The organism is Gemmatimonadaceae bacterium (assembly GCA_036496605.1).
In the GTDB taxonomy this organism is placed as follows: domain Bacteria; phylum Gemmatimonadota; class Gemmatimonadetes; order Gemmatimonadales; family Gemmatimonadaceae; genus AG2.
On record DASXKV010000004.1, the window covers coordinates 172,574 to 287,916 of the forward strand.

At 63.8% G+C, this 115,343-nt stretch carries 101 protein-coding genes and 1 tRNA gene; 44 read left to right on the top strand and 58 right to left on the bottom strand.

Going from position 1 to position 115,343, the window contains the following annotated elements:
* Positions 1-22 precede the first annotated feature (22 nt).
* Together VGH98_02595 and VGH98_02600 are read left to right on the top strand one after the other, a co-directional pair.
* Complete coding sequence (locus tag VGH98_02595) at positions 23-1,177, top strand: aldo/keto reductase (GenBank protein HEY2374840.1); 1,155 nt, start codon at positions 23-25, stop codon at positions 1,175-1,177.
* A gap of 15 nt (positions 1,178-1,192) precedes the next feature.
* Positions 1,193-2,194, top strand: a complete 1,002-nt coding sequence (locus VGH98_02600) for an MBL fold metallo-hydrolase (protein ID HEY2374841.1) — start codon at positions 1,193-1,195, stop codon at positions 2,192-2,194.
* 18 nt (positions 2,195-2,212) lie between these two features.
* On the opposite strand, the gene VGH98_02605 is transcribed toward VGH98_02600, so the two are convergent.
* From VGH98_02605 to VGH98_02625, 5 genes are all read right to left on the bottom strand, one after another.
* On the bottom strand, positions 2,213-3,241 hold the full coding sequence (locus tag VGH98_02605) for a hypothetical protein (protein HEY2374842.1): 1,029 nt from the start codon (positions 3,239-3,241) through the stop codon (positions 2,213-2,215).
* 62 nt (positions 3,242-3,303) lie between these two features.
* Positions 3,304-4,920, bottom strand: a complete 1,617-nt coding sequence (locus VGH98_02610) for a S41 family peptidase (protein ID HEY2374843.1) — start codon at positions 4,918-4,920, stop codon at positions 3,304-3,306.
* 62 nt (positions 4,921-4,982) lie between these two features.
* The gene (locus VGH98_02615) at positions 4,983-5,177 is read right to left on the bottom strand and encodes a hypothetical protein (GenBank protein ID HEY2374844.1); all 195 of its coding nucleotides are present in this window, start codon (positions 5,175-5,177) and stop codon (positions 4,983-4,985) included.
* 52 nt (positions 5,178-5,229) lie between these two features.
* Positions 5,230-6,081 carry a replication initiator protein A gene (locus VGH98_02620; protein HEY2374845.1) on the bottom strand — a complete coding sequence of 284 codons (852 nt, stop codon included), beginning with the start codon at positions 6,079-6,081 and terminating at the stop codon, positions 5,230-5,232.
* Positions 6,082-6,135: 54 nt separating this feature from the next.
* Positions 6,136-6,852: an SDR family oxidoreductase gene (locus tag VGH98_02625; protein ID HEY2374846.1), complete on the bottom strand. Its 717-nt coding sequence runs from the start codon at positions 6,850-6,852 to the stop codon at positions 6,136-6,138.
* 30 nt (positions 6,853-6,882) lie between these two features.
* Here VGH98_02625 and VGH98_02630 point away from each other — a divergent pair, with 30 nt between their 5' ends.
* Complete coding sequence (locus VGH98_02630; GenBank protein ID HEY2374847.1) at positions 6,883-8,208, top strand: phospholipase D-like domain-containing protein; 1,326 nt, start codon at positions 6,883-6,885, stop codon at positions 8,206-8,208.
* Positions 8,209-8,226: 18 nt separating this feature from the next.
* Here VGH98_02630 and VGH98_02635 read toward each other — a convergent pair whose 3' ends face one another.
* From VGH98_02635 to VGH98_02665, 7 genes are all read right to left on the bottom strand, one after another.
* The gene (locus VGH98_02635) at positions 8,227-8,772 is read right to left on the bottom strand and encodes a MerR family transcriptional regulator (protein HEY2374848.1); all 546 of its coding nucleotides are present in this window, start codon (positions 8,770-8,772) and stop codon (positions 8,227-8,229) included.
* Positions 8,765-9,955 carry an ATP-binding protein gene (locus tag VGH98_02640; protein HEY2374849.1) on the bottom strand — a complete coding sequence of 397 codons (1,191 nt, stop codon included), beginning with the start codon at positions 9,953-9,955 and terminating at the stop codon, positions 8,765-8,767. Before VGH98_02640 ends, VGH98_02635 begins: the two co-directional genes overlap by 8 nt.
* 88 nt (positions 9,956-10,043) lie before the next feature.
* The gene (locus VGH98_02645; protein ID HEY2374850.1) at positions 10,044-10,661 is read right to left on the bottom strand and encodes a hypothetical protein; all 618 of its coding nucleotides are present in this window, start codon (positions 10,659-10,661) and stop codon (positions 10,044-10,046) included.
* 325 nt (positions 10,662-10,986) lie between these two features.
* Positions 10,987-12,048: an HD domain-containing phosphohydrolase gene (locus VGH98_02650; GenBank protein ID HEY2374851.1), complete on the bottom strand. Its 1,062-nt coding sequence runs from the start codon at positions 12,046-12,048 to the stop codon at positions 10,987-10,989.
* Positions 12,049-12,234: 186 nt separating this feature from the next.
* Positions 12,235-13,077, bottom strand: a complete 843-nt coding sequence (locus VGH98_02655) for an MqnA/MqnD/SBP family protein (GenBank protein ID HEY2374852.1) — start codon at positions 13,075-13,077, stop codon at positions 12,235-12,237.
* Between the two features lie 28 nt (positions 13,078-13,105).
* Positions 13,106-13,903 (bottom strand): zinc ribbon domain-containing protein, encoded by a 798-nt coding sequence (locus VGH98_02660; GenBank protein HEY2374853.1) that lies wholly within the window; start codon positions 13,901-13,903, stop codon positions 13,106-13,108.
* A gap of 41 nt (positions 13,904-13,944) precedes the next feature.
* Positions 13,945-14,355 (bottom strand): CBS domain-containing protein, encoded by a 411-nt coding sequence (locus tag VGH98_02665; protein HEY2374854.1) that lies wholly within the window; start codon positions 14,353-14,355, stop codon positions 13,945-13,947.
* Between the two features lie 311 nt (positions 14,356-14,666).
* Between VGH98_02665 and glnA the strand changes: the two genes are divergently transcribed.
* Positions 14,667-16,040 carry a type I glutamate--ammonia ligase gene (gene glnA, locus VGH98_02670; GenBank protein ID HEY2374855.1) on the top strand — a complete coding sequence of 458 codons (1,374 nt, stop codon included), beginning with the start codon at positions 14,667-14,669 and terminating at the stop codon, positions 16,038-16,040.
* 180 nt (positions 16,041-16,220) lie between these two features.
* Here the strand turns inward: glnA and VGH98_02675 are convergent, their stop codons facing one another.
* From VGH98_02675 to VGH98_02700, 6 genes are read right to left on the bottom strand one after another with little or no spacing between them, the layout of a single operon-like run.
* Positions 16,221-17,051, bottom strand: a complete 831-nt coding sequence (locus VGH98_02675) for an ATP-binding cassette domain-containing protein (protein ID HEY2374856.1) — start codon at positions 17,049-17,051, stop codon at positions 16,221-16,223.
* Positions 17,048-18,001, bottom strand: coding sequence for an ABC transporter permease (locus tag VGH98_02680; protein HEY2374857.1), 954 nt, complete (start codon positions 17,999-18,001; stop codon positions 17,048-17,050). Before VGH98_02680 ends, VGH98_02675 begins: the two co-directional genes overlap by 4 nt.
* A gap of 11 nt (positions 18,002-18,012) precedes the next feature.
* Positions 18,013-19,014, bottom strand: coding sequence for a sugar ABC transporter substrate-binding protein (locus tag VGH98_02685; protein ID HEY2374858.1), 1,002 nt, complete (start codon positions 19,012-19,014; stop codon positions 18,013-18,015).
* Positions 18,996-19,742 carry a gluconate 2-dehydrogenase subunit 3 family protein gene (locus tag VGH98_02690; GenBank protein ID HEY2374859.1) on the bottom strand — a complete coding sequence of 249 codons (747 nt, stop codon included), beginning with the start codon at positions 19,740-19,742 and terminating at the stop codon, positions 18,996-18,998. Before VGH98_02690 ends, VGH98_02685 begins: the two co-directional genes overlap by 19 nt.
* Positions 19,743-19,772: 30 nt before the next feature.
* Complete coding sequence (locus VGH98_02695) at positions 19,773-21,452, bottom strand: GMC family oxidoreductase (GenBank protein HEY2374860.1); 1,680 nt, start codon at positions 21,450-21,452, stop codon at positions 19,773-19,775.
* Positions 21,453-21,467: 15 nt separating this feature from the next.
* Positions 21,468-23,147: a GMC family oxidoreductase gene (locus VGH98_02700; protein HEY2374861.1), complete on the bottom strand. Its 1,680-nt coding sequence runs from the start codon at positions 23,145-23,147 to the stop codon at positions 21,468-21,470.
* A 305-nt stretch (positions 23,148-23,452) separates the two neighbouring features.
* Between VGH98_02700 and VGH98_02705 the strand changes: the two genes are divergently transcribed.
* Positions 23,453-23,863 carry a hypothetical protein gene (locus tag VGH98_02705; protein ID HEY2374862.1) on the top strand — a complete coding sequence of 137 codons (411 nt, stop codon included), beginning with the start codon at positions 23,453-23,455 and terminating at the stop codon, positions 23,861-23,863.
* A 69-nt stretch (positions 23,864-23,932) separates the two neighbouring features.
* Here VGH98_02705 and VGH98_02710 read toward each other — a convergent pair whose 3' ends face one another.
* The 3 genes from VGH98_02710 to VGH98_02720 form a co-directional block, all read right to left on the bottom strand.
* Positions 23,933-26,065, bottom strand: coding sequence for a glutamine synthetase III (locus VGH98_02710; protein HEY2374863.1), 2,133 nt, complete (start codon positions 26,063-26,065; stop codon positions 23,933-23,935).
* A 283-nt stretch (positions 26,066-26,348) separates the two neighbouring features.
* Positions 26,349-27,626 carry an MFS transporter gene (locus VGH98_02715; protein ID HEY2374864.1) on the bottom strand — a complete coding sequence of 426 codons (1,278 nt, stop codon included), beginning with the start codon at positions 27,624-27,626 and terminating at the stop codon, positions 26,349-26,351.
* 117 nt (positions 27,627-27,743) lie between these two features.
* Positions 27,744-28,421, bottom strand: a complete 678-nt coding sequence (locus VGH98_02720) for a DUF4142 domain-containing protein (GenBank protein ID HEY2374865.1) — start codon at positions 28,419-28,421, stop codon at positions 27,744-27,746.
* A 244-nt stretch (positions 28,422-28,665) separates the two neighbouring features.
* Here VGH98_02720 and VGH98_02725 point away from each other — a divergent pair, with 244 nt between their 5' ends.
* Positions 28,666-28,989, top strand: coding sequence for an SWIM zinc finger family protein (locus VGH98_02725; protein HEY2374866.1), 324 nt, complete (start codon positions 28,666-28,668; stop codon positions 28,987-28,989).
* A gap of 354 nt (positions 28,990-29,343) precedes the next feature.
* Here VGH98_02725 and VGH98_02730 read toward each other — a convergent pair whose 3' ends face one another.
* Both VGH98_02730 and VGH98_02735 read right to left on the bottom strand, forming a co-directional pair.
* Positions 29,344-29,502 (bottom strand): hypothetical protein, encoded by a 159-nt coding sequence (locus tag VGH98_02730; protein ID HEY2374867.1) that lies wholly within the window; start codon positions 29,500-29,502, stop codon positions 29,344-29,346.
* A gap of 59 nt (positions 29,503-29,561) precedes the next feature.
* Positions 29,562-30,386, bottom strand: a complete 825-nt coding sequence (locus VGH98_02735; protein HEY2374868.1) for a phosphatase PAP2 family protein — start codon at positions 30,384-30,386, stop codon at positions 29,562-29,564.
* A 198-nt stretch (positions 30,387-30,584) separates the two neighbouring features.
* Between VGH98_02735 and VGH98_02740 the strand changes: the two genes are divergently transcribed.
* Positions 30,585-30,656: transfer RNA gene (locus VGH98_02740), tRNA-Cys, on the top strand.
* Positions 30,657-31,245: 589 nt separating this feature from the next.
* A complete protein-coding gene (locus VGH98_02745) occupies positions 31,246-31,935 on the top strand; it encodes a hypothetical protein (GenBank protein ID HEY2374869.1) in 690 nt (229 codons plus the stop codon).
* 558 nt (positions 31,936-32,493) lie between these two features.
* On the opposite strand, the gene VGH98_02750 is transcribed toward VGH98_02745, so the two are convergent.
* The 4 genes from VGH98_02750 to VGH98_02765 form a co-directional block, all read right to left on the bottom strand.
* Entirely contained in the window at positions 32,494-32,838 is a 345-nt protein-coding gene (locus tag VGH98_02750; protein HEY2374870.1) for a hypothetical protein, read from the bottom strand.
* 295 nt (positions 32,839-33,133) lie between these two features.
* Positions 33,134-33,895 carry an SDR family NAD(P)-dependent oxidoreductase gene (locus VGH98_02755; GenBank protein ID HEY2374871.1) on the bottom strand — a complete coding sequence of 254 codons (762 nt, stop codon included), beginning with the start codon at positions 33,893-33,895 and terminating at the stop codon, positions 33,134-33,136.
* An 18-nt stretch (positions 33,896-33,913) separates the two neighbouring features.
* A complete protein-coding gene (locus VGH98_02760; GenBank protein HEY2374872.1) occupies positions 33,914-34,264 on the bottom strand; it encodes a PadR family transcriptional regulator in 351 nt (116 codons plus the stop codon).
* A 209-nt stretch (positions 34,265-34,473) separates the two neighbouring features.
* Positions 34,474-35,409 carry an aldo/keto reductase gene (locus tag VGH98_02765; GenBank protein HEY2374873.1) on the bottom strand — a complete coding sequence of 312 codons (936 nt, stop codon included), beginning with the start codon at positions 35,407-35,409 and terminating at the stop codon, positions 34,474-34,476.
* A gap of 202 nt (positions 35,410-35,611) precedes the next feature.
* On the opposite strand from VGH98_02765, the gene VGH98_02770 reads away from it, so the two are divergent.
* The 3 genes from VGH98_02770 (at position 35,612) to VGH98_02780 (ending at position 38,588) form a co-directional block, all read left to right on the top strand.
* Positions 35,612-36,718 carry a hypothetical protein gene (locus tag VGH98_02770; GenBank protein HEY2374874.1) on the top strand — a complete coding sequence of 369 codons (1,107 nt, stop codon included), beginning with the start codon at positions 35,612-35,614 and terminating at the stop codon, positions 36,716-36,718.
* A gap of 142 nt (positions 36,719-36,860) precedes the next feature.
* Positions 36,861-37,514: a hypothetical protein gene (locus VGH98_02775; protein ID HEY2374875.1), complete on the top strand. Its 654-nt coding sequence runs from the start codon at positions 36,861-36,863 to the stop codon at positions 37,512-37,514.
* Positions 37,515-37,559: 45 nt separating this feature from the next.
* Positions 37,560-38,588, top strand: a complete 1,029-nt coding sequence (locus VGH98_02780) for a tetratricopeptide repeat protein (protein ID HEY2374876.1) — start codon at positions 37,560-37,562, stop codon at positions 38,586-38,588.
* Between the two features lie 19 nt (positions 38,589-38,607).
* On the opposite strand, the gene VGH98_02785 is transcribed toward VGH98_02780, so the two are convergent.
* The gene (locus VGH98_02785) at positions 38,608-39,861 is read right to left on the bottom strand and encodes an aminotransferase class I/II-fold pyridoxal phosphate-dependent enzyme (GenBank protein HEY2374877.1); all 1,254 of its coding nucleotides are present in this window, start codon (positions 39,859-39,861) and stop codon (positions 38,608-38,610) included.
* Between the two features lie 196 nt (positions 39,862-40,057).
* On the opposite strand from VGH98_02785, the gene VGH98_02790 reads away from it, so the two are divergent.
* The 7 genes from VGH98_02790 to VGH98_02820 all read left to right on the top strand — a co-directional run bounded on the left by VGH98_02790 (position 40,058) and on the right by VGH98_02820 (position 49,128).
* Positions 40,058-40,462: a P-II family nitrogen regulator gene (locus tag VGH98_02790; protein ID HEY2374878.1), complete on the top strand. Its 405-nt coding sequence runs from the start codon at positions 40,058-40,060 to the stop codon at positions 40,460-40,462.
* A complete protein-coding gene (locus tag VGH98_02795) occupies positions 40,459-41,781 on the top strand; it encodes an ammonium transporter (GenBank protein ID HEY2374879.1) in 1,323 nt (440 codons plus the stop codon). Before VGH98_02790 ends, VGH98_02795 begins: the two co-directional genes overlap by 4 nt.
* Positions 41,782-41,811: 30 nt before the next feature.
* A complete protein-coding gene (locus tag VGH98_02800) occupies positions 41,812-43,308 on the top strand; it encodes an MFS transporter (protein ID HEY2374880.1) in 1,497 nt (498 codons plus the stop codon).
* A gap of 180 nt (positions 43,309-43,488) precedes the next feature.
* The gene (locus VGH98_02805; protein ID HEY2374881.1) at positions 43,489-45,033 is read left to right on the top strand and encodes a hypothetical protein; all 1,545 of its coding nucleotides are present in this window, start codon (positions 43,489-43,491) and stop codon (positions 45,031-45,033) included.
* A gap of 74 nt (positions 45,034-45,107) precedes the next feature.
* Complete coding sequence (locus VGH98_02810; protein HEY2374882.1) at positions 45,108-45,443, top strand: PadR family transcriptional regulator; 336 nt, start codon at positions 45,108-45,110, stop codon at positions 45,441-45,443.
* Positions 45,444-45,477: 34 nt separating this feature from the next.
* Positions 45,478-48,153, top strand: a complete 2,676-nt coding sequence (locus VGH98_02815; GenBank protein HEY2374883.1) for an ABC transporter permease — start codon at positions 45,478-45,480, stop codon at positions 48,151-48,153.
* Between the two features lie 48 nt (positions 48,154-48,201).
* Positions 48,202-49,128, top strand: coding sequence for a bifunctional helix-turn-helix transcriptional regulator/GNAT family N-acetyltransferase (locus VGH98_02820; protein ID HEY2374884.1), 927 nt, complete (start codon positions 48,202-48,204; stop codon positions 49,126-49,128).
* A gap of 28 nt (positions 49,129-49,156) precedes the next feature.
* On the opposite strand, the gene VGH98_02825 is transcribed toward VGH98_02820, so the two are convergent.
* The gene (locus tag VGH98_02825) at positions 49,157-50,239 is read right to left on the bottom strand and encodes an alpha/beta fold hydrolase (GenBank protein HEY2374885.1); all 1,083 of its coding nucleotides are present in this window, start codon (positions 50,237-50,239) and stop codon (positions 49,157-49,159) included.
* A 219-nt stretch (positions 50,240-50,458) separates the two neighbouring features.
* Here VGH98_02825 and VGH98_02830 point away from each other — a divergent pair, with 219 nt between their 5' ends.
* Positions 50,459-51,811 (top strand): esterase-like activity of phytase family protein, encoded by a 1,353-nt coding sequence (locus VGH98_02830; protein HEY2374886.1) that lies wholly within the window; start codon positions 50,459-50,461, stop codon positions 51,809-51,811.
* A gap of 13 nt (positions 51,812-51,824) precedes the next feature.
* Here the strand turns inward: VGH98_02830 and VGH98_02835 are convergent, their stop codons facing one another.
* Complete coding sequence (locus VGH98_02835) at positions 51,825-53,249, bottom strand: MFS transporter (protein HEY2374887.1); 1,425 nt, start codon at positions 53,247-53,249, stop codon at positions 51,825-51,827.
* A 117-nt stretch (positions 53,250-53,366) separates the two neighbouring features.
* On the opposite strand from VGH98_02835, the gene VGH98_02840 reads away from it, so the two are divergent.
* Positions 53,367-54,974: an alpha-amylase family glycosyl hydrolase gene (locus tag VGH98_02840; GenBank protein HEY2374888.1), complete on the top strand. Its 1,608-nt coding sequence runs from the start codon at positions 53,367-53,369 to the stop codon at positions 54,972-54,974.
* On the opposite strand, the gene VGH98_02845 is transcribed toward VGH98_02840, so the two are convergent.
* Genes VGH98_02845 through VGH98_02855 form a run of 3 tightly spaced genes read right to left on the bottom strand, consistent with a single transcriptional unit; the run spans position 54,971 to position 61,061 of the window.
* Positions 54,971-56,344 carry an alpha-amylase family glycosyl hydrolase gene (locus VGH98_02845; protein HEY2374889.1) on the bottom strand — a complete coding sequence of 458 codons (1,374 nt, stop codon included), beginning with the start codon at positions 56,342-56,344 and terminating at the stop codon, positions 54,971-54,973. The genes VGH98_02840 and VGH98_02845 overlap by 4 nt on opposite strands.
* A gap of 21 nt (positions 56,345-56,365) precedes the next feature.
* Positions 56,366-59,008, bottom strand: a complete 2,643-nt coding sequence (locus VGH98_02850) for a hypothetical protein (protein HEY2374890.1) — start codon at positions 59,006-59,008, stop codon at positions 56,366-56,368.
* A 7-nt stretch (positions 59,009-59,015) separates the two neighbouring features.
* On the bottom strand, positions 59,016-61,061 hold the full coding sequence (locus tag VGH98_02855; GenBank protein ID HEY2374891.1) for a glycoside hydrolase family 97 protein: 2,046 nt from the start codon (positions 61,059-61,061) through the stop codon (positions 59,016-59,018).
* 207 nt (positions 61,062-61,268) lie between these two features.
* Between VGH98_02855 and VGH98_02860 the strand changes: the two genes are divergently transcribed.
* Positions 61,269-61,643, top strand: coding sequence for a hypothetical protein (locus tag VGH98_02860; GenBank protein ID HEY2374892.1), 375 nt, complete (start codon positions 61,269-61,271; stop codon positions 61,641-61,643).
* Positions 61,644-61,645: 2 nt separating this feature from the next.
* Here the strand turns inward: VGH98_02860 and VGH98_02865 are convergent, their stop codons facing one another.
* The 5 genes from VGH98_02865 to VGH98_02885 form a co-directional block, all read right to left on the bottom strand.
* Positions 61,646-62,917 (bottom strand): RNA polymerase sigma factor, encoded by a 1,272-nt coding sequence (locus VGH98_02865; protein ID HEY2374893.1) that lies wholly within the window; start codon positions 62,915-62,917, stop codon positions 61,646-61,648.
* 3 nt (positions 62,918-62,920) lie between these two features.
* Positions 62,921-63,763: a 5'-3' exonuclease H3TH domain-containing protein gene (locus VGH98_02870; GenBank protein ID HEY2374894.1), complete on the bottom strand. Its 843-nt coding sequence runs from the start codon at positions 63,761-63,763 to the stop codon at positions 62,921-62,923.
* Positions 63,764-63,861: 98 nt separating this feature from the next.
* Complete coding sequence (locus VGH98_02875) at positions 63,862-64,407, bottom strand: Rieske (2Fe-2S) protein (GenBank protein HEY2374895.1); 546 nt, start codon at positions 64,405-64,407, stop codon at positions 63,862-63,864.
* A gap of 100 nt (positions 64,408-64,507) precedes the next feature.
* Positions 64,508-65,125, bottom strand: a complete 618-nt coding sequence (locus tag VGH98_02880; protein ID HEY2374896.1) for a hypothetical protein — start codon at positions 65,123-65,125, stop codon at positions 64,508-64,510.
* A gap of 12 nt (positions 65,126-65,137) precedes the next feature.
* The gene (locus VGH98_02885) at positions 65,138-65,641 is read right to left on the bottom strand and encodes a Rieske (2Fe-2S) protein (protein ID HEY2374897.1); all 504 of its coding nucleotides are present in this window, start codon (positions 65,639-65,641) and stop codon (positions 65,138-65,140) included.
* A gap of 270 nt (positions 65,642-65,911) precedes the next feature.
* Between VGH98_02885 and VGH98_02890 the strand changes: the two genes are divergently transcribed.
* A complete protein-coding gene (locus VGH98_02890) occupies positions 65,912-67,384 on the top strand; it encodes an aminopeptidase P N-terminal domain-containing protein (GenBank protein ID HEY2374898.1) in 1,473 nt (490 codons plus the stop codon).
* 46 nt (positions 67,385-67,430) lie between these two features.
* Here the strand turns inward: VGH98_02890 and VGH98_02895 are convergent, their stop codons facing one another.
* From VGH98_02895 to VGH98_02910, 4 genes are all read right to left on the bottom strand, one after another.
* The gene (locus VGH98_02895) at positions 67,431-69,866 is read right to left on the bottom strand and encodes an ABC transporter permease (protein HEY2374899.1); all 2,436 of its coding nucleotides are present in this window, start codon (positions 69,864-69,866) and stop codon (positions 67,431-67,433) included.
* A 22-nt stretch (positions 69,867-69,888) separates the two neighbouring features.
* Entirely contained in the window at positions 69,889-70,329 is a 441-nt protein-coding gene (locus VGH98_02900; protein ID HEY2374900.1) for a YciI family protein, read from the bottom strand.
* 195 nt (positions 70,330-70,524) lie between these two features.
* Positions 70,525-72,501: a pyrroloquinoline quinone-dependent dehydrogenase gene (locus VGH98_02905; protein HEY2374901.1), complete on the bottom strand. Its 1,977-nt coding sequence runs from the start codon at positions 72,499-72,501 to the stop codon at positions 70,525-70,527.
* A 10-nt stretch (positions 72,502-72,511) separates the two neighbouring features.
* Positions 72,512-74,575 (bottom strand): M13 family metallopeptidase, encoded by a 2,064-nt coding sequence (locus VGH98_02910; GenBank protein HEY2374902.1) that lies wholly within the window; start codon positions 74,573-74,575, stop codon positions 72,512-72,514.
* A 173-nt stretch (positions 74,576-74,748) separates the two neighbouring features.
* Here VGH98_02910 and VGH98_02915 point away from each other — a divergent pair, with 173 nt between their 5' ends.
* On the top strand, positions 74,749-75,369 hold the full coding sequence (locus VGH98_02915; GenBank protein ID HEY2374903.1) for a PAS domain-containing protein: 621 nt from the start codon (positions 74,749-74,751) through the stop codon (positions 75,367-75,369).
* Positions 75,370-75,382: 13 nt separating this feature from the next.
* Here VGH98_02915 and VGH98_02920 read toward each other — a convergent pair whose 3' ends face one another.
* Both VGH98_02920 and VGH98_02925 read right to left on the bottom strand, forming a co-directional pair.
* Entirely contained in the window at positions 75,383-75,688 is a 306-nt protein-coding gene (locus VGH98_02920) for a hypothetical protein (GenBank protein ID HEY2374904.1), read from the bottom strand.
* Positions 75,689-75,692: 4 nt separating this feature from the next.
* Positions 75,693-77,345: a hypothetical protein gene (locus VGH98_02925; protein HEY2374905.1), complete on the bottom strand. Its 1,653-nt coding sequence runs from the start codon at positions 77,343-77,345 to the stop codon at positions 75,693-75,695.
* A 224-nt stretch (positions 77,346-77,569) separates the two neighbouring features.
* Between VGH98_02925 and VGH98_02930 the strand changes: the two genes are divergently transcribed.
* The 5 genes from VGH98_02930 to VGH98_02950 all read left to right on the top strand — a co-directional run bounded on the left by VGH98_02930 (position 77,570) and on the right by VGH98_02950 (position 82,919).
* Positions 77,570-77,842, top strand: coding sequence for a MoaD/ThiS family protein (locus VGH98_02930; protein HEY2374906.1), 273 nt, complete (start codon positions 77,570-77,572; stop codon positions 77,840-77,842).
* A gap of 4 nt (positions 77,843-77,846) precedes the next feature.
* Positions 77,847-79,010, top strand: a complete 1,164-nt coding sequence (gene moeB, locus VGH98_02935) for a molybdopterin-synthase adenylyltransferase MoeB (GenBank protein HEY2374907.1) — start codon at positions 77,847-77,849, stop codon at positions 79,008-79,010.
* Positions 79,011-79,062: 52 nt separating this feature from the next.
* Complete coding sequence (thrC, locus tag VGH98_02940; GenBank protein ID HEY2374908.1) at positions 79,063-80,313, top strand: threonine synthase; 1,251 nt, start codon at positions 79,063-79,065, stop codon at positions 80,311-80,313.
* Between the two features lie 34 nt (positions 80,314-80,347).
* A complete protein-coding gene (locus VGH98_02945; protein HEY2374909.1) occupies positions 80,348-81,517 on the top strand; it encodes a metallophosphoesterase in 1,170 nt (389 codons plus the stop codon).
* 79 nt (positions 81,518-81,596) lie between these two features.
* Positions 81,597-82,919: a dipeptidase gene (locus VGH98_02950; GenBank protein ID HEY2374910.1), complete on the top strand. Its 1,323-nt coding sequence runs from the start codon at positions 81,597-81,599 to the stop codon at positions 82,917-82,919.
* A 12-nt stretch (positions 82,920-82,931) separates the two neighbouring features.
* Here VGH98_02950 and VGH98_02955 read toward each other — a convergent pair whose 3' ends face one another.
* Positions 82,932-84,059: a serine/threonine-protein kinase gene (locus tag VGH98_02955; GenBank protein HEY2374911.1), complete on the bottom strand. Its 1,128-nt coding sequence runs from the start codon at positions 84,057-84,059 to the stop codon at positions 82,932-82,934.
* 163 nt (positions 84,060-84,222) lie between these two features.
* On the opposite strand from VGH98_02955, the gene VGH98_02960 reads away from it, so the two are divergent.
* Both VGH98_02960 and VGH98_02965 read left to right on the top strand, forming a co-directional pair.
* Positions 84,223-85,812 carry an alkaline phosphatase family protein gene (locus tag VGH98_02960; GenBank protein ID HEY2374912.1) on the top strand — a complete coding sequence of 530 codons (1,590 nt, stop codon included), beginning with the start codon at positions 84,223-84,225 and terminating at the stop codon, positions 85,810-85,812.
* A 75-nt stretch (positions 85,813-85,887) separates the two neighbouring features.
* Positions 85,888-86,499, top strand: coding sequence for an isochorismatase family protein (locus VGH98_02965; GenBank protein HEY2374913.1), 612 nt, complete (start codon positions 85,888-85,890; stop codon positions 86,497-86,499).
* Between the two features lie 2 nt (positions 86,500-86,501).
* Here VGH98_02965 and VGH98_02970 read toward each other — a convergent pair whose 3' ends face one another.
* From VGH98_02970 to VGH98_02990, 5 genes are all read right to left on the bottom strand, one after another.
* On the bottom strand, positions 86,502-87,239 hold the full coding sequence (locus VGH98_02970) for a cyclase family protein (protein ID HEY2374914.1): 738 nt from the start codon (positions 87,237-87,239) through the stop codon (positions 86,502-86,504).
* 17 nt (positions 87,240-87,256) lie between these two features.
* Entirely contained in the window at positions 87,257-88,612 is a 1,356-nt protein-coding gene (locus tag VGH98_02975; GenBank protein HEY2374915.1) for a GntP family permease, read from the bottom strand.
* A gap of 28 nt (positions 88,613-88,640) precedes the next feature.
* Positions 88,641-89,732: an aldose epimerase family protein gene (locus VGH98_02980; GenBank protein HEY2374916.1), complete on the bottom strand. Its 1,092-nt coding sequence runs from the start codon at positions 89,730-89,732 to the stop codon at positions 88,641-88,643.
* A 69-nt stretch (positions 89,733-89,801) separates the two neighbouring features.
* Positions 89,802-92,612, bottom strand: a complete 2,811-nt coding sequence (locus tag VGH98_02985) for a glycoside hydrolase family 2 TIM barrel-domain containing protein (protein HEY2374917.1) — start codon at positions 92,610-92,612, stop codon at positions 89,802-89,804.
* A gap of 9 nt (positions 92,613-92,621) precedes the next feature.
* Complete coding sequence (locus VGH98_02990) at positions 92,622-93,032, bottom strand: nuclear transport factor 2 family protein (protein HEY2374918.1); 411 nt, start codon at positions 93,030-93,032, stop codon at positions 92,622-92,624.
* 362 nt (positions 93,033-93,394) lie between these two features.
* Between VGH98_02990 and VGH98_02995 the strand changes: the two genes are divergently transcribed.
* The 3 genes from VGH98_02995 to VGH98_03005 are packed head-to-tail and all read left to right on the top strand — an operon-like array spanning position 93,395 to position 96,159.
* Entirely contained in the window at positions 93,395-94,666 is a 1,272-nt protein-coding gene (locus VGH98_02995; protein ID HEY2374919.1) for a hypothetical protein, read from the top strand.
* Between the two features lie 12 nt (positions 94,667-94,678).
* Entirely contained in the window at positions 94,679-95,302 is a 624-nt protein-coding gene (locus VGH98_03000; GenBank protein HEY2374920.1) for a YceI family protein, read from the top strand.
* Positions 95,299-96,159, top strand: coding sequence for a hypothetical protein (locus VGH98_03005; protein HEY2374921.1), 861 nt, complete (start codon positions 95,299-95,301; stop codon positions 96,157-96,159). Before VGH98_03000 ends, VGH98_03005 begins: the two co-directional genes overlap by 4 nt.
* Here the strand turns inward: VGH98_03005 and VGH98_03010 are convergent.
* Positions 96,151-97,077: an AraC family transcriptional regulator gene (locus tag VGH98_03010; GenBank protein HEY2374922.1), complete on the bottom strand. Its 927-nt coding sequence runs from the start codon at positions 97,075-97,077 to the stop codon at positions 96,151-96,153. The two genes, VGH98_03005 and VGH98_03010, sit on opposite strands and share 9 nt — an antisense overlap.
* A 176-nt stretch (positions 97,078-97,253) precedes the next feature.
* Here VGH98_03010 and VGH98_03015 point away from each other — a divergent pair, with 176 nt between their 5' ends.
* Both VGH98_03015 and VGH98_03020 read left to right on the top strand, forming a co-directional pair.
* The gene (locus tag VGH98_03015) at positions 97,254-97,607 is read left to right on the top strand and encodes a plastocyanin/azurin family copper-binding protein (protein ID HEY2374923.1); all 354 of its coding nucleotides are present in this window, start codon (positions 97,254-97,256) and stop codon (positions 97,605-97,607) included.
* Between the two features lie 222 nt (positions 97,608-97,829).
* Positions 97,830-100,718 (top strand): TonB-dependent receptor, encoded by a 2,889-nt coding sequence (locus tag VGH98_03020; GenBank protein HEY2374924.1) that lies wholly within the window; start codon positions 97,830-97,832, stop codon positions 100,716-100,718.
* 64 nt (positions 100,719-100,782) lie between these two features.
* Here the strand turns inward: VGH98_03020 and VGH98_03025 are convergent, their stop codons facing one another.
* Both VGH98_03025 and VGH98_03030 read right to left on the bottom strand, forming a co-directional pair.
* A complete protein-coding gene (locus tag VGH98_03025; GenBank protein HEY2374925.1) occupies positions 100,783-101,397 on the bottom strand; it encodes a sigma-70 family RNA polymerase sigma factor in 615 nt (204 codons plus the stop codon).
* Positions 101,398-101,615: 218 nt separating this feature from the next.
* On the bottom strand, positions 101,616-102,239 hold the full coding sequence (locus VGH98_03030) for a methyltransferase domain-containing protein (GenBank protein HEY2374926.1): 624 nt from the start codon (positions 102,237-102,239) through the stop codon (positions 101,616-101,618).
* A 290-nt stretch (positions 102,240-102,529) separates the two neighbouring features.
* Between VGH98_03030 and VGH98_03035 the strand changes: the two genes are divergently transcribed.
* From VGH98_03035 to VGH98_03055, 5 genes are all read left to right on the top strand, one after another.
* Complete coding sequence (locus VGH98_03035) at positions 102,530-102,682, top strand: hypothetical protein (GenBank protein ID HEY2374927.1); 153 nt, start codon at positions 102,530-102,532, stop codon at positions 102,680-102,682.
* A 144-nt stretch (positions 102,683-102,826) separates the two neighbouring features.
* On the top strand, positions 102,827-105,358 hold the full coding sequence (locus tag VGH98_03040; GenBank protein HEY2374928.1) for a protein kinase: 2,532 nt from the start codon (positions 102,827-102,829) through the stop codon (positions 105,356-105,358).
* Positions 105,355-106,437: an MBL fold metallo-hydrolase gene (locus VGH98_03045; protein HEY2374929.1), complete on the top strand. Its 1,083-nt coding sequence runs from the start codon at positions 105,355-105,357 to the stop codon at positions 106,435-106,437. Before VGH98_03040 ends, VGH98_03045 begins: the two co-directional genes overlap by 4 nt.
* 215 nt (positions 106,438-106,652) lie before the next feature.
* Complete coding sequence (locus VGH98_03050) at positions 106,653-106,955, top strand: hypothetical protein (GenBank protein HEY2374930.1); 303 nt, start codon at positions 106,653-106,655, stop codon at positions 106,953-106,955.
* 51 nt (positions 106,956-107,006) lie between these two features.
* Entirely contained in the window at positions 107,007-107,882 is an 876-nt protein-coding gene (locus VGH98_03055) for an alpha/beta hydrolase (GenBank protein HEY2374931.1), read from the top strand.
* Positions 107,883-107,897: 15 nt separating this feature from the next.
* On the opposite strand, the gene VGH98_03060 is transcribed toward VGH98_03055, so the two are convergent.
* Genes VGH98_03060 through VGH98_03075 form a run of 4 tightly spaced genes read right to left on the bottom strand, consistent with a single transcriptional unit; the run spans position 107,898 to position 110,911 of the window.
* Positions 107,898-108,188 (bottom strand): DUF6510 family protein, encoded by a 291-nt coding sequence (locus tag VGH98_03060; GenBank protein ID HEY2374932.1) that lies wholly within the window; start codon positions 108,186-108,188, stop codon positions 107,898-107,900.
* 35 nt (positions 108,189-108,223) lie between these two features.
* Entirely contained in the window at positions 108,224-108,988 is a 765-nt protein-coding gene (locus VGH98_03065) for a ferredoxin reductase (GenBank protein HEY2374933.1), read from the bottom strand.
* Positions 108,989-109,615: a sulfite oxidase-like oxidoreductase gene (locus tag VGH98_03070; protein ID HEY2374934.1), complete on the bottom strand. Its 627-nt coding sequence runs from the start codon at positions 109,613-109,615 to the stop codon at positions 108,989-108,991.
* Between the two features lie 39 nt (positions 109,616-109,654).
* Positions 109,655-110,911 (bottom strand): glycosyltransferase family 1 protein, encoded by a 1,257-nt coding sequence (locus tag VGH98_03075; protein HEY2374935.1) that lies wholly within the window; start codon positions 110,909-110,911, stop codon positions 109,655-109,657.
* 229 nt (positions 110,912-111,140) lie between these two features.
* Here VGH98_03075 and VGH98_03080 point away from each other — a divergent pair, with 229 nt between their 5' ends.
* The gene (locus VGH98_03080) at positions 111,141-111,665 is read left to right on the top strand and encodes a phosphatase PAP2 family protein (GenBank protein HEY2374936.1); all 525 of its coding nucleotides are present in this window, start codon (positions 111,141-111,143) and stop codon (positions 111,663-111,665) included.
* A 389-nt stretch (positions 111,666-112,054) separates the two neighbouring features.
* Positions 112,055-112,840 (top strand): hypothetical protein, encoded by a 786-nt coding sequence (locus tag VGH98_03085; GenBank protein HEY2374937.1) that lies wholly within the window; start codon positions 112,055-112,057, stop codon positions 112,838-112,840.
* 7 nt (positions 112,841-112,847) lie between these two features.
* Here VGH98_03085 and VGH98_03090 read toward each other — a convergent pair whose 3' ends face one another.
* Positions 112,848-113,063, bottom strand: a complete 216-nt coding sequence (locus tag VGH98_03090; protein ID HEY2374938.1) for a hypothetical protein — start codon at positions 113,061-113,063, stop codon at positions 112,848-112,850.
* A gap of 224 nt (positions 113,064-113,287) precedes the next feature.
* On the opposite strand from VGH98_03090, the gene VGH98_03095 reads away from it, so the two are divergent.
* Positions 113,288-114,064: a response regulator transcription factor gene (locus tag VGH98_03095; protein ID HEY2374939.1), complete on the top strand. Its 777-nt coding sequence runs from the start codon at positions 113,288-113,290 to the stop codon at positions 114,062-114,064.
* 181 nt (positions 114,065-114,245) lie between these two features.
* On the top strand, positions 114,246-115,310 hold the full coding sequence (gene pstS / locus VGH98_03100) for a phosphate ABC transporter substrate-binding protein PstS (GenBank protein HEY2374940.1): 1,065 nt from the start codon (positions 114,246-114,248) through the stop codon (positions 115,308-115,310).
* The last annotated feature ends 33 nt before the right edge of the window (positions 115,311-115,343 follow it).

A 115,343-nucleotide genomic window follows, 5' to 3' on the forward strand; every position in this document is an offset into this window, starting at 1 on the left:
ACGGCGGATAAGGTGCGAACGGATGCGCAAGAGAACTTCGGCCAGTGACGCGACGCGAGCAGCGTACGCGCCAGCGCAAGGCAGCGCCGACAAAGCCGCCGTCAGTGCGACGGAAGCGTATGCCGCGCAATTCGCGGAGCGCTATGCGGCACAGTTTTATCGCCCGGCTGCGGGCGGCGAATTCGTTTCGTCGGTTGGCATTGGCACGTATCTCGGCGAATGCACGGAAGCTGACGACGCCACATACACGAATGCGATCGCGACAGCGATCGTCTCTGGCGTCAATCTCATCGACACGGCGATCAACTATCGCTGTCAGCGGTCCGAGCGCGCCGTTGGCGTCGCAATCGGCCGCGTGCTGCAGCAAGGCATTGCCCGCGAGGCGATCGTCGTCTGCACCAAAGGCGGCTTCCTACCGCTCGCTGACAGGCCTCCAGAATCACGAGAGGAATATCGAGACTACCTGAAGAGAGAGTTCTTCAGTACTGGCGTTCTGACGCCGGACGACCTGGTTGCCGGGGGCCATTCGATCGCGCCGGCTTTTGTTCGCTATTCGATCGACCGAAGCCGCAAGAATCTCGGCATCCAGAGCATCGATCTGTACTATCTACACAACCCAGAGCAGCAGCTCGCGGCCGTGTCGCCTGCGTCGTTGCGCGAACGACTGCGAGCGGCGTTCATGGTGCTCGAGGATGCCGTTACTCGGGGAGAAATTCGCGCGTACGGTTGCGCGACATGGCAAGCGCTCCGCGTCGCACCCGGATCCAAGTCCCATCTCTCGTTACAGGACCTGCAAATGATCGCGCGCGAGGTCGCCGGCGAGGGCAATCACTTCCGCGCGGTGCAGCTGCCGGTCAACCTGGCGATGCCAGAGGCCTTTCGCGAGGCAACACAGGAAATTGGGAACAAGCGTACGCTCGTGCCCGCACTCGAGGCGGCTCGAGAGCTCGGATTGACGGCGGTCGCCAGTGCGTCGCTCATGCAGGCCCAACTCACAAAAGACCTGCCACCATCGATACGAGAGTTGTTTCCGGGACAAAAGACTGACGCCCAACGTGCTATCGCCTTCGTGCGCTCGCTCCCTGGAGTGACCACTGCTCTCGTCGGAACGAGGAGCCTTCAACACCTCGCGGAAAATCTCGAGAGCGCGGATCGCGTGCATGCTGCCTCGTCATGATGAGTATTCTCTGACGTGACGGCAGCGCACCACACGGCGCGAGGATATCGGAATCCGTGGCCAGACTCCGAGCCGCGCGGTCTGCGGGATGTGCTGCGCTGGTACTGGCAGCGACGCCGGCGAACGCTTGCACCCGATCCGGCACCGAAGAGCATCCCGCTCGCTCAACCGCTGTTTCCTCAGCGTGGCATGAGCGGAGAGTTGCACGCGACCTGGGTTGGACATGCGACGGTGCTGCTACAGCTGGGAGGCACAAACGTTCTCGTCGATCCGATGTGGAGCGACCGGGCGTCGCCGCTCTCCTTTGCCGGCCCGCGCCGGTTCGTCGCTCCAGGAATCGCCTTCGACGCGCTTCCGCCAATCGATGTCGTTTTCGTCTCGCACAACCATTACGACCACCTGGATCGCCCCACCGTGCATGCTCTCACGCGCCGGATGCCTGGCATCGAATGGGTGGCGCCGTTAGGTCTTGCCGGGAAGCTGCGACAGTGGGGAGCGGCGAAAACGCGCGAGCTGGATTGGTGGCAGGAGTCGACAATCCAAACCTCGACCGGCCCGCTCAGGGCGGTGTGCGTACCAGCGCAGCATTTCAGCGCGCGCGGCTTCGGAGATCGCGGGCGCTCGCTCTGGTGCTCATGGGTGATCGCGAGTGGCGACCTGCGTGTCTTCTTCGGCGGAGACACGGCGTATCATCCCGAGTTCGTGCAGATCGGCGATCGGTACGGTCCGTTCGATGTGCTGATGTTACCGATCGGCGCGTACGAGCCGCGTTGGTTCATGCGCACGGTGCACATGAATCCACCCGAAGCGATGCGTGCCTACGCGGAGTTGGCAGGTGAGCGAGGTTACGCGCCGATCATGCTGCCGATTCACTGGGGTACCTTCCGACTCACCGACGAATCGATGCAAGAGCCGCCCGAGTGGACGAGAAGATTGTGGCGGGAGGCCGGCTACGATCCAGCGAAGCTGTGGCTGCTGCGGCATGGAGAAACGCGGACCATCAGACGCTCGGACTGAGCTCTCGCCTAACGCGTCTCACGGCTGCCAGTCGGCGATATAAAGGTTCAATTCGTCGATCGCTGCTCCGCTTCGGTTCGCGGCCCACACCAGCTTCGTGCCGTCGGGACTGAACATCGGGAATCCGTCGAACTCGGGATGATTCGTCACCTGCTCTAGCGCCGTGCCGTCCACGTTGATCAGATAGAGATCGAAGTTGCGGCTGTGGGGGTTCTTGTAGTTCGACGAGAAGATGATCCGCTTGCCATCCGGAGTGTAATACGGCGCGAAATTGGCGCCGCCCAGGTTGGTGATCTGGTGCTGATGCGAGCCGTCGGCGCTCATGATCCAGATCTCCATGCGATTCGGACGGACGAGTCGCTGGGCGAGAAGCTCCCGGTAGTTCGTGAGCGCGGTGTCGGTCGGGTGCCACGCTCGATAGACGATGTGCTTGCCGTCGGGCGAGAAAAATGGACCTCCATCGTAGCCGGGCGTATTCGTCAGGCGCCTAACGTTCGATCCGTCCGTGTTCATCGTGTAGATGTCGAGGTCGCCGTCCTTCAACGACGTGAACACGATTGTCCTTCCATCCGGAGAGAGCGTTCCCTCGGCCGTGTATACGCCATTACTCGTGAGGCGCTGGAGGTTCGAGCCGTCGGCGTCAGCCGTGTAGATGTCGTACGGGTCGAGGCCCCACACGTACCCCTTGGACGGATCTGGGCGCGGTGGGCAGGCCGTGTCGGTTGCGTGCGTCGACGCGAAGAAGACGCGCTTGTCGCCAGCGAAGAAGTATCCGCAGGTGGTTTTGCCGCCGCCTGTCGAGATGCGATGAACGTTCGAGCCGTCGACGTTCATGATGAACTGCTGGTCGCAGCTCCGTCCGTCTCGCGTCGACTGAAAGATCAGGCGCTTGCCGTCGTGACTGAAATATGCCTCGGCATTTTGACCGCCGAAGGTGAGCTGCCGAATGTTGTGCAGGTGCGGCTCGTTAGGTGACGCCCGGCGCCGGATGGCCGCCGTCGTGAACAAGACAAAGGCCGCCGCCCCTCCGAGGGCGGCGGCCTTCATGACACTGGATTTGATTCGGGGCACGCGGCGAAGCATGCCCCGAATCTAGAGCATACGCTGATCTAGCGCCGCTTCGCTTGCGTGGTCGGCATGTGTGCCGCCTCGGCGGAAGCAATCGCGAACAGCTCCTTCTGCGTCGAGCCCTTATCGAGCAGATCGATCGCCTTCCGCAGTGGAGCGTCGTATGGGAGATCGCGGCGCTTCGCGGCGGAGTCGCCAAAGGCGAAGCGAGCAACGCGCTGCTCCAGCAAACGATCGACATAGCGCGCCGATGCGTCGTAGTCCTTTCGATCGATCACGACACCCTTCGAGTCCAACCGGCGGAGCAACTCGTCACGCCACTGCGGCTGGACCGTGAAATCCTTGTTGACGGTCTTCGAGAGCTCGAGTGCGTAGTCGTAGTACGTCGTGTAGAAATCCTGCTGTTTTGCCGCGAGCGACTTCGCCAACCGTTGCTCCGCCGAGGTAAGCGTATCGTCTGCCACGATCACGTCCGGCGTGATGCCGCCACCGCCGTAGACGAGTCGCCCGGCGTCCGACTTGTACGCCGGACGATTCTTCTTGACGCTCTCCGTCTCGGACGTGGTGTCGGGCTCCTGCTCGACGAAATGGCCATTCTCGAACTTCCGCTCCTTCTGAATGGAACGACCGCTCGGTGTGTACCATTTCGCCGTCGTCAATTTGAGCGCGTAACCGCCGTCGAGATTGAAGACGGACTGCACGAGTCCTTTGCCGAAGCTCGTCTGACCAACGATCAGGGCGCGGTCGTGATCCTGAAGAGCGCCTGCGACAATCTCCGACGCCGACGCCGTGTATTCGTCCGTGAGAACGATGAGCGGAGTCGTCGGCACCGCGGGACTTCCATGCGCAACGTATGGCTGCGTTTCGCCGTTGCGTGCCCGAATCGAGGCGATCTCCTGGCCATCCTTGAGGAACAAGTTGCTGATGACCAGGCTCTGATCGAGGATGCCACCTGGATTACCGCGGAAATCGAGAACGATGCCGCGTACGTTCTGCCTCTGCAGAGAACGCACAGCGTCCTGAACTTCCTGCGCGGCCGTCTCGTTGAATCGATCGAGCGGGATATAACCGATCTTCTCACCGTTCGAGCCGAAGGAAATCTCGTAGCGCACCGCCGGCACATGGATGATCGCGCGAGTGAAGTGCACATCGATCGGGCCCGTGACACCAGGACGTGCGAACTTGACGTTGACTTTCGTACCGGGCGGGCCCATCAGGGCGTCCTGCGCCTGCTGCGTCGTCCATTTGACGACGTGGATCGTGTCGATCTGGACAATTCGGTCGCCCTCACGGACGCCACCCGCCTCGGCGGGCGTGTTCGGGAAGACTTTGCTGATCACGATCTGGTCCTGCTGCGGCTCGATTTGCATTCCGATGCCGGCATAACGACCGCCGGTATTCGTCGTGAAGGCCTTCAATTCCTTGGGCGCAAACAGCTCGCTATATGGATCGTTGAGTTCTTTCACCAAGCCTCTGGCCGCTTTCTCGTAGAGCTGGCCTGCGTCGAGGGTGTCGACATAGCGCTCGTTTACGAGTTGCAGAACCTGGTCGAGCAGGGCCTGACCGCCGCGCGTGACGCGCGACTGCAGCACGAATCCGCCAGCGAATAGCGGCACTACAACAAGGCTGGCGACGACGAATTTGCGAGAACGGATCATCCGTGACATCAAGGGTGCCCGGCTTGGGGACGAAGAATTATAGCGGACGAAGGAGAGCGAGGTCAGCCGCGCTCACCTTCATTGGGCGACTCGTCCCTGCTGTCGCCCTCAGTCCAGACGGCTCTCCACGACATCTCTACACCGGAGCGAAATCGCTTCCTCGTCAGTCGCAGCCCATCGGGCGAGATGCTAACGGTATACGGCTCACCGTCGATCGTGATCTCCCGCCGGATTGTTCGTTCGAGCTTCGTGGCCATGACCTCGTCATACCCGCCGCGAGGAAGCCTGTTCGCACCAGACTCCATTCATTCAGACGCCTCGCGCCGCCAAGACGTAATCCACGAACCAGTCGCGCTGCTGTTGTCGAACGGACACGCTCCGCACTACACCGGTCGATTCTAGCATTTCATGGGCCGGTTGAAGCACTCGCTGCAAGTGTGACGGGTATCGCTGCATCAGTGGCAACAGCTCTTTGAGACGATCGAGAGACACCCGCCAAGTCAGCACTCCGTCCGCTCGTGCGACCTCGAGCAATCGATAAAGTCGTCGAGCGACTGGAGAGGCGAGATCGAGGTAACGCGTCACCGACAACGACGACGTGAAACGGCCAGCGAGATTCTCGCGGATTGGCGGCGCGATCACGACGCGTGCGACGCCGGGTTCGCCGCTCGCGTCGCCGTCGAACAGGGCGAGCTGGTCGCGATCGGCGACGCGACGTCGTTCGATGACCACCGAGCTCAGGATCGAGAACCTTGCCTCGATCGTTTTTCCCGCGGCGTGGCTGTAATAACTCCCGGCCGATTCGAGCGTCGTCCGTTCGAGCCGAGCAAGCGCGCCGCGCAGCTGCTCGTATGTGCGGCCATCGACCTGCCTACCCATCGACCGAAGGAAGGCGTGTAACGTGAAGGTGATTGCACCGTCGGCAGGCTCGCCAGCTTCATGGAAGCGATGCATCAGCTCGACGTAGACGTCCTGGTCGAACGTCCCCGGTAGGCGGTCGCCGGGACTCGGGAGCACACGCCAGCGCCCGCCGTCATCCGCCGAGCAACTGATAGCGGAATCTTCTGCGGAATCGCTCAGTCGGAAGAGCGGCAGCCGCTCCAGCGACCGATCGAGCAGAACGACGCGCGCCGTGACGCGTCGCCGCGCGGCGAGGCTCATAGCCGGGAAGGTGACGCTGTACTGAGCGGTGGGCAAGTCAGTCGCACGCCAGCCTTACGACAGTGCGATCAGTTGTCCAGTGATCGCACTCGCGTCATCGCTGCAGAGATAGGCCGCGGCTTGTGCAACTTCCTCGCGCTCGACGTAGCGAACGTTCTCACCCATCGCCTGAACGTTCGCAGCCGTACGAATGGACGTCGGCGCCAACGCGTTCGCTCGAACTCCATTGTCGCGTTCTTCTTGCGCAACGGCCCGCATGAGCGTGACGACGCCGTTCTTCGCGGCCGCATATGCTGCGACGTTCGCGACCTTTGCACCTGGAAGCGCCGCCTCCGATGCGAAGTAAACGATGGCGCCCCGAGCCGCGCGGACCAGCGGAAGGAAGGCATGAGTCACGAAAAAGGCCGTCGTGAGATTGATGCTCATCATCCGGTGCCATAGCTCCACGTCGCTCTCGGCAAGCGGTCCACTCACCGCAAAGCCGCCGGCGACATGAACGAGAGCGCCGACGCGATCCCCGTGGTCGCGTCGTACGCGGCTCACGAGCTCGATGACCGACGCGTTGTCCGCGAGATCGCAGGCGAAGGCGAACGCCTGGAAGCCCGCCTTCGTCAGCGAAGTCGCGCGGTCACGGGCCTGATCGAGATTGCGATCGACGAGCAACAGAACGGCTCCACGCTCGGCAAACGCCCGGGCAACCGCTTCGCCAACCTGGCCCTCTCGTCCGGCACCCGTGAGGAGAACGGGGCCGCGAAACTCCGTTCGAGGCATGGCACAGAGTATGTGTGACAAAGGCCCCGAATGCCACCGCAACGGAGCTACAGCTTCGCCGAGCGACTCGAGCGCCTAGGCGTCGTCATTGTTGGAATCTTGCTGTGCTATCTCGCGTTCGTCGGATTGCTCTCGATTACGCGAGGCACTCCCGTGCAGACGGTGATCGCCGAGGGAGATCGGGGCGGCCCGCCGCCACCCACCGATTCGCTGTTCGCGCGTACGATGGAGATGTACACCGGCGTACACATCGAACCGGGCACGCGCGTGCAGGCAGTGAATAACGGCACCGTGTACGACTCGCTCTGGAACGACCTGCGCTCGGCGAAGCAAACGATCACCGTGCAGATGTACTACTCTCTGCCGGGAAAGGTCGCCGATACACTTGCCGCGATTCTCAAGGAACGAGCGCGCGCGAAGGTACGGGTGCTTCTTCTGCTCGACGCATTCGGCTCACAGAACCTCAAGCGCGCTTGGGCTCGTTCACTGCGAGAAGCGGGTGTCGAAGTCTCCCTGTTGCGTAAACTCCGCTGGTACTCGGTGCATAACGCGACGGATCGTTCGCATGTGCGCGTGATCGTCATTGACGGAAGAATCGGCTACACCGGTGGCTTCGGCCTCGCCGACTACTGGCAGGGCGACGGATTGCACGAGAATCAATGGCGAGAGTCGAACGTGCGCTTCGAGGGGCCGGCCGTCATGCAACTGCAGGCGGCATTCGCGTCAGCGTGGGCCGAGTCGACCGGTGAGCTGATCACGGGCGACGTTTTTTTCCCAAGGCATGGCTTCGAAGAGCTCTCCCGTGGCGTTCAAGCCGGATTGCTCTTCACCGCACCGACCACCGGGAGTACGCCGGCGGAGCGATTTCTGGCATTGAGCATCGCTTCGGCGCACAAGTCGCTCTACATAACGAATTCCTATTTCGTACCCGACGACGACTTCCGCCGGCTTCTCGAGCGTGTCGCGAAACGCGGCGTCGACGTCCGTGTGCTCACGGTGAGCACGAAAACCGACGTGAAGACGACCTGGTATGCCGGCCGATATTGGTACGAAGACTTGCTGAGCGCCGGGGTAAGAATTTACGAGTATCAGCCAACGATGATGCACTCGAAGACGCTGGTCGTCGACGGACTGTGGTCGAGTGTCGGCTCGATGAACTTCGACAATCGATCGTTGGCGTTCAACAACGAATCCAACCTCGTCGTGCTCGACACGAAATTCGGCGCTGTAATGGATTCGGTGTTCCTGAGGGACCTTCACTACTCGAAGGAGATCAAGCTCGCCGAATTCCGGCAACGGTCCGTGTGGGAGCGTTTGCTCGAGCTCGGCGCCGTCACGCTATCGCGCCTCCTCTGAGGGAACCGTTAGGCGGCGCTACCTGATTTCCTCTCGACCGAGCGCGGCGCGGACCGCCTCGCGCATCGCCACGACTGCTTCGTCGCGCGCCGCCGGCGAGTTGTCGCGAACATGGATCTCGATCCCATCGGCAACGGGAACGCGCCGCCAGCTCCACGGTTGGTCTTCATCCGTCTGGGCCACGGCATCGGCCCGGACACCAAGTGCCGGCGCCAACGAGGTTGCAACGCGTCGCTCGAGTGCGTCGCCGGTGAGGTCGTGCAGCTCGATCTTGATTGTCTCGAGCGTCGTGCCCTCGCGCTGCCGGATCTTGATGGCGAGGAGTTGAAGAAAGTGGCGGTAGTTGTACGTCGCCGCGGTTCCCGTTCCTTCTGGCCGGTCGAGGAGACCGTTCGCGACGTAGAAACGTATCGATCTCGCACTCGGAGCTACGCGAGCGGACGCGTTGGTGGGACGCATGCCGGTGGCGTCGACCAGGGCGGTCACGTGAGCAGCCAGGCCGCGCGCATTCCAAGGCGCGTGCCGGGAGTGAGCGCGAAGCAGCGAGATTGGCGACTCAGTCATGCGCGTTGGCTGTTGCTGTTCGGTCCAGCTTTCGGTTGGGCAGCGTGATTGTCACAGTCGTTCCAGCGTCGGCGGTGCTGTCGAGGGTGATCGCGCCGCCATGCTCGTCGAGAATGCGCTGACACAGTGCCAACCCGACACCGGAGCTGCCAGCTTTCGTGGTGAAGAACAATTCGAAGACTCGTGGCAGCAGCTCGCGCGCGATTGGTGGTCCGTCGTTGTGCAGACGACACCGCCAGCCGCCACCAGGCAGTGTCGTCGACGTCAATGTGAGATCACTGCCTTCAGGCGCGGCATCGACGGCATTCGACAAAACGTTGGCGAACACGTGAGCGATCTGCTCTGCGTCGACGTCGCATAGTGCGCGCGGTTCCGCGGGGCGATGTCGGGCCACGAGCGCCTTGCTCTCGAGCAGCCCGCGCTTGGCCGATAGCACGCTGTGCAGAACACCATCCGGATCCGTGGACGCAACGCGCAGCGGAGGCGGGCTGCCGTACTCGAGCAGCGCGCTCACGACACCATTCATCCGCTCCACTTCACGCAGGATGCGGCCCACGTTCCTCTCGATCACCGGATCGTCGCGAACGCGAAACCGTAGTAGCTGCGCTGCCGAGGAGATTCCGAAGAGCGGATTGCGCAGCTCGCGAGCGATGCCCGCGGACACTTCACCGATCGCCTCCAACCGGCGTTTCTGAGTGAGGCGATGCACGGCCTCGGCGCGACCAATCGCCGACGCGACCTGCGAGGCGACGCTCGCAACGACTTGCTCGAGCTCCAGAATTCGGCTCGGCGAATCGACGTTGGACACGACGACGGTCACGGCACCGAAGACGTCGCCGCTCGACATCGGCACGGTGATCTCCTTCGCGCGCGCGAGATCGCGCTCGACGGGCGCCGACTCGTGGCGGGCGCGCCGCCAGCTCGGTGTGAGTGACGCGATCAACGACTCGCGTTCCTCGTCGAAACCGACGCTATGAGCAAGTTCGAACTCTCCAAGACTCGGACCGACGATTGCGATCGCGACCGCTTCGCAGATCGCGACGCGACGAATCTGTTGCGCAGCCTCGTTGAGCACTCGCTCGAGCAAGACGGTCGGCGCGAGCGCAATCGCCGCGTCGAGTACCTGGCGATCGGTGCTCGCTTGGCTTCCGCCGACTTCTGATTGAATCGAAGGCGCGCTCATGAGTGGATATTACGAGCGCCGATATTAAAGCGAAACGGCGGAGCGCGTTGAGTGCGTTCCGCCGTCCGCGAGCGATTTGGAGTTGGAGCTAGCGACGGCCGCGCTTCCGAGCGCCCTTCTTGGCGCCGCCTCGCTTCTTCGCACCACCACGCTTTGCCCCACCGCGCTTAGCGCCGCCACTCTTCTTGGCGCCGCCCTTCTTTGCAGTCTTGCGCGCACTCTTCTTGGCGCCGCCTTTCTTCGCGGCAGTGCGAGCACTCTTTTTCGCCCCTGCCTTCTTGGCGCCAGTCCGCTTCTTGGCGCCGCCGGATTTCTTGGCGCCTCCAGCTTTGGATGCGGTTTTCGCCGCGCCGCCGGTCGAGCCACCGCTCATCGCCGAACCGCCACCAGAGCTCAATGTGCTGCTGCCCGCGGTACCCGAGGTCCCGCCGGTTGAGGGTCGACGACCACCAGCGGGGAAGGCTTCGCCCTCCTCTTCTTCCTCCTCGGTGAAGGTACCCTCTTCAGCTTCCTCGTCCTCATCCTCGTCGGTGCTGTCCCAGAGATCGTCGCTGCCACGAGTCCCGGACCACCCGCCCTCCTCTTCCTCCTCCTCGTCGTAGTTCCCGCCGCCGGAACCGCCGCCGCCACCATAACCAAGATCATCCGCGTCGTCGTCGCGATCCGAGAACCGAAACTCCTCGTGCAACTCGTCACCCCGCGGCATGCGCGCCTCCTGAGGCAAATGTGATGTCAAACGTAATTCGTACGATTCAAGCGACCCAACGCCGCGCCCTCGGCGCACGTCGTGTGCCGATCCCGCGCGCGTGCAGCATCGCGATGCGTTCGGTGATCGCACGCATTAAAACGCGTGCAGGTACGTTGACGCAACACCCTAGTACAATGTCATGGCGTTTCCGTCAAGTCGTGCGCGTCATTGGGTCCGTCGCGAGAACGCACGAGAGCGCGTTACGCAATCACGTAACCATCGTGTCGAGTCAATCGCCGGCGGCTGCGCGGAAAATGCTGCCATTGTTCGGCGCGCCGACTTGTTAAGGATCGATAAAAGTCAGCGTCTTTCGACGCGAGACGACCCGTCGGAGCGCGTCGTACACCTCGGGATCGAGGAGTCGACCGACGTGGCCCTCCAGAAACTCGATCGTCGCTTGTTGCTCCATCGGCTCCCGATAGGCGCGCTTCGACGTGAGTGCATCGAAGGCATCGGCGGCGGCGAGAATCCGCCCTCCTATGGAAATCCGCGCACCATCCAGCGCACGCGGATAGCCCTTGCCGTCCCAGTGCTCATGATGGTCCTGGACGTAGATGAGCGCTTCGCCGAGGTGCTTGAGTGGAGCGAGGATCGCCATGCCAATGCGGACGTGCTCCTTCACATGCTCGAACTCCTCCGGCGTTAGCGTGCCGGGCTTGTTGAGCACCGCCTCGCGTGTGCCGATCTTGCCGACGTCGTGAAGGCGCCCAGCGAGTCGGACGTGCTCGACCGCGTCAGGCCCCATGCCTAACTCCTCCGCGATTGACGCGGCAAGCTCGGCAACGCGCTGTGAGTGGCCGCGGAGGTACACGTCTTTCACTTCCATAGCATTGATGAGCGTTTCCGCGACGCTCACCGTGAGATTGCGCAGCGCATCCTTTTCGCGCTCCAGCTCTTCGGTGCGCTGTGCTACCTCCTCCCGGATCATGCGCTCCACGCGGCGCTGCTCGATGAGAAGTGCGCGTTTGTGCAGTGCGCGCTCGATCGCGACCTCGAGATCCGCGAGCTCCACGGGTTTCATCAGGTAGTCCATCGCGCCCTGAGAGAGCGAATCCGTCGCAGTCGGAGCGTCGTTGACCGCTGTGAGCATCATGATCGCCAGCTCACTGTCGAGTTGGAGCGCGCGCGGCACGACATCGACTCCGGAAAGGCCCGGCATGCGCACGTCGCAGAGCATGAGGACGAAGCCCTGCTGTCCCAACTGGAGGAGCGCTTCGTCTCCGGACTCCGCGGTCACGACCTCGAAGCCACGGGTCCGGAGGAATTTGCCGATCGCGCGGCGAATGCTCTCCTCGTCGTCGACGACGAGAACGCGCCGCATGGCCGGTTCAACGGCGGAGCTCATTGGCCGAGAGCGCTCCTCAGGGCGATCGGCAAAGGCGGAGGCGGAGGCGGCGCTCTGATCGATCATCGGCAGACCAGCGTTATCAAAGGCGGATAGATGCGGGCGATGAAGGGCTCGCGTGGACGCTCTTGAGACGCATGTTCCGGTACAGCGGTAACGATGGGGAAGTCGAGCTACCCCAGCGCTCTAGTCGTCGATGAACTCCACCTGAACGGCCGTTGGGATGACACCGGCGTCGTGCCCTCGCTGTAGAAAGCGTCGCACGGCCTCGCGACCACGGTCGCCGTAGTCGAGGGTCCAATCGTTCACGTACATGCCCACGAAGGTGTCGGCTCGACTCCGTTCGAGGCCGCGCGCGAACTGCATCGCATGATCCAGTGCGCCCGCACGGTGTTGCAGGCCATATGCGATGCTGGCACGCAGGTGGCGGGAAATATCTCGCGTGAGCGCCTCGCCAAGGTCTTTGCGGACGACGTTGCCACCCAGCGGCAATGGCAAACCGGTCTCGGCAAACCACCACTCGCCCATGTCCGCGACGAGATGCAGGCCTCGATCGCCGAAAGTCAGCTGCCCCTCGTGAATGAGAAGTCCGAGATCAACGTCGCCACGTTCGACCGCGTCCTCGATTTGATCGAAAGGAGTTGGAACCGGCACGAAGTCCGGCTCATACAACCGCATCGCGAGGTAGGCGCTCGTCAGCGGCCCGGGAATGGCGACGCGCTTCCCGCGGATGTCGTTGCGTGACATCGGACGCCGAGCCACGAGTCGCGGGCCGTACTGGTCGCCCATCGATGCGCCGTGCGGCAGCAGAGCGTACGTGTCCGCCAGATACGCATACGCGTGAATCGAAACCGCAGTCACCTCGAGCTCACCGCGCAACGCGCGCTGGTTGAGCGTTTCTATATCCTGCAGCTCGTGGATGTACCGGAGGCCGTTCGTCTCGACCTTGCCCTGTGCAAGGGCGTAGAACATGAACGCGTCGTCGGAGTCGGGGCTGTGTGCGACGTGAATGGTGCGAGTATCGGACACGAGATCACTCGTTAGGGTTGGCGCGAGCTCAACGGGCTCGAATCTTGGCGAGCCGCGCGTCGATCTCCGCGACGTGTTGCTGGTACTCGGGGAGCTGTTTCGGACGCTCGGCCGGCTCGGCGGCGACGAAACGGCGCAGGTAGGCGTCTTGCGCCGCCTTGTCCCCGCGTAATCCAGCAGCGTCGGCCGCGAGGAGCAGGCCGAGCAAGTGTTTCGGTTGAGTTGTGAGAATGCTATCTGCCTGCGCTCTGGCAGTCTCCTGATCGCCGGAGACGGCAGCAATTCGGCCGAGGTCGTAGCGCTGGTCGGCGTTGAGCTGGCCGAGCATGATGTAGGCTTGCATCGCCATCGGCGCGAAGAAGCGCACGCTGTCGGTGCGACCACGCTCGTTGAGCGACATCACGCGATCGTACAACCGTTCCGCGCGCTCTTCCGGCGACATCTGGCTGATGTCGGGTGGGGCACCGGCGCTTTGCGCCGCGGCCGGCAAATCGGTTGGCGCTTCCGCGACGGACGCCGGTGCGCGCGAGAAACGCTGTCCAGCGACGAGCGCAATGAGCGCGACGAGCGCGATCGCGGCAACCGCCCAGGGAAGCGCTGAGCCGAATCCCCGCTCTGCATTGACGGTTCGCCCATCCGTCTTCGCGCCCGCCGGCGTGCCGCACCGATGACAGAATTTCGCGCCCGGCGTGAGATTCGTGCCGCACACGGCGCACTCGGCGCCCGCGAGCGGCGCTCCGCAGTTGGAGCAGAACTTACCCGAGGCGGGCGACTGACAGGTGGGACAGTTCGGCGTCGTGACAGTGGTGGAGGCGGGGCTCGTCATGCGGGGAATAATAGTGACCGGGCGGCCCCGCCCCTATCGAGTCATTGCTTGTGCTTTCCCGTCGGTTCCGAGATCTGTTGCACCGTGCGCTCGGCGCGGCCGGAGTCCCGTGTCTTTCGAACGATATCGGCCTGAGCGACGATGCCGACCAGGGAGCCGCGATCGTCGACGATTGGAATGCGGCGCACCTGCTCGCTCGCCATCGCTTCCATGACCTGACTGACGTCGTCGTTGGCGCTGCACGTAGCGAGCGCACTCGTACTCATGATGTCGCGAACGCGGACCTGGCCGTCATGACCCTGGGCTACGGCGCGAACTGCGATGTCGCGATCGGTTATCACGCCGACGAGTCTCCTGGATCCCTTCTCCTCGACGACGGGCACGATGCCGATGTGTCCCCCCGCTGCATCAGCTGAGCGGCTTCGCGAATCGTGGATTCCGGGGTCACGCATGACGGATCCCTTGTCATCACATCCTGGACCTTCATTGCCCCACCTCCAGTTGGTCGAACGCGCGTTGCAGTCCCTCTCAGTCGCGGCAAGCGGTATGCCTCGCGCTCGCTCGGTCATTGGCGAGTCGAGATCAACCGAAGCTGCTCGAAATGCAGACGCGATTGCACGATCTGCGTACATCGACTCGCACGAGCCTGGAAATTCGCGACCAACTCTGCAGATCGAGCACGAATCCTTTGACACTGCTACTCATGCTCTGGTAAGTTCCGCGCCTGGACGGATTCCCGGGAAAGAGCCAAAAGCGGAACGAGATGGATACTTCCAACACCGCCGGCCGCACGCTCATCGGCAACATGGCGGGCGCGACTAGGCAAGAGGTTCTCGACGCCGCGCGCAGCCTGAACGTGCGCTTCATGCGCCTGCAGTTCACCGACATCCTCGGCATCAACAAGAACGTCGAGATCCCGGCCTCACAGTTCGAGAAGGCGTTGTCGGGCGACATCATGTTCGACGGCTCCTCGATCGAGGGATTCGTGCGCATCGAGGAGTCGGACATGCTCCTCGCCCCCGATCTCTCGACCTTTCAGGTCTTTCCCTGGGGCGACGCCGAGAGTCGGATCTGCCGGGTGATTTGCGACATCAACACGCCGGACGGCGCGCCCTTCGCGGGCGATCCACGTGGCGTCTTGAAGCGCGTGCTGGCGCATGCGTCGTCGCTCGGGTTCACGATGAACGCGGGCATGGAAGCGGAGTTCTTTCTCTTCCGGCCTAACGAGGAGGGGGAAGCCACGACCGTTACGCACGACGTCGGGAGCTACTTCGACCTCGCGCCGGCGGATCTTGGCGAGGAAGCGCGGCGGTCGATGGTGGACGTCCTCGAGCGAATGGGATTCGAGGTCGAGGCCTCGCACCACGAGGTCGCACATGGGCAGCACGAGATCGATTTTCGTTATGCAGACGCGCTCAAGACGGCCGACAACATCGCGACCTTTCGATTCGTCGTGAAGCAGGTCGCTCAGCAGTTTGGTCTGGTGGCGTCCTTCATGCCGAAGCCGATCTTCGGCCAGAACGGGAGCGGGATGCACACGCACCAGTCGCTGTTCCGCGGCGGCGACAACGCGTTCTGGGACGCGAAAGCGCAGTGGGAGCTCTCGCCGGTCGCGCTGCACTACATCGGCGGTCTGCTGCGACACGCGCGTGGAATGTGCGCGATCACGAATCCATTGGTGAACTCGTACAAGCGTCTCGTGCCGGGCTACGAGGCGCCGGTGAACGTCGCGTGGTCGATGCGGAATCGCTCGCCGTTGATTCGAGTCCCCGAACGGCGCGGCGCGGGAACGCGCCTCGAGCTGCGCATGCCGGATCCGGCGGCGAATCCGTATCTCGCGCTCGCGGTGATGTTGGCGGCGGGATTGGACGGCGTACAGACCAATGCCGACTATCGCGAGCCGGTGAACGAGAACATCTGGGAGATGTCGTTTCGCGAACGGCGGCGTCTTCGGATCGACGACTTGCCGCACGACCTCAACGAGGCGCTGGACGAGCTTGAGAAGGATGACATCGTGCGAACCGCGTTAGGCGATCACATCGTCCGGCATTTCGTCGAGGCGAAGCGCCAGGAGTGGCGAGAGTACATCACGCAGGTCTCGCCGTGGGAGCTGGAGAATTACCTCGCCAAGTACTAGGGCAACTTGTAGTTCAAACTCGTCAAGCCGCGTGGCCAGCTCACCCGTCGGCGACGTTAGGCGACAAGACGCGTCGGCCACCTGAGCGATCCGTCCGGACAGCTCATTACACCCGAAAAGATACCGGGACGCTGCTCATTCGTCGCGACCAGCGAGATTCGCCATGGAGGAGCAGTTCGCCTAACGCTCTGTCGTTCCCACGTAGGTGCCTGATCGCGAGGTAGCCGCTGGCAGATCTTCGGCGCGAAGTGCGCCGGTCATGACGGCAACGGTGTCACTCATGGTGACCTGCTGTGGATTCAACAGTGCGACCCGTTTGCCGAGTCGCTGCACGTGAATCCGGTCGGCGATCTCGAACACATGCGGCATGTTGTGCGAGATGAGCACGACGGCGAGCCCACGATCACGCACGGTCCGGATCAACTCGAGCACCATCGCGCTCTCCTTCACGCCCAGCGCCGCCGTCGGCTCGTCCATGATGACGACGTGCCGAGCGAAGGCCGCGCTTCGGGCGACCGCGACACTCTGCCGCTGACCGCCGGAGAGTGTTTCGACGGGCTGTGTCATCGAGCCCACGCCGATCTTGAGATCGGCCAGGTGCGCGGCGCTTTCCTGGAGCATCCTCTTCTTGTCGAGCATGCGAAGGAGAGTCCCGGCGAAACCTGCTCGCCGAATTTCTCGGCCGAGAAAGAGGTTTTCGGCGATCGACATCGCGGGCGCGACCGCAAGATCCTGAAAGACGGTCTCGATCCCGGCGTGTCGTGCGTCGCTCGGATTCTTGAAATGCACGTGACGCCCGTCGAGCCAGATCTCACCGGAATCCGGGATCAGCGCGCCCGCGAGCGCTTTGATAAGTGTCGACTTCCCGGCGCCGTTGTCGCCGATGACGGCGAGAATCTCTCCGGTGCGCAGCTCGAAATCGGCGCCGTCGAGCGCGGTGACGTGACCGTAGGCCTTCACCAGGTTCCGCGCTTCCAGAACGAGTGCATCAGGCCCGAGTGACGCCGTCATCCGACGGCTCCCCGCCGCGAGAGCTGATCCGTGCCGACGGCGAGGATCACGAGAATGCCCGTGATCAGTATCTGATAAACTGACGACACGCCCATCAGGGTAAGGCCATTCCTGAAAACGCCGACAATCAGCGCGCCGATGAGTGAGCCGAGAATCGCTCCTCGTCCGCCAAAGAGACTCGTGCCGCCGATGACGACAGCCGTGATCGCGTCGAGGTTCTCGGTCTGACCGGCGCTCGGATCGCCGACACCGGTCCGGGCGACCGACAGCAGCGCAGCAACTCCGTACAGCACACCGGCCAGCACGTACACGCCGAATAGGACGCGCTGGGTCGCAATGCCGGTCAGGCGCGCCGCCTCGGGATTGTTCCCGACCGCGTACACATGTCTCCCAGCCGCGGTTTCGCGCAGCGCGAACCAGGTGAACCCATAGAGCGCCAGCATCAGCACGACGCCGTAGACGACCGACGTCCCGCCGAGCCGGAACGTGCCGCCGAGCGAGGTCATCGCCGCTGGCAGCTCGGTGACCGTCTGCGCGTGCGAGTACAGTTGAGTGAGTGCGAACGCGATGTTGAGCGTGCCCAACGTGACGATGAATGGCGGCAGCTTGATCCGGCTCACGAGCACACCGTTGAGCGCACCGAGAAGCGTCGTGACGCCGATGCCGGCAGCGATCGCGGCGAACGCGGGCAGCCCCGCGTCGACCGCGAACTTGGTCATGACGATGCCGCCGAGCGCCATGATGGTGCCGCAGGAGAGATCGACGCCGGCGGTGAGGATGATGAGCGTTTGACCAATGGCGATGACGCCGACCACCATCACTTGCTGGAGGACCAGCGAGAGATTATCGCCGGTCCAGAAGCGGTCGCTTTGAATGGCGAAGAATCCACACGCGACCGCGAGTGCGAGGAGCGGACCGAGCGTCGCGGGATGCGGAAGGCGGACGCGCACGACGCGCGCGCCTAGTCCCGCTTTCCGAAGCAGAGCGACAGGCCGGTTTTCACGTCTTTGCTGTCGACTCCGGGTTCGGGCTTCGCGGCGATGAGTGTGACGCCAGTGTCCGTGTAGCCGGTGGGTTTCTTCCCCGTCTTGATGAAGTTGGCGCCAGCCGCGACGCCTAACGCGGCCATCTTGAGAGGGTATTGCTGCGCCGTCGCCGCGATCGCGCCCGCGGCGATGTCGCGTATCCCCTGGCAGCCACCATCGACCGAAACGATGACGACTCCCTTCTCCTTGCCGGCCGCCTTGAGCGCCGTGAACGCACCGGCTGCCGTCGGCTCGTTGATCGTGTAGACGAGATTGATGTCGGGATTCTTCTGCAGGCAGTTCTCCATACCTGCCTGCCCCTTACTCTGATTGCCGTAGCTATCCGCCATGCAGACGACCTGCGGCGGCCGGCCAAGCTCGTTGCTCGCCTTTGGCGGTGCCGGCAACCCCAACCCCCTGAGGAATCCGTTATGCCGCTGCGCGCCCACGGGGTGGCCGGGAAAGAGATCGAGCGTCGCGATCCTGAGCGTTTTCCCAGCCAGAGCCGCCTTCGCATACTCACCGATGAGCATTCCCGCTTCGTAGTTATCCGTCGCGTACAGTGCGTCGGTCGCCTCGACGGGATCGGTCGGGCTATCGAGCGCGATGACGAGAATGCCCTTCGCTCGCGCTTTGCGAATCGCGGGAACGATCGCCTTCGAGTCGTTCACGGTGATGAGAATGACCTTCGCGCCGGCGGAGATCATGTTCTCCATCGCCGTGACCTGGCCGGCGTTGTCACCGTCGTTGGCGCCGGCTCCCGTGAGCAAGCGCACGCCGTTCCGTTGCGCGGCCGAAAGCGCTCCCTCCCTCATTTTCACGAAGAAGGGATTGCTCTCGGTTTTGGTGATCAGGCCGATGATCGGCTGTTGCGCTCGCGCAGGCGCCGCAATGGCGACCGCGAGCGCCGCGACCAGCGTTAGGCGTGCGGCGCCCACGCTTTGTCGCCGGGCTTGTACGGAACGCAGGGATCATACTTTCCCGGCGTCTCGGCGTATCGCTGCGCTTGCTTGCAGCCGATCTCCGACGTGAAGTAGCCCAGCAACGTGAGCTCTTTCATCATCCGGAAATAGTGCGGCGGCGAGTCGGCAGTGATCGCGGTCGCCGTCCCGACGTCGCCGCCAATGCCAGCTTCCTTCCGCGGCTCCTCGAGATGCGCTTCGGCCTTTTTCGCCGCTGTTGTCGTCGTCGTGTCGGATTTCTTTCGACGCGCTGACTCGACCGCATCCGAGTACGTCTTCTGTTCCTTGTCCAGGACCTCGAGGAGCGAGAGCCGCTGCTGCGGCGTCGCCTGCAAGAACCCGACATTGTTCGCCTTGCGGCAGGCGTCGTTCAGCCGCGTCATGCCGTCGCGAAAGATCTTCTGCTGCTTCGCGTCGTAGCAATCCGTGACCATGACCGCCATGAACGGACCGACCTTCGCGGCCTTCGCGCCCGGCGTCTTCGTTTCGGGAAGGATGGTCTCGGCGACCTCGTCGAGGAAATTCATGTCGGCGGTCGCGAACTGGCCAACCTGCTCTCCCGCCTGCACCACCGGCCGGTCCTTCTGACACGCGGTCAGGAGTGAGCTTCCGCCGATGAACGTCACGCCGCCGAGGAACAGCCCGACGCGACGGATCGCCTCACGACGGTCAATCGTACTCACGTCTTCCGTGCGATCGATCATTGTTTCACCGTTAGGCATCTATGAGTCTCCTTAGAGGGTGCGCTTGGTGAGCTCGTCCGCCGCGAAGTTTGCCGCTCGCGCCGTCAGTGCCATGTAGCTGAGCGACGGATTCTGACACGCAGTCGAGGCCATGCACGAACCGTCGGTGACAAAAACGTTAGGCGCATCCCACACCTGATTGTGCGAGTTGAGCACGGAATTCGTCGGCTTGGTGCCCATGCGCGCCGTGCCCATCTCGTGAATGCCCATGCCGGGGAAGCAGGGTTCGTCGTAGGTGTGCACATCCTTCACACCAGCCGCCTCGAGCATCTCCGCCATGTCAGTGCCCATGTCTTTGCGCATCCGATGCTCGTTCTCGCCCGTCGCGCAGTCGATCTTGAGCACCGGCAGGCCCCACTTGTCTTTCCGGTTCTCGTCGAGCGTCACGACGTTCGCATGGTTAGGCAGCATCTCGCCGAACGCGGTGCCGCCGACGGTCCACTGCCCCGGCTCGGCCATCGAGTCCTTGAAGCCGCCGCCGACGCCCATCTCCGCGACCGCGCGCGACCAACCCTCGCGTCCCGCCGATCCTTCGTACCCGAAACCGCGCAGGTAATCGCGCTTCTCGCCAAAGAGATTGCGATAGCGCGGGATGTAAACGGAGTTCGGCTTACGGCCGTACTGATCCTTGTCCTGGAAGCCGTCGATGCGTCCTTCGGCGCCGACGCGGAAGTGGTGATCCATCAAGTTGTGTCCAAGCTCTCCAGAGCTCGACCCGAGACCTCCCGGCCAGATGTCGGTCGCGGAGCGCAGAAGAATCCAGGTCGAGTTGAGCGTCGACGCACAGAGGAAGATCACCTTCGCCTTGTAGTCCGTGCTCTGCATCGAGATCGCATCCAGCACGCGAACGCCGCTCGCGCGCTTCCTGTCCTTGTCGTACAGAACCTCGTTCACGATCTGCCAGGGCTTCAGCGTGAGGTGCCCCGTCTTCATCGCGGCGGGAAGCGTCGACGATTGCGTGCTGAAGTAGGCCCCATACGGGCAGCCGAGCCAGCATGCATCGCGGTATTGGCAGGCGGAGCGGCCGCCGATCGGCTGGGTGAGGTTTGCCGTCCGGGCTGGAATCCATCGTCGCTTGCCGTCGAAGTGCTGCCTAACGCGATCGGCAACCATCTGCTCCGCGCAGTTGAACGGCATCGGTGGCTGGAACTTGCCGTCCGGCAGTTGCGGCATGTGCTCGATCGAGCCGGAGATTCCGGCGAACGGCTCGACATGATCATACCAGGGCGCGATGTCCTTATATCGAATCGGCCAGTCGGTGCCGACGCCTTCTCTGGCATTTGCCTCGTAATCAAAATCGCTCCACCTAAAGGAGCAGCGGCCCCACATCAGGGATCGACCCCCAACGTGGTAACCCCGATACCAATCAAACCGTTTGACTTCGGTGTACGGCGAATCCCTATCCGAGGCCCACCAATCGAGATTCTTTTCGTTGAGTGGATAATCACGTCGCAGGACGGGATAGTCCTCTTCCATCTTCTTCGTGCGGCCGCCGCGATGTGGGTACTCCCACGGTCCCTTTTGCGCGTTCACATAGTCTTTGATGTGCTCGATGTTCTTCCCCCGCTCGAGCAGGAGCACATTGAGACCTCGCTCGGAGAGCTCTTTTGCCGCCCAGCCGCCCGAGATGCCAGAACCAACGACGATGGCATCGTACGTCGTGCTTTGCACTGAGATTCCTCCGGTTCAGAGGTTGCGCTTGGTAAGCTCGTTCACGGCGAACGCCGCCGCACGCGCGGTGAGCGCCATGTACGTCAGCGACGGGTTCACGCAGGCCGTCGAAACCATGCACGATCCATCGGTGACGAAGACATTGGGCGCGTCCCACACCTGGTTGTTCCCGTTGAGCACCGATGTCTTCGGGTCGCGGCCCATCCGTGCCGTGCCCATCTCGTGAATGCCCATGCCCGGGAAGTACCCGCTGTCGTACATCTGCACGTTCTTCACTCCGGCTGCCTCGAGCGTTTCCGCCATGTCGTTCATCATGTCGACGCGCATCTTGCGCTCGTTCTCGCCGATGGCGCAATCGATCTTGAGGACAGGGAGTCCCCACTTGTCCTTCCGCGTCTCGTCGATCCCGACCTGATTGGCGTGGTTAGGCAACATCTCGCCAAATGCCGTCGCACCGATCGTCCACGGGCCTGGCTCGGCGGCGTTGTCCTTGAAGGCGCCACCCACACCGAGCTCCGCGACGACGCGCGACCATCCGTCGCGGCTCGCGCCGCCTTGATAGCCGAAGCCACGCAGGTAGTCGCGCTTCTCGCCAAAGACATTCCGGTAGCGAGGGATGTAGAAACCGTTCGGTCGACGGCCGTAGTAGTACTTGTCTTCCATCCCCTCGATGCTCCCCGACGCGCCAAGACGGAAGTGGTGGTCCATGAGGTTGTGTCCGAGCTCGCCCGAGCTCGAGCCGAGACCACCCGGCCAGACGTCGGTCGCCGATCGCAAGAGCAGCCAGGTTGAGTTGAGCGTCGATGCGCAAAGGAAGATCACCTTCGCGGTGTAGTCCGTCGCTTTCTCGCTGACGGCGTCGAGCACGCGAACGCCCGTCGCGCGCTTCTTGTCCTTGTCGTAGAGCACCTCGGTCGCGATCGCCCACGGCTTCAACGTTAGGCGGCCCGTCTTCATCGCGGCCGGAAGCGTCGACGCCTGCGTGCTGAAGTAGCCGCCGTACGGGCAGCCAAGCCAGCAGGCGTTGCGGTATTGGCAGGGCGAGCGCCCGGGGAGCGCCTGTGTCGCGTTGGCGACACGTCCGGGAATGATCCGTCGCCTGCCTCCGAATTTCTTCGTTAGGCGCCCGGCGATCAGCTCTTCACCGCAGTTGAGCGCCATCGCCGGCTGAAACTTGCCGTCCGGGAGCTGCGGCATGTGCTCGATCGATCCGGAGATGCCGGCGAACGGCTCGACGTAGTCGTACCACTTGGTGACGTCGGCGTAGCGGATGGGCCAATCGACGGCCACGCCCTCCTTCGCATTCGCCTCGAAGTCGATATCGCTGTGACGATAGCTCTGTCGTCCCCAGAGCAGTGAGCGGCCGCCGACGTGGTAGCCGCGGAACCAGTCGAAGCGTTTGACCTCCGTGTATGGCGAGTCCTTGTCCGACGCCCACCAGTCGAGATTCTTCTCGTTCAGTGGGTAGTCACGCTTGAGGACGGGGTACGCTTCCTCCATCGCCGTCGTGCGCCCGCCGCGATGCGGATACTCCCACGGTCCCTTCGTCGCGTTAGGGTAATCCTTGATGTGCTCGATGTTCTTGCCGCGCTCGAGCAGCAGCACATTCAGACCTCTCTCGGTGAGCTCTTTGGCTGCCCATCCTCCCGAGATGCCCGACCCCACCACGATCGCATCGTACGTCGTGCTCTGCACTCGCTCCTCCTCGTCTCTGGGCGGCTCGCTATGGCGCTGGCTGCATCGACCAATTATGACGCAGAACGCGTGAGTTCGCGAATCCGGTGGCGAGCCTCGCCGAGGGCCGGCGACGAAAGAAGACGTGTGTCGCTCAGGTCGCTTCCTGGCGTCCCCGTCGTGGCGAGCCGTACTGGCACGTCTAGTGCTCCGGAGAGTTCGCTCAGCGTTCGGCGTACGGCAGGATCGGAGTTTGCGGAAACAACGCCAAGGCCGGAGTCGGTCCCAGGGCGGGTTCCCTCTTTTTCAATAGCTAGGAAGGCAGCATGAACCGGTACGTGTCGGTGGCGGCGATGGTTGCGGTCGCGATCTCATTCGCGGCCTGCGATCGAGTGATCAGTCCCAAGGGCGCGATCAACGCGACGTTCGAGCTCCAGTCGATCAACGGGACTTCCCTTCCCTACGACAGAACGCTCGGCACCGCGTCGATGCGCATAACGAGTGACGTACTCGTGCTGAAGGACGACGGGAGTTACGAAGATTCCACGACGTACGCATTCCCAACGGACAGGTCGTCTTCAGTCGGCACGTCGATCGAGCGCGGCCGATACAGCGTGTCCGGTTCGTCGATATCGTTCATCGATCACACGCATGGTGGCCGCTATGGCGGCTCGCTCAGCGGGACGACGCTCACCCAGTCGGTGAATGGCAATACGCCGGTGTACGAGCGACGTTAGGCACCGTCGTCCGAAAAAACAAGAGCGAGGCGGCTTGCGCCGCCTCGCTTCGTTTTCTCGATGGCCGGTTCAGACCGGGAAGAGCATCTCCCGATACTTCGGCAGTGGCCACAGCTCGTCGTCGACCAGCAGTTCGAGGGCATCGCTCGCCTGACGAGTGGCAGCCATCGCGTCCGCGCCCGTGCTGGTGAGGAACTCCGCTTGTTCCTCGAGCTCTTCGTGCATGCCTTCGGCCTTGTCGATCGCCTTACCGAGCGCATTGCGCGCCGACTGCAGCTCCTGAATCAACTTGCCGATGCGGTTCGCGGGCTCGAGCTGCGGAATGGCCTTGATCCCCGCCTCTTTTGCACGCGCCGCCGACGTCGCCAGACCGCCCACGTACTCGAGCGCGGCCGGCAGAACGAGCGTGTCGACCGTTTCTCGCAACGTGTGGAGCTCGATGAGCATGTCCTTAACGTACCGCTCGAGTCGCACGTGATAGCGAGAATCGAGCTCTTCCTCGCTGAAGATCCCGAGCTTGGTCAACAGCTGGCGTGACTGCTTGGTAACGAGCTGCTTCAGCGCCTCGGGAGTACGGCGCAGATTCGGAAGTCCGCGCTTATCCGCTTCCTTGACCCACTCCTCCGAGTAGTTATTGCCCTCGAAACGAATGGCCGCCGTCTCCTTGAAGATGCGGCGAACGATCTTGAGCACCGCGTCGTCAGTCTTCTTCGTCTTCTTGATCTCCGCCTTGAGCTCGGCGGTGATCTCGCCGATCGTCTCGGCGACCGCGGCGTTCAACAATACGATCGGGAACGCGATCGACTGCGACGACCCGACCGCTCGAAATTCGAACTTGTTACCGGTGAACGCAAAAGGAGATGTGCGGTTCCGGTCGGTATTGTCGCGCTGGATCTCCGGAAGACGAGCGACGCCGAGCTTGATCATTTCCTGATCGGCGCTGTTCGTCACTTTGCCCTCGGCGATCGTCTCGATGACGTGTGTGAGCGTGTCGCCCATGAACACCGAGATGATGGCGGGCGGTGCTTCGTTCGCGCCGAGCCGGTGCTCGTTGCCGGACGTTGCGATCCCCGCGCGCAAGACCGCGGCGTACTTGTGCACGCCCTTGAGAATAGCGGCGAGGAAAACGAGAAAGCGAATGTTCTGGTGCGGCGTCTGGCCGGGCTTGAGCAAGTTGTAACCGTCGAGCTCCGGATTCTCGGCTGCCACCGACATCGACCAGTTGCAGTGCTTGCCCGACCCATTGATTCCGGCAAAGGGCTTCTCGTGCAGCAGAGCCTGGAGGTTGTGACGCAGCGCGACGCGCCGCAGCGTCGCCATGACGAGCTGGTTGTGATCGACGGCGACGTCGGTCTCCTCGAAGCGCGGGGCCATCTCGAACTGGCTCGGCGCCACTTCGTTGTGCCGCGTCACGATCGGTACGCCGAGCTTATACAGCTCGTACTCGACTTCGGCGATGCACGCCTGGATGCGCTCAGGAATCCCGCCGAAGTAGTGATCCTCGAGCTGCTGACCGCGCGGCGGCGGAGCGCCAACGAGCGTCCGTCCGGCCATGACGAGGTCAGGTCGCAACGCGAAATGACCTCGATCAATCAGGAAATACTCCTGCTCGGGACCAAGCGTGGTGTAAACACGGTGGACGCCTCTGTCACCGAGCAACTCGAGCAGCGCGATCGCGCGATCGCTCAGCGCGTCGGAGCTGCGGAGCAGGGGAGTGAGCTCGTCGAGCGCCTCACCGTTGTAGCCGATGAAAACAGAAGGAATGCACAGCGTCTTCACGCCAGCCCACTCGGCGATGAACACCGGGCTGGCAGGGTTCCATGCGGTGTAGCCGCGCGCTTCCCACGTCGCACGGAGACCGCCGGACGGAAAGCTCGAGGCGTCGGGCTCGCTCTGGATGAGCTGCGAGGCACTGAACGACTCCATCGGCTGGCCATCGTCGAAGGAGAGGAAAGCGTCGTGCTTCTCGGCAGTGAGACCCGTCTGGGGCTGGAACCAGTGGGTAAAGTGCGTAGCCCCGCGAGAGATGGCCCAGTCGCGAATGACGCTCGCGACCTTGGGCGCGATCTCTACATCGAGCTTTTTGCCCTGTCGGATGGCGGCGACGAGCTTGGTGTAAACCTCGGGCGAGAGCTTGTCGCGCATCTGACGCGCGCCAAGAGTGTTGATTCCGAAATACTCGGAAACTCGAGCGCCAGACATGGTCGAACCGTTATGGGATCCACCGTTCGAGCCATTCCCGTTCGCTCGTGCGGTGCGCGAGGAGATCTCGCGATTCACTTCCTGTCGATTGTGATGGGTGGTGACTGACATGTGCGGCAGGGCCTCTCAAAAAAGGGGACGCGTTCCAGCCGAGAGGCAATGTATTGCCATTCGTGCGAAAATCGCAAATCCAACGTTGCACATGGACTCATGACTGGCCGCCGAAGCGGCTAAAATGACCCTGTCCATGCTCAAACTGCACGGATTTGGTGTCGGACGCGCGCTACAAGTCCCGCCGAGCCCGCTCGATCGCGCCCAGGCGTCGGAGGCTCGGAATGCGACGCGCCACAATTCCTACAACGGACAACGAAGCGACTCCTCCAAGCACGACCGAAGTCACCGTGCCGAGAAAACGGGCTGCGACTCCTGACTCGAAGGCGCCGAGCTCATTGGAGGAGCCAATGAAAATCGCATTTACCGAGGAAACCCGGCCAAGTAGATGCTCGGGCGTCAGCACCTGGAGCAGCGTGGAGCGAACGACGACGCTCACGTTATCGGCCATTCCGCTGATGGCCAGCAGGACGAGCGATAGCAGGAAGCTTTTCGAGAGACCGAATCCAATGATGCAGACTGCGAAGACCGCCACTGAGTTCAGTAGAGCGCGTCCCGCCCGGCGAAACGGCCTCTGGTGGGCGAGATACAAGGACATCAGCGTTGCGCCTGCTGCAGGGGCCGCGCGCAAGATGCCAAGGCCCTCCGGACCGGCATTCAGAATCTGATCCGCAAAAACCGGCAGAAGAGCTTCGGCGCCGCCGAGGAGCACGGAGAAGAGATCGAGAGTCATCGCGCCGAGCAGAACGGGCTCTCGCAGAACAAAGTGAATTCCGGTCCGCAGACTCTCGGAGACGGAGCTCTCGTTTGCTCTCTGGCCGCGCGGCACGTACGCGATCGCCGCAAAGGCGAAGAGCGCAACGATCATCAGTGCCGCGTCGACGGCGTAGGCGAAGGACGGCGAGGTGAAACCATAGAGGAGTCCCCCGAGGGCAGGACCGGCAACGGCTGCCGTTTGCCACGTCGAGCTCCGCCACGCTACCGCGTTCGGATACAGCTCTCGAGGAACGATCTCCGCGCCGAGCGCCTGACGGGCCGGCTGGAGAAAGCTGCGGGCTATACCGCTGAGAAAGATCACGACGTAGAAGGGCCACACGCCGCGGTGCATCGCCGAGTCGGCGCGAGGACTCGCGAGAAGGCTCAGGAGAAGAAGCGACACCGAGCAGACGACGAGCAACGCGAGCGACGACAGCGAGATCCTGCGCCGGTCGCGCCGGTCAGCGACGTGCCCCGCGAAGAGCGCGATGCTGATATAGGGAAGCGCCTCGGCCAGGCCCATGAGGCCTAACGAGAGGGGATCGCGCGTGATGTCGTAGATCTGCCACGAGACGACGACGCCCTGGATCTGCGCCGCCAGCGTCATCGTGAACGTGCTCAGTATGTACCAGCGGTAGCTCGAAATGCGAAGCGAAGCGTACGGATCGTGCGGCTGGAGAAGGGAATCGTCCACGACAGTGGGTTAAGATCGAGGCGACCGGCTGAAGGGCCCAACGAAGTGTAACCGGGCCCTTGACGTGCCGGTGGCCAACCCACGTCTTGCTGCTCGTGCTGCAACAGTGCTCGTCGATCAGCGCTTCGCGAGCGTGGCCTGCAGCTGCTCCGCGTGGGCGATGTGAGCGGCGATGATGGGGCGCGCCGACGTCAACATCTCGCGCAGCTCGCTGTTGCGAGCGCGGGGAAGAAGGACGTCGTCGATCATCGAGAGAATCGCGCGGTGCCGGTCGAGCTCCATGCCGACATACGCGATGTCGAAGGCGCGGCCAGTGAGCACGCGCAGCGAATCGCGCTGCAGGGTCGACAGGTCGCGCAGGTCGCGACCAGCGTCGTCGTCCGCAGGCGCGATGTCCTCATCGCCGGCGAGCGCACGCATCGACGCAATGACCTGCGTGTGGTCGGTGAGCATACGCTTGGCGAACGCCTTGACCTCGTCGTTGCTCGAGTTGAGGAAAGCGATCCGCGCGAAGCTGAGGTCGACGTCGTTCGCCATGAGGAAGCGACCGACGGTACGGCCGTCGGTGGTGAAGAAGCTCGAGCGGCTCATCGGCGTTGTAGCGTCAGCGCGCGACCAGATGTGAACTTTCGGCTCGGGCTCACCCGCCTGCTTCACGACGGGCTGTGTGTCGGCGACGACTTTCGGGGGCGGGGGCGCCTTGTCGTTGGCGTGTTGCGCGAGCCAGGAGCGCGAATGGAAGTGGCACGCGCCGAGCAGGCAGGCGGCGCTGGCGGTGATGAGGAGACGCTTCATGGCGTGACTCGTGGCTCGTGGTGCGTTAGGCGCGGCGCGGATCCGGCGGGGAACTACGCGGACTCCTCCCGTAGGACGAGACAGTCGCCGGTACAGTCACCTGAGCTGTCGACATGGATCGTAGATCCGTCCGCTCGCTCAGGCGACATAAGGGATTGCCAGCCCTGAACTTCCGCCTCTCGCGCGGGTATATTTCGGCGTTCCTTCGTGTGTGTGCATAGAGCCTGGATTGGGAGTAGTGGACATGTCGAACGTGAAGATCGACTTCGACGCGGCAGGTGGCGTCGACCTGGGGCGTCTCGAGCGGAGTCTGGCGCTCCACGGTGAGCGAATCGCCGATGGCCGATACTGCGTGACGGGCGGCGCTCACGCGCACTGGGTGGATCTCGTCACCACCTCACATCCGCGCTGCGATTGCGGCGATCATCTCTGGCGAGAGCGCATCTGCAAGCACATCCTCGCCGCGTTGCTGCGCGAAGGAAACGAGCGCGTGCTGTCGGCATTGCCGCAGCTACTCGCGAGAGTGCATGCGACGACGCGCGACAAGCGCGCGTGCGATGCCGCCTGAGCTGTCTTCGACTCGCGGTCATCAGACCTCGGGTCGCGGTCTCTGGTCCTGGAGTCGCGGTTCTCTGTCCTGGAGCCGGTGCCATCCGACCACGAGTCGCGGTTCTCTGTCCTGGAGCCGGTGCCATCCGACGACCAGTCGCGGTCCTCTGTTCGGGAGCCCGTGCCATCCGACCACGAGTCCCTGACATCTGTCTCGGAGTCGGTGCCATCCGACCACGAGTCCCTGACATCTCTCTCGGAGTCGCTGCCATCCGACCACGAGTCGCTGTCATTTGTCCTCGACTTGCTGAGCGGTGACCGCCGCCTCGTGACTGCGAATCAGCGCCGCGAGAGTGTTGCGCGCCGCTCGCAATCAGGTGATCTCGAACTCGAGCGCGCGAGCACCGCCAAGGTCTCGAGAAATCAGCGCCTCGTGGACGCGTCTCGCCGCTACGAGTTGCGTGCACGCGACTTCGAGACTAGTGATCACGATCAGGTGAGCGCTGATCGCGCCATCGAAGACGCGCACCATCGCCCGATGACCTGTGCGCCGATTACGCTGGATCGAGACAGCGCCTTGGAGCTAGAACGCTATCCCTCCGCGAGAGGCGCGGGGTGCTCTTCCTCGAGCATCTCCGGGGCGTTGCGCCGGGCGTAGAGTTGGATGACCTCGAGCGTCGCCATACAGAAGCCGGCCCAGGCGAGGCCGATGATGATCCCCGCGAGAACGTCGGACGGATAATGAACGCCGAGGTAGAGGCGGCTGAGGCAGATGATCGCGATGACGAGTGCCGCCACGAGAGCGACCGCGACCCGAGCCCGATGCGTGCGCTGGAGGCGGCCGGCAAGATAGGCGACGGTGCTGTACACGACCGTCGCGCTCATCGCGTGGCCGGAAGGGAAGGAATAGAACGTCGCCGTGGTTACCCACGAAATGATGTCGGGCCGTGGACGGGCGAAGCCCAGCTTGAGCAAGTTGTTGAGTAGCACGCCGCCGGCGGTCGAGACGAGCAGCAAGATCGCCGAGTGCTTGTGCTGATTGAGCCAGAGGAAGAGCGCCGCGACGCCGACGACCATCGCGACGACGGAGCTCGTCCCGAGTGACGTGATGTCGAGCATGAAGGCGTCGAGTGACTTGGTACGGTGCTGTCCAAGCCATTGCAGGATGGTGTCGTCGAAGGCCTGTGTGCCGCCGGAGCTGACGTGTCCGGCGAGCTCGGCGAATCCCCACGTGCCGGCGATCGCGATCGCGGCGCCGATCAGCACGAAAATACCGAAGGTTGCGTACGCGTTGTGCGCGTGCCTCGCAATGAAGCGCAGCACGATGAACGCAACATCCCAGAGCCTGCGGAAATGGCGGCGAGTGTCCGGCCCGGTCTCGATGGCCGTGCGACGTTCGTGAGGAGCGGAGCTCATCGACGCCGCAACGCATTCAAGAGGCGGGCCGGGATGCGGCGATCATGTGAGGGTCTGTGCGGGCAGCAACGAGCGACGGGGCGCCCGCTACAATTCCTGCGGCGCGAAGTGACGAGCAAAGGAAAAGTGAGTCGAAGATGTGCGCACGGGTGCTGACTTGTTGAAGTCCAAGCGCACAAATAGCTTCTGAGATTCTTGGGCGCGGTAGCCAAGTGGTAAGGCAGCGGTCTGCAAAACCGCTATTCGCCGGTTCGATTCCGGCCCGCGCCTCTTTATCGGCAAAAGGGAACGATTTACGCGCTCGCCTCAGATTGATGGGACGGCGCGTTTTCCTTTGCTGGCACGTTCGCTGGCACGTTCGGCCATTTTCAGGAACTTCACGACTTTTTGGTAGGAGCATCCTGCGCTACGCTGCGAGTAGTGTCAGCCGGAGCCGATGCCACTTGGGTCGGAGTGGCCTTAACGTCGGCTAGGATGCCGTCAAGCCCAGGCTGGCCTCCGGGCGCGTAACTCACGAATGCGGCCTTCACGGCGGCATCGGCTGCCCAGTTTTTAATCAGGGTTGCAAACATTGGCTTGGGTGCAAGATGTAGTTCGTCCGCGTCTTCGATGAACCCTGCTTTCCAGCTAGCGAGTGCGTCCCTGTCCGCATCCTTCCTAGCTTCGGCGGCCTTGATCTGATTGTACAAGCCCGCTAGGTAGGTCCACTGAGATGAGAAGCGGGAGTAAAAGGCTACGTAGACAGCGGTGAAAATCGCGCCGAGCCATGGCAGCGTCCTATAATCGCCGTCCTCACGCTGAGGTAGCTGAACTCGAGACGGCGCCTTCCGGGTAATTCGTTGTTATGCGTAGAGCCCCAGTGACGAGACTCTTCGACTACGCAGGGTGGGCTCATCGCGCCCACCAGTTCGTACTCATGCTCAAAGACCGCCCTGGCTTTAAAGTCGAAGCAAGCTACGTCGCTCCTCCCTTTCAGCCGGCGCAGTCAAACGCCCTTGATCGGCGCCTGGCCCAGTATCTCCCCGACACATTTCGACACTTTCTCACGCTCGGCACAGCGGCGATCGATTGCCGCTATAGCCTCGATGAAGACAGTGCCGCCGGTCGCGAGTTCAGCAAACTGTTCATCGGGTCCGACCTATATGGTGGTGCGCGCATCGGCCCGGCGAACGCACTGCCCCGGTTTGCGAGATCGTGCCTCGAGCGGTCCAGGGTCCTTCTCGAGGACCAGGACACCGACAGAGCAGACGATTGGGTGGAAAGCCTGCCCATAATTGCCGTCGGCAATGGCGACTACGTCGCGCTCAATGGAATCATTGGCAGAGAGATCGACGATCCTGCCGTGCTCTATCTGTCGCACGACGGAGATGATGCCGTGATGACTGAATCGTTCACGGCCTTTCTCGCGGCGTGGGAGCACCTGTGCTATGTCTCGCCCGACCTCTTGTTGCAAAACAGCTTCTTCGCCGCCGGCTATGCCTTGCTAGATCCAGATTCGCGTCGCGCGAAAAAGCTCCGCCAGCTCTTCGGCCTCAGCGCAATCTGTTGACACGCGGAGAAAACGCCAGCGGGGACCTTGTTACTGCGCAGGCCCTCGAGCGAGAAGGCGAGTCAACCGCTGTCAGATCGATCATCCTCGTAGCGACGAGCCGTTCGAAGTGTGACCGGAGTGCCCGTGGATGGGTGATTGCGACCGTTAGATCGCTAGGTCGCTGGTACGCTGGAAGCTCCTTCGTCGTTAGGGCGCTGTTTACGGCCCGATATGCCGTGAGATGATGCGTAGAAGATGAAAATTGGCCGGGAGACGCTGAATGCCGAGCGGGAGAGAGTGGTACGGGGGCTTTACTGGTGACAATTGGGGCGGTACGACTTGTTCAGTGATCGATAACGGTTGACGATGCAGCGGGACGAGGTGAGGACCGAGGTGGACAGCGATGAATGGCAACGGGATTTTGTTTGATCGCGACGCGACGGCGATCACGTGAGGCTATCGGGCCATGAAATACAGCGCTGCTGATTGACAACTGATCGGTAAGTGTGTGCAAGCGGGCGATACGGCCCGAGGTTCGAGCCGTACGCCGATTCATTGCGTCGTTACTCCGCTGCGTCAGAGCGGTACTCGTGTTAATTGCGATAGGATGACGATGAATTGCAGCTGGACGGCGATGAATTGCAGCTGGACGGCGATCAATCGCATGTCGAGGGCAGCGCATTGGAGCGGTTCAACGATCAGTTCGGGCGCTACTGCGATCAATCGGTTCGTGTTGGTATCGGGATGCATCCGTACGGTGCGCGATTCCGTCGGTACTCCGATGCATTCGAGCGATAGCCGGCTGAGTGGCAGCGGTAGGCCGATGGGTTCGATCTGTACTGCGAGACATTGAAGCGTTACGCGCGTGAGTCCCGTCGGCACTCCCGCGAGTCCCTCCGGGACGCCCGAGAGTTGCTTCAATACGCCACTCTATTCGCTCGGGACGCCAATCAATTCGTCCGGTACACCACACGATTGCTTCGTGACGCCGATCAATTGCTTCGATACGCGTCGGCGTTGATGCGCGATCCTATCGCGTCTTCACGATACGGCTGGCAATTGATGCCATGGCGCTCATGAATCGGTCGTGACGCGGTTGGATTGCCGCGGTGAACGCGGCGATTCATGCGTGACCAGTTTGCATCCGGTGGACGGCTCGTGGCATTCGTGGTGAATTCGGATCAGTTCCGGCGTTCTGAGTCGAACGGGCGATAGACTAACGGACCTGTTCGGAAGGCCTAACGAGGACCTCGTTGATCGCCATCCGCCGCGGACGCGTCACGATGAACGTGATCGTCTCCGCGATGTCCTCGGCCCGGAGTGGCTCGGCGTCGGCGAACATCGACTTTGTCTGCTCGAGAATCTCGGGGCGCAGATGCTCCGTGAGCTCCGTCGCGACAGCGCCGGGCTCGACGAGTGACACGCGTAGATGTCGACGTGTGACCTCTTGTCGCAGCGACTCGCTGAATGCGCCGACGCCGAACTTCGTCAGATTGTAGACGCCAGCGCCGGTTCGCGCCGAGCGGCCCGCGACGGAGCTGATGTTGACGAGGTCCGATACGCGCCGCGGATCCTGCTCGGCGGCGCGGAGCAGGTGTGGCAGCGCCGCGTGAGCGACGTAAAGGACGCCGAGCACGTTGAGACGCACCATTCGCTCCCACTCCTCGAGCGGCGCGTCTTCGATCGGGCCGAGGAGCATGACCCCGGCATTGTTGATCACGATGTCCAGCCGGCCAAGCTCACGTACCGTACGGTCAACGGCGTCGCGCGCCTGTTGCTCGACGGTGACGTCGGTAGTGAGAGCGATCGCGCGGCCGCCTTTGCCAAGCTCGCGCGAGAGAGCTTCAATCCGCTGCGTGCGCCGCGCAGCGAGAGCGACCGCTGCGCCCTCGGCGGCCAGTGCGCGCGCCGTGGCTTCGCCGATACCGCTCGAGGCGCCGGTTACCAGCGCCACCGTTCCTTCGAGTCTTCGTGTCATCGTGCCCGGAGTACCGCGCTAGATGGCGACGGCCCCGCTCGTTGACGATGGCGTCTGTGGAGTGAGCTTGAAGATCGAGAGTCCCTGCAGCTTTTCCCACGCCTGGAAGACTCGAATTCCGTACCATGTTGCGCAGTAGATGCGTCGCGGAATGCCGCTGATGCCTGGCTGCTTCTCTTCCTGCCTCGATTCGACCAGGCCCTTCTCCTGCATTCGCTCGAGCGTCACGTACACGGTGCCGCGACGAATTTCGCCTGCCGACTGCTCCACCAGCTGAAGACCATATAGCCCCCTTCTCCCGACCTTCATCAAGAGGCCGAGGACAACGCGTTCCTTCGGCGAAAGCCCGACGTTCTGCTCTGCGCTCATCACTCCACCATGGTTAGGGTGGGGTTCTACTGCAGATGGCCCTGCCTCGTACGTAAGACCGACTCTTACATCTGATAGGACAGCGCCGGCTCCATAACCGTTTACGGAGTCCAGCTGTTGCCTCGATGTAAGAGCCGCTCTGACAATTGATAAGATTATGAACTTCGACCGCGTGCGGTCAAGGCCGCGCCCGCTTGTAACGGCAAGCGTTACTCCGGAACCATCTCTTTCAAGCGTTTCGGCTCTTCGCCAAGCCATTGCGGGTGCGTTGCTGTCGAGTCGAAGATCGACGTCGTCTTGAAGAGCTCGAAACCTCCATCTGAGGCAGCGCCTTTCGTCTTCGCGAGAATCGCGTCGACCTGTGCTTTGCTCAGCGGCTGGAAAGTTCGGGCTGCCTCGATCGCCTGATCGAGAATCTCCATGCTGTCACAGCCGGTGATCACCACGGATGTCGGCAAATTGAGCGCGTAGTGCAGACACTCAGTCGGCGTCACGGTCTTCGACTTCAGGATGATGCCGTTCGCCATGCTCTTCATGCCGAGTACGCCGATGTTCTGGCGCACGAGCTCCGGAAGGACGGTCTGCCCAAAGCTGCGATAGTGCGCGTCCATGACGTTGAGGGGCATCTGCACGGCGTCGAAGTTGAAGCCGTGCTCGCGCGCGACGTCGAGAGTATGGAGATGAATGTGTGGGTCCTTGTGGCCCGTGAAGCCAATGAAGCGGATCTTTCCGGCTTTTCGTGCCTCGAGGAGTGCCGCGTTCGCTCCCTCCGGATCGAAGATGCGGTGTGGATCCTCGAAGCGAATGACTTCATGGTGCTGAACCAGATCGATGTGGTCCGTCTGGAAGCGCCGAAGTGATTCGTCGAGCTGTTTGGCGGCTTCCTGCTTGGACCGGCCGTCGATCTTGGTCATCAAGAGGACTTTGTTCCTATATCCGTCGCGGAGCGCCTTGCCCATTCTCATTTCGCTCAAGCCGTCGTTGTAGTCCCACGAGTTGTCCATGAACGTGACGCCGCGATCGATGGCGCTCCGCACGATTTTGATGCTGAGCGCTTCGTCGACGTGGGACAATCCGAGGTGCCAGCCGCCGAGGCCAATGGCGGAGACTTTTTCGCCGGTGCGACCCAGGGTTCGGTAGAGCATGAGAGGAGGGGCTAGGGGCGTGGAGATACTCTGTGTTACGTGCTAGAGCGCCTAACGCAGCCAGCAAGTCCTGGACGAGTTCGCGCAGAACCTCCCGCCGCCACCACGTGCTTTCCCATCGGTTTGCCGATTCCCGATGTCTATCTCATCGAGTGTCCGCGTGACGACCCGGACACGCCCTTTCCAACGAGATCGCCGGATTATGACTGGCATCAAATCGATCCTCAGGACATTCGTGGCGCTCGGTTCCATTGTGACGGCAGGCTGCGCCACGGGCACCGGCCCCGCCAACACCCAGTTCTTCATGGAACGCAGCTACATCGGGCCGGCGGCACACGACGACAGCATTCTCTATGAGGCGCAGGCGGCGGCGCACATCTTCCTCATGGACGGGCTCAACAGTGCGTTCGCGAAGTTGAGCCAGGACCGATCGCAAGACTGGCAGGGTGCGTTTCGAGTGATCCTGACGCCGATGTTTCTCATCCGGCAGCTGCACGATTCATCGGCCGCGGTGCGGACGCCTTCGTTCATGCCCGAGCTGTCGACGGAGTATCTGTTCGTAAGCCGCGTGGGCGACGCGACGGGCCCGGATGCCAATCTCCGATTTTCCCCCGTCCTGGTGAGGGGCATTCGCCTAACGCTAGCCCATCATTCCAATGGCCAGGCAGGTTGCTTCCGCTACGGCTTCGAGCCCGCTGACGCGCACGCGAACGTCTGCGTCCCGACCCCGGGCCAAGATACCAACGTCGTCAGACTCAATCTCACCAATGGCGACTTCTCGACGACGTATGCGGAAGCAATGGTGCACACGACGCTCATGAATCGGGCGAGAGGCGATCGTCCCACGCACAGCTTCGGGCTGGCCGCTGCCTACGACTGGCACCTCCGCGGTATTTTCGGCTCGCTGTCCGACGAACAACGCGAGCTCTACGGGAGTTGGCGGTTGCGAGGAATGGCGGAGGGGATGCAGCTCTTCGGGAACGAATGCGACGACGGAAGTTACCGGCTCTGGTACCAGAACTTTGCGTGTGCGTTTCGCGGGCGGGCGCGAATCAGCGGGGAATATGACCGGGCGCCGCAGAATCCGGGACCACTCGCGTTGCGCGTCGATCCGGCAATTCTCCCGTGGCGCGGACAGGTCGAGATCTCGTACGTGTTCACGAGGCTGCTCGGCACGGGCATCTTCGCTCGGTGGAACGATGGACAGGACTACTACAACATCGATTTCGTGAACCGCCGACGGGTATTCATGTACGGCCTGATGCTCGACGAGAGCGCAATCCCACGCATCGGTCCAGTCATTCCCTGAGACTCGTCAGGCAGCGCAGCAACTCCACCACAATCGGGAACCAAATAGGCCTTAGTCCAATGCCGCGCGCTGCGATCGCGTGCGGTATTGGACTACGGGTTGCCCAATGTCGTTGGCAGTCCCGAGAAGTTGGAGACGCTGAATGATTCGGAAGATTTTGACCATTGCCGGCGCGCTCGTCGCGTTAGGCTTCGCATACGCGTGTAACTCGGATAGGTCGCTGGCGCCGGTTACACACTCGCTCGGAACAGCCGAGCTCGTGCGGACCGATCGGTCCGTTCCCGATCTCGCTACTGTCATCGCGCTCAGACGAAGCGTCTATCTCACTGATGACGTGACCGAATCGGCGGTCATCGGACCTGACGGTGGCGAGATCGCAATCGAAGAGTCGGGATCCAAAATTGTTTTTCCGGCTGGCGCGCTACCGCGCAACACACGAATAAAGATGACGGCGAAGGCGGGGTGGAACGTCGCCTATGAGTTCTCTCCGCACGGAATTACATTCGCGGTGCCGGTGACAGTGCAGCAGGATCTGGGCTTCACGGTTATCAACGGCGCGGCCGCTGCGGCCAAGGTTCAGGCTGGTTATTTCCAGGGGAGTCTCGACAGCGTCTTTCTCGACGACTCGCGCTCCATAGCTCGTGTGTCCGAACTACGAAACACGGCTCTCGGACACCCTCTTAATTCGCTCGTCGCGAAGTTCTACATTTATCATTTCTCGGGGTACATACTCTCGTCTGGTTTCGCCGGGGACGGTGGCGACAGTGCGAGCGATGGCAACGTGCCGCAACCGTAGCTCGAACTGGCGGTGTACGGCCACTCTTGGAACGTGGGAGGATTCATGTTGATCGCGGATCAACTGCGGGATCCTTTCGCAGAGGCACGCGCGTTTGCCGAGCGAGCGCATTCGTCGGAGCGACGAGCCCCGGCTGAAGCGCTTGGCTGGTACGATCGCGCGCTCGCGACGCTGAGCGGTGAATGGAGCGAGATGCTCGTCGACGTCCTTCGGTGGAAGGGCACGGCCCATCGAGATTGCGGCGACATTGCGGAAGCGGAGCGACTTTACGAGCGCAGCGCAGAGATCGCAAAGGAGATCGGCTATCGCGCCGGTGTCGCACATGTCACGAATTGTCGCGCGATCATCCTCCATCTCCGTGGCGATCTGATTGCGGCAAAGGTGCTGTATTGGGAGGCAGGCGAGCTTGCGAAGCGCGCCGATGACTTTCGCCTGCTCGCGATGACGGAGCGGAACCTTGGGTCACTCGCTGCGATGCGGGGCTTTCCCGAGCAGGCGTTGAGTCATTACGACGAGAGTCTCAAAGTCGCGCAGTCGGTCAACGACGAGGAAGGCATTTCGCATACGCTCAACAACATCGCTCTCCTCTACTCCCATCATGGGCAGAGTCGAGCCGCGGAGGAGATACTCGAGCGCGTACTCGACGCGGCGCGTGCGGGCGGCGACGCCGCGGTCGAGTGCACGGCGTTGATCAATCTGGGGGAGCTCCGACTCCGCGCGGGACACCCCGATGAGGCCGAAGCGGCCTGTCTCGAGGCAATGACCATTGCCGACAAACGAGCCAGCCGGCCGCATCGCGCAGAAGCGCTCCGCGTGCTCGGCGAGGTTTGGTTCGCGCGCAACGACATTGAGCGGTGCGCGAGGGCGCTGGAGGAAGCCTTGCTGTTGACAGACGGCACCGAGGACGCGCTGCTCATGGCCGAGATCTGGCGGGCGAAGGCAATGTTGGAGGGAAGCCGAGGCGCGCACGGGGATGAACGAACAGCGCTCGAGAGGGCTCGAGCGCTGTTCACCGAAGCGGGTGTGTGGCAGCAAGTCGCGGCCGTTGACGTCATGCTTCAGCGGACGAGTTGAGCGCGTCGCCCAGCGCGCGTCAGCTGAGCGCTTCGCGCAAAATCGCGCTGCCCTCTCTGACCATCGTCGTATCGCAGCTGAACGCGAAGCGTAACGCGTCGGCGCAAGTCGCACCAAACGCGTCGCCCGGTGCACAGCCGATGCCTTGCTCGGCGAGCAGCGTCGCGAGCGCGCTCGCGTCGGCAACCTCGAGCCGCTCGTAGACTGACGTGTCGAGCTCGACCCATATATAGAAGGCGCCGCGCGGTGTGAACGGCTGCACTCCGTGAATGCCCGAGAGCGCGAGGAGCATCATGTCGCGGCGCTCGTGGTAGATCTCGCGCATCTCGGCGATGTGGCTGTCGCTGCCATTCACCGCGGCAACCGCGGCCCACTGCGCGAGGCTGTTCACGCCGTTGATCGTGCAGCGGAGCAGCTTCGGGATACGGTCGTGGAGCACCGGATCACGCGTGACGATGTATCCCGTGCGTAATCCACTCATCGCGTGACTCTTCGAGAATGAGAAGACGCTGATCACGCGCGCCTCGTTCGAGCGAGCCAGTGAGCCGATCGAGTGGTGGACGTGGGGCGAGTAGATCACGTCCTCGTACGCCTCGTCCGAGACGATGTGCAGGTCGTGGCGGCGCGCCAGCTCGAGAATCGCGCTGAGCTCATCGCGCGAGAGGACTGCGCCCGTTGGATTGTGCGGCGTGTTGAGGAAGATGGCTCGCGTTCGCGGCCCAATCGCTTGCGCAATGTCCCCGACGCGGTAGGCGAAATCGTGGGATGCGCTGAGCGGGACGCCGACTGGGACGCCGCCGGCGAGGCGGATGTTCTCGGCGACTTCCGTCCACATCGGATCGGGGATGATGACTTCATCGCCCGCGTCGAGGAGCGCGCTGAAGGCGACGTAGAGCGCGTGCATCGCGCCGTTGGTGACGAAAATGTCGTCGGCGGTGACGCTCGGTAGGCCATTCTTCTCCGTCACCTTGCGCGCGAGGGCACGCCGCAACTCCGGAATGCCGTTGTTGGGGATGTAGTGCGTTTTGCCGGCGTGGGCCGCCTGCGTGATGGCGTCGATGGCGTGTCGGGGCGGCGCGAAACTCGGGTCGCCAGACTCGAATCGGTAGACTCGCTTTCCGAGCGCCTGGGCAGCAAGCAGTCGCTCGCGGATCTGGACGATTTTGCCGAGCGAGAGCTGGTCGAGCGGGTGGTGAGGGCCGTGGAAGAGGGCCGGTGCGAAATCGATAGATGGGGCGGCGGAGCTACTACCTGCGGCGGTCTGCGGCGGCATGAAGAGCCTCTGGGCCAGGTCGACGCAGTGTAGCAGGACTACTGCGCGAAATGCAAGAACTGCTATGCAGATTCACGGAATAATGGCTCTGACTTCGCAAGTGAGCACGATTTTCTGCTGAAAAGGAAAAATTGCTTGACAGTTCAACCAGGCGACGACAGCTTGGCAAACGGTTTTTACTGGAATAGTGCACGGTATGAAGCTCATCACGGCTGTGATTCGACCTGACCGGCTTCGCGAAGTAAAGGAGGCGCTCTTCCGGGTGGGGGTAACGGGAATGACGCTCTCCCGAGTGAGTGGGCACGGTGGGGAGCGCGAGATCGTCGAGCACTACCGCGGCTCGTCGCTCGTGCTCGAGTTTCGAGAAAAGGTGAAGATCGAGGCGGCGGTGTCGGAGCCCTTCGTCGAGCCGACGATTCGCGCGATCATTTCGGCCGCGCGCACGGGTGACGTCGGTGACGGAAAGATCTTCGTGCAGGATCTCGATCGCGTCATCCGCATTCGCACTGGCGAGAGCGACATCGCGGCATTGACGCCGGTGACGGCGGACATGGTGCAAGCACGTGCTCGTCAGGCACAGGTTGAGGAGATCGCATCATGACGCCCGTCGTTTCCGCCGGCGATACTGCCTGGGTGCTCATCAGCTCGGCGCTCGTTATGCTCATGGTGCCGGGGCTCGCACTCTTCTACGGCGGTCTGGTGCGTCAGAAGAACGCACTCAACACGTTCATGATGAGTCTCGCGGCGCTTGGGCTCGTGACCGTGCAATGGGTACTGGGCGGCTACTCGATCGCATTCGGTCCGGGGTCTTCGTGGATCGGGGGGCTGAGCTGGTGGGGACTCGCCGGCGTCGGCGCCGCGCCTAACGCGGCCTATGCGGCGACGATACCGCACCTCGCGTTCGCGGTGTTCCAGGCGATGTTCGCGGCGATCACCGTCGCGTTGATTTCGGGCGCCGTCGTCGAACGACTGCGTTTCTCGGCCTATCTGCTCTTTGCACTGGCGTGGACGACGCTGGTGTATGATCCACTGGCGCGCTGGGTGTGGGGCGACGGCGGCTGGTTGCGCACGTTAGGCGCGCTGGATTTCGCGGGTGGCACCGTCGTGCACGTGAGCGCGGGGACGGCGGCGCTGGTCGCGGCGCTCATGCTTGGTCGCCGGCACGCGATCGCGCGCGGTGGACTCGTGCCGCACAACGTGCCGTTCACGCTGCTCGGGGCGGGCTTGCTGTGGTTTGGCTGGTTCGGCTTCAATGCCGGATCGGCGCTGAGCGCGTCGCCGCTGGCGGTGACGGCGCTGGTGAATACGCATGCCGCGGCAGCGGCGGCGCTCGTGTGCTGGTTGTTCCTCGACGTCGCGCGAAGTCGCCGCACCACGGCCGTCGGAGCCGCGACCGGGGCGATCGTTGGATTGGTGGCGATCACCCCGGCCGCTGGTTTCGTCACGCCGCGCGCGGCACTCCTCATTGGTGCCATGGCCGCGGGCGTTGTGTACCTGGCGATGCAGGCACGCGCACACACGAAGATCGACGACGCGCTCGACGTCTTCGCGTGTCACGGCGTGGCCGGAATTCTCGGAGCGCTGCTCACCGGTGTGTTCGCCACGAAGGCGGTGAATCCCGGCGGCGCGGACGGACTCCTCGCGGGGAATCCGATGCAGCTCGGCGTGCAGGCGCTTGCCGTCGCCGCGACGATGGTGCTGTCGGGCTCGATCACCGCGGTGATCATCGCCACGTTGCGCGCGGTGATGCCCATTCGTGCGTCATTGGGCGACGAGCTTGCCGGTCTCGATGCAACCGAGCACGGCGAAGAGGCGTATCACACTGGCGACATCGGCGAGCTGGCCGGTGCGGTGCCGTTAGGCGGCGTCATCCTCATCGAAGACGAGGAGGAGCAGGAAACGGCGACGGCTGCGGCGTAGCCGGCGTCGAGAGCGCGAACGATCGTGCCGATGTCGAAGCGGTGGACGCTCGTCGCGACGATCATCGCGTCGAGTATGACGTTCATCGACGGCACGGTCGTGAATGTCGCCCTCCCCGCGCTGCAGCGGAGTTTCGGCGCGACGATCGCCGACGTTCAATGGGTGATCGAGGCCTACGCGCTTTTTCTCGGCGCCCTCCTCCTGGTCGGCGGCTCGTTGGGCGATCAGCTCGGGCGGAAGCGAATCTTTCTCATCGGCGTCGTTGCGTTCACAGTTGCATCGGTGTGCTGCGGACTTGCGGCGACGCCGATGATGCTCATCGTTGCCCGGGCGGTACAGGGCATCGGCGCCGCGCTCCTGGTTCCAGGTAGCCTCGCGATCATCACCGCGACCTTCGACGGCGAGGAGCGCGGTCGGGCGATCGGGACGTGGTCGGGATTCAGCGCGATCACAACGGCGATCGGTCCGGTCGCCGGTGGCTGGCTCGTCGAGCATGCGAGCTGGCGGGCGGCGTTCTTCATCAACATTCCCTTCGCCCTTGTCGTCGTCGTGCTCTCCATCCGTTACGTGGAGGAGACACGGGACGCGACACGTGCCGGCGCGCTCGACTGGCTGGGCGCGACCCTCACGGTGCTCGCCCTCGGCGGCATGGTGTTCGGACTACTGCAGTCGCAATCGTTAGGCTGGACGCACCCGTTGGTCGCGGGGTCAGTCGCGGCGGGGCTCGTGCTTTTCGGGCTGCTCGTCGCTGTCGAGCGGCGTGCCGCCAACCCGATGATCAATCTCGACCTCTTTGGCTCGCGCACGTTCGCCCTGGCGAATCTGCTCACGCTGTTTCTCTACGGTGCGCTGGGGATGATGCTGTTCGTTGTGCCGCTCGAGCTCATCGAAGTGCAGGGCTACACGGCGACTCTCGCGGGCGCGACACTCCTTCCGGTGCCGATCATTCTGTTCGCGCTCTCGCGCTGGTCTGGCGGACTGGTCACTCGCGTGGGTCATCGCCTTCCGCTCACTGTCGGACCGGCAACTGCCGCGTTAGGCATCGGACTTCTGGGCATCGCTGGCGGGAGCGGCCCGCATTCCCTTTGGGCGCAATGGATCCCGGCGATGGTCGTCCTTGGCATCGGCATGGCGGTTACCGTCGCGCCGTTGACGACGACGGTGATGAACGCCGTCGAAGGCACGCACGCTGGCATGGCGTCCGGCATCAATAACGCCGTGTCGAGAGTCGCGGGCCTGCTGGCGATCGCGGTGTTCGGCGTGGTGCTCTCGCGCTCCTTCGAGTCCAACGTGACACCGAGGCTCGAACAGATGCGGCTGCCCGCTGCAGCTCAGAGCGCGCTGCAGCCAGAGTTGCGAAAGATGGCGGCGGCGTCGGTGGATTCGATTGCCGCCATTCCGGCGGATCGGCGGGCCGCGGTACACACGACGATCGACAGCTCGTTCAGTTCCGCGTATCGGAGCGTCATGCTCTGGCTCTGCGTGCTCTCGCTCGCGGCCGCGGTCGTCGGCGCGGCAATGACCTGATCGGATCGTCGTCAGGTGCTGCTTGCGCCGGCGCCCGCCGCGCTCATACGTTCCCGATGAGCGTGCAGGACGCCTCCGGTCCGCGGAAAGGGCTGCGCCCACCTGAGCAGGAACGGAACACGGCACGTTGACCTCTTTCGCGCCGATGTGCGGACACCGGCACCTACGAAGGAGGTTCACATGTCGGCATCTCGCCGAAGGCTCCCCGCGCGCGCGGATCTGGAGCAACAGAAGAAGCTCGCAAAGGAGCTTCTTGCCGCGTATCGCCGCGATGACACCGAAGCCACGGCACGCATTCGCGCCGAGCTCCCCGACAAGCAACGCATCGTGCTCGCCGACGCGCAGTTCGTGCTTGCGCGCGAATATGGATTCGCTAATTGGGCGGCGCTGGGCGAGCACATCGAACAACTGAATCTCGAGCGCCGCTCACCAGAGGAGCGATTCAAGCAGGCGGTGAGGCGGAGAAACGCCGCGGATCTGCGGCGACTCCTGCCGCAGCGCGAGAAGCTGCGCGACGTCGTGAACGCGCCGGCATTCGGGTTCGACTCGCCCGCGATCGTGGCGGTCTCTGGATCCGGCAACGTCGACCTCGTCGACGCAGTCCTCGCGCTCGGCGCCGATCCAAATCGGAAGAGCGACTGGTGGGCGGGCGGCTTCCATGCCCTCTATGGTGCGGACGAAGCGGTGGCGGGGCGCTTGTTTGCCGCGGGGGCAATTGCGGACGTCTGCGCGGCGGCACACCTCGACCGTGTCGACCTGATCGAGCAGATGCTGACCGCAAACCCGTCGCGCGTGCACGAGCGCGGTGGCGACGGGCAGACGCCACTCCATTTCGCGCGATCTCGCCGAGTTGCGGATCTACTCATCGAGCGGGGCGCGGACCTCGACGCGAAGGACCTCGATCACCGATCGACGCCGGCGCAATGGATGCTCGGTGACGGGGAGGACGGTGAGGAACGGCGGATGGAGGTGGCGAAGCACCTCGTCGAGCGGGGCGCCGGCGCCGACATCTTCCTCGTCGCCGCGCTCGGCCTAACGAGTCGAGCACGGGAGATGCTCCAACGGGACCCGGCGCTGCTCATGCTGCGAACGGGCCAGGGGGCGTATGCGGAGAAGCCGCCGAGCAGCTATCACATCTATTTGTGGACGATCGGATCGAACCTGACGCCGCTGCAGACAGCCTCGAAGTTCCGCCGGCCGGAGACACTAGAGGCGATGAAGCAGTTCGCGACGCCGGAGCAACGGCTCCTTCTCGCCTGCCACGATGCCAATCGGGCCGAAGCGGAGGCAATCGTTCGGGCGCGCCCGGGGATCGTCGCGAGCCTAACGACGAACGACCGGCGTGCGTTGACGGACGAAGCGTGGGCGGCGAACGCACCGGCCGTAGAACTGATGCTCGAGCTGGGCTTCGATCCCGGCGCGACGGGCGTGACGGGCCCGACTGCGGGCACGGCGCTGCACTGCGCGGCGTGGGAAGGCTCCGTTCCGTGCGTCGCCGCGATTCTACGCTATCCGGCCGGACGCTCCCTCATCGACGTCCGCGACCGGAACTATCACGGTGCGCCGCTCAATTGGTGCTGTCACGGTTCGGCACACTCCGGCAACCAGAACGCCAATCACGCCGAGGTCGCAAGGCTGCTCATCGAAGCGGGCGGACGCGTCGACCCGGATGCGATGGAGACCTCGGACGAGGTGATGGAGGTTCTCTACGAGTTGCTCGGCTGAGCGCGATGGGCCAGACGACGCCGGATCGGCACTGCCTCTTGACAAAGCTAGCTAGGCATAGCTACATCGGGGTCATGCCACGCCACAAGAACGACATTCTCCAGGGCACGCTGGTGCTCCTCGTGCTCAGGACGCTCGATGCGAAAGGGCGCACTCATGGCTACGCGATCACGTCACACATACAGCGCGTCTCGGCGGATCTGTTACGCGTCGAGGAGGGTTCGTTGTACCCGGCGTTGCATCGCATGGCGCAGGAAGGCTGGCTGCGGGCCGAATGGGGAACCACGGAAAAAAACCGTGAGGCGAAGTTCTACACGATCACGGCCGCGGGACGGAAGCAGCTCGAAGCCGAAAAAGAAAGCTGGGTGCGGCTCAGAACAGGGGTGACCCGCGTGCTACGCTATGCGTGAACCGGCGTAGAGCACGGAGCGAGGAGAACACATCATGTCATGGTTCAAGCGGCTGCTGAATCATATTCGCGGCGAAGCCGTGTCGACGGAGATCCGCCGGGAGATGCAGTTTCATCTTGCCGAGCGCGCCGATGATCTCGTCGCGTCGGGGATGACGCCGGCGGCAGCGCGGCGGGAAGCGCGGCGGCGTTTCGGCAGCCTGGCGTACCAAGGCGAACGGACGCGCGAGCGCGATCTCTTCGGGTGGCTCGATGCACTCACTGGCGATGTTCGCTATGCCTTCCGCTCACTCAAGGCGGCGCCGGCGTTCGCGATCGTCGCGATCCTGTCGCTTGGCCTCGGTATCGGTGCGAACACGGCGATTTTCGGGATCATCAACGCGGTGATACTCAAGTCACTGCCGGTGAGCCATCCCGAAGAGCTCGTGGCGGTGAGGCGCAACAAGGGCGACATCTTCACGAACCCGCTGTGGGAAGCGATCCGCGACCGACAGGACGTTTTCAGCGGGGTCTTCGCGTTCGGCTCGGCGAATTTCAACTTGACGTCCGGCGGCGAAGCGCGTCGCCTCGACGCGAGCTGGGTGAGCGGCGATTATTTCTCCACGTTAGGCGTCCGTCCGGTGGCGGGCCGGTTGATTGCGCGTGGCGACGATTATCGCGGGTGTCCCGCCGTCGCGGTACTGAGCGAAGGGTTCTGGCAGAGCCGCTACTCTGGCGATGCCGGCATCATCGGAAAAACCATCTCGCTCGACGGTCATCCGTTCGAGATCATCGGGGTGGCAGATAGGCGATTCTTTGGCGTGAGCGTCGGCGAGCGACCGCAAGCGTTCGTCCCCTTGTGCTCGGAGGCGATCGTCCGCGGGCCGAACAGCCAGCTCGATCGCCGCAGCAGCTGGTTCTTGCAGATCATCGGCCGTCCAAAGGCCCGCCTAACGACGGAGCAGGTGACGGCGCGGTTCGCGACGTTGGCACCGGCGATCATTGCGGCGACGATTCCGCCCGACTGGCCCGAGGACGCATTGCGCAGTTACCGGAAGGCCACGTTCAGCGTCGCGCCGGGCTCGCGGGGGTTCTCCGGCCTGCGCATGATGTACACGAAGGCGCTGTATGTCCTAATGGCGATTGTCGGGATCGTGTTGCTCATCGCCTGCGCGAATGTGGCCAATCTGCTGCTCGCACGCGCGACGGTGCGCCAGCGGGAGATGGCGGTGCGGCTGGCGCTTGGCGCGGGACGCGGCCGACTTGCACGACAACTGATCACAGAGAGCCTGCTCCTGGCGACGCTCGGCGCGATGCTGGGGGTGCTCTTCGCCTCGTGGGGGAGTCGCTTGCTCGTCAGGCTGATTTCGCGCTCCGATCGGGTCGTATCACTCGATCTCGGCGTCGACCAGCGGGTACTGCTCTTCACGATCGTCGTCACCACGGCAACGGGTCTGTTGTTCGGGCTCGTGCCGGCGTGGCGCGCAGGACGCGTCGATCCACAGGCGGCGATGAAGGCGCAAGGGCGCGGCGTTGCCGAAGGGCATAGCCGGTTCGGGATGGGAAAGGCGCTCGTCGTGGCGCAGGTGGCGCTTTCGTTGGTGCTGATCGTCGGCGCTGCGCTGCTGCTCGGCAGCTGGCGCAAGCTGGCGACGGTCGATCCCGGCTTCCGGCGCGATCAGATCCTGTTGATCGAAGCGGACATCCGCGGGACGGCGACGCCGCCCGAGCAGCGTCTTGCGCTGCATGAACAGATGCTCGATGCCATCCGTGCCATACCCGGCGTGCAGTCGGCGAGCGAATCGCAGATTACGCCGGTGGCAGGGGTCACGTGGAACGAGCTCGTGAAAACGGAGGGCTTCGTCCCAAAGGACGAGGACGATGGGCTCAGCTGGGCGAACGCGGTGAGCGACGACTACTTCTCGACGTTAGGCATTCCGATTCTTGCCGGCCGCGACTTCGACACCCGCGATACGAAGACGTCGCCGCGTGTGGTGATCGTGAACGAGGCGATGGCTCGGCACTTCTTCTCCACGCCGGCGGCGGTCGGCCGTCGCATCCAGAAGCAGGAAGGGAGTGAGTGGAGCCAGCCGATCGAGGTCGTCGCGGTCGTCGGAACGACGAAGTACACGTCGCTCCGAGACTCCGCTCAGCCGGTCATGTATTTTCCGCGCGCGCAGGAATCGGCAGTGGCGCAGTACGTGTCGTTCGAGGTCCGGACGAATGGCGCGCCGATGGGGATCGTTCCGGCGGCCACGAAGGCGCTGGCGGCGCTGAACCCACGCATCACGCTCGACTTCACGACGCTCGACCGACAGTTGTCGCAATCCCTGACGCTGATGCGGTTGATCGCGACGCTCTCGGGTTTCTTCGGCACGCTCGCGGTCTTGCTGGCGACGATCGGTCTCTACGGCATCATGGCCTACAACGTCGCGCGCCGTCGCAACGAGATCGGCGTGCGCATCGCGCTCGGCGCGGAACAGTCGCGGGTCGTGCGCATGGTGCTGGGTGAGGTGTCGCGCGTGGTGCTGGCGGGCGCAGCGCTCGGTCTGGCGCTCTCGGTGGCGGTGACGCGATTGGTGGCGTCGTTTCTCTATGGCGTGACGCCGACGGATACGGCGACGTTAGGCGTCTCGGTGATTCTGCTGGCGGCGGTCGGTGTGGCCGCGGCAGCGGTGCCGGCGTGGCGAGCGGCGAGATTGGATCCGGTGGCGGCGCTGCGCGAGGAATGACAGGCTGGATACTGGACAAAGTCAACCTTTTTGCCGACTGTTGTCGGCATGACCAATCAGGCTGCCAGGCGTGTCGCGCGGGTTCGGCGATTCAATCGCTTCTACACGCGCCAGATCGGAGTGCTCAATCGCGGCTTCCTCGAGAGTGAGTTCTCACTCGCGGACGTTCGCGTGCTGTACGAGCTGCGCCATCGCGATCAGCTCACGGCGAGTGTTCTCGGACAAGAGCTCGGGCTCGATGCGGCGTACCTGAGCCGCATTCTCCGCGAGCTCGAGCGCAAGGGATTGCTCGTCAAGAGTCCGTCGAAGTCCGACCGGCGTCGAACGCACTTACGACTGAGCGCAAAAGGTCGCCGCGTATTCGACGCGATCGACGTGCGGCAGCACGTCGCGGTGGCGGATATGCTTCAGGGTCTCGCCGCGACGGAGCAGCACGACATCGTCGAGTCGATGCGGCGCATCGAGCGGCTGCTCGAGCAGCCGCGCGGAGTCGAGCCGACGTACACGCTTCGTGAGCCGCAGCCCGGAGACATCGGATGGATCGTTCACCGGCACGGGGCGTTGTATCACGAGGAATACGGCTGGGACGAGCAGTTCGAGGTGCTGGTGGCGGAGATCGCGGCCGACTTCGCGAAGCAGCACGATCCACGGTATGAGCGGTGTTGGATCGCCGAGCACGACGGGGAAATCGTCGGCTCGATCTTCTGCGTGAAGAAATCGAAGACGGTTGCGAAGCTGCGGCTCCTCTACGTCGAGCCATCGGCGCGCGGGATGGGAATCGGGTCGGGGCTCGTCGAAGAGTGTATTCGGTTCGCGCAGTCGGCGGGCTATCGCAAGATGGTGCTCTGGACGCAGAGCGTGCTCGGCGCGGCGCGTCGGATTTACGAGCGCGCGGGATTCACGCTCGTTGACGAGGAACCCCACCACAGTTTCGGTGCCGATCTCGTCGCACAAACCTGGGAGCGCGATTTGTGAGCGTTCTTCCCCAGAATGACAATTGGAATTAAGGCTGTGCGTTCTCCGTCTTCGGGAAGAGCAGCGGGAGCGCGACGTCGGACGTGTACATGCACCGGGCGTTGTGTCCGCAGAGCGGGACGACGGCGACGACGTGATGGGCGCCGAGTTTCTCGTTCACTACTCGCGCAAACGCTTCGCCCCGGGCCAGTCTGGTGGGGCCCTGCGCCATCGCGGCGCAGGAGCCGTCGAAGCCGGCGAGGGGCAGGATGTCGAGCTGGCCGAGGAGATACGTCGTCGGTCGCGAAGCGAGCTGCTGGCGTAGCTGGCCGTCTGTCTCCTTCGCGGCGTAGCCGGTGTGGTTGCGCAGGCCGTACGGCCACTGATCATACGTGGTGCAGTTGCGCGCGTCGCGGAATGCCCGGAACAGCGACTCGTTAGGCGAGATCTCGGGGATGTACCCGGGCGGATTGGCTGTGATCGCGTACGCCGCCTGTGTCGGCCGAACGCTATCAGGGTAGGCGTAGCTCGACGGATTCGCGACGACATACGTCACCGGGACGCCGAGCTTGTCGTGGACCTGATTGGCCATCTCGTAGCGATTGACGACCTGACCGCCCGCGGAGTGCCCGACGACGACGATCGCCTTGAGATTGGGGAAGACGTCCTTGCGTGCGACCTTGCGCAGGATCTCGTCGAGGAAATCGAAGGAAGTGACCGCCGCATTGCTGTTCGCCGGGCCGCCCGAGCGCCAGCTGTTACAGTTCCAGCTTATCTCGTTAGGCGAGAGAATATCGCGGCACCCGGCGCCGTCGTTCGAGGCCAGGCGCGGAACGATGATGAGGGTGTTGTCGAGCGCGTCGGCAAGAAAGCCCGCGGCAAGGGTCGACCGGAAGTAGTTGTCGGCGTCGCGAGCGGCGCCATGAATGCTCACGAGCACGCGAGTGACCGCGTCGTTGCGCTTGTCCAACGAGTACGTGCGATAGACGAGCGATCGGCTCGGACCGCCGCCGAGGACTACCCACTCGGTGCAGGCGGGACCGGCAACGAGACAAGGCGCGACCGGCGCGGCGGCCGCGGGCGCGGCAAGGACGACACTCGCTCCAACGACGAGCAGCAGACGACGACCCATCGGGGTTCTCCGGAATCGAGAGTGAGTACATCCGTAACGACCGTAGGATAGTCGCTCGCACGTCCGGCGTCGATGTCTCGAAGACGAGCCCGTGATCGCATCGTGATCGAACTGTTGCGCGCCTGTGTCCGATGGAGGCTCGACTCACCGGGAGGCGTCGGATCATTTCCGACCGCTCGGGCAGCTCGCACCAAGATTCCCCTTCCACCGGAGATTCGCATGACCTTCATGCAGTTTCGCGCCGAGGCGTCGCGGCTCGGCGTCCTCCTTGCTGCGTCAGCTGCCCTTGCCTGCGGCACTGATCATTCCGCGCCGACAGCGCCCGCCCTCAGCGGACCGCAGTTCTCCCGGCAGTCCGCCCGCGACGCCAACTCGCTGCCGGTGGTGACCGGCGTGCGGGTGGCGAGAATGCTGCCTAACGACACACTGGCGACGATCAACGGCGTGCACGTCTTCCACGGCGGGTTCGGCTCGGCGCTGGAGTCGTCGCCCGACGGGCCGAACGTGCTCTACTCGCTCACCGATCGTGGTCCGAACGTGGGCGGCACCGGGAACGACAAGCTCTTCGTCGTGCCGAACTTTCACCCGCAGATTGGCGTCTTCCGCCAGCACGGCGACATCCTGAAGCGCGAGCGAGTGATCGTGCTGAAGGACGAAATGGGCAAGCCGCTAACGGGCCTGCCGCCAGCCAGTGGTGGAAGCACGGGTGAGGTTCCAAAGACGCTCGACGGTACGCTACTCGCCAACGATCCGAACGGCATCGACAGCGAGGGGCTTCGCGCGATGCGTGACGGCACGTTCTGGGTCTCGGACGAGTATGGTCCGTTTCTCGTACACTTCGACCGTACTGGACGGACGATCGAGCGCGATTCGCCGTTCGGCGGTCCGCATCCGCTGCCGGCCGTGCTGGCGCTGCGCCAGCCGAACAAGGGGATGGAGGGTCTGGCGTCGATCGACAACGGCCGGGTGTTGGTGGGCGTCATTCAGAATCCGCTCAACAATCCAGCGTCGGCGGTGAAGAACTCGAAGCTACTGCGGATGCTGGTGTTCGACACGAAGACCGGCGCGACGAAGCAGCTCGCCTATCTGCTCGATGATCCGAAGTATGGTGTGAGCGAGATCGAGGCGGTGTCGCCGACGCAATTTCTCGTCGACGAGCGCGACGGCAAGTTCTTCGGCGATCCGGCGGGCGCGTCCGTCCAGAAGAAGATCTACGTCGTCGACATCGACGGCGCGACGGACGTCAGCGATCCGGCGAACGGTCCAACCGGCCTAACGATTGGCGGGAAGACGCTCGAGCAGATGAGCGAGACCGATTTGGCCACCAACGGCATCGTGCCGGTGAAGAAGCAACTCCTCATCGACATGCTCGCTTTCGGTTACACGCACGACAAGGCAGAAGGTGTGACGATCACCGACGGCGGACGCACGATCGCGGTGTCGAACGACGACGACTTCGGCGTGACGGACGACGGGAACGGGCACCTGATACAGAAAGTGCTTCCGTCGGGCGCGATCGATCACAACGAAGTCTGGTTCTTCCGTCTCAGCAAGTCGATTTACGATCGTTAAGCGTCGCCCAGAGTCAGTGCTTGCGGCCAGGCATGCCGCTGCTCGGGACCGGTTGCGCGGATTCCGGCACGAGCAGCGGCTCGACCTCGTCGGCGCGGACGATCGCCGCCTCCGGCACCTCGCGGACGGCTCGATCGTCGACGATGCCGACGAGCGCGGCGGCGACGAGCATGCAGACGCCGCCGATCATGACAAAATAAAGCGGCGTCTGCGGATTCCCGGCGCCGAAAGTCGCGCGCGAAAACCGACCGAATAGCGAGCCGGCTGCGATCTCGGGCGTCACGATGAAAAAGTTGAAGATGCCCATGTAAACGCCCATCCGTTGCGGCGGCAGTGCGGTCGAGAGAATCGCGTAAGGCATGGACAAAATCGACGCCCAGGCGATACCGACGCCGACCATCGTTAGGAGGAGCACATACTGATTGTGGATTAGGACGACGGACAACAAGCCGATGCCACCGCAAAGGAGCGAAAGAGCGTGCACCAGCTTTCTGCTTGTTGCTTCGGCGATGCGGGGGAGCACGAGAGCGACCAGAAAGCAGGTGATTGAATAGAACGCAAAGGTGAACCCGCCCCACTCGATACCGCGCGTGTACAGCGCCGATTTTGGATCTGTCGCTCCGAAAACGTGACGCGCGACTGCAGGTACGAAGTACAGCCACATGCAAAAGAGGCCGAGCCATGTGACGAACTGTACGACAGCGAGTTGACGCATCGTCGCCGGCATTTGCCGAAGCGATTCGCCGATGTCGACGAGTAATGGGCCGAGTCCACGGCGATCCTTCCTGGCGCGCTCGAAGGCCGCCATGTCTTCAGGGGGGAACTCTGCAGTCGTGAACACGGTCCAGAGCACGGCGATGAGGAACGCGGCGGCGCCGACCTGAAACGAATACTTCACGGAAAGAGGAATGCCGCTGGCCGTGTTCCCGGTGACTCCGAGTCTAGCGAATACCCATGGTAAAGCATTCGCGAAGCTGGCGCCGATGCCGATCATGAGAGACTGCATAACGAAGCCTTCCGTCCGCTGTGACATGGGCAGCTTGTCGGCGACGAAGGCGCGGAACGGCTCCATCGAGATGTTGATCGATGCGTCCAGAATCCACAGAAGGCTCGCCGCCATCAGCAGGCTCCGAGAGGTCGGCATGACGAACAGCGCGATCGACGCGAGAATGGCGCCCGTGAGGAAGTAGGGCCGGCGTCTGCCTAACGGGCCCCACGTGCGATCGCTCAGCGCGCCGATCACCGGCTGCACGAGAAGTCCCGTGAGCGGCGCGGCCAGCCAGAGGAGGGGCACGTCGTCCGGACTCGCGCCGAGACGTTCATAGATGGCGGACATGTTCGCCAATTGCAGTCCCCAACCGAACTGAATGCCGAGAAATCCGATGCTCATGTTGAACATCTCGGCGGGATTCAGGCGTGGTCTCGATGTCGCGGTCATGTGTCAAGACAAGAAGGTTGGCGGCTGGCTCGAGGTCGTGAAGATGTGCGTCGAACAGGCCGCTGAGAAGAGCGGCGGTTGCGGCGGCGGCGATGTTGGTGGTAGGCTTGCCACCTCATGATCAAGCGCATTGGTGGGCTCCTCGGGCTGGCGCTCGCTCTCACGTCGAGTGCGGCACTCGCACAGCGCTCACCGCGGTGGGTGCGTGGGACCACCTGCTACGAGGTGTTCGTCCGCTCGTTCTACGACAGCGATGAGGACGGCGTCGGTGATATCAAGGGACTCACGGCGAAGCTCGACTACATCAACGACGGCAATCCACGCAGCCAACACAGCCTCGGTGCGCGCTGCATCTGGTTGATGCCGATCGTCGAGTCGCCGAGCTATCACGGCTACGACGCGACCGACTATTACAAAGTCGCGCATGCCTACGGCACGAATGACGACTTCAAGCAGCTCGTTGCCGAGGCACACAAGCGCGGGATCAGGGTGCTCGTCGACATGGTGCTGAACCACACGTCGAACGAGCATCCGTGGTTCCAGGCGGCAATGCGGGACACGACGTCGCCGTACCGTGCCTGGTATCGCTGGTCGCCAACCAAGCCGGATCAGAAAGGTCCGTGGGGTCAGGACGTGTGGTACAAGTCGCCGGTGCGCGACGAGTATTACTACGCGGTGTTCTGGAGCGGGATGCCGGACCTGAATTACGCGACACCAGCCGTGCGGGACGAGGCGAAGAAGATCGCACGCTTCTGGCTCGAGGAGATGGGCGTCGACGGATTCCGTCTCGATGCAGTGCCCTTTCTCATGGAGGATGGCGGCAAACTCGCCGGCAGTCCCGGCACGCACGCGTTGCTTCACGAATACGCCGACTACGTGCATCGAGTACGACCGGATGCATTCACGGTTGGCGAGGTGTACGACAGCATTGGCACGATGCTGACGTACTACCCGAATCAACTGGACTCATACTTTGCCTTCGAGGTCGCGGACAGCATCATCGCTGCCGTGCGACGGGGCTCGGCGCAGGGACTTCTCGCGCCGGTGCAGCGACTCCAGGCAGCAATGCCCAACGATCGCTGGTCGCCGTTTCTTCGCAATCACGACCAGCCGCGGACGCGGACGGAGGTGGGCGGGGACATGAGGGAGGCGAGGCTCGCGTCGCTTCTCTTGCTCACGATGCCGGGTGTGCCATTCGTGTATTACGGGGAAGAGATTGGAATGGTCGGGACGAAGCCGGACGAGCGCATCCGCACGCCGATGCAGTGGCGGCGCGGGCACGCCGACGGGTTCACAACGGGAACGCCGTGGGAGACGCTGCAGGATGACTCGTTGACGACGACGGTCGAGGCGGAGGATGGCGACCCGGGCTCCGTCCTGACGATGAATCGTCGACTCATCCATCTCAGGTCGGCGACGCCGTCGCTGGCCGAGGGGACCCTGGTTCCCTTGCGGGCGAGCGAGGAGGGCGTCGCGGCCTATGCGCGACGCCTTGGCGACCGCGTCGTGATCGTGGTCGCCAACCTAACGACTGCACCGATCCGCGAGGTCTCGATCAGCGGCGATGCAGGCGGGTTGCCACCGGGCACGTGGCGCGTTCACGATTTATTGAGTGGGTCGATCGTTGCGCCGGCTGAAGTCGATACGGACGGACGCCTTCGGGACTACGAGCCGCTGCGGGAATTGGCGCCCCTCGAGGGGTACGTCCTCGAGCTCCATCGTTAGCGAACGAGCACTCGATATCCGTGCGCTGGAATCTCGATCGTACCTAACGAGCCAAGCGTCATGCGGGACCTGCTGAACCAATCCGTGAATTGCCCGGAGGGGGCGAGTCCGCTGTACTGTGCACGAACCGCGGTGTCACCGAAGTTCACCGCGAGGAGAACGGTGTTCTCGCCCTTGGTCCGCGTGTACGCGTAGACGCGACTCCCGCCATCGGTCTCGAGCTTCGTTTGATCACCGCCGTCGGCGCCGTTCCAGAGGGCCTGGTTGCCGTGCTTGAGATCGACGATCGAACGATAGAATCCCATCAGGGATGTCCCGGTCCAGTCGACGGTGTCCTTCTCGAAGAAGCGAAGGCGTTTGCGGAGACTCGCCTCCTGACCGGTGTAGATCAGCGGGATGCCCAACTGCGCCGTCGCGGCGAGGACGAATGCCGGAAGATGATTCTCGCCCATGCGCTCGAATTCGCTGCCGCTCCAGCTGTTCTCGTCGTGATTGCTCGTGAAGTACATGCGGTACGCCGTGCGTGGATACTGCCGGCGCTGGCGAGCGAAATATCCATCGAGCACCGAGGTCGAGCGCTTGTTCTGGGCAATGTCGTTGAGCAGATGGTGCAGCTCCCAGCCATAGGTGGCGTCGAACGCGGAGTAGAATTGAGGTCCTTCAGCTTCGGCGAGCATGAACAGATCCGGCTTTACCGCCGTCAGAGCGCGTCGTGCCTCGCGCCAGAAATCCATCGGCACGCCGCCGGCAACGTCGCAACGGAAACCGTCGATGCTCATGTTGTCGAGCCACCACTTCATGTCGGCGATCATTGCCTGGCGCATCGCCGGCTTGCTGTAATCCAGCTCGGCGACATCGGTCCAGTCGGTGTCGTGGCCCTCATTATCGCGCGCGTTGATGATCGTGCCGTCGGCGCGGTGCACGTACCAGTCGGGATGCGCCGCGATCCACACGTGATCGAAGGCCGTGTGATTGGCGACCCAATCGAGCACCACTTTCTTGCCGTGCTGATGGGCGACGGTTACAAGTTCCTTAAAGTCCGCCGCCGAGCCGTACTCGGGATTGAAGGCGGTGTAGTTCGAGATGGAGTAATAGCTCCCGAGCACGCCTTTTCGATTGCGCTTGCCGATGGGCTGCACGGGCATGATCCAGAGAATGTCGACGCCGAGGCTGTCGAAATGCGCGATGCGCCGATCGAGGGCGGCGAAGGTCCCCTCGGGCGTGTACTGGCGCACATTGATCTCGTAGATCACTGCGCTTCGGCTCCACGACGGGTGGGGCGCCAGCTGCGCCGCGGGTGTCTGTACGACAGTGAACACGGCGAGCATCACTGCCAGGATCGATCTGCGCCGGCTGATGAGAGACATCATTCTCTTCGCGCCTCCGCGCGCCTAACGCTTTTGTGGCCGGCCTTCGTTTCCGCGAGGGAGGCCGGCGGCCAACAAGTTTATCATGAGTCTCGCTGCCCCGGGGTTGGCGGCCGCGAGCTGTTCGTCGATCGTCAGCGACATGTAGATGATCATGCCCTTGCCTACTCGGGCCGCGAGCAGCGTTGCCGCGGTGGCCGGACGACCTGCATCGCCGGTCGAGAGGAGTGTTTGATAACGCGGATCGAATGTGGCGGGCACGTTACGAGCGCGCTCTCCGATCCACCCATCGAAATCTGCGGTGGTGATGACGTTCGGCCAGGTGAAGAGCCGATTCTTCGCGTCCGTCAAGTGAACTATCGCGCCCGGATCACGCACGGCAGAAGGCACCGAATCGAACGCAATCGGGTACGGCAGCAACCCGCTTCCCGAGACCTCGGCGTTGCCAGGCAAGATGACGATCGTGCCGCCCCGTTGAGCAAAGTTCAGCAGCGCAGGTGTCTCTGCCGCGAGGGCGTCGTTCTCGAGCGCGCCGGTGCCGATCAACACCGTGCTGAACGCAGAGAGATCGACGACCGAGAGTAACGACGGCTCGAAAGCGTGAAGACTCAGCTGGAGCTGACCGAGCGGCGTTTGCACGTCGTCCCGCCCCTTCACGTACGCGACATTCAGGCCTCTGGGCGCGCGAACATCGACTGCCGTGATGCGATCCTTGGCGAAGCGCACGAACTGCAGAGTGGGAACGTGAGGGTACTCGTGTGTCACGATGCCAAGGTTGAACACGGATAATGGCGCGAGTCGCGGCATTCCTTGTCTACGCACCGCCTGAGCGGAGGCGACGCTGTACGCAGTCGCGGTAATCTCGAGCAATCCCGGCGCGAGCTTTCCTCGAAGACGAAAGAAGACGTTCCGCGACCCGAACGGCGCCAATGCGACCGTGCGCGTCACGCTGTCAGCATGAAGCGTCGGCGGCAACTGCAGCGACACGGCGACGGTGTCGGGCGTCGAGCGGGCAGACCACAGAAAGACCCGGAAGAGGTGATCGATCGGCAGAGCGGCACGCTCGTACTCCACGGGTCGTTCGAACAGAAGCGACGTCGGGGGTACACCGGCGACGGGTCGGCGTATGTCGCCACGCAACGCACCAAGCTCCCGGTACGCGAGCGGCCCAACGATTACGGGCACGTCCACGCCGCCGAGGGAAAGGGTTGCCTCGACGCGACTCGTGGGGATTCTGTCCTCGCCTTCGATGAGTTGCCCAACAACTGAATGCGAGCGCGACGTTCGGAAGTTGTGAATGAACGTTCCTGGTACGAGACCGCCGACCTGCCACCAGTGATACGAAGGCGAGAGCACCAGCAAAATGCGCGACCATTGCATCGCGCCGTTAGGCGCGACCACGACGGACGAATCGCGGAAAAAGACCGAGGAAGCGGTTCCGCTGGACGCCGCCAGACGGCGAATGGCGATGGACGAGTGGCCGCCGTTGTACACGGTCACGAACGCACGCACCGAGTCACCCGCGGCGACAAGCTCGTGCGCAACGGCACCGTCGATGACGATGCTGGCCAACGCGAGCATCGCACGCGTCGCGCGTTCGCGAATTGTGTTGAGCGCAACGGAAAGGTCGCCCGCGTCGCCGGGGCATGCCGGAACTCCGTCCTCGTCGCCGCATGGCAGAGCGAGTCGCACATCGCCCGTTCGTTTCGCGATGCGCGCGAGCGCCGCCGCGACCGAGTCGGGTGAGACGTTAGGCGACAGCGATGCCAACTCGCGAACCGCGGACCGCAGAGTGTCGAGCTGAGCCAACGCCTCCGCCGGAACGACGTGGAAGCGTGATAGCGTCGTGTCCGTCATGCCGAAGACGGTCGTGTCCGCCGCCACGCGTGTGCTGTCGAGGCGCAGATACCGTTCGACGCGGCCTAGACTCGGCGCGCGCACTGCATGTTGCGATCGCTGCAGCTGTCGCGTTTCGGTGCCGACCTCGGCGAAGCTCCGTCCAAGGTCACGTTGGAATTCGCCGACGTCGACGCCGACGAGGGGCGGCGCGGAGCTCGCGCTGTCTTGGAGCGCAAAGAGGCGCGTCGCGCTCCACGCCGGCAGGCGCGAGGTCGCCAGCGATGGCAAGCGCGTGGAGTCGGCGGCAAGAGAGAACGCTGCAGCGGCGAGTCGCGCGGTCACGCGGCGTGTCGCGTCGCGATCGTCGCGCCTCGTCAGTGCAATGATTACCTGTGGCCGGAACGCGCGAACAACAGACACGACATCCACGAGAAGCGAGTCGTACGGCCACGCGCCGTCGACAACGGAGTCGAAGGGCGTCGAGCCGAAGTCGTACGCACGAGTGAAGTACTGATGCGCGCCGTCGCGCTGACGCTCGGCGAGTAGCTCGGCAGTTCGCAGCACTGCAAGCGGCGCCTCACGCTCCGAGCCGATCGTGTTGATGCCTGACTCACCGCGCGTGAGCGAGAGGTATGCTGTCTCGACGTGCCGGCCGAGGCTGAGCCAGGCGATCAGCGCGTTGTCCTCGTCCTCTGGACGCGTGCCGATGAGAAGGACACGTGCCGTGGTGCCAAGATGCGCCGCGGCGTCGTTCGCTGGCTGAGCGCGAAGGGGCGAGATCGGCGCCGCGGCGAGAAGCGCGATGAGAACACGTGTCCAGCGACGCATCGAGAGTTCAGGGCGCCGGGTGAACCCGAATTGCCTCACCGCCCCCGGGAGCGAGACGCAGATGCAAACGCGTCGCCGACGTCACCGATTGCGAGGAAATGACGATCGACTCCGGGTTGTCGCGCCAGCTCGCAGTCGGACCGTCCGCGTAGACGTCGGCGACATAGCGATGACCGTTAGGCAGAAATCCCAGCGAGACGTCGAGCGTCCGTGGCTCCTCGTCGGTGACGGCGCCAACGAACCACTCGTCCGTGCCGCGAGTTTTGCGAGCGACGGCGACGTAGTCACCGATGCGTCCGGCGAGCACGCGCGTGGTGTCCCAATCGACGGCGACGTCGCGAATGAACTGGAACGCAGGCTGACCCCGATAGTTCTCCGGAAGATCGGCCGCCATCTGCACGGGCGAGTAGAGGACGACGTAGAGCGCGAGCTGCTTGGCGAGCGTCGAGCGCGGCCGCGCTTCTTCCGGCGTCCGTGGCGTGCCCGTTGGACGCCTGATGAGCAGATCGAAGATGCCGGGTGTGAAGTCCATCGGTCCGGAGAGCATGCGCGTGAAGAAGAGAATACTCTCATGCTCCGGAGGATTGCCGCCCTCGCCGCCCCATGCGTTGTACTCCTGGCCGCGCGCGCCTTCGCGACTCAGCATGTTCGGCCACGTTCTGCGCTCGCCAGTATCGTGGATCGGCTCGTGCACGTCGACGGCGATGCCATACTTGGCCGCCGTTTCGATCACCTTGCGGTAGTGTCGCACCATGTACTGGCCGGTGTGGAAGTGTCCTTCGGGCGTCTTGTCGTGCACGTAGCCGGTCTTGATCGCGTGGACGCCGAGTCGCTGGTAGAGCGAGTAGGCGCTGTCGAGCTGGCGCTCATAGTTCTCGATTCCCATCGCCGTCTCGTTATGCACGATAAGGCCCACGCCTCTCGACTTCGCGTACGCGGCGACCGTGGGCAGATCGTAATCCGGATACGATTTAGTAAACGAGAACTTGTCCCCGTTGGCGATCCAGTCGCCATCCCAACCGACGTTCCATCCCTCGACGAGAGTTCCCTTCAGTCCGTTCGCAGCCGCGAAGTCGATGTAGCGCTCGGCGTTCGCCGTCGTCGCGCCGTGCTTCGGACCCTGGCTCCAGGTGTAGATGTTGAGATGCATCCCCCACCAGATACCGTCGTACTTCATCGGCGTGATCCAACTGGTGTTCTGAATCTGGCTGGGTGGATTGAGCTTGAGGCCGAGCACCGAGGGCGCGAGATCCTCGACGCGATCGGCGAGCTGGATGGTGCGCCAGGGCGTCACGAACGGCGCGTGGCCGCGCACCTTGACACCGTCTGCCCATGGTGCGAGCGCGGCGCGGAGAGTCCTGCTCTCGAAGCGGCCGGCGAGATCGAGGCCTGCATAATCGACGAGGTTCGCTTCATGGATGACGGCGACGATGCCGTTGCGCAGCTCGAGGGTGAGCGGTGTACGCACCGTATCGAGCACGCTCACCGGTGACGAGCGATAGAGGTCCTCGTAGCGATCGGGACGCGGGACATTCGCTGCGATCCACCATGCGCGCGCATTGTCGGCGAGCGCGAACTCGGTGAGCTCGTCGCTCATCTCGAAGTCGCCGAAGCCACCGCTGTCGGCAACCTCGTACCGAAATCCGATGCCATCGTCGAACGCGCGCGCGACGATCGCGAAGCGACGACGCGGAACGACGCTCTCGACGAACTGCACGCGCAGCTCGTTGTAATGCTCGTGCACTCGAGAGACCTCACCCCACGGCAGGCCCCACGTCGTGTCGCGCGCGGCGCGCGTCGACGAGACGATCTGCACGCTATCGCCGAGAGCCCGGGCGCCGCGAAAGGTGAAGCCGAGCCGTGAGGGAAGGATCACGTGCTTACCGCCGCGATCGACGCTGTAGAAGGCGATACCGTCGCGAGCGCCAACCGTGACCTCGTTTTTGCCATCCGGTGACACCACACGGAGCGGCGTCTGCGCGGCGAGCTGGGTCGCGGCGAGCACCCCAACGATGATGCCTAACGCTTTCGTGTGTCGATGAGGAAGCGGCAAGGGATGGAGAGGTTGGGGTGTGTGTCCAACGTGCCCAATCGAAATGTCCGAGTAAAAGAGAGGCAGCAACGCGCGCGCGCAAGCTGCGTCAGCGATCCGTTTGCATTTGGTGAGAGTCCCACGAGTTGACCCTTTTTTCACTCTGGCGCCGTAAATAGCACGTGGCGGATCTTCGATCGCCACGGTCTCTCACGAGAGCACACCATCATGAGACTTCTAATCGTTTCGCTGCTCTTGCTCGGTGCATGCGCTTCGTCGGGCACGCACCTCGGTGAGGAGCACGCGCTGTCGCTACTCACGGTGCGAAATCAGCGCGCCGGAAATCTGACGATCTACGTGATGCACGAGGGCTATAGGGGTCGCCGGCTCGGTGAGGTGACGAGCCTCGGCTCGAGCACGTTCGTCCTCGACGAACTGGATGCGCCGCCCGCGACCGATCTGCAATTCCTCGCGGTGTCCTTCGCCGACGGCGTATCGGAGCTCTCCGATCCAGTGCACATCCTTCGCGGCTCGACGTACGAGTGGCGGCTGGCGCCGTTCCGTGGCCATCAGCTCGCATTCCGGCGCAACTCGAGTACCTGAGGCTATTGGGCGGCGGTGCGCTCACATGCCGCCGCGCGCTCGAGGAGAAGCTGTCGCTCGCGAACGTTGCGGGTGAGCGCGGCGGCGCGCTCGAAGTCGACGCGTGCTTCGTCATAACGGCCGAGCTTCATGAGCAGATCGCCGCGCACGCTGGGTAGCAAATGGTAATTCCTGAGCGAGGGCTCGGTCGAGATCGCGTCGACGACCTGGAGTCCGGCCGCTGGGCCGAATGCCATCGCGACGGCCACGCCGCGATTCAGCTCCACGACCGGTGACGGCGTGACCTGCGCCAGTCCGGCATAGAGCGCGGCAATTCGCACCCAGTCGGTTTCGTCTCCCGTGCGCGCGCGGGCGTGACACGCGGCGATCGCCGCCTGCAATGCGTACGGTCCGAGGGCCTCGCCTAACGACTCGGCGCGATCGAGGGCGGCGAGACCGCGCCGAATGAGCACGCGATCCCAGCGACCTCGATCCTGATCGAGGAGCAACACCGGCTCGCCGGAGGGACCGATTCGCGCGCGAAGGCGCGATGCCTGGATCTCCATCAGCGCGACCAGTCCGTGGACCTCTCCTTCGTTAGGCATGAGCTCGGCGACGATGCGGCCGAGGCGCAAGGCATCCTCACAGAGGGCGGGTCGAACCCAGTCATCGCCGGCAGTCGCCGCGTACCCCTCGTTGAAGATCAGATAGATCACCTCGAGCACCGAGGCGAGACGCGCGTTCAAGTCGGCACCGCGCGGAACCTCGAATGGCACGCCGGCCTCCGAGAGCGTCCGCTTCGCGCGCACGATGCGTTGCGCGACCGTCGACTCCGGGACGAGAAAGGCACGCGCAATCTCGTCCGTCGTTAGGCCGCCGAGGAGACGGAGCGTGAGGCCGGTGCGCGCTTCGGTCGAGAGCACCGGGTGACAGGACATGAAGATCAGGCGCAACACGTCGTCTCCGACATTGTCGTCGAGCGCCTCGTCGAGCTCCGCCACCGCGGATTCCCGATTCGACTCCAGCTCGTGGCCGATCTGTTGGTGCTTGCGATCCTGCATCGAGCCCCGACGCATCGTGTCGATCGCGCGTCGCTTCGCCGTCTGCATGAGCCACGCGCCGGGATTGTTCGGGATTCCCGACGCCGGCCATTGCTCGAGTGCGGCGACGAGCGCATCCTGCGCGAGATCCTCGGCGAGTCCAACGTCGCGAACGAAGCGCGTGAGGCCAGCGATGAGCTTCGCGGATTCGATGCGCCAGACGGCGTCGATCGTGCGATGAACGTCAGTCGTCATCGATTACGAAGCCGCAACCTGGGCGAGGCGGACTTTCTCACAACGCTCGACGAGTCGCGGTTCGCCGATTTTTTCGGCGACCGCGGGGAATTCGGGCGTTGGTCCGCGCCAGCGAAGCTCATCGACGTCGGAAAATAGCGGGGCGTCCGTTCTGAGGGTCGCGAGCTGCTTGAAGACCAGCGCGGCGGAGCGCTTTTCGTCGCCGAAGACGTCCGCGGGAAACTCCTCGATCGGGCCGTAGCGATTGAGCATGCGGGCCGCCGTCGTTGGTCCGATGCTGGCGATCCCGGGATAGCCGTCCGCGGCGTCACCGACGAGCGCGAGGTAGTCGGGAATGAGACGTGGCTCGACGCCAAACTTCTCGCGCACACCGGCGGCATTGCGAATCTTGCCGCTGCGCCGATCGACCTGCACAACGCGGTCGTCGCGCACGCACTGCGCGAGATCCTTGTCCGGCGTCCAGATGCAGACCTTCTCGACCGCAGGGTCCTGTTCGGCGAGGTAGGCGGCGGACGCGAGCGCGTCATCGGCTTCGAGCTCGACCATCGGCCAGACGGCGACCCCCATCGCGGCGAGTGCGTCCTCGAGAGGATGAAATTGCGCGGCAAGGCTGCGCTCGACGCCTTCCCCCGTTTTGTAGGCCGCCCAAAGGTCGTTGCGGAAGGACTCGATGACGTGATCGGTCGCGACGCCGATATGGGTTGCGCCCGTCTCGAGCATCTGGACGACGGTGCGCAACACGCCAATGACGCCCCCGAAGGGCGGGTCCTCGCCCTTCGTGAAGCGGCGCAATCCGTAGAAGTGCCGGAACAGCTCGTACGTACCGTCGACGAGATGGACGACCATGTCAGTTCACCGGGTGATGCACTGACATATCGCGGACGTGCCTCGACGGCAAGTCTTGCGCGTGCGTGGCTGCCTAACGTGAGCCGAGGATCGCGGAATCAGGCGAGCTTGACGAGCGCAGCGTTCCAGCCGGCGGGATCCTCGTCTTGCTTATGCATCGCGTTCACGTCGACGACGATCTTTCCGCCGTCGCGCATCACGCTGAAACGGTCCATGCCTCGCGTCGCGCGCCCGCTGATGAATTCACCATCGGGCTGATACTTCGAGTGGTGCTTCGGACATTGAAATTGATGATCCGTGTCGTCCCAGCGTAGGGCGGTGTGCTGATGCGGGCAGGACAGATTGAACGCGTAGACGGCGTTCTGCCATCGTACGAGAATCACTTGTTGCTCGCGATCGATCTGTGCGCCATCCGCCGCTGGGACGGGATAGCTGAGCTGATCACCCACACGGGACAGCGCCCGCGTGGCGCCAATACGAAAGTGTTCCGGCAGGGCACTGGCCGTTCGCGCGAAGCCCAGCGTCGCGGCGATTCCGGCGACCGCGACAGCAGCGTCGCGAAGAAATTCTCGCCGGCTAGCGACCGGGCACGCGCGACATTCGTCCCGGGTGCCACCGTCCTCATCTTCGACTATTCGATCCATATTCTCTCTGCACCAAGCTTGTTCGGCGTTGACTCAAACTCTTGTTCACTCTTACCCTCGCTTGCCGCCGAAGATTCTTCGGAGAGAACCGGACCCATCGCTACTTCCAGAACCACATCATCACGCCGCCGATGGTGGACGCGGCAATGGAGCCGATGGCAATGCCACGGTGCAGGTTGACCTGGTGCTGGTAATTGCCATAGTCGAGATAGTCGTGATGGTGGCCGGGCGCGGTCGCGCCGGCCGCGGCGAATCCTGCGTCGGACGCGAGCATCAAGACGGAGTGCACGATGCGCCGCGTGCGGCCCTCGGGATCCTTCCGTGAGTCCCACAGATTCCAGACGCCGGTGATCGTGTTGATGCCGAAGAGCACGCCGATGCCGCCGGCGACGAGCGCATGGGTCGGTTTCATCCACGTCGGCGGCGAGACGTCCTGGATCAGATTCTGTCCGAGCGAATACTCGGCGGCGAAGAGCGGCAGCATCGTGTAGCTGCCGATGCGGTGGATGGTGAGCCGCGTGTAATAGGCGTCGCTGTACTCGATGGCGAGTGGCCGGCGAACGACAGGCGTGTCGACGGGCAACAGCGCGCGCGTGATGATTGGTCCGAGAACCGCTGACGCCGCGCTATCGGGCGGGCTTGCCGAGATCCAGCCGGTATCGTTAGGCGCTCTAGCCGTGCCAGCAAGCGTGATGAGGACGAGTGAGACGGCGATCATAGTGCGTCGGCCTCAGCTGATCGTGAGAATACCTGATGTGGAGTCGTACGACGTCGTGTATTGATGCAGGTTGTTCGCCCGCTGGCCCCCGATCCATTGTCCCGTGAGGTCGTAGGTCGCGCCGTGCCGCGGGCAAACGAAATCGTTGTGCAACAGGTTTACGATTCCACCCTGATGCGGGCACACGCGCGAGAGGGCGATGAAATCGGAGGTGCTGGTTCGCACGACGGCAACCGGCGCGCCGCCAAGGCTGATCATCGCGACGCCGCCGACGGTCGCGAGGGATGAATAATTACTGATTGTGATCGTGCTATTCGCGGGGATGTTCGGCGCCGTGACATCCGCGCCGCCGAGGCTGCCGCACGCATCGAGTGCGGCGATCGCAGCCATGACTCCAGTCTGGATGAGAAAGGTCCGGCGACCGATCCCCTCTTCCTGCTCCAGCGCTGCTCCGTATCCCGCACGCGCCGCGTCACAACCACGGCACGAGATCGGTTCTTCACCATGCAACGACATCAGACATCTCCATCTAGTGGAAACCTCGACCCCTCGACGCGAGCGGCCGTCGCACCACACGACACGCGAGTCCCAAGGACACCCTTATTGCTGCGATCGCCCGTTTCCTCGAGTCCAATGCGATGGGCACGAATCAATCCCGGGAGTGAGGATGCGGCAGACCTCGACCGATTTGCCGACCTACTGGAGCCAACTGGCTGGCTCGACCGTGAGCTTGTCGGCAGATTGCCTACTCGGTTTCGTTCAATCGATCCCATCACTGGCAAAACGATGCGTCGATCTACTGTGGTATTCGCGGTCCTGACGATCTCGGCTCTCGTGTCGATCAACCTCAACGCTCAAGTCACCAGCAGCGAGTACGCGGCTCGACGCGACTCGCTCGCCGCGCGTGTGGGCGACGGCGCCGTACTGGCATTCGGTGGGCGCACGCCAGTGACGGATTTCGGGACGTTCTTTCAGCTACCGTCGTTCCACTATCTCACCAACTACGACGAGCCCGATGCGGCCTTCGTCTTCGTCGTGCATGGTGGGCGCGGAACGGGAACGCTCTACGTTATTCCCTCGGATCCCCGGCGGGCGTTCTACTACGGCTTTCGTCCCGACTCGGCGACGATCGCGCGATTGCTTCAGCTGGCGTCGCGTCCTTTCTCGGCGCTCGCGGCCGCCGTCGACTCGCTGGCGAGTGCCGGGCTGCCGTTGTACACGCTCTCCGATTTCGAGGACGCGGATTTCGCGCGGGTCGACAGCCTAACGAGAGGGCAGGAGTTCGCGCGCGCGCTCGTCGCGCGTCATCCGGCGCTCGTCGTCAAGGATGGTCATCCGATCGTCGATCAACTTCGCGCGCGAAAAAGCCCGGCCGAAGTGGCGCTGCTCAAGAAGGCGGCCGAGATCAGCGCCGAAGGACATCGCATGGTGATGCAAGGGCCGGAGCCGAAGCACGAGTACGATGTTGCTGCGCTCATCGAATACACGTTCAGGAAGCTGGGCGCGGAGCGACCGGCGTATGGCTCGATCGTCGGTACCGGCGTGAACGGTACGCAACTGCACTACATGAAGGACACGGCCGCCGCCAGGCCGGGCGAACTGATCGTGATCGACGCCGCGGCGGAATACCGCGGCTATGCTGCCGATATCACGCGCACGATTCCCGTGAGCGGCACATTCACTCCGGCGCAGCGTGCCGTTTACCAGCTCGTGCGCGACGCGCAAGCGGCGGCCGAGAAGGTGGCGAAGCCGGGCGGTTCGGCACGCGCCGCGGAGGATTCGTCCTTCTTGGTGCGAGCGCGCGGCCTCGCGTCGTTAGGTCTCATCGACAGCGTCGACGCGATCATCGATCCGCCGTGGAACGCCGACTGCACGCCGGTGCCTCGACCGCGGAACTGCACGCAAGCGTATTTCTGGACGATTCACGGGATCAGCCATGGACTTGGGCTCGCCGTGCACGACCCAGCGCAATTTTATTATGGCGATCGCACCTATCAGCCAGGCGACGCGTTCACCATCGAGCCGGGGATCTACATCAGCACGCGCGCGCTCGCGGCACTTCCCGATACGCCGCGCAATCGTGCGTACATCGCGCGCGTGCGGCCGATCGTGCAGAAATACGAGAATACAGGTGTGCGGATCGAGGATGACTATGTGGTGACGCAGACAGGGGTCGAGCGGATCAGCGCGGGCGCGCCGCGGGAGATCGCGGAGATCGAAGCGCTGGCCAAGCTGCGTGGCACGAAGCCTCTGCCATAGAGGTTGTCATCCTGAGGCGCGAAGCTCCTCAGGATGACAACCGGGGCTATTCGGCTCGTAGTGCAACTGCCGGATCCACTTTCGCAGCACGGACTGCAGGTAAGAGACACGCGGCAACTCCGACGGCCGCGATGATGAAGGTGACTGCGCCTAACGTCACCGGATCATGCGGCGCAACGCCGAAGAGGAGACCGCGCAGGAGTCCGGTCGTCACGAGCGCTCCCGTTAGGCCTACGGCAAGTCCTATCCCAAGGAGCACGCCGCCTTCGCCAAGCACCATGCGCAACACGCGCGAGGCGTCGGCGCCCAGGCTCATGCGAATCCCGATCTCCTGCGTCCGCGCGCTCACCGAGAACGCGAGCACGCCGGCGATCCCGACCATCGCGATGACCATCGCGAGGACGCCGAAGGACGCGATGAAGAGCGCGTTCAGCCGTCGCGGTGCAACCGTTCCGTCGCGGACCTCCTCGAGCGTCGCGACATTCTCGATCAGCTGGCGCGGATAGAGATCGCGAATCGCGCGCAGTGCCGCGGGCTGGATCAGTGTTGGGTTGGAGCGCGTGCGAATCACCAGCGCTCCGTTGAAGATCTCTTCCTGCGCGATCGGCTGGAAAACCGTCGGCGTTGGATCGGTGTCGAGACCGGCGTCGCGGGTATCGCCGACGACGCCGACCACCGTACGCCAGTCGCCGGACACCGGTATGAACTTCAGTACTTCGCCCGTCCAGGCGATTCGTCGGCCGATCGGATTCTCGTTTCCAAACAGGCGCTCGGCGAGGGTCGCGTTGATGATGACGACGCGGGCGGACTCGCGGCGATCTGTCGTCGAGAACGCGCGTCCCTGAAGTAGAGGAATGCCCGCGGCCTCGAAGTACTTCGGATCTGCAGTCTTGTACACGCCGCGCGGCGTCGCTTCGCCCGCGGCGAGGGCACGTCCCTCGGCTTTCACCTCGAGCACGAAGTAGGTGTTGCGCAGCGGTACGTTCGAGCCGATCGACGCGACCTGCACGCCGGGCAATGCGCCGATCCGATCGCGCATCCGCTCGTACATCGCCAGCTTCGCTGGTTGATCGAGCGCATTCGTCTCGATCGGAACTTCCATTGTGAGCACGTTCTCGGCGCGGAGACCCGTCTCGACCGAATTGAGCTTCGTGAGCGTGCGAACGAGCAGTCCGGCCGCGGTGAGGAGCACCATGCAGACGGCGAGCTGCGCGACGACGAGCGTCTGCTGCAACCGTTGGCGCGCCCGGCCGGCCGTCGTGCGCTTACCTGCCGCGCTCAGCGACGCTTCTTGGGCTACTTGCGGCACGAACGACAACACGACTGCAGCAGCGATGCTCGTGAGGAGGCCGACCGCGAGCACGAGTCCGTCGACGCGTATCTCGTCGGCGCGTGGGGTGAGCTGCGCCGCAAACGCAACCAGCATCTTGAGGCCGGCGAAGGCGACCAGCACGCCTAACGCACCGCCGATGAGCGCAAGCGCCAGATTCTCGGCGAGCAACAGCCGTCGCAGTCGCCAGCTGCCCGCGCCGAGGGCGGCGCGCACGAGCATTTCGCGCTCGCGTCGCACCCCGCGCATCAGCGTGAGGTTGGCGACGTTCGCGCAGGCGATGAGCAGCACGAAGGCTGCGGCGCCCATGAGGAGCCACAAGGTCAGCGACGCCCGCTCGTTCAGCGCCAGCCGCAGCGGCGAGACAGTGATGTCGTAGCGCGCGGCGCGCTCGTAGGCTTCTGGATGATCAGCGCGAACGTTGGTCCCGATGCGCGCGATCTCGGCCCTTGCCTGTTCGACCGTCGCGCTTGGCGCGAGTCGAGCGAAGACTTCCGTCATGCGGTGCGTCCGTCCCTGCTTCATCGTCGCGCTCAGATGGTGCGGACTCGTCACCACGTTCACGAAGAGATCGGTACGCGTTGGATATTGCGGCGTACGCTGCACCACTCCAACGATCGTCGACGCGATATCATTGATGCGCACCCGCCGTCCGATGACGGTTGGATCGCCGCCGTAGTGCTGCATCCAGAACGTGTGCGACAGGACGGCAACGGACGCCGCCGCGGGTCCGTCGTCCTGCGCACTCGTCAGGCGCCCGATGGTGGGCGCGAGGCCCATGACCTCGAAGTAGTTGCCGCTGATGACGCCCGCCTGTACGTGGACCGGCTCGTCTCCCTCGACCATCGTGAACGTCAGCGAAGAGAACTCGGCGATGCTCGCGAGAGTTTTGGACGCGGTACGGTAGTCGATGATCTCGGGGACCGAGAACGCGACATTGTCCTGGCCCGCACCCTTCGCCGATTGACGCAGATAGACGAGGCGTTCACCCTGGCGATTCGGAAGCGGCCGAAGGAGCGTGCCACGGAGGAGCGTGAACATCGCAGTGTTGGCGCCGATGCCTAACGCGAGGGTCAGGATGACGGCGCAGGCGAATCCGCGCGCCTTGTACAGGCTGCGGACCACTCGGCGGAGGTCGGAGACGAAGGACATGAGTGGATGAGACTTATGACAGTTATGGATTCACTCGCTGTGCGTTCTCGTTCGCCTTCGCCCAAACACGGCGTTCCTGCTCGCGGAGCTCCGGCGTCAACTCGGCGCCGAAGTCCTCCCGCTCGAAGACTTGCCGGATCTCGAGCACGGATTCCGCACCGGTCGGATTGGGACAGCGCTTCGCCCATTCGATCGCCTCCTCCATCGACCGACACTGCCAGAGCCAGAAGCCGGCGATCAGCTCCTTGGTCTCGGCGAATGGTCCGTCGATGACCGTGCGCCTGGTGCCGGAGAACGCGACGCGAGCACCCTTCGAGCTCGGCTGCAGACCTTCGCCAGCGAGCATGACGCCGGCCTTGACCAACTCTTCGTTGTACTTGCCCATGGAGGTGAGAAGCTCGGTGCTGGGCAGCTCACCCGCCTCGGTGTCGCTGTTGGCTTTGACGATGACCATGAAGCGCATGTCAGTAGGGGCTAGGGTCTAGAGAATAGGAGCTGGGCCTCGAGTAGTCCGGCCTCTACCTGTACGTCGAACGAGATTCGCCCAAATCGACATGCGGGCTGAAAATCGTGCAAGACGGTGAGTTGTGTGGATTTGGCGACATTGCTCGCACAATTCCATTACCGACGTGCATGCAATTCATCGCGGTTTGCTGCGTCAATCCCTCAGCGCGTATGCAATGACATAATCGCCGTTTCCGAATTCGTCTCCGCCGCCGACGCAGATCACGACGTACTGCTTTCCGCTTGCGGCGCGATACGTCATCGGCGTCGCACGCGCGCCGCCTGGGAGCGGAGCTTGCCACACGAGCCGGCCGGTCTCGATGTCGAACGCACGAATGGCGTGGTCTATCGTCGCGCCGACGAATACCACGCCGCCGGCGGTGATGATTGCTCCGCCGAGGTTTGGAGACCCGAGCGGCTCGCGGTTGGCCGAGGTTTGCGACGGGCGGTTGGCGCCCAGCGACGCCAAATCGCCGAGCGGCACATCCCACAATTTGCGCCCCGATTTCAGATCGATGGCAACGAGCGAACCAAAGGGCGGCTTCGTGCACGGCAAGTGGCTCGCGCTGATGAGAATTCGGCGGCGCATCACGAACGGCGTACCGTGCATGCGCGTGTATTGATCGCCAAGGCGCGAGGAGTTGTGCATCGCCTCGGTGGTGTCGAACCGATCCAATGGGATGAGCTGCACGAAGGCCGCAACCGTGTTGACCGGAATGACGGCCATTTGCCTAACGGGGTCGACGGCGAGACCGCCCCAGTGCGACCCGCCGATGTTGGAGGGCAGGGCGATCGTTCCCTCGAGACTCGGTGGCGTGAACACGCCCTCGTTCCTGAGCGGGCGAATCTGGGCGAGACAATCCTCGCGGTCGGCAGGCGTCGCGCCCCAGACGTCGTCCAGCGTCAGGCTCTGTGGACTGAGGGGGGGAATGACGGTGTTGAAGGGCTGCGTCGGCGACGCCCGTTCACCGAATACATGGCTGGGCGGAACTGGTCGCTCCTCGACGGGAAAGACGGGCTTTCCGGTGTCGCGATCGAGCACGAACAGCTGACCGGTCTTCGTGGTTTGGAGGACGACGTCGATCGCGCGGCCGCCGCGGGTGATCGTCGCCAACGTCGTCGGCGCGGCGACGTCGTAATCCCACAGATCGTGATGCACTGCCTGAAAATGCCAGACGATCTTCCCTGTCGATGCGCGGATGGCGACAACCGAGTTTGCGTAACGATTGTCGCCGTATCGCTCGCCGCCGAAGTAGTCGGGACTCGGGCTGCCGGTAGGTACGAAGACGAGATCACGCGCCGAGTCGGCGGCGATTACCGACCAGGCGTTCGCGGCGCCGGTGCTGTGCGCCATCGCACCACGCCAGGTGGTCCACGCCGGATCGGTGGAGTCGCGCGGCACGGGATCCCAGGTCCAGCGGAGCGCTCCGGTGCGCGCGTCGAAAGCCCGGACTTCGCCGCTCGCCGCACTTGTACGATTGTTGTCGGCGACGGCTGACCCCGTGACGATCAGTCCGCGAATCACCGCCGGCGGCGATGTGAGCGCGTACTCCTCGTGATAGTAGGGTGCATTGTGCAGTCCGCGCCGAAGGTCGACCGTGCCGTGATCGCCGAAGTCGGCGCAGAGCTTTCCGGTTCGCGAATCGAGCGACAGAATGCGTCCGTCGACGACGCCAACGATGATGCGGCGGCGGCAGAGGGCACTCGGAGACGCGACCGGATCTACCCAAGTGGAGACGCCTCGGTTCGCGAAGTCACCCCAATCGCCGCCGACATCTGGCTTGGCATCGAAGGTCCACCGTTCGAGTCCGGTCGCGGGATCCAGAGCGATGACGCGGCCGAAGGGCGTCGAGAAATACAACGTCCCGTCGACCATGAGTGGCGTCGCCTCGAAGCGCGGATCGCGATGGAAGTGGAAGCGCGCGGTATCCGTCTCGCCAGTGCGGTAGGTCCAGGCGACTACGAGGCGTGACACGTTCTCGCGCGTGATCTGGGCCAGCGGCGCATAACGAGTATTGGCGGCGTCGCGGCCGTATGCGCGCCATTCGCCGCCCTGCTGGGCCATGACGCCGGCGACTGGCAACGTTAGGCAGCCGACGATGATCGCCGACGAAAGCAGGCGCTGCGTCAAGGGCGCCATCCTACCAGATGCGCGCTCTCGAGCTGTCCGGCCGGACCATCGGATCGCCATCCTTGCATCCCCACGCCTGCTTGAACTCGGGCATGTTGCTGAGCGGACCATTGACGCGCCATTTCGCGGGTGAGTGCGGATTCGTCGCGACTTGCAGGCGCTCCGCTTGAGGGCGCTGGATCTCGCGCCAGATCTGGGCCCAGCTGAGGAAGAAGCGCTGTTCAGGCGTGAAGCCGTCGATCGTGGCGATCTGTTCCCCGCGAGCGCGGCGCGCAGCGAGCGCCTTTTGCAGAGCGGCATACGCGACGGTGAGCCCGCCGAAATCACCAATGTTCTCGCCTAACGTCAGCCAGCCGTTCACGTGCGTCGACGAATCGACGACCGTGTACCCGTTGAACTGATCGACGATGCGCTGCGCTTCGACCTTGTATTTCGCCGCGTCTTCCGGCGTCCACCAATCGCGCAGATTGCCCTGCGCGTCGAACTGTCGGCCCTGATCGTCGAAGCCATGACTCATTTCGTGGCCAATCACGGCCCCAATGCCACCGTAGTTCACCGCGTCGTCGGCATCTGGATCGAAAAAGGGAGGCTGCAGAATGCCAGCAGGGAACTGGATCTGATTGAGGGACGGGCTGTAGCTCGCGTTGACTGTCGGCGGCACCATCGTCCATTCGGTGCGGTCCACCGGCTTGCCGAGCCTCGTCCAGGCCCGATGGCGATTCCACTCGCCGGCCATCGCCGCATTTTCGTAGTACGCGCCAGGCTTCACCAGCAGCGTCGAGTAATCTCGCCAGGTGTCGGGATACGCGACCTTACGCAGAAATGCGTCGAGCTTGGCGGTCGCTTGTCGCCTGGTTGCGGCGCTCATCCAGTCGAGCTGCGCGATGCGCTCGCGCAACGCGCTGACGAGATTGTCGACCATCTGCGCGGCTCGTGTGCGCGCTTCGGGAGTGAACGTCCGCTTCACATATTCCTGCCCGACGGCCCAGCCTAACGCGGCGTTGGTCGCCGTTGCGCAGCGTCGCCAGCGCGGCTCCTGCTCCTCCACGCCTCGCATCACGGTGCTATTGAAGTGAAAGTCTTCGGCGACGAACGCCGGCCCAAGCGTCGGCGCGGCACTCGCCGCGGCGTGCCACCGCAGATACGACTTCCAATCGTCGAGCGGAATCGTCGTGATGAGCGAGTCGAGCGCAGTGAAGAAGGCCGGCGTGCGAACGTTCACGGTCGTGGCACGAGCGCCGCCGACGGCGCTGAGATACTCGCGCCACTCGATGTGTGGCGTCAGGCGCTGGAATTCGGCGAGCGACATCTTGTGATAGACGGCGTTCGGATCGCGCATCGCGACGCGTGGGAGGGCGGCACGCGCAAGCGCCGTCTCGAGTGCCACGACGCGATCGGCGTCGGAGGCTGCTTGAGTCGCGGGCTCGCCGATGAGCTCGAGCGTTCGCGTGACGTGCGCCACGTACTGCATCCGCAGCTCCTCGGAACGCGCATCTGTCTTTAGGTAATACTCACGATCCGGGAGACCGAGACCGCCCTGATTCGCCGAGACAATCGTCTCCTTGACGTTTTTCGGGTCGGGCGCGGGCGTGATCGCGAATGGCGCGAGTCCATTGCGTCGCTCTGACGAAGCAAAGACACGAACGAGATCACCGCTGCTTTTGACGCGACCGATGGCGTCGAGTGTCGGCCTCAGCGGTTCGATCCCCCGCGCAGCGACCCCAACCGTGTCCATGCAGCTCGCGTAGAACGTTCCCACCTTCCACTGATTGGTTCCGGGCTTCACTGTCGCCGAGTGCACGGCGGCAGCATCGTCCTCGAGAATGCTGTGGACAACGGCTTCGTTGCGATCGCTGAGCATGCCGAAGCTACCGAGACTCGTTTTGCTGGCGGGGATCTTCGCCGTCCTGAGCCAGCCGCCGTTGGCGTAGTCGAAGAAATCGGAACAGGCCGAGCAGGTCGTGTCCATGTTTGCCCGGTCGATCGCTGTGGGGGACGTCGATTGCGCGCGCGCCGTGGCAATTGACGCGAATGCGCATGAGGAGCCGATCGCCACGATGAGTGACAGTCGCATCGTCTTCGCGGAAAGAGATAAGTAATGGCAGGTCATGAGCCTGCCAGCGGCAAAATTTGAGCAAGTGCATGTCGCTCGCGGTGGCTGCCGTGAGGGTAGCCAGTCTGGGGGTTTCGCCCCGCAGGACCGCACCACATAATTGAAACTACATCCCCAACGCACTGGCTGAGATCATGAACGACCGTACCACGATTCGCGACGATCTGATTTCGACCTTCGCTCAGCAGCGACAGATGCTGCTCAAGCATACGGCGGACGCCATCTGCGGCGAAACGTCGATGCCGTCGCAAAAGCGCGACGAGCGTGAGACGAAGTTGTCGGCGATCCTCGTATCGTCGCTCGAGGAATTGAAGGTCGCTGAAGAAGAGTTAGTGGAGCGGACGACGGCGCTTGCGCACCTGCGCGATGAGCTCGAGCAGCGCGTCCGAGGGGAACGCGATCTGTTCGAGCTCGCGCCAGCCTGTCTTCTTGTCACGGATGTCTATGGCGCCGTTATGGACGCAAATCGTGCGTGCGTGCGGCTGCTGAAGCGTGAGGACTGGGGATTGGAGCGTCAGCCGATCAGTCGATTCATCGCGCCCGACGAGCGGCGACGCTTTCGCGACGGGTTGTCGCGCGTGGTGGAGGCTGGTGGCGTCGGTGATTGGCGACTGGTGCTGCTTCGTCCAACCGATTCTCCGGTCACGGTGAGCGCCGCGATAAACGTGGTCAGTGATTCGAAGATGGCGAGCGGGCAACGGTTGCTGTGGTCGATCCGCGTCCTCGATGAATCGGACGCGGCGATCGTCGCCTAACGAGCGACTCTCGTTACCGCCATTTGGCCGGCGCAGTGAGGTGACGCGCCGTGGCGCCACTCTCGAGACTCGCGGCGGCGGTTGCCTGCTCCTCGAGACGGCGCGCTCGCGTGGTTAGCCGCGGCACTCGGCTCGCGATTACACGACCGAGCCGCGCCTGAACGAGCGGCGGCAGCACCAATCGGCGCTCCTTGCCGGCCCGGAGGTCTTCCGGGGAGACTCCGATCAGCAGTGCGAGCCGCTCGAGGGAGAGTCCATCGTCGGCCCGAAGCTCCTCGAGCAGGGCCGCCGCGCGATTGTTTTGCTGTACGGACGGCATTGGGTCACTCACAGCGAGAGGGAACGGAGTCAACTGCAAGACGCGTGCACGCGAGCCGCACGTACACGCTTCCCGGCGTGAGTGAATCAATACGCACGAGCGACGCTGAGCGCGAGTGCGCGAGTCGCGCCATGGCGTCGAGGACACGTGGCGACGTCGCGAGGACGTAGCGAGGCTGGTATCGATCGAGCAGCTGGCTGACGATAGAAATTTGTTCCGCTGGCGTGCGTTCGCGCGCGTATTCGGCGGCGGTGAACGACGTGATCGGTACGGCAAGGCGTCCCGTGTACAGATAGACTGCCGCTTCGACATCTGACGCAATGATGTCGCGCGGGTTCGTCGAGCGAGCCACCCACGCCAACTCCGGCAGCACGCGCCGGGCGTGATAGCGCGAGTTCGACGACCACCACGCGTTTTCGTAGCCGCGGACGTTGAAGGCGACGATCCCGGTACCGAGCGCCAGCGCAGCGAGTACGAGCGCTCCGCGCGACAGAGTTCCGTGCCTAACGACGGTCGCTTGCCAGGCGCTCGCGAGACCGGCGGCCGGGAACAGCATGCAGAGCGGCCAGATCCCCCAGACAAAGCGCAGCGGTGAGAAGGGCCAGACGATCACGATCGCGAGGTAGAAGGCGACGAACAGGGTCATGACGCGTGCGCGCCGCCAACAGCTCGCGACGCCGATCGATGCCAGCGCCAGATACACACCGCCGATCAGAACATCCAGCGACCAATGGATATCGGGCACGATCGATCGAACGATCGACATCCAGATGGTGGCGATGTTGTCGGGGATGGTCGCGACGAGCAGGTGCAGCCCCTCGGCTCGGAATCCGGAGACGAGCCAGGCCGAATACGACCCGTACGCGCCACGCACAAGAGGAGGCAGGGCGTCGTTGTGGGCCGCCACCCAAGCCAGCCACGGCACGTTCAGGACGAGCGTCGCCGCGACGAAGGCCGCCGCGTCGCGTCGTCGGCGCCTAACGACATACGCCACGGCGATGGCGGCGACCAGCGCGATGCCATGCGTTCGGACGAGCGTCAGCGCACCAGCAGCCGCTCCGAGCAGCAGCGGCGAACGAACACTCGAGCCGTTCACGGGGTCGAAGTTCGTCTCGCGTTCGGCCCATGATAGGAGCGGCAGGAGTATGGCGAGAAAGAGCGACTCCGACATGATCGAGCTGCTGAGCAGGAGCGACGGAATGCTCGCGGTCCCGGCCAGCGCCGCCGCGACCGCCAATCCCGATGGCAGCACGAGCGTGCGATGAGCAAATCGATACGTGGTGAGCGCAACGATCGCGAGCAGTATCGCGTTCGCAAATTTGAGGAGGGCGACGTTCTCTGGAAATGCCGGCGAAATCCGCCACAGCAGCGCGAGGAAGGCGGGATAGCCCGGCGGGAAGTGCGTGGCGAGCGGCGCGCCGGGCAAGTTTAGAAAACGATAACCCTGCCCTGTCGCGAGCGCTTTCGCGAGGACCACGTACTGCGCGTCGTCGTAGAAGACACCGATCGGGAGCGGATCGACGGCGTGCACGGCCGCGACGAGCGCGAGCGCACTCACGAGCCACGGCAGCCACGACTGCACGCGCTCGGCGAGAATGACGCCGCGTGGGGCGGACCGGCTGACAACGGACGTGGTTGGCGCTGCTGAAACGCTCACTCGGCTCGTGGGAAGAGAGGGCAGTCGAGAGACGAGTCGGCGAGAGTCACCGCAACGGCGCTCCTCTTGACGCCGTCGTTCGCGCGCACTACACTGACGAACAACTGAAGGTCTCGTGGTCATTTGCCGCCTATTGCCGCCACGCTAAACAAGGTGCTAAAACGCGACGCGCCCGGCGGCTTTCCCGCCCGGGCGATTTTGTTTTTCAATCGAGGTCTTCGCCTATGTCCGTCACACTGCATCTGCCGACTGTTCTCGCGAAACTTGCCGATGGCCGCGTCCTCGACGCCGATGGCGGGACCGTCGGCGCCATCGTCGCCGACGTCGCGACGCGATTCCCGGCGCTCGCGCCACGCCTGCGCGATGACGCCGGCAATCCATACCCATTCGTCACGTTCTACCTCAACGACGAAGACATTCGCTTTCACGGTGGCTTCGAGGCCGCGGTTCAGGACGGCGATGAGCTGACCGTCGTGCCGGCCATCGCCGGAGGATGATTGCATGCCACACGTCAACGGTGGCGACCAGCTGACCAACGAAGAGGTGCTGCGGTACAGCCGGCACCTCATTCTGCCCGACGTCGGCGTCGATGGTCAGAGAAAGCTCAAGGCCGGTCGTATTCTGCTCATCGGTGCGGGCGGCCTCGGCTCGCCGCTCGCGCTGTATCTCGCCGCGGCCGGCGTCGGCACGTTGGGTCTCGTCGATTTCGACGTCGTCGACGTTTCGAATCTTCAGCGGCAGGTGTTGCACGGCACGAAGGACGTTGGCCGTTCGAAGCTCGAGTCGGCGATCGACCGCATCGGCGACGTGAACCCGCACGTGCACGTCGAGCCGTACGAGACACGTCTCACCGCGGAAAACGCGCTCGACATCATTCGCGACTATGACGTTGTGATCGACGGCACGGACAACTTCGCCACGCGCTACCTAACGAACGACGCCTGCGTTCTCCTCGGAAAGCCTAACGTGTATGGATCGATCTTCCGCTTCGAGGGACAGGCGTCCGTCTTTGCCCTCGAGGAGGGACCGTGCTATCGGTGTCTCTTTCCCGAGCCACCGCCCCCCGGTCTCGTTCCAAGCTGCGCCGAGGGCGGCGTCCTCGGGGTGCTCCCGGGTTTGGTGGGAACGATCCAGGCGACGGAAGGGATCAAGCTCATTCTCGGTGTCGGTGAGCCGCTCGTCGGGCGGCTGCTTCTGGTCGACGCGTTGAGCATGAAATTCCGAACCGTTAGGCTTCGCAAAGACCCAGATTGCCCAGCTTGCGGAACGCACGAGATCACGGAGTTGATCGATTACGATCAATTCTGTGGCGTCACGCCGGAGGCGACCGTGGCGAACACGAACCAGATTCCCGAGATCACGCCGGCGGAGTTGGCCGAGCGTCTGCGTCGCGGCGACGACATCGATCTGATCGACGTGCGCGAGCCGCACGAGTTGAACATCGCGCGCATTCCCAATGTGCGGCTCATTCCACTCGGTTCGCTCGCCGAGGCACTGCCGACGTTGGATAGCTCACGCGAGGCGGTGGTGATTTGCCGCACCGGTGCGCGCAGCGGTCGCGCGGTGCAGCAACTACGCGCGGCGGGTTTTCGTCGCGTGTGGAATCTCGCAGGCGGGATTCATCGGTGGGCGGATGAGGTGGATCCGTCCTTACCGAAGTATTGAACCGACACTGTCATCCTGAGCGAAGCGAAGGATCTAGCTTTCGACAGAAGCCATGACATCGATCCAACACTCTAGTCTGCGCGTGCTCCCGCAACGCTGCCGGGTCTGCGGGGTGGAACAGGAAGGCGCGGCGGTCGCTGTGTGCGAACACTGCCTCGGCCCACTCGAGCCCCTCTATCCCGTCGAGCGCGAGCTGCCGGACCGTGCAACGATCGCGAGTCGGCCGCCATCGCTCTGGCGCTACCGAGAGTGGTTGCCTTTCGAAGGAGACCCGGTGCTGTCGCTCGACACCGGATTCACGCCGCTCGTCGACGCGCCGCGACTCGCCGAGCGGCTCGGCGTTGCACGCGCGTGGGTCAAGAACGACAGCGTCTCGCACCCGAGCTTGTCGTTCAAGGATCGCGTTGTCGCTACGGCGATCAACGCCGCGCACGCATTCGGCCTAACGACGATCGGGTGTGCGTCGACCGGAAATCTGGCGAACGCGGTCGCGGCACATGCGGCCCGTGCCGGCATGGCGGCTTGGGTGTTCATTCCCGAGGATCTGGAGATCGGCAAAATCATCGGCACGGCGATCTACGGGCCGAATCTCGTTCGCGTGCGCGGGCACTACGACGACGTCAACCGACTGTGCACGCAAGTCGCCGATCGGTTTGGCTGGGGTATCGTCAACGTGAATTTGCGGGGCTATTACGGCGAGGGCTCCAAGACGATCGCGTTCGAGATCGCCGAGCAGCTTGGCTGGCGTTTGCCGACGGCGGTCGTCGCGCCAATGGCGGGCGGCTCGGTCGTCACGAAGTTGCGCAAAGGTTTCGGTGAAGTATTGGCCGCGGAACTGGTCAGCGGAACGCCGCCGCGTCTCTTCGGCGCGCAGGCCGAAGGGTGCGCCCCGATCGTCAGGCTTTTCGATCGCGGTGACGATCGTATCATTCCCGAAGTGCCCAACACCATCGCCCGCTCGATCGCGATTGGCAATCCCGCGGACGGCACCTTCGCCGTCAAGGCGATGCGCGAGAGCCGTGGCGCGGCACAGGCGGTGAGCGATGAGGCGCTCGTCGCCGGCATGCGTCTGCTCGCCGAGACCACGGGTATCTTCACTGAGACGGCGGGCGGCGTCACGGTCGCCGCGGCGCTCGAGCTCGCGAAGCGGGGACATCTTCGTGTCGATGACGAGGTCGTACTGTGCATAACGGGAAACGGCCTGAAGACAACCGAGGCGGTGCGCGATGTTCTTCCCGAAGCGCCGGTGATCGCGCCGAAGGTGCGCGAAGTCGCGGCGCTGGTCGCCGAGCGTGGGGCGTAGAAGGCAGAGGGCAGAGGCGGACGCGTTGAGAGTAGTGGTTCGGTTTCTGGCATATCAATTGGCGTCGTGGGTCGCGATCGGCGTCGTCGTTAGCGGACTGAGTTGGGCCGCACCGGTCGTCGTCGCAGTCGCTGCATTGTACACGACAGTTCCGCTACTCGCCTTCGTGCGGTGGCGGGGCTGGCCGTTCTATCCGAGCGCGCTCTTCCGCGTCGCGGTCGTGCGGGTCCTGCTATATACGCAGCTCCTTTTGCCGTTCGTCGCGGGCGCGGCGATTCTAGGAATCCTCATCGGCCTGCCCTTCGGGTCGTCGATGTTTTTTGGGCGTCTCTTCTCTGGTGCGGTGTTGCTCACGGGCGCCGTGCTTCTCCTCGCCGGCTATGTCGGCTCCCGTCTGCTTGTCGTGCGCGAAGTCGAAGCGCGTGTGCGCGACCTCCCGCCATCGTTCGATGGACTGCGGATCGCGCAGATCTCCGATCTGCACGTCGGCCCACAAACGTCGAAGCGATTTCTCTCGCACGTTGCGGAGACGGTTGCGCGAATTGCGCCCGACATCATCGCGGTGACGGGCGATGTCGTCGACGATAGAGCCGAAGACGTCCCGTGGTACGCGGCCGCCTTCGCGCGGCTTCGCGCGCCACTTGGCGTTTATCTCATTCCCGGGAATCACGACATCTACGCGGGCTGGGACGCGGTATCGCGGTCGCTCAGCGCAACGACGGACGCGACGATACTCGTCAACGATTCCCGTGTCGTCGAGCGGGCGGGGTCGCGCCTTGCCATCGTCGGCACGGGCGACCCCGCGGCGCGGGCGCGCTGGAGCGCACAGCCTAACGACGCTGCCGCGCCCGACGTCGAACGCGCGCTCGCGGAGGTTCCGGCAGCGACGACGGTCATTGCCTTTGCGCACAATCCCGCGCTCTGGCCCGGCCTCGCCGAACGCGGCGTCGCACTCACCCTGAGTGGCCACACGCACTGGGGCCAATTCGCCTTTCCTCGGCTCGGCTGGAGTCTCGCCTCACCGTTTCTCGAGCACGCGATGGGCGCCCACCGTGCTGGTGATGCGTTGTTGTACATCAATCCTGGGACGGGCTATTGGGGCATCCCATTCAGGCTTGGCGCGTTTCCCGAGATAACGGTGGTAACGCTGCGCCGAGCCGACGAAGCAGCGCTGTCCGTCGGGAAGTCTCGGTTGGCAGCCTGAGGGCGGAACTGCGGTAAGAGTTCGTCGGTTCGCTCTTGTTGCCGTTTCCACCTGGAGTTCCTTCCTCTATGATTCCCGCATGACTTTCCCTCGTATCCTCGCGGTGGTCTTCTTCGCCGCGCCTTCGCTTTCAGCCCAGCAGCCGCAATCTCGCCCGGCCGCCGACCCCTATATGGCGCGCGCCATCAAGGTTCTCACCGAGCAGCCGATCATCGACGGGCACAACGATTTGCCCTGGCGGATTCGTGAGGACAAGAACCATCCGATGGACGTCGAGGCGTATGACCTGCGACGTCATACGCCGGGGATGACCGATCTCGCGCGCCTCAAGGCCGGCCACGTCGGCGGACAGTTCTGGTCCGTCTACATCCCGGGGGAGCGCACGGATGGCGTGTACAGGCCTAACGGGAACGTCTCGAGCCAGCCTGGATATGCGCGCGTGCAGCTCGAGCAGATCGACATCGCGCGACGCGTCGTCGCGCGGTACCCGGAGCTCCAGTGGGCCACGACGGCGGATTCCGTCCGTAGTGCGATCGCGCACGGCAAGCTCGGGTCGATGCTCGGAGTCGAAGGCGGACACGCCATCGAGAACTCGCTCGACCTGCTTCGCGCGTACTACGCGCTCGGTGCGCGCTACATGACGCTCACGCACAATGTCACACTCGACTGGGCGGACGCAGCGCTCGATTCGGCCACGCACGGCGGCCTCACGCCGTTCGGGAAGGAAGTCGTGCGCGAGATGAATCGACTCGGCATGCTCGTCGACCTCTCGCATGTGTCGCCCGGAACGATGAGCTCCGCGCTCGACGTCACCGTCGCCCCAGTGATTTTCTCGCACTCCGCTGCCCGCGCGCTCGTCGACCATCCGCGGAACGTGCCCGATTCGATTCTCGCGCGCGTGCCGAAGAACGGCGGCGTCGTGATGGTCCCATTCGTCACGAGCTTCGTCTCGAAAGCCGTCTACGCCGACGACAATCAGCTCGCGGCAATCAGCGCCGACGCGACGCGCCGTCACCAGGGAGACACCGCGGCCATTCGCTCCGAGATCGCGACCTGGCGCGCGGCGCATCCGCGACCCACGGCGTCGGTCGCCGACGTCGCGAATGCGATCGAGCACGTTCGGCAGGTCGCCGGCGTGGATCACGTCGGCATCGGTAGCGATTTCGACGGCATCGAGGAAACCGTTGTCGGGCTCGAGGACGTCTCGAAATATCCAGCGGTCTTCGCGGAGCTCGTCCGCCGCGGCTGGAGCGACACCGACCTCAAGAAGCTCGCGGGCGGGAACGTCCTCCGCGTCCTCGCACAGGCCGAGCAAGTCGCGAAGCGCTTGCAGCGCGAGCGTCCACCATCCATCGCAACGATCGAGCAGCTCGACGGCGCAGCGCGCACCGCGACGCCGTGATTGTTTGCTGAACTACTGCGGCGGCTTTACGTCGGCGAGCGCACGCCTGACGAGGCGTACGGGAATTCCAGCCGCCGTCGCTTCGGCCTCGAGCTCGCGGACGGTGTAGACCGTCGGCGTGGAAGCCATGCGCTCGCTGAGCTCTCGAGCCGCGGTCGACTGCATCGCCGCCGCCCGCTCCAGGGCGAGCGCCGCCTCGCGCGGCGAAACGCTGCGCGCGTCGAATTCCCCAGTGCGCGTCAGCGCCGGCTCGGAGATACGCAGCGCCTTCTCGAGCGCGTCGGCAAGCGATTCGCCCGTCGGATAGCGCGCGTCTCGATTCTTCTCGAGACACCGGTCGATCACCGCGGCAATCGGTTCGGGGACGCGCGGCGCGACGGACGCGAGCGAAGGCGCAGGAGTGTTGAGGTGCGCGTACAGGATTGCCGACACGCTCGGGGCGGCAAACGGTAAGCGTCCACTCAACAAGAGAAATCCGACGATCCCGAGTGCATAGAGATCGCTGCGCCCATCGAGCGACTCGCCATCGATCTGCTCCGGACTCATGTAGCTCGCCGTCCCGACGATGAGTCCATCTTGCGTCAGGGTCGGGCCGAACTCGACGCGGGCGATACCAAAGTCGGTCACGATCGCTCGACCCGAGCCATGCTCGATCATGATGTTCTCGGGCTTCACGTCACGGTGCACGACGCCACGCGCATGAGCATACGCTAACGCCCAGGCGACTTCCCGGAGAAAGCGCACCGCGTCCGCCGCCGGCAGCGGACCCTGCGCGCTCACCCGCTCGGCGAGGTTCTCGCCCTCGATAAAGGGCATTGCGAAGAACGGATGCCCGGCGAGCTCGTCGGCGCGAAAAACGGCGACGATATTCGGATGCGAGAGCCGGCCGGCAGTGCGCGCCTCGCGCAGAAACAGCTCGCGCAGCTCGGACTCGGCGGCGAGATGCGGCGGGAGCACTTTGATCGCGACGAAGCGATCGAGCCGGACGTCGCGAGCGAGAAAGACTGCCCCCATTCCGCCACGGCCGAGCTCTCGCTCCACCGCATACTGCGATGCGAGCGCCGTCCACAGCTCGCTGAACTCCGAGCCGATAGTGGTGTGCGAGAGCGAAGAGTGCGGTGAAATGGGTGTCGACGTCATGCAGCTGCACCGAATGTAATCGCGGCTTTCCGCGCGATGTCACCGGAGGCGCGGGCGATACGCAACCGTGAATGGAACCGTTACGCAGCGGTGACGCAACTCCGCTCGCGCGGCCGCCGGCGGCCGGCCATACCTCATGTCATCGCCAACCCGTTGCCTCCCAATGCGCTCACGTCTTCTGGTCGTTCCTATCGCGCTTTTCGCAGGATCGTCACCGATCATCGCCCAACGCACCCTGCCCAACGAGAAACCCGCACTCGTCGTGTTGATCGCCGTCGATCAGATGCGTCCGGATTACTTCGCGCGCTTTCACGATCAGTTTCACGGCGGCTTCCGGCTCATACGCGACAGCTCGGCGTTCTTTCCGAACGCGCATCAGGAGCATGCGATGACGGAGACCGCACCCGGGCATTCAGCGATGCTCTCGGGACGCGAGCCGGTGCACACCGGCATCTTCTCGAACGACCGCGGCGTACCCGACCCGACGTTTCCACTCATCGACGCTCCCGGCGTCGTCGGCGCTTCGCCGAGGCGATTTGTCGGCACGACGCTGTTCGATTGGATGCGCAAATCGGATTCGTCGACGCGCGTGCTGAGCGTGTCGCGCAAAGATCGCGGCGCGATACTCCCCGTCGGTCGCGCCCATGCGGACGTGTACTGGTTCGCGGCGGGACGGTTCACGACGAGCCAGTACTATGCGATGACGCTGCCGGCGTGGGTACGCAGCTTCGACGACAACCTTCGCGGCGACGCACTGCCACGACGATGGACGCTGCTGCTTCCGGATTCGGCGTACGCCGAGCCGGACTCGATGCCGTGGGAGCACGACGGAGGCGATTTCACCTTTCCGCATTCGTTTCCCGATGATCCCGTCGAGCGATTGCGCAAGCTGGAAGAATCGCCCTGGATGGATTCGCTCACCCTGGCCTTCGCGCTTCGTGGTGCAAATGCGCTCTCGCTCGGGCGTCGGGGCAGCACTGATCTCCTGTCCATCTCGCTCTCGACGACGGACAAGATTGGCCACACCTACGGTCCCGACTCGCGCGAGATGCACGATCACCTTCTTCGCCTCGACGGTTGGGTCGGTACGTTCCTCGATTCGTTGGGCAAGCTGGTACCGCGCCAACGGACGCTGATCGTGCTCACTTCGGACCATGGCATGACATCGTTTCCGGAATACGTCGCCGCCGTGCGGCATCAATCAGCTGGGCGCATGAGTCTTGGCGCGCGGACGCAACGCACGGTGGCCGATCTCAAGGCGCGCTACGGTACGTCGTTCGACTTTGCGTTCGATAACGGAATCCTCACGGCCGACGTTGCGGCGATGCGGGCGCGTGGCGTGAACGTCGACAGCCTAACGAAGGTGTTTGTCTCCGCGGCGAAGTCACTGCCGGGCGTCGCGCAGGTGTACACTCCGTCGGAGCTGGCTGCCGAACCAGCCAGCGACGCCGACGCCAATCGCTGGAAACGCAATCTTCCGCCGGAGATCGGGTGGCTGATCGTCACCGTCGCGAAGCCCAATTTCGTTTTCTCGGACAAGTTGAGCGGCGAGCATGGGACGATGCAGCCGGAAACAGTCGGCATTCCGATCGCCTTCGTGGGCCCAGGCATCCACCGCGGCACCTACGCGCGGGTGGTCAGGTCAGTCGACATCGCGCCAACGTTGGCTACGCTCCTCGGCGTCTCGCCCATGGAGGCGCTGGACGGCAAGCCCATTCCCGAGGTGCTCCAGGGCGGTGCGCCGAATCCATAGTCGCGATGGGGCACGAGTCTGTCGATTTTCGTCGTGCTCGTTCGACTTATGAACGAGCACTTGCGAGAGGAGACAATGAACTGCGTAGCAGACAGGACCATATTGCGAATCGAGCGTCAGAGCGAGACTGCGCCTGGGGCGGAATCGACCGTCGTCGCGCTGATCGATTCGTCATACGATCGGCTGACGAGCGATAACGCCTGCGTCTTGTTGATCGACCATCAGATCGGGCCGCTCTGGGAGCTCGAGTTCGGCGAGGCGCGGCGACGCGTCGTCGAGCTGGCAAACACCGCGCGACGATTTCGTCTGCCGACGATCATCACCGCGATCGGAATCGAGACACTCGGCCCAGTGATTCCCGAGCTGACTGCTGCCCTCGGGGAGGCACCGCATGTCGCGCGCAGAGCGGTGAATCCCTGGGATGACTCGCGAATTCGCGGCGGGATCGAGAGCACCCGGCGAAAGAAGCTCATCGTCGCCGGTAGCGCCGCCGATGTCGGCGTCACGTTATGCGCGAAATCAGCGATAGCCGCTGATTATGAGGTCTACGTGCCTATCGACGCATCGGCGCACTTCAGCCATGCGACGTCGAGTTGGCTGTCGCGCGCGGGCGCGATCGTCACGACTGTTACGCTCGTGAGCAATGAGCTCGAAGGCCCTCGCGCGCGGCGTTTCTCGTCATCCTGATATCACGAACCTGCAACGGCTCGCTTGCGGAGCACGGCGCGCGCCGGAGCGGCCTCGTGTCGGCCAACTTTGATCGGAAGGACGATGAGATCATAGTCTCCGGCGCTCACCGCGCCCAACGACAAGCCCTCCACAATGGGAATGCCCTTGCCGAGCAGAATCTGATGAGTGCGTGGCGCCTTTGCGCCAAATTGCTCCGCGGAGAGGTAGTCGATGCCGACCAATTGCACACCAGCGTCCGCGAGGATCTGCGCCGCGTCAGGCGCGATATACGCGAAGTCACGATGGAACGTGGGTTGAGTGAGCCAGCCGTGGATCGAGCTTCGCGTTCGGAAGAGAACCCGCGGCGCGCCCTTCCAATCGTGTCGCGCGAGCTCGGCGGCGTCGATCGCTTGCACACCGTCGGCGATGTCGATGACGCGGGCTGGTCCGATCAGCCGATCGATAGCGACGCGATCGATCGATGCGCCATCGCGAATGAAGTGCATCGGCGCATCGATATGCGTGCCGCTATGGGCGCCGAGCGTGTACGTGGAAACAGTGACGAAGTCCCCTTTGCGCATGTCGCGAACGAAGTCGAAGCGCATCCCTGGGTCGCCCTCGTAGACGGGCGTCGTCGCCGGATCGAGTGTGACGCTCACATCGACCCATTCCGAAGGCGCCGCGCCTAACGAGATACGATGGCCGTAGGCGACGGATGCCAACGCGATCGCAGCGACGCCGAACACATAGACTCTCACGGTGATTCTCCTGGAATTCAGAGTGCGAGACTCAGCAACAGCGTGAAGATCAGGCCGGCCACGCCGATGATCGTTTCGGCAACGGTCCAGGTCTTGAGTGTTTGTAGCACCGTCATATCGAAGAATTCCTTGATGAGCCAGAAGCCGGCGTCGTTCACGTGCGACAGCATCAGCGACCCGGCGCCGGTCGCGAGCACGAGCAGTTCCGCGTGCGCGCCCGACGCGGCGGCAATCGGCGCGACGATCCCGGAGGCCGTCGTCATTGCGACGGTCGCCGAGCCGGTGGCGACGCGAATGAGCGTGGCGATCACCCAGGCGAGGAGGATGGGTGACGCATGCGACACGCGTGCGAGCTCGGCGACGGCGCGCCCGACGCCGCTCGAGACGAGCACTTGATTGAAACCGGCGCCGGCGCCGATGACGAGGAGAATCGTCGCCGTCGGTCCGAGGCAGTCGCTGCAGAACTTCAGAACTTGCTCACGTGTGAAATGCCGTTTGCGCGCGAGCGACCAGAAGGAAAACAGGAGTGCCAGAAGCAACGAGACGATCGGGTTGCCGACAAAATGCAGCGTCGATCGGAGCGAGCTGTCCGGCGGGAGCCAGCTGTCGGCGGCGGTCGCGAGCAGCATGAGGATCACGGGAACGAGCACCGTGAAGAGCGAGGTCGCGAAGCCAGGAAGGGGCAACGTCGCGTCGCCGGCGCTGACATCGCGCTCCGACAGCTGAATCGCCATCGGATTGTCCGCCGGCAGCGCGACGCGTTGTGCGACCCAGGCGCCGAAGATCGGTCCCGCCAGCGCCGCGGTCGGGAGTCCAACGATCAAGCCGTATAGAATCGTGCGCCCCACATCGGCGTTGAACGCGCTCACAGCGAGCATCGCCGCCGGATGAGGCGGTAACATCCCGTGGACCACCGACAACCCTGCGACCAGTGGAATGCCGAGCTTCACGAGTGAGAGGCCGGTACGGCGCGCGATCGTGAACACCAGCGGGATCAGAAGTACGAAGCCGACCTGAAAGAAGACTGGAATGCCGAGGATGAACGCGACGATCATCAGTGCCCAGTGTACCCGCTGCTCGCCGAAGCGACCGATGAGCGTCGTCGCGATGCGCGCCGCGGCGCCCGACTCGGCCATCACCTTGCCAAGCATCGTCCCGATACCGACGACGATCGCGATGAAGCCTAACGCCGTTCCAACGCCGTCCTGGAACGCTTTCAGCGTACCGGTGAGCGGCATCCCCGCGACAGCGCCCATCGCGAGCGAGACGGTAGTGAGCGCGATCAGCGGGTGCAGCTTGAATCGCGCGATCAGCACGATGAGCACCACCACCGCGCCGAGGGCATACAGGAGAAGGCGAGCGTCGCTCGTCATCGGCGACGTGAGTCTGTCGACCGAAGCCTCACCGAGTCACGCCGAATCTGAAGACCGTCCGCGACCGGTACGTGCTTCCCGGCCGCAACACGGTCGAGGGGAAGTTGGGGTGATTCGGCGAATCCGGGAAATGCTGGGTCTCCAGCACCAGCCCGGTGCGGTGGCCGTACGCATGTCCGCTTTTTCCGATGAGCGTGCCGTCGAGAAAGTTGCCGGTGTAGAACTGCATTCCCGGCTCCGTCGTGCTGACGTCGAGCGTGCGTCCACTCGCCGGATCGACGACGCGTGCCGCATGCGTCAGCCCGGTGTCCTTGCGGTCGAGCACGAAGTTGTGGTCGTAGCCGCGGCCGAAACGGAGCTGCTCGTTGGGCGCATCGATGCGCGCGCCAACCGGTGTGGGCGTGCGGAAGTCGAAGGGAGTCCCCGCAACCGGCGTGATCTCGCCGGTCGGGATCAGTGTCGAATCCACAGGCGTGAACGCCGACGCATCGATCTGCACGACGTGATCGAGGATGTCGCCCTGACCCTCGCCGTGGAGGTTCCAATACGAGTGCTGGGTGAGATTGAGAATGGTCGGCTCGTCCGTGGTCGCCTCGTAATCGACCTCGAGCTCGTCGTGGGTGTTGAGCGTATAGGTAACGTGCACCCGTAGCGTGCCGGGATAATTCTCCTCGCCGTCGGGGCTCGTATACCGCAGGCTCACGCCAGCGGCGCTGTCATTCGAGAACGACTCGGCGTTCCAGAGGGCCTTGTCGAAGCCGCGCCGACCGCCGTGCAAGCTGTTCGGTCCATTGTTGAGCGCGAGGTGATACGTCTTGCCGTCGAGCGTGAATCGTCCGTGCGCGATGCGATTCGCGTAGCGTCCCACGACTGCGCCGAAGTACGGGTGCTCACGGACGTACCCGTCGAGACCGTCGAAGCCGAGCACGATGTCGTCGCGGCGACCGGCGCGATCCGGAGTGCGCACGACGGTGATGATCGCGCCAAAGGTCATCACGTGGACCTCGATGCCGTGCGCGTTCGTGAGCGTATAGACGTCCACGGCGCGTCCGTCCGACAATCTTCCGAACGGCGCACGCGTCACCGTCACGGGCGACGGAGTTTCACTGCGTTGATGCACGGTGCACCCAGCGAGGGACAGAGTGGCGAGAGCAGCACGGATCGAAGAGGAGCGGAGTGATCGCATCGGCTATCGGCGGAGAACGAACAGTATGGTCGGGTCGATCGGGTAGCGTCCGAAGTTCGCGCCGTATATGGCGAGCCCTCCGGGGAGCGCCGAGTCGACGGAGAGCCTAACGATGATTGCACCACTACGGGCCGCGTCGGCGAGTGCGTCCCCGGGAATGGAGACGCGAAGGAGCTGGCCGTACGAACCCGCCTCGTACAGATGGCGGTCGAGCGGCTGTGCGTGCCAGCTCAGGATGCCGCGCGAGTCGGCAGGATCGTCCGCGAGCTCGAATCGGGCGCCAGGCCGGCCATTCACCGTCACGCGTACCGCACTCGGAAACGGCGTCGTGCCGGTCATCGGATAGCTGTTCGGATTGCGACTCGGATCATGGAAGCCGCCGCCGCGCATGTAATCGTCGTTGCTCGAGGCGGTGGTGTCACGATCCTTTCCATTGAGGCGCTTCGATGACGCCTCGACGAGGAACGTCGCGCTCGCGACCTGATTGAGCGCGAGCTCTGCCGGCCAGGGAAGGCGATACTCGAAGTAGCCACTACCTGCGCCGTCGACCTTGAGGCCGCCGAGCACCTGCCATTGCTTGAGGGACCAGTGTGCATCGCTCACCGAGGCAGCCGGTACGCGGGCGAGGCGCACGCGCCGGCCATCCTCGAGCGTCGCCGACGTCGGCGGCTCGCCCTCGACGACGAATGTCGTGAAGTTCCGATTCAGGACGGTGCCACTCGCGTCCTCGAGCCGCACGGCCAACACCAAAACGGCCGGCTCGTTAGGCATGACCACGGGAAGCGGGTCGAGCGACGTCGACATCCATGGCCGATACGCGACGCGTCTAATGATCGTCGCGTATCTTCGCTGCTCGCCAAGCGCGTTCCAGCCGGTGAGCTCGGCACGAAGAGTCAGCGAATCACCGTACGCCGAACTACCGGTGAGGAAGGACGCGTAGAGCGGAACGTCGACGTGCTCACCAGGCTTCGACGCGCGGCTCAGTGAGGAGTCGCCGACGGCGAGATACATCGGTGAATGGAGATCGCGCAGCGACATCCCTTCCACGATCTGGCCGAAGCCGGTCTCCTTCGGCGAGCGATCGAAGCGCCAGTAGCCGTTCCACTCGTTGATGACGTCGTGATGCTCCGTGTAGAGCCAGCCCGCGAGCTTGGGATGGCGCCGAAAGGCGTCGATCGCGCGGTGATAGTCCCAACTCCAATCCACATCGCCCGTACTGCCCTCGTATCCCCACACGTTGCCGAACTCGGAGTTGAGCATCGGCTGATGCCCTTCGCGCCAGCCCGGCTCGAAGTTCCACGTCGAGCCGGGAAACGTGCTGTCGCTGACAACGTCCAGATGGTGCGCCCATTCCCAGCCGGGCAGATACTCGTGCCAGGAGTCGAGGTCGGTCGCCGTGTGCCCTCGATGACAGCAGACCGAGTTGTCCTCGACGAGCCGCGTTGGATCGAGTGATTTCGCGAGCGCGTACACGGTCGCCACCTTGCGCTTCGCCTCGGGAAGGTAGCGCTCACGACCCTCGACCTGAGTCGTTAGGCCCCAGGTCTCGTTGAACATCACCCACGCAAAGACCGCGGGATGATTGTAGTCGCGGTCGATCATGCCCCGGAGCGCAACCTCGTGCTCGTGGAAGGCGGCGGAATCGGGCGGGCCCCACCAGTTCGGGACGTCGGCCATGATGAGAACGCCGAGCTTGTCTGCCCAGTACAGTTTGCGCGGCGCTTCGATCTTGATGTGCTCTCGCAGTCCGTTGAGGCCAATGCGGCGCGCACGGAGAATCTCGTCGCGCAAGACGCTATCGGTCGGGAAGGTGTAGTACCCGCGCGGGTGATACGCCTGATCGAGCGCGAGCTGGAGATAGACGGGTGTCCCGTTGATCGCGACGTACGGATAGGTCGTGCCGGGCAGATCGACGACGCTGATCGTGCGCATGCCGAAGTAGGTCTGCACTCGATCCGCTACGACGCCCGTGCCCTCGACGCTGGCCGTCACGTCGTGCAGGAACGGATCCTCGAGCGACCAGCGGTGCGCGTTAGGCAGCGGCACGTCGACGTGGATATTCGTGGCACCGCGCGGGATGCGTTGCGTCACGACCGGCTGGCCGTCGCGATTCGTAAACGTCAAACGCAGCGTGAGATCGCTCGGCGCCGGGTCGAGAAGCCGTGCATCGACGCCGACGCCGGAGAGATCGGAGCGCGGTGAGAAGTGTACGGCGTCGAGCGGGTCGCTGCCACGCGCCTCGAGATACACGGTCTGCCACATGCCGTGCGCCTGGCCGTAGCCCTGCTTGCCTTCGAGCTTGAACGGATGCGGGGTGTCGTCGACGCGAACCACGACGCGCTGCGACTCGCCGACACGCGGTTGTTTCAGCTCGAACGAGAATGGCGTGTAACCGCCCTGGTGCTCGCCAACCTCTCGTCCGTCGACCCAGACCGTCGTTCGCCAATCGGAGGCGCCGAAGACGATGAACACGCGCCGGCCGCGCCACGTCTCCGGAACGCGGATCCCTCGGGCGTACCATCCGATATTGGCGCTGTCGGGGATACCGGAAAGCGGCGCGCCCCACGAGAACGGGACGAGAATCTCGTGTCCGGCTGGCACGTTGCCGTTAGGCCACCCGGCGCGCACACCATCGTCTTTCGCGTCGAACGCGAAGCGCCAGCGCCCGTTGAGATTCACCCACTCCGCGCGCTCGAAATCCGGCCGTGGGTGTTCCGGAAGCGGAATGGTGTCGCCGCGCGGCGGCTGCGCGGAAAGCGAGCCGGCGATCAGCGTTAGGCAGCACCAGAGGACTCGGTTTGTGTGACGCACCACGACAACTTATTACATCCGGTGATCGCGTCCAAACGGATCGCCAAGCAGCGACTCCGTGTGCAGAGCACAGAGCCACTGGCCACCCCGGTGAACCCACGTCGACGCGTCGGCCGCCTCGAGGGTGAGCGGCTTTCCGTCCACCGTCAGCTTCTCCGTCACCTTGTAGGCGATGATCGCCACGCCGCCACTCGGAAAGCTCACGTTAGGCTTCGCGAAGCTGAACTCGCGCAGTGTCCAGGATGGCGACTCCATCATCTTTTCGAATGTGGCGCGATCGACGGCGCCATGCCCCTGGGCACCCGTCACGATGCACGGTTCGTCGATGAGGCTCGACGCGGCCTTCGCGTCGCCGTCGCGAATGGCACTCCAGAATCTGGTCTCGAGGTCGACGATCTCCTGCTCGAGTGTGGCATTGGACATTGTGGCCGGGGTTGAAGTCGTTGGATTTCGCCTAACGCGGTGCGCGCAGCATCAGGCCGTCCAGCGCGTGCTGTAAGCCTGCTGCAAGTTGCGGGTCCGCCGCAATGCCTGTCGCGTCGAGGCCCGACCGGCGATCGGAAGGCTCGGGCTTGCTGTCCCTACGAGCAACGCCCCATCTCGCGGACTTCCACAAATGGTCAGTAGGCGAATGGCCGCCTCCATCAAAACAGCAAGAATGTTCAAGACTGGAGCACCGATCCGTTCAAGACCGCGGCGGCCGATGCCCGCACCTTTCTCGGGTCAAACCAACGCATGGAGAAAAGGTGCGCTCGCTCAAATCGATCATCACTCGCGCTGCCGTCGTGGAACTCATAATCGCGGTGTCAACCCTCGCGGGCTGCAGCAGCGACCGCGTGAGCGCGCCGCAGCCGATCGTCACGCCGCCGTCAACGACGGTCGACGTGGCATTTTGCGCCGGTCTCGAACCGAGCTGGGTTGCCTTCCAGGACGGCAATGGCGCGTGGACGCAGGCAGTAGCCGTCGTCGCCGGTCGGAGGCTGACCTTCAGCCACGCATTCGCCGCCGATCACGGCGCGATCGCGACGGTGCGCGTCCTCGGCAACGGCCTCACGTCGATCGCCGTCCAGTACGGTGTGGCGGCGGAGCTCTCGCTCGTCGGCGACACGACGCCCAGTCATTGCAGCTTGGCCGCGCCGCAGACGTTGTTAGGATCGGTCGCCGGTATCGACACCAACGAGGTCGCGACGATCAACGCCGGGTTCGGCACGCGCGATCTGGTGGCGCTCGGCGAGGGCAGCAACACCTTCGCGCTCCCGTCACTCATCGCCGGGCCACAGGACATCCTCGCGACGCGGATATCGCGCGTCGACGGAACCAACGTGCTGACACGCGTCATCCTTCGTCACACGCCGGAGCTGGCCGACAGTACGACGTTGCCCGTGATCGACTTCAACTCCGCCGAAGCGTTCGCTCCGGTCGTGGCACATGCGACGATCAACGGTCTTGGACCCGAGGGCGCGCAGTCGCGAACACGACTGCGCACGGCGTTGAGCCAGAGTCAGCTCTCCTTTCTTGCGAGCTCGGAGACCGCATCCGCGCGAACGTTCTACGCGATCCCCGCGGCGCGACTCGAGCAAACCGACCTCCAGGTCCTGAGTGTCACCGCGAACCCCACGCTCACGACCGGCATTCGCTCGGCCGAGGTGTACTTCCGAGCGCCCGTTGATCAGACACTAACACTTGGCGCGCCCGCGACGGTGCCGGCGTTGAGCACGATTGCAACGACGCCATCGTTGCGCTTGCGCGCCAGGTTCGACACACAGCAGGATTACGACCGCCTAACGGAAATCACGTATCAGCAAGGTCTGAGCACGATCGTTACCATCTCGATGACGGCGGCATATGCAGCCCTCGGTAACAGCGGGTACGACCTGATCGTGCCCGATCTCTCGAACGCCGCGGGCTTCGACGCGCGATGGGCGCTCCGCGCCGGTGTGCCGGTGTCCTGGTCCGCCGCGCGGATGGGCGGCACGCTCGGCCTTGGACAGAACGCAGTACCCGTGGTGGGCTCGACGGTCCGAACGAGCATCGTCTCCAACGAGTTCACGCCCTAACGAGAACTGATCATGCGAACACGAGTCACTCTCTCACGAAGCCTGCGCTATCTGCTGGCATGGACGCCGACGATCGCGGCCGCCCGGGCGCTTCCGGCGCAGCGTCCTGTCTCCGATGCGGTGCTGCAACGGGGCTCGCTCAGCTTTCTCGGCCACGCGACCGTCGGAGACTTCGTCGGCGTGACCAGCAGCGTCACCGGCGTGATCATCGGTGGTCGCGACTATTCCGTCACGCGCGGATTCGTCGAAGCATCGGTCCGAACGCTGGTCACGGGGAACGAACGTCGGGATCGGGACCTGCGCGAGTCGATGGAAGTCGCTCGTTACCCGATGATGCGTTTCGATCTCAGCGCGGTGACGCCGGTCCCGTCGGCATCTGTGACTCCGGACTCCATCGCCATGATGCTCCATGGTGCGCTGACCATCCATGGCGTGACGCAGCGCGTGGATCTCGCGGCGCGGGTGACCAGAGCTGGCGATACGACGCGCGTCACGACGCGCTTTCCGCTCGATCTTGGAAGCTACGACATACGTGGCTTGACGAAGATGTTCGGGCTGCTGCGCATGCAGAACGAGATCGAGGTTCGGGTGGATCTCCTCTTCCTGGACGCGCCGACGCAGTGGGCGAATCCATGAATCGCGTCAGCGTGGCAGCGCTGCTTGGCGCGTTAGGCGCTGCCATGGCGGCAACGCGGGCAGACGCGCAGTGCCGGCCCCCGGCAAACAGCCACGAAGCGCGATTGCTCGCGTTCTACGAGTCACCCATCGTCTTCTCGATGGCGGGAGCGCCGGAGCGGCTCGCGGCGGGAGATCTTCGTCTCGGCGGCGAGTTGGTTCCCGTCCCATCGCCCGATCCCGCGTTGCAGCGTCCGAATTACTGCTACGCGAACACGATGAATAATACCAAGCTCGCGCCCGTCTTCGGCCGGCCACGTCTCACCCTCGGGCTACCCGCCGGTTTCGCGATCGACGCAAGCTATCTGCCTAACGTGACCGTCTCGTCAGCGCAGGCGAGCCTCGTGAGCGTCGCGGTCACGCACACTGCATCGATGCCACTTGCAGGTGAGCGCATTGCGTTGGTCGTACGACTTGACGGCACCGGGGGTCAGGTGCGCGGTGCGATCACCTGTCCGCGAGCGAGCTTGCAGACGATCGACGAAAGCGTCCCGTGCTACGGCACGCAACCGTCGCGCGACACGTTCCACCCCAACTCCTTCGGGCTCGAGCTCGCTGCCGGAACGCGCGCCAGCGAACGCGTTGACGTTTACGCCGGTGGCGGCGTGCGATCGCTGCGTCCACGCTTTCAGGCAGGATTCAGCGACGCGCTGGGGAATGTCGATCGCACGACCATCGACGTCGACCTCGTGCGCGCGACCGCCTTCGCCGGTGTCACCGCGCGCGTGCGCGATCGTATTGCTCTGTCGGGACAGCTCTACATCGTGCCGGCCGACGTGACCACCCTCCGCCTCGGCGCCCAGTACACCTTACGCTGAGCGCCGGCGCCGTGAATGCAACAACATGCCTGGCGTCATTCCATAGTGGCGCTTGAAGAAGCGCGTGAAATGCGCCTGGTCCGCGAAGCCAGTACGCAGTGCTACATCGGACAGCGAGGCGTCCGGCGAATCGAGCAGGCGGCGCGCGCGCTCGAGGCGAAGCGTCATGAGGTGCTGGTGAGGCGCGCGACCGACCGACTCCTTGAACGCCCGCGCGAAGTGGGCCGGAGAGAGTCCCGCCTCGCGAGCGAGCGTGTCGATCGTCAGATGTGCATCCGGTTTCGTATCCATCAGCTCGAGGATACGGCGCCTAACGGCTGGCGCGAGACCGCCGCGAATACGTACCGGCGCGGGCTTCGCGACGCCCGCCTGTTGCACGAGCTGAATGCCGAGCGCGGTCGTCAATGTGTCGACGAAGGCGAGGCCATTCGGCGTTCCGTCGCCGGCTTCGTTCGCCAACGCGCCCAGGATGTGCCGCATCTGCGCACCGCCGATGCCATACGCACGACGAAGCGCGATCGGCGTGGCGTTGTCCTCGTTCATGGTCACCAACCGATCGAAGCGCAGTGGATCGATCGAGACTCGTACGTACGCGTGGGGACCGGCGGCGCGGACCCGAAGCGAGAATCCCTGTCCCGCCGGATTGAGCCACGCCATACCCGGTTCGAGGGTCACTGGCCGATACCCGTTCGCCTCCTTCACCTCGATCGTGATCGGACGCTCGTCGGCGTTCACGCCGAGGTAGTGATGCGCGAACGTGACGTCGTCGACCTCGGCGACGTCGTTGCGACCGGCCTCGAGCAGCACGCCTGGCCAATCGAGCGCCTGCGCCGTCGCGACACTCCGCTCATCACGGACGGAAATGATCCGTCGCGGACCGTGCCGGTCGAACAACGGCACGATGCATCTCATTCGCATGACCACCGAAGCTCCTTACTCATCGAGCAGAAACGTTCAAAGAAAATGACGTGGTTCGTTCAAGACCCACGGGCTGGGTGAAGAGAACTTGCTCATCAACAAGGAAGACGCGATCAGGCTGAGAAATCATCCTGACTTTGCTCACTCACAGACGATCAGAATCAGGAGATACTTCGATGAGATCCATGAGAAACGTGCTACTGGCCATCACGGCGGCCATGCTGGCGGCATGCAGCGGAGGATACGGCGGAACGACATCCCCGATTCCCAACGACGGTCACACCATTGCGGCCACGCCGGCGCTGACCTTTGGCCCCTCGTCCCTCAGCGTGAACGCGGGCGACGCCGTGACCTTCGCCTTCGGATCGGTCGCGCATAACGTCTTCTTCGACGCAGCGACGGGTGCTCCCGCCGACATCGACGGGCTGAACGCCAACGTATCCGTCCAGCGCACGTTCACGACGCGAGGGACGTATACCTATACCTGCCACATCCATCCTTCGATGCACGGGACGGTCGTGGTGCAGTGAGAAGGCTACGATGGCTGTCGCCGGCTCGACATCGGACGAGCCGGCGCGGCGCCGTCAGCGACCTTGGCAGCGCCGTGTAGGACGGCGACGGACAGGTAAAGCTTTCTTAAGTCGCTCGTCCGTCACCCATTCGTTACGCCGCCGTTGCAGCGTGCACGCACGAGCGCGACGAGCGAGCCATAGCTCTCACTCCTCTGAACCCTGTCCCACGTCGGAGGAGCCATGTACCAAGACCCCTGCTCGGCTCGGCCGAGCGCACGTCGTACGGGCGTGCGCCTCGGATTGGCGATCGCCATCGCACTCGCAGGTTGCCTTGCGAGTCCGTCGCGTGTGAGCGCGCAATCGACGGCAACACTGGTCGGGCGCGTCACCGATTCCACCGGAACGACGATCACGCACGCGGTGCTCCACGTCGTCGGCACGTCGCTCACCATCCTCACCGACGCGAACGGTGGGTATCGTTTCAACCAGGTGCCAGCGGGAGCTCAGCTCCTGATCACGCGCGCCTTTGGCTTCACACCCGACACACAGAGCGTCACCCTCGCTGGCGGAGCGACGGTCACGAGAAACCTGACGCTGCGTCCGTCGACGCAGCGGCTCGCGGAAATGATCGTCCGGGAGTCGCCGCGCATGGCGGAAACGAAAGCCGCGGCGCTCGCGAAGCAGCAGAACGCCGACAATCTCGTGGCGGTGCTGTCAGGCGACGAGATTCGCGCGCTGCCGAACTTCAACGCCGCCGAGGCCGCGGGCCGCATTCCCGGCGTGTCACTCGAGCGCGACGAGGGGGAAGGAAAGTTCGTGCAGGTACGCGGGACGGAGCCGCGTCTCTCCAACGTGACCATCAACGGCATCCACATTCCGGGCACCGAATCCGATCGCATTCCGAAGCTCGACGACGTTCCGTCGGACCTTCTCGCGGCGATCGAGGTTTCAAAGACGCTCACGGCCGATCTGGACGCCGACGCGATCGGGGGCTCGGTGAATCTCGTGACGAAGACGCCCGAAGGCCGTCCGCGTGGTTACCTCGCTGGCCAGTACGGGCAGATCGATCTCCTGTCGCGGAATACCTATCAGGGCGGATTCACGTACGGTGGCCGCACCGGGCCCGATGAGAAGCTGGGCTTTCTCCTGGGCGGCTCGGCCGACCGCAACAACCGCGCGATCAACGACGTCGAACCGGCGTGGGGCATGTATGATGCGCCGAGTGGCTCGTCGGTCTCCGCACCTAACGAATGGAGCAATCGAGACTACCTCTATCAGCGCGAGCGCTACGGCCTCGGCGGCGACCTCGATTATCGCCTCGACGCGACCAGCGACGTCTACGTGAGAGGCCTCTGGAGCCTGTTCAAGAACTACGGCCGGCGGTGGGTTTACGACCTTTCGGGAGACGCCGCGCCGACCTCACCAACCGCCGGTACTATCCCGGGCGTCGGACTCGAGCGCACGTCGGAATTCCGCACGCCGCTCGAACAGATGTGGGCCGGCGCCGCCGGCGGGCATCACGACAACGGACCGTGGACGTTCGATTATAGCCTGAGCGTCGCCGGCACCAGCCAGCGCGAGAAGAATCACCGCTCGGCGACCTTCGCGTACAATGGCCCCGACATCGATCTCGATTACGCCGCCAGCAACCCCGAGTATCCGCAGTACCATTACCAGTCGGCCGGTGATTCCGTCGCCGCGAACTCCGCGGCCAACTACACGATGAGCGGATACTCATTGGGCGATCAAGTAACGACTGGGCGCGACATCGGCGGTGGCGCAAATGCGCTGTTGCACTATGGCCTGGGCGACAATCAGAGCCAGTTCAAGGTCGGCGTTCGGTATCGCTACGAGCGGAAGGACGTCACCGATCAGCAACTGACGTTCAAGGACATCGGCGGCCCGCTCTCGTTGGCGCAGGTCACCGATGGCTTCAATGATCCGAACTTCTATCGACGCCTGGCATCCGGCTACACGATCGCGCCGGTGATCGATGTTTCCGGCGTTGCGGCGTACGAGAACGCGCATTCGGCCGACTTCACCCAGACACGCAATCCGGCGAAGGATTCGCTCGGCAGCTTCTACGGCGGCGAAAAGATCTACTCCGCGTACGGCATGAACACCACCGACTTCGGCCAACTGCGGGTGAACCTCGGCCTTCGTGTCGAGGCGACGCGCGCCAGCTATCTCGGGCACATTTATTTTCAGCCGACCGACGCGTCGGGCAACTCCACGGGCGCGCAAACGCTCGAGCAGGTCACGGGCTCGAAGAGTTACACCGATCTCTTTCCAAGCGCACAGCTGCGATACGCGGTCGATCCGGAGACGAACTTTCGACTCGCGATCACACGCGGGATCGCGAGGCCCAATTATCCGGATCTCGCGCCGAACCAATCGGGCATGACCTGTCCGACGTGTGCCAACCAACCGTCACTGAGCGGCTTCACGACGGGGAATCCCAATCTGGTCGCACAGCGCGCGTGGAACTATGATTTTCTTGTTGAGCACTATCTAAATACAGTCGGTGTCGTCTCCGGTGGCATCTTCTACAAGAAGCTGAGCGACGTCATTCTCACGCGGCGCATCACGTACGAGGGTCCGGGCCCGTTCAACGGCTACGTCGGATACGCGCCGGACAACGGCGGCGACGGCTGGCTCTACGGCGCCGAATTCGCGTACACGCAGCGCTTCGTCTTTCTTCCGGGTCGGCTCGCGGGACTCGGCTTCGACGGCAACTGGACCCACACCCAATCCCAGGTGCTCGTCGATCCGGATGCCGGTCGTAAGGCGCCGCTTCTGCGCCAGTCGCCGAACATCGGCAACGCCTATCTCACCTACGATCAGTCGCCCTTCTCGGCGCGCATCGGCTGGACGTACAACGGCGCGATGATCGACGCATACGGCGACGGCACGCCGACGGCAAACGGCGACAACTACTTCTATCCGCACGCGCAGGTTGACGGCTCGATCGTGTACAACGCCACGAACGATGTCCAGCTGCAGTTCATGATGCTGAACATGAACAACGCCGTCTTCGGATTCTACCAGGGCACGCCGGGCCACGAGTTCAGCTTCCAGCGGGAGTACTACGGGCCGACCTTCTTTTTCGGTACGAAGATCGGACTTTGATGGATGATTTAGTGGTTGGTGATTGGTGATGGGTGCTTCGCGACTCATCACCAATCACCAACCTCTACTTCTCCATTTCCCGCCTCAGCCATGCTCTCGCAATCGCCCATTCGCGCTTCACCGTCGCCGGTGACACGCCCAGCGCTTCGGCGGTCTCCTCGATGTTCAAGCCGCTGAAGTAGCGCAGTTCGACAAGCCGGGCTTGGTCGGGATCGAGCGCCGCAAGTCTTTCGAGCGCGTCATTGAGCGCGAGGACATCCACGTCCCCGTCGCCGCCGGCGTATTCCTCACTGAACGCAATGTCGCCGAGGGAGAGTGCTGACACGCCGCCGCCGCGCTTGGCTGCCAGTCGAGCGCGCGCGTGATCGACGAGAATCCGGCGCATCAACTGCGCGGCGACGCCGAAAAAATGGGCACGGTTCCGCCAATGGACGCGACTCTGATCAACGAGTCGCAGGTAGGCTTCATTCACGAGTGCGGTCGGCTGCAGGGTATGCACCTCTCCCTCGCGCCGCATCGCACGTACTGCCTGACGATGCAGCTCGGCATAGATGAGGCGGAGCAGACGGTCGCTCGCTGCCTCGTCGCCCGCCCGCCAGGCGAGGAGGAGTTGAGTGACTTCAGACGGCGCGGTGTCGGACGGCGCCGAGGATTCGTCTGGCGATGAAGGCGACGGCACGGTGACTCGGCCTTACGAGTGGCGAGGGAAGCGATTGGCCAGAGCGCGACGATACGATCAGCGCTCACACGCGTCAAGCAAGCCGCGGCGAGGCAGTGACGGTCGGGAGCGCCAGACGTCGACGTCGCGTGAAGAGGCCGGGCGCGAGCGCAAGCGTGGCGATGGTGACTGGAACGATTCTGAAAGATCTGCAGCAATGGAGCCGTTGCGACGCCGCGTCATGTAACCTCCGCGGCTTCGAGCTCGCGAGCCGGGCGCGGCGCGCGGTGGGCCGTGGCCGGCTGGCCCTTGCGCAAGACCGTGATGAATTGTGGCGTCAGCAGCAAATCGAGAGTGCTGCGAACGACGCGAAACGATGTTCCGGCAAGGAATCGGCGTAACCTGCGCGGCGAAAGCTTGTGCACGTGCAGATCGCGGGCACGCAGCGGATTTCCAAAGAGCACGATCGCCGTCGGTACCACGTACAGTCCGCGAATCGGCTCGGCGGGATACACGAGTAAGAGGCGTCCGCCGGGCTTGAGCACACGGTCCATCTCTCTGAATGCAAGGCCGAGATCGGGAATATGCTCGATCGCGTGAAAGGAGTAGATCTTGTCGAACGCCGCATCGGCGAACGCCAGCGAGCGCGCGTCCATGTTGTGGAGGTCGCCGGTGACTGCGTTGGCTATCGCTTGCGGATTGAGGTCGATTCCAGTCGTTGCCCGCGCAACGCGCTGTATGCGCTGCGTCAGGAAGCCACGGCCGCATCCGATCTCGAGAATGCGATCGGTCATTCGCGGGCGTAGAAATCGTTCGACGCGCCGTGCGTGCCGTGTCACCTCGATGGGTTTGTTGCAACGCATATCGCCGCGATCTGTAATCCATCGGCATGTGCTCTCCTCGTTGGCTCTCTCGCTAACGCGGAGGAACGCTGGAAACTGGCTCAAAAAACGCCGTTGCGTGCGTACGGCGCCATCGGCACGCTAGCCCATTCCTGGGAGCTCGCGGCTCCATTCGGTGGTGTGCGATTATCCAAGGTGCGAGGCACGCAGGGACGGTCACGTTCGAGTCGAACGGATTTGCATTCGTTCAGAGTGGACGACGGCGGTCGGTGTGGGCTCCGATAGCGGGTGACCCGTTAGGGTACGGAGCGATGATGAGCGACTTCCTCGGCGCCTTGCAAAATGCAACATCGCCGCGCTTCACCCTGGAGATGACCCGACTCGATCTCGCGTTGCTCGAGGCAACTGCGCTGTGGATGGCAAATGACATTATCATCGCTGAGCCGAGGTCGACAATTGCTTGACCCCTCCGTAACACGCCCGTATCGTAGCTTTATCGTAGTCGCGGTCCGGTGGCTCTTTCCAGGCACGTACGGGTGATGTCTTCATCGCAGTCTTTGTCGCCGACGACATCTCCGGAGGCGGCTCACATCGGCAACGAGCCCGCTATGACACCTGAGCGTTGGCGTCAGGTGAAGGGCGTGCTGCACGAGGCAATGGAGCGGACGGCAGCCGAACGTGCGGCGTTCCTCGACGAAGCGTGTCGCGGCGACGTCCCATTGCGCCGCGAAGTCGACTCGCTGCTTGCGTCGAATGACCGCGTGGAGACGAGTGAGTTCCTCGAGAACCTTCCTCCGCTCGTTCAGAGCTTGACGAGTGCAGAGCGGGCCAATGAGTCTATGCTCATGGCACAGCTCTCTGCTGCTCTCGGTGACGACTATCTCGTCGAACGCGAGCTCGGTGGCGGTGGCATGTCGCGCGTTTTCGTCGCTCACGAGCGCGCGCTCGATAGACAAGTGGCGGTGAAAGTGCTCAGTCCCGAGCTGGCGCATCGCGTTTCGGCCGAGCGGTTTGAGCGGGAGATCCGTGTCGCGGCGCGGCTGCAACAGGCGAACATCGTCCCCGTTCACCGAGCGGGGGAAGTCGGCGGCCTCGCATTCTACATCATGCCATACGCCGGCTATTCGCTTCGCGAGCGGATCGTGTCCGATAGCGCACTGGCGGCCGCGAGCGCGCTCGGCATTCTCAGAGACATCGCCAAGGCACTCGCTTTTGCGCACGCGAGGGGCGTAGTTCATCGCGACATCAAGCCCGAGAACGTTCTTCTTTCCGGGGGGACGGCGGTCGTTACTGACTTCGGTGTCGCGAAGGCGATCACCGTTGCTCGTTCTGGCGTCGATGGTACGTCGTTAGGCTCCGCGAGCATCACGGGCGAGGGTATCGCGCTCGGCACGCCCGGCTACATGTCACCCGAGCAGGCAGCTGGCGATCCAGATGTGGGGCCGGCGACCGACGTGTATTCGTTTGGTGTCCTCGCGTACGAGCTCATCGCGGGCATTCATCCATTCGCGGACAAGCGCGGCGCGGCCGAGCTCATGGCCGCGCAGGTGTTGGAGACGCCACGCCCGATCGGCGAATTGCGCGTTGCTACGCCGCCGGCACTCGCATCGCTCGTGACGTGCTGTCTGAAGAAGGACCCGAGCGCCCGCTTCGCGGACGGAACGGAATTACTAGCAGCGCTCGAGGCGCTCGAGCTGCCGTCGTTGGGTATTCGGGTCGCTGCGCGGGAGGACGTGCCGTCGGTCGCCGTACTGCCGCTGGATAACCTCAGCGCCGACCCGGAGAACGAGTACTTCTCCGACGGCATCGCCGCGGAGGTGCAGAGTGTGCTCGCGCATATGCGCGGTGTGCGTGTTGCCGGTCGCACGTCGTCCTTCGCCTTCAAGGGTCAGAACGTCGATCTGCGGACTCTGGCCGAACGCCTCGGCGTGCTCCACCTCCTCAAAGGCAGCGTGCGCCGAATAGCCAAGCGGGTCCGTATCGATGTCGAGCTCGTGCGCGCTGCAGACGCAATCACGCTCTGGACGGCCCGCTACGATCGCGATCTCGCCGACATTTTCGCCGTGCAGGAGGAGATCGCGCAGTCGATCGCGGTTGCGCTCGAGCGCACCCTGTCAACGGGAGAGAGGCTGGGCGCCGTGATTGCAGGAACGACGCATAGTCGTCGCTCGGTCGTCAATCCCGACGCGTTCGAGTTGTATTTGCGCGGCCGCCAACTCGTCGAGCGACGTGCCGAGGGAATGCACGAGGCGTTGCGCTGCTTCGAGGAAGCGGTGCGACTCGCGCCGGATTTCTCGCCGTCATACGCCGGCATCGCGTATGCCCTGGTGGAATTCGGCATCTACCACGCGTTGCGTCCGCGCGATGCCTTCCCGCGAGCGCGAGAGGCGGCCGAGCGCGCGCTGGCCCTCGACCCGACTGATGCACTGGCGCTCGTTATGCGCGCGCACACCGCCTTGTGGTACGAGTGGAGTTTCGCCCGCGCCGAGACGAGCGCACGTCGCGCACTCGAGCTGGCGCCGGGTTTCTATCTTGCTCATGACTGCCTCGCCCTCGTGCTGGCCGCGCAGGGTCGCTTCGACGAAGCGATCGAGGCGATGGAGCGTGCCCGGTCGCTTGATCCATTGTCGGAGTACGCGGCGTACGATCTCGCGTGGATTCTCATCCTCGCGGGCCGATGGGAGCACGCGTTGCAGGAGCTCGAGCCGGCGGTCGCGAGGCATCCGCAGGCAAGTGAGCTGCACCGCGCATTCGGCTTCTGCTTGCTCTATGCTGGCCGCGTGCCCGAGGCTCGCGCCGAATTCGCCCGCGTGTTGGAGCTCAATGCCGGTGATCGCTGGGGAACACCGAATCTCATTCAGCCGCTCGTCGCGCTCGGAGAGATCACGGAAGCGCAGCACCTGCTGAGCGAGATCGAGCAACGTGCACCGCACGAGCCCATTCCCACGGTCGGGATCGCGATCGCGCACCACTGCCTCGGAAACGACGAGCTGGCAATCGCCTGGTTGGAGCGCGCGGTCGAGGCGCGCGACTACTGGCTCGTTATGCTCCAGAACGACCCCTCGATGGCGGGCTTGCATGGCGACCCGAGATTCCAGTCGCTCATGCGTCGCGTCCGAGCGGAAGCCGACGCATCGTGAAGGCCATCGCCGCCGCCCTGATCGTCATGGCGGCGACCGGTTGTATTCGACTCACGGGTCCGGCCTCCGCGCTGCATCCGCTCCCGCGGGACTCGACACTGACCTGGCGGACGTGCGAGGCCGAAAGCCCGTGCACCTCCACCGTGCAATTCACGTATCTCGGCGTCGGCGGATTCCTTATTCGCGCCGGCGACGAAGCAGTGATGACCGCACCCTCGTTCTCGCATCCCGCGTTGATGGCGGTGGCGACACCGCTCTGGCCGATTCACTCCGACAGCGCGGCGGTTGACCGAGAGCTGCGACGCTATCTCGGGCCGAGCCTCGCGCCGCTCGCGAACGTGCACGCGATCCTCGTTGGGCACTCGCACTACGATCATCTCATGGACGTTCCGCTCGTCGCGCGGCGGTATACACCCCGGGCGACGATTTACGGAACGCTCACGACGAAACGGATTCTCATGGGCGATGCGTCGATGCGCGCGCACCCGAGTCGCATCGATTCACTGTTTCCAACGGATAGCGTGGTCGCGACGGCCTGGCATGTGGGGCGGTGGATCTACTCGCCGAGCCGGCGCATGCGCTTCATGGCCGTGCATTCGAGCCACGCGCCGAATTGGTGGTTCATCACGATGGCGCGCTGTCATGCCGCGCACGATCGGACGTCGCTGCCGCGGACGGCATGGGGCTGGTGCCTCGGTGAACCCGTGTCGTACGTCATCGATCTGCTCGACGACAGCAGTCATCCGATGTTTCGCATCTTCTATCAGGATGCAGCAACGCAACCGCTCGACGTGACGCTGCCGCCGTTCACTGGCAATGACCGGCATTCCGTCGATGTCGCGATCGTCTGCGCCGGCAACTTCAAGAAGGTACCGGATTATCCGACGCTACTTCTCGCCGCGCTGCGGCCGAAGTACGCGATTCTTGGCCACTGGGAGGATTTCTTTCACGACCAGGGCGACGCGCCGTCGCCGGTACGTCTCACCGATACAAAGGAGCTCGCGTCGAGACTCGATCGGCTCGGGCGTGAGCGTTGGGTCACGTTGGTGCCTGGAGGACAGGTAATGGCCGAGTACTAGCAAAGAGCTCTCTTTCGCAAGCGCCTCCGAAGCGTTGGCCCAACATCCAATGGCGTATTGCCTCTACCCGAGAAATTTGACATTCCGACGCTGATCATCCATGGTGACGATGATCAGATCGTGCCGACCAGCGTTGCCGCAATCGGGCGGCAAAGGCGATCAAGAAGGCGACCTACAGGATGTACGCTGGCTCCATTCAATCGTGAGGCATCGGCATGATGAGCGATCCGCGGCGAGACGTGGCGCACGAAGTCGCCAATCGGTTGCGCCGGCGAGGCGTACACCTAACGGGACACGAAACGGACGACGAGCTGGTGCGCGTCCTCGAAGCAGTCGAACGTTTCGAGGCCATCGTCGAAGAGCTCGGCGGAGACCTCATGGTCGACGAGCCGGTCGACGACGGTCCGCCGCGGCAACCCGACGACGAGCGATTCGTTCTGCCACGGCGACACGGCAACGAGTCCGTAGACACGTTCGTTACGCGTATCGTTCTCGCGACCGACCGAGCCGCCGAGTAGCATCACGGAGTCGTCGATCGAGGACTGACTCCACCCGCGAGGCTGAGAACCATGACAGCGACGACCCAAACGCCGGCCGCCGGCACGGCAACGATCACCGATCACGAAGCACAACAAGTCGATGGAGCCAACAAGACAGGGCTCCAACCGATTGTCTTCGTTCACGGTCTCTGGTTGCTGCCGAGCAGTTGGGATCGCTGGGCTACGCTCTTCGAGGAGGCGGGCTACACGGCGCTGACGCCCGGCTGGCCCGACGATCCGGAGACGGTCGCCGCGGCGAATGCCGCGCCCGAGGTATTCGCGCACAAGTCCGTCGGCCAGGTGGCAGATCATTTCGAGGCGGTCATTCGAGGGCTGCAGCGAAAGCCGGCGGTCATCGGGCATTCGTTTGGCGGTCTGCTCGCTCAGATTCTCGCGGGGCGCAATCTCTCAGCAGCGGCAGTCGCCGTCGATCCCGCGCCATTCCGCGGTGTGTTGCCGCTTCCGATCTCGGCGCTCAAGTCGGCATGGCCGGTGCTCGGAAATCCCGCGAATCGAAATCGCGCCATTCCGCTCACCTTCGAGCAATTCCGTTTCGCGTTTGCTAACGCCGTGAGCGAGACGGAGGCGAAGCAGTTATATGAGACATTCGCGGTACCCGCCTCTGGGACACCGCTCTTCCAGGCGGCGACGGCAAATCTCAATCCGTGGACCGAGGTGAAGGTCGACACCAGGAATCCGGAGCGAGGCCCTCTCCTCATCATCTCGGGTGAGAAGGACAATACGGTGCCATGGTCCATCGCGCACGCGTCCTTCAAGCAGCAGAAGCATAACGATGGCGTCACCGAGATCATCGAGATGCCGAACCGCGGACACGCGCTGACGATCGACAGCGGATGGCGCGAAGTCGCGGACACCGCGCTGAAATTCGTGAAGCGGTTCGTGTAGGTCCGACGCCGAATCTCAGACCTGCGCCGCTGGCGTCGGCGTCTCGGGTATCATCAGAAACGCAATTCCCGAAGCGTCGAGACGGACCCATCCCGGCGTGTGCGTCATGCGCACGACTGCCGTGTCACATGTTGGACAACGGAGCACGACGCCCATCCCGTGCCCATACTCGAGCAGCGTCCCCATCGGCGCGACCGATCCGCATCCCGCACACCGCGCCAAGGCGGCGGTGACTTCCAGCGCAAAGACCTCGCGCAACATTCCGCCGGCAGCGTTTCCGTCGAGACGCATTTCTTCGGTCTGCATGCTCCCCTCCCTCCACTTTACTTGATCCGTCGGTATCACCCCGTCGGCCCGAATCGCTCCGTGCGAATCCGCGACGGAACGTGGCCGATCTCGACGAGCAGATTCGCAACACTCTCGACCAGCGGCGTCGGCCCGCAGACGAACACGCGCGGCGATTCGTTGGGTGGCCAGCCGACTTCCTCGAGCATCGCGCGATCGATGCGCCGCCGATAGCCGCCCCAGCCGGCCGGCGCGTCTCGCGTTAATGCCAGCGAAACCCGCGCATCGACGCGCGACCCCATCTCCAACTCATCACGGTAAATCACATCATCCAACGTGCGGGCGGAGTAGAGCAGCCTAACGGGGACGTCCGCGCGTAGCTCATTCGGTGCGGCGGCGTAGTGACGCATCATTGCCATGAGCGGCACGATGCCCGAGCCACCGGCTACGAGGAACAACGGGCCGCCCTGCGCCACGTCCCAGACGAAGTAACCACCGATGGGTCCACGGATCTCGAGCCCATCGCCGACGCGGAGGACGTCGCAGAGATACGGTGAGACCTCGCCGTCATCGAGACGCTCGACGGTCAGCTCGAGCGATGGGCTCTCCGGCGGCGACGCAATCGAGTATGAACGCTGCGCTTGATAGCCGTCTTCGGCTACGAGACGAACATCGACGTGCTGACCGGCGCGATGTCCCGGCCATAGCGGCACGTCGAGCACGAGTGTGCGCGCGCGTCGTGTCTCGTTATGCACTTTGGCGACGGTCGACACCAGCCACTCGAGTCGTGGCGGCGCTCCCACGGCGCGGAGATCCGTCACTCAGGGATCGCCCTGATATCTCTGCTCACGCCACGGATCGCCGCGGTCGTGATATCCCAACTGCTCCCAGAAACCGGGCCGGTCCTCGCGCAGCAACTGCAGACCGCGAACCCACTTTGCGCTCTTCCAGAAGTAGAGATGGGGGACGAGCAGCCGCGCTGGTCCGCCATGCTCCGGTGGAAGCGGAGCGCTGTCGTAGCCGAACGCGATCCAGGCCTTTCCACCGGTCACGTCGGCGAGCGGCAGGTTTGTCGTGTAGCCGCCGTCCGAGAACGCCATGACGTATGGCGCGTCCTGCACGCCCGCTGCCAGAGCAGCGTTGAGCAAAGTATCAACCGATATGCCTTCCCAGCTCGTATCGAACTTCGACCACTTGGTCACGCAATGAATGTCGACGTTGGGTGTCTCGTGCGGAAATGCGCGCAGCTCGTCCCACGACCACCGCACCGAACGGTCATCGACGCCTTTGATCGTGAAATCCCACTTGGCGAGCGGCGTTCGCGGCGTCGGTCCGGCAGAGAGTACTGGAAAGTCGCGCGTCTCGTATTGTCCGGGCGGCAGGCGACCCGGAGTCGCGGGCGCGCGGCGGCTGTGAAAGCCGCGCGCGATGAACGGTGTGTCCGCCATGCCTTTAGTATGGCACCTCTGACAAGCCTCGGCGACGGCTCAGCGCGGCTGCCGAGCAAACGAGAGCTCTGGCGAAACGGACCGCGCCGGGCCGCGGCGCGCACTCCAGCCAGCGTGGACTTCGCGATAACTGTCTTCGAGCCGGTCGAGCTCGTGCTCCCAGCTCCGCGCTTCCGCCGTCCGCCGCGCTTCCGCGGCGAGGCCGCGAGGCAGTCCCGGCTCACGGACCAACCGTACCATACCCTGCTTCAGTCCCTCCGTCATCGACGTTAGGCTTCCTGGCGCGACCGCCAGCCCATTGCAGCCGTCGCGCAGGTGGTCGACGACTCCGCCTGCTGCCACGGCGACGACCGGCAGCCCGCTCGCCATTGCCTCGAGGACCACGAGACCTAATGTCTCCGTCAGCGACGCGAAGACGAAAGCATCGGCGCTCGCATACATGTCGGGCAGCCGGTTCTGGCGGTCGAGATTGCCGAGGAAAGTCACCGAGCCCGACGCTCTCCGTCGCAGCTCGGGCTCGGCCGGTCCGCTGCCGGCCACGAGAAGATGCACCGAGCCGCGCGGCAACGACTTGCGCGCCTGACGGAACGCATCGAGCACGACATGGACGTTCTTTTCGGCAGCCAGCCGTCCAACGTGAATGAAGACAAACTTCTCGGTGAGCCCGAGCGCTTCGCGCAGTGGCGTACTGCGCTTATTCGGGTGAAAGAGCTCCACGTCCACGCCGCGCCCCCACACCTCGACGTCGGCGACGCCCATGTTGAGCAAATCCTGACGCGCCGGCTCCGATGGCGTGTATGCGCGCTGGCCGCGCCGATGGAAGCGCGCGAGATTCGATGTCACCGTCGAGTGCAGCCACGGAACGCCGTACGCGTGCGTGTAGCGTCCGAAGTCCGTGTGATATGACGTGACGATCGGGATGCTGGCCCGTGCGGCCGCGATCTGTCCGAGCCGGCCAATCATGAATTCCGTCTCGCAATGAACGAGATCGGGTTGAAAGCGCGCGACGGCGCCGCGCACGGCGCCGTACAACGGCGCGGCGAGCCGGAGATCAGGGTAGGGCGGGAACCGCATGCTCGGCAGCGCGAAGTGGCTGTCGGCAGCTCCGTCGCCGAAGTGCAATGCGTCGAAGGCGTCGAACGCCTCACGGGGGTATCGTGGTGCAACGACGCCGCAACTCCATCCGCGATGGCGCAGTCCCGACACGGAGAGCGCCGTCACCACCGACACTCCATTCACCTGCGGAGGATACGTGTCCGTGCAGAAGAGAACGCGCAGCGTTTCGTATTCTCTCATCATACCTTGGCGGGCAGTGTCGCCGGTATGCGTCACGTATGCGCGACGATTGCGTCACGATCCTGAGACGTTGCCCGTTCCCGCGTGCCCTCGCGTGCCCCTCGTTCGTTACTGATCCGGCACGCGGTCCTGACGGGAAGCGTTACCTAGACGCCCTATGCTTACCCGAGCCGGTGATCGATCGGCGCTTCCGCTACCGGCCTCGTGCGTCTCCGGCAGGAGGTTTCTCATGACGAGCGCCACACTGTTTACCCGTCTCGCCGACCGCGATCGCGCGCTCTTCGCGCGCTGTCTCGTCGATCAGGGTGCATCGCGTCGGCGACGCGTGTTCTGGACGACGATCACGCACCTCGGCGGCGTCTCGTGCTCGGTGTTCGCAGCGACGCTGCCGCTATTCCTCGGCGGTGCCGTCGCCGACGCGGCGCGGCAAACGCTCGCGATGCTCGTCTTCTCACACCTCGTTGTGCAAGTTGTAAAGCGAACGGTGAGCCGGCCGAGACCATCGAACGCGCTCGACTGCGTGACACTCGTGGTGGAGCCCGACCGATTCTCATTTCCCTCGGGGCACTCCGCTGCCGCGATGGCTGTGGCCTTTGGTTACGCGATGGCCTTTCCATCCCTTGCCGCGCCCCTGGTGGCGATTGCCTTTCTGGTTGGCGCGTCGCGAGTGTTTCTTGGTGTGCACTATCCGGGGGACGTGCTCGTCGGACAGCTGATCGCCGTGCTCACAGGGGTTGCTTGGCACCTCGCCTGACTTCGGGCTCGGGGTCATCACCAGGTGAAAGGCTCGCTGGCGAGTCTGACGCCAGTGCCGAAGGACGGCTCCGATGCCCAGAGGGAGCGCCTCGACGTCGGTCGAGATCATGAGCTGGACGCGGAGCACGCGCACATTTGGAGGAAGCGCGTCGCACGCCTCGCGCAGCTCGGTGATATGTGACTCGGGTAATCCACCGTTCAAGTAGATCGTCGCGGACATGCCGTCGACACACTCGATCTCGAACCAGTCGGCTTGGTTCATGGGCGCTCGCTTGAAGGGAATGGCACTACCCGCGAACAGAACCAAGGGTACGTAACGGACTGCCGTTTGCCGTAGCTCCGATCCCGTAACGATCCGCTTCGGACGACACCTCAGATAGGCATCAGATGTCTCTTGCTTCCGCTGCGACAACCGATCATCTGCCGGCGCCATCTCCCGACGCCATCGCTGATCTCACACGCCCCGACGGACGCGTCCTCATTCTCGGTGAGCACCTGTCTCGGCTGCGCGATCTCGCGGAGGGATTGCTGCGCGTGGGCTGCCGCGTCGAGATCGCAGCGCTTCCGGGCAGCCACACCGGTGCATCGTTAGGTATCGTCGATCATCGCCTAACAGTTGTCGACGCGATTCAGCTCCGGCGCACCAGTGCCGACGCGGTGCATGCGGCCCGCGCCGACGCTCTCACGCAGCCGATCGTTGCGGTGACGCTCGCCGACGGCGTTCGACATCGGTTGGCCGGCGCGCAGTACGTCGTCGCCCATATCGACGAGGATGGCGATCTGCGCAACACGCCGCAGCTCGTTCGGGACATTCTTTCGATATGGAGCGACGTCCGCCCGCTGCTTGTTCCCGGTGATCTTCGCGTCGATCGACTTGGCCGTCGCGCGTCGGTTCGCGGCCGACGGCTCGCACTGCGGCCGTTCGATTTTCGCGTCTTGCGCGTTCTCGCCGAGCACTTTCGATCGGGATGCACGATCGGCGAGCTCTGCGCGGCGGCGTCCCGCTCGCCTGTGACCGAGCAACGCGCCGCGGCCGACGTTCGTCAAGCCCTCGAGCGGTTACGCTCGCGCTTCCGGCGATCGGATGTCGTGGTTCTGTCGACGCCGGACGGACGCTATCGCCTAACGACCCGCGTCGGGCAACCCACGCGTCGCGTCGGTCGCGGCGACTGAACGCGCTCTAGAGGCGCTCGGCAACCTCACAGAGCTTCACGAGCTCCTTCGACGAGCGCTTGGCCCAGTCGACGGGGAATTCCGCGGTGCGCCGCGTCTCGTAGCGATTGAGGAAATACAGAGTCCGCTCTCTGTCTGATTGGCCTTGACCCGTTCGTCGCTTGCTCGACTCGACGACTTCCCATTGCCAGCCGGCCTGATCTCGGAATCTGATCTCACTCATGTGACAAAATCGTGGAGGGTATTGGCGGGAGGGGACTCCGCGCTGGTCCGGTAACCTACTCATGATCGATCCGAGTCCACCAGTTGGCGCCGTGTAACAGTGTCGCTGCCATTCATGCGGAGTTCCTTCGGGTTTTATTGCATCGCTGTCAGCCGGTCTCCCGATACGATATCGTGACGCAGAATCGGTCGCCGCTGACGGCGCGGTCCCGATAGTTTTTTGTCGTGCACGACGCTTCATCGACCTCCGCGCACTCGTCCGCGACTCGCGTTGGCTATTCGAGTCCGGTCAACACGTCGTTCGGTGCTGGCGAGCGAGTGCTCGTCGTCGACGACGAACCCGACATTACCGCGCTCGTCGCCTATCATCTCGCGAAAGCGGGCTTCCGTGTGTCGACGGCCGCGACCGGACTCGACGCGCTGCGCGCAGTGCGCGAGGAATGTCCCTCAATCATCGTGCTCGACCGCATGTTGCCGGGGATGACCGGCGACGAAGTGCTCGCGACGCTCCGCGCCGATCAATCGACGCATGAGGTGCCGGTGCTGATGCTTACCGCCCGCCGCGAAGAGGTGGATCGGGTGAAGGGACTGGTGTTGGGCGCCGACGATTATCTAACGAAACCCTTCAGCACGCAGGAGTTGGTGCTCCGCGTAGGCGCGATTCTTCGTCGCTCGCGCGTCGCAGCGATCAGCAGCGACGTGGTGACCGTCGGGCCGCTCGTGATCGATCGCGCGCACCATCGCGTCACGATCGCGGGACGTCACGTCGAGCTCACCGCGACAGAATTCAAGTTGTTGCTCACGCTCGCGACGCGCCGGGGGCGCGTGCAGAGCCGCGCGCAGTTGCTCGAGGATGTGTGGGAGGCGGCGCCCGACGTGCAGACGCGCACCGTCGACATGCACGTGCAGCGGCTGCGCGCGAAGCTCGGCACCGAAGTCGAGTTGATCGAAACGATCCGCGGCTTCGGCTATCGTCTGCGCGTCGTCAACGGCAGCGCGTGACGGATGACTGCGGGCTGGTTGTTGGTTGCTGGTTATTGGTTGCTCGTGAACCAATCACCAAACCAAACCAAACCAACACCACCCACGAGCTCGTAACATTCCCGTTACGGAGCACGCACTCGGCCGTTACGAGTGACAGCTAGCCTGAGTGGACCACACCCACCACCACTCAGGAGCACACGTGAAAACTCTCGTTCGGACGATCGCGACGGGCGGACTCCTTCTTGCCAGCGTCGCCGCGCTTGCGAGTGCGCAGGACACGGGCGGCGCCGATCTCACTGGCGCGGGCGCTACTTTCCCCTACCCGATCTACTCGAAGTGGTTCAGCGACTACGCCGCGAAAACCGGCGTCAAGATCAATTATCAACCGATTGGATCCGGCGGCGGCATTCGCCAGCTCTCGGAGCAGACCGTGGACTTCGGCGCGAGCGACGCCCCGATGAGCGATGAGGAGATGGGGAAGGCCAAAGGCGGTGCCGTTCTCCACTTCCCGACGGTTCTCGGCGCTGTCGTCATAACCTACAACCTGCCCACCGTGACGCGGTCGCTCCGCCTAACGGGTGATGTCGTCGCCGACATCTTTCTCGGCCAGGTCACGAAGTGGAACGATGCGAAGATTGCTGCCATGAATCCTGGCGCGAAACTCCCGTCAATGGACATCCTCGTCGTGCACCGCGCGGAGGCGAGCGGCACCAACTACATCTTCACCGATTACCTGACGGCAGTGAGTCCCGCGTTCGCCTCCGGCCCAGGCAAGGGGAAAGAGGTGAAATGGCCGGTTGGACTCGGCGGTAAGGGCAACGACGGCGTCACCGGCCAGGTGAAGCAGACGCCGGGCGCCATCGGTTACGTCGAGCTCGCGTACGCCAAGCAGAACAAACTGCCCTATGCGCTGCTCAAGAATGCCGCTGGTCAATTTGTCGCACCGACGATCGAGAGTGTGACCGCCGCCGCGGCCGGTGCCGCGAAGACGCTTCCGGGAAATACTGACTTCCGCGTTTCGATCGTGAACGCGCCGGGTCGTGAGGCATATCCGATCTCGTCCTTTACGTGGCTCCTCGTTTATGCGAACCAGGCCGACGCCACCAAGGGGAAGAAGCTCATCGACTTCATGCGCTGGGCATTCCACGCGGGCGAACAATCGGCGGGCACGCTCGACTACGCGCCCCTTCCGACCAACATGGTCGCGATGCTCGACAAGCGCTTAGGCACGATCAAGTTCGGTACGCTTGGAATGGCGAAGTAAAGGGGGTTACAGCAGGGATTAGGCGTCGAGATT

What these genes read in the sequence shown, in the direction of transcription:
- VGH98_02595 (HEY2374840.1), top strand. Translation starts at nt 23, where the DNA reads ATGCGCAAGAGAACTTCGGCCAGTGACGCGACGCGAGCAGCGTACGCG.
- VGH98_02605 (HEY2374842.1), bottom strand. Translation starts at nt 3,241, where the DNA reads ATGAAGGCCGCCGCCCTCGGAGGGGCGGCGGCCTTTGTCTTGTTCACG.
- VGH98_02610 (HEY2374843.1), bottom strand. Translation starts at nt 4,920, where the DNA reads ATGATCCGTTCTCGCAAATTCGTCGTCGCCAGCCTTGTTGTAGTGCCG.
- VGH98_02615 (HEY2374844.1), bottom strand. Translation starts at nt 5,177, where the DNA reads ATGGCCACGAAGCTCGAACGAACAATCCGGCGGGAGATCACGATCGAC.
- VGH98_02620 (HEY2374845.1), bottom strand. Translation starts at nt 6,081, where the DNA reads ATGAGCCTCGCCGCGCGGCGACGCGTCACGGCGCGCGTCGTTCTGCTC.
- VGH98_02625 (HEY2374846.1), bottom strand. Translation starts at nt 6,852, where the DNA reads ATGCCTCGAACGGAGTTTCGCGGCCCCGTTCTCCTCACGGGTGCCGGA.
- VGH98_02630 (HEY2374847.1), top strand. Translation starts at nt 6,883, where the DNA reads ATGCCACCGCAACGGAGCTACAGCTTCGCCGAGCGACTCGAGCGCCTA.
- VGH98_02635 (HEY2374848.1), bottom strand. Translation starts at nt 8,772, where the DNA reads ATGACTGAGTCGCCAATCTCGCTGCTTCGCGCTCACTCCCGGCACGCG.
- VGH98_02640 (HEY2374849.1), bottom strand. Translation starts at nt 9,955, where the DNA reads ATGAGCGCGCCTTCGATTCAATCAGAAGTCGGCGGAAGCCAAGCGAGC.
- VGH98_02645 (HEY2374850.1), bottom strand. Translation starts at nt 10,661, where the DNA reads ATGCCGCGGGGTGACGAGTTGCACGAGGAGTTTCGGTTCTCGGATCGC.
- VGH98_02650 (HEY2374851.1), bottom strand. Translation starts at nt 12,048, where the DNA reads ATGAGCTCCGCCGTTGAACCGGCCATGCGGCGCGTTCTCGTCGTCGAC.
- VGH98_02660 (HEY2374853.1), bottom strand. Translation starts at nt 13,903, where the DNA reads ATGACGAGCCCCGCCTCCACCACTGTCACGACGCCGAACTGTCCCACC.
- VGH98_02665 (HEY2374854.1), bottom strand. Translation starts at nt 14,355, where the DNA reads ATGCGTGACCCCGGAATCCACGATTCGCGAAGCCGCTCAGCTGATGCA.
- glnA (HEY2374855.1), top strand. Translation starts at nt 14,667, where the DNA reads ATGGATACTTCCAACACCGCCGGCCGCACGCTCATCGGCAACATGGCG.
- VGH98_02675 (HEY2374856.1), bottom strand. Translation starts at nt 17,051, where the DNA reads ATGACGGCGTCACTCGGGCCTGATGCACTCGTTCTGGAAGCGCGGAAC.
- VGH98_02690 (HEY2374859.1), bottom strand. Translation starts at nt 19,742, where the DNA reads ATGATCGATCGCACGGAAGACGTGAGTACGATTGACCGTCGTGAGGCG.
- VGH98_02705 (HEY2374862.1), top strand. Translation starts at nt 23,453, where the DNA reads ATGAACCGGTACGTGTCGGTGGCGGCGATGGTTGCGGTCGCGATCTCA.
- VGH98_02710 (HEY2374863.1), bottom strand. Translation starts at nt 26,065, where the DNA reads ATGTCTGGCGCTCGAGTTTCCGAGTATTTCGGAATCAACACTCTTGGC.
- VGH98_02720 (HEY2374865.1), bottom strand. Translation starts at nt 28,421, where the DNA reads ATGAAGCGTCTCCTCATCACCGCCAGCGCCGCCTGCCTGCTCGGCGCG.
- VGH98_02725 (HEY2374866.1), top strand. Translation starts at nt 28,666, where the DNA reads ATGTCGAACGTGAAGATCGACTTCGACGCGGCAGGTGGCGTCGACCTG.
- VGH98_02730 (HEY2374867.1), bottom strand. Translation starts at nt 29,502, where the DNA reads ATGGTGCGCGTCTTCGATGGCGCGATCAGCGCTCACCTGATCGTGATC.
- VGH98_02735 (HEY2374868.1), bottom strand. Translation starts at nt 30,386, where the DNA reads ATGAGCTCCGCTCCTCACGAACGTCGCACGGCCATCGAGACCGGGCCG.
- VGH98_02755 (HEY2374871.1), bottom strand. Translation starts at nt 33,895, where the DNA reads ATGACACGAAGACTCGAAGGAACGGTGGCGCTGGTAACCGGCGCCTCG.
- VGH98_02760 (HEY2374872.1), bottom strand. Translation starts at nt 34,264, where the DNA reads ATGAGCGCAGAGCAGAACGTCGGGCTTTCGCCGAAGGAACGCGTTGTC.
- VGH98_02765 (HEY2374873.1), bottom strand. Translation starts at nt 35,409, where the DNA reads ATGCTCTACCGAACCCTGGGTCGCACCGGCGAAAAAGTCTCCGCCATT.
- VGH98_02770 (HEY2374874.1), top strand. Translation starts at nt 35,612, where the DNA reads ATGACTGGCATCAAATCGATCCTCAGGACATTCGTGGCGCTCGGTTCC.
- VGH98_02775 (HEY2374875.1), top strand. Translation starts at nt 36,861, where the DNA reads ATGATTCGGAAGATTTTGACCATTGCCGGCGCGCTCGTCGCGTTAGGC.
- VGH98_02780 (HEY2374876.1), top strand. Translation starts at nt 37,560, where the DNA reads ATGTTGATCGCGGATCAACTGCGGGATCCTTTCGCAGAGGCACGCGCG.
- VGH98_02785 (HEY2374877.1), bottom strand. Translation starts at nt 39,861, where the DNA reads ATGCCGCCGCAGACCGCCGCAGGTAGTAGCTCCGCCGCCCCATCTATC.
- VGH98_02790 (HEY2374878.1), top strand. Translation starts at nt 40,058, where the DNA reads ATGAAGCTCATCACGGCTGTGATTCGACCTGACCGGCTTCGCGAAGTA.
- VGH98_02795 (HEY2374879.1), top strand. Translation starts at nt 40,459, where the DNA reads ATGACGCCCGTCGTTTCCGCCGGCGATACTGCCTGGGTGCTCATCAGC.
- VGH98_02800 (HEY2374880.1), top strand. Translation starts at nt 41,812, where the DNA reads ATGTCGAAGCGGTGGACGCTCGTCGCGACGATCATCGCGTCGAGTATG.
- VGH98_02805 (HEY2374881.1), top strand. Translation starts at nt 43,489, where the DNA reads ATGTCGGCATCTCGCCGAAGGCTCCCCGCGCGCGCGGATCTGGAGCAA.
- VGH98_02810 (HEY2374882.1), top strand. Translation starts at nt 45,108, where the DNA reads ATGCCACGCCACAAGAACGACATTCTCCAGGGCACGCTGGTGCTCCTC.
- VGH98_02815 (HEY2374883.1), top strand. Translation starts at nt 45,478, where the DNA reads ATGTCATGGTTCAAGCGGCTGCTGAATCATATTCGCGGCGAAGCCGTG.
- VGH98_02820 (HEY2374884.1), top strand. Translation starts at nt 48,202, where the DNA reads ATGACCAATCAGGCTGCCAGGCGTGTCGCGCGGGTTCGGCGATTCAAT.
- VGH98_02825 (HEY2374885.1), bottom strand. Translation starts at nt 50,239, where the DNA reads ATGGGTCGTCGTCTGCTGCTCGTCGTTGGAGCGAGTGTCGTCCTTGCC.
- VGH98_02830 (HEY2374886.1), top strand. Translation starts at nt 50,459, where the DNA reads ATGACCTTCATGCAGTTTCGCGCCGAGGCGTCGCGGCTCGGCGTCCTC.
- VGH98_02835 (HEY2374887.1), bottom strand. Translation starts at nt 53,249, where the DNA reads ATGACCGCGACATCGAGACCACGCCTGAATCCCGCCGAGATGTTCAAC.
- VGH98_02840 (HEY2374888.1), top strand. Translation starts at nt 53,367, where the DNA reads ATGATCAAGCGCATTGGTGGGCTCCTCGGGCTGGCGCTCGCTCTCACG.
- VGH98_02845 (HEY2374889.1), bottom strand. Translation starts at nt 56,344, where the DNA reads ATGATGTCTCTCATCAGCCGGCGCAGATCGATCCTGGCAGTGATGCTC.
- VGH98_02850 (HEY2374890.1), bottom strand. Translation starts at nt 59,008, where the DNA reads ATGCGTCGCTGGACACGTGTTCTCATCGCGCTTCTCGCCGCGGCGCCG.
- VGH98_02860 (HEY2374892.1), top strand. Translation starts at nt 61,269, where the DNA reads ATGAGACTTCTAATCGTTTCGCTGCTCTTGCTCGGTGCATGCGCTTCG.
- VGH98_02865 (HEY2374893.1), bottom strand. Translation starts at nt 62,917, where the DNA reads ATGACGACTGACGTTCATCGCACGATCGACGCCGTCTGGCGCATCGAA.
- VGH98_02870 (HEY2374894.1), bottom strand. Translation starts at nt 63,763, where the DNA reads ATGGTCGTCCATCTCGTCGACGGTACGTACGAGCTGTTCCGGCACTTC.
- VGH98_02875 (HEY2374895.1), bottom strand. Translation starts at nt 64,407, where the DNA reads ATGGATCGAATAGTCGAAGATGAGGACGGTGGCACCCGGGACGAATGT.
- VGH98_02880 (HEY2374896.1), bottom strand. Translation starts at nt 65,125, where the DNA reads ATGATCGCCGTCTCACTCGTCCTCATCACGCTTGCTGGCACGGCTAGA.
- VGH98_02885 (HEY2374897.1), bottom strand. Translation starts at nt 65,641, where the DNA reads ATGTCGTTGCATGGTGAAGAACCGATCTCGTGCCGTGGTTGTGACGCG.
- VGH98_02890 (HEY2374898.1), top strand. Translation starts at nt 65,912, where the DNA reads ATGCGTCGATCTACTGTGGTATTCGCGGTCCTGACGATCTCGGCTCTC.
- VGH98_02895 (HEY2374899.1), bottom strand. Translation starts at nt 69,866, where the DNA reads ATGTCCTTCGTCTCCGACCTCCGCCGAGTGGTCCGCAGCCTGTACAAG.
- VGH98_02900 (HEY2374900.1), bottom strand. Translation starts at nt 70,329, where the DNA reads ATGCGCTTCATGGTCATCGTCAAAGCCAACAGCGACACCGAGGCGGGT.
- VGH98_02910 (HEY2374902.1), bottom strand. Translation starts at nt 74,575, where the DNA reads ATGCGACTGTCACTCATCGTGGCGATCGGCTCCTCATGCGCATTCGCG.
- VGH98_02915 (HEY2374903.1), top strand. Translation starts at nt 74,749, where the DNA reads ATGAACGACCGTACCACGATTCGCGACGATCTGATTTCGACCTTCGCT.
- VGH98_02920 (HEY2374904.1), bottom strand. Translation starts at nt 75,688, where the DNA reads ATGCCGTCCGTACAGCAAAACAATCGCGCGGCGGCCCTGCTCGAGGAG.
- VGH98_02930 (HEY2374906.1), top strand. Translation starts at nt 77,570, where the DNA reads ATGTCCGTCACACTGCATCTGCCGACTGTTCTCGCGAAACTTGCCGAT.
- moeB (HEY2374907.1), top strand. Translation starts at nt 77,847, where the DNA reads ATGCCACACGTCAACGGTGGCGACCAGCTGACCAACGAAGAGGTGCTG.
- thrC (HEY2374908.1), top strand. Translation starts at nt 79,063, where the DNA reads ATGACATCGATCCAACACTCTAGTCTGCGCGTGCTCCCGCAACGCTGC.
- VGH98_02950 (HEY2374910.1), top strand. Translation starts at nt 81,597, where the DNA reads ATGACTTTCCCTCGTATCCTCGCGGTGGTCTTCTTCGCCGCGCCTTCG.
- VGH98_02955 (HEY2374911.1), bottom strand. Translation starts at nt 84,059, where the DNA reads ATGACGTCGACACCCATTTCACCGCACTCTTCGCTCTCGCACACCACT.
- VGH98_02960 (HEY2374912.1), top strand. Translation starts at nt 84,223, where the DNA reads ATGCGCTCACGTCTTCTGGTCGTTCCTATCGCGCTTTTCGCAGGATCG.
- VGH98_02965 (HEY2374913.1), top strand. Translation starts at nt 85,888, where the DNA reads ATGAACTGCGTAGCAGACAGGACCATATTGCGAATCGAGCGTCAGAGC.
- VGH98_02975 (HEY2374915.1), bottom strand. Translation starts at nt 88,612, where the DNA reads ATGACGAGCGACGCTCGCCTTCTCCTGTATGCCCTCGGCGCGGTGGTG.
- VGH98_02990 (HEY2374918.1), bottom strand. Translation starts at nt 93,032, where the DNA reads ATGTCCAATGCCACACTCGAGCAGGAGATCGTCGACCTCGAGACCAGA.
- VGH98_03000 (HEY2374920.1), top strand. Translation starts at nt 94,679, where the DNA reads ATGCGAACACGAGTCACTCTCTCACGAAGCCTGCGCTATCTGCTGGCA.
- VGH98_03005 (HEY2374921.1), top strand. Translation starts at nt 95,299, where the DNA reads ATGAATCGCGTCAGCGTGGCAGCGCTGCTTGGCGCGTTAGGCGCTGCC.
- VGH98_03010 (HEY2374922.1), bottom strand. Translation starts at nt 97,077, where the DNA reads ATGCGAATGAGATGCATCGTGCCGTTGTTCGACCGGCACGGTCCGCGA.
- VGH98_03015 (HEY2374923.1), top strand. Translation starts at nt 97,254, where the DNA reads ATGAGATCCATGAGAAACGTGCTACTGGCCATCACGGCGGCCATGCTG.
- VGH98_03020 (HEY2374924.1), top strand. Translation starts at nt 97,830, where the DNA reads ATGTACCAAGACCCCTGCTCGGCTCGGCCGAGCGCACGTCGTACGGGC.
- VGH98_03030 (HEY2374926.1), bottom strand. Translation starts at nt 102,239, where the DNA reads ATGCGTTGCAACAAACCCATCGAGGTGACACGGCACGCACGGCGCGTC.
- VGH98_03035 (HEY2374927.1), top strand. Translation starts at nt 102,530, where the DNA reads ATGATGAGCGACTTCCTCGGCGCCTTGCAAAATGCAACATCGCCGCGC.
- VGH98_03040 (HEY2374928.1), top strand. Translation starts at nt 102,827, where the DNA reads ATGACACCTGAGCGTTGGCGTCAGGTGAAGGGCGTGCTGCACGAGGCA.
- VGH98_03050 (HEY2374930.1), top strand. Translation starts at nt 106,653, where the DNA reads ATGATGAGCGATCCGCGGCGAGACGTGGCGCACGAAGTCGCCAATCGG.
- VGH98_03055 (HEY2374931.1), top strand. Translation starts at nt 107,007, where the DNA reads ATGACAGCGACGACCCAAACGCCGGCCGCCGGCACGGCAACGATCACC.
- VGH98_03060 (HEY2374932.1), bottom strand. Translation starts at nt 108,188, where the DNA reads ATGCAGACCGAAGAAATGCGTCTCGACGGAAACGCTGCCGGCGGAATG.
- VGH98_03070 (HEY2374934.1), bottom strand. Translation starts at nt 109,615, where the DNA reads ATGGCGGACACACCGTTCATCGCGCGCGGCTTTCACAGCCGCCGCGCG.
- VGH98_03075 (HEY2374935.1), bottom strand. Translation starts at nt 110,911, where the DNA reads ATGAGAGAATACGAAACGCTGCGCGTTCTCTTCTGCACGGACACGTAT.
- VGH98_03080 (HEY2374936.1), top strand. Translation starts at nt 111,141, where the DNA reads ATGACGAGCGCCACACTGTTTACCCGTCTCGCCGACCGCGATCGCGCG.
- VGH98_03085 (HEY2374937.1), top strand. Translation starts at nt 112,055, where the DNA reads ATGTCTCTTGCTTCCGCTGCGACAACCGATCATCTGCCGGCGCCATCT.
- VGH98_03090 (HEY2374938.1), bottom strand. Translation starts at nt 113,063, where the DNA reads ATGAGTGAGATCAGATTCCGAGATCAGGCCGGCTGGCAATGGGAAGTC.